At 71.1% G+C, this 115,343-nt stretch carries 96 protein-coding genes and 1 pseudogene (2 of these 97 only partly in view); 48 read left to right on the plus strand and 49 right to left on the minus strand.

Features of this window, described 5'->3' with window-relative positions:
- Positions 1-844, minus strand: partial view of a LacI family DNA-binding transcriptional regulator gene (locus tag ACFV9W_RS06585; RefSeq protein WP_385756231.1) — the 5' portion only. It extends 161 nt beyond the left edge of the window; the window shows 844 of its 1,005 coding nt (coding positions 1-844); its start codon is at positions 842-844; its stop codon lies beyond the left edge, outside the window.
- A 215-nt stretch (positions 845-1,059) separates the two neighbouring features.
- Here ACFV9W_RS06585 and ACFV9W_RS06590 point away from each other — a divergent pair, with 215 nt between their 5' ends.
- Positions 1,060-1,707: a GntR family transcriptional regulator gene (locus ACFV9W_RS06590; RefSeq protein WP_385756232.1), complete on the plus strand. Its 648-nt coding sequence runs from the start codon at positions 1,060-1,062 to the stop codon at positions 1,705-1,707.
- 15 nt (positions 1,708-1,722) lie between these two features.
- Here ACFV9W_RS06590 and arcC read toward each other — a convergent pair whose 3' ends face one another.
- Positions 1,723-2,652, minus strand: a complete 930-nt coding sequence (arcC, locus tag ACFV9W_RS06595; RefSeq protein WP_385756233.1) for a carbamate kinase — start codon at positions 2,650-2,652, stop codon at positions 1,723-1,725.
- A gap of 117 nt (positions 2,653-2,769) precedes the next feature.
- Between arcC and ACFV9W_RS06600 the strand changes: the two genes are divergently transcribed.
- The 4 genes from ACFV9W_RS06600 (at position 2,770) to ACFV9W_RS06615 (ending at position 7,288) form a co-directional block, all read left to right on the plus strand.
- Complete coding sequence (locus ACFV9W_RS06600; protein ID WP_385756235.1) at positions 2,770-3,744, plus strand: DUF2877 domain-containing protein; 975 nt, start codon at positions 2,770-2,772, stop codon at positions 3,742-3,744.
- Between the two features lie 11 nt (positions 3,745-3,755).
- Positions 3,756-5,288 (plus strand): acyl-CoA synthetase FdrA, encoded by a 1,533-nt coding sequence (fdrA, locus tag ACFV9W_RS06605; protein ID WP_385756237.1) that lies wholly within the window; start codon positions 3,756-3,758, stop codon positions 5,286-5,288.
- Complete coding sequence (locus tag ACFV9W_RS06610) at positions 5,285-6,736, plus strand: DUF1116 domain-containing protein (protein ID WP_385756238.1); 1,452 nt, start codon at positions 5,285-5,287, stop codon at positions 6,734-6,736. Before fdrA ends, ACFV9W_RS06610 begins: the two co-directional genes overlap by 4 nt.
- Positions 6,737-6,817: 81 nt before the next feature.
- Positions 6,818-7,288, plus strand: coding sequence for a DUF1097 domain-containing protein (locus ACFV9W_RS06615; protein ID WP_385756239.1), 471 nt, complete (start codon positions 6,818-6,820; stop codon positions 7,286-7,288).
- A 48-nt stretch (positions 7,289-7,336) separates the two neighbouring features.
- On the opposite strand, the gene ACFV9W_RS06620 is transcribed toward ACFV9W_RS06615, so the two are convergent.
- From ACFV9W_RS06620 to ACFV9W_RS06635, 4 genes are all read right to left on the minus strand, one after another.
- On the minus strand, positions 7,337-8,830 hold the full coding sequence (locus ACFV9W_RS06620) for a GMC oxidoreductase (protein WP_385756241.1): 1,494 nt from the start codon (positions 8,828-8,830) through the stop codon (positions 7,337-7,339).
- On the minus strand, positions 8,827-9,213 hold the full coding sequence (locus tag ACFV9W_RS06625) for a DUF6379 domain-containing protein (protein WP_385756243.1): 387 nt from the start codon (positions 9,211-9,213) through the stop codon (positions 8,827-8,829). Before ACFV9W_RS06625 ends, ACFV9W_RS06620 begins: the two co-directional genes overlap by 4 nt.
- Before the next feature lie 43 nt (positions 9,214-9,256).
- Positions 9,257-10,279: a sugar phosphate isomerase/epimerase family protein gene (locus ACFV9W_RS06630; RefSeq protein ID WP_385756245.1), complete on the minus strand. Its 1,023-nt coding sequence runs from the start codon at positions 10,277-10,279 to the stop codon at positions 9,257-9,259.
- Positions 10,280-10,440: 161 nt separating this feature from the next.
- Complete coding sequence (locus ACFV9W_RS06635; RefSeq protein ID WP_385756247.1) at positions 10,441-11,832, minus strand: MFS transporter; 1,392 nt, start codon at positions 11,830-11,832, stop codon at positions 10,441-10,443.
- Between the two features lie 343 nt (positions 11,833-12,175).
- Between ACFV9W_RS06635 and ACFV9W_RS06640 the strand changes: the two genes are divergently transcribed.
- From ACFV9W_RS06640 to ACFV9W_RS06655, 4 genes are all read left to right on the plus strand, one after another.
- Complete coding sequence (locus ACFV9W_RS06640; protein ID WP_385756249.1) at positions 12,176-13,534, plus strand: MFS transporter; 1,359 nt, start codon at positions 12,176-12,178, stop codon at positions 13,532-13,534.
- A 112-nt stretch (positions 13,535-13,646) separates the two neighbouring features.
- Positions 13,647-14,585, plus strand: coding sequence for a sugar phosphate isomerase/epimerase family protein (locus tag ACFV9W_RS06645; RefSeq protein WP_385756251.1), 939 nt, complete (start codon positions 13,647-13,649; stop codon positions 14,583-14,585).
- Positions 14,582-15,574: a sugar phosphate isomerase/epimerase family protein gene (locus tag ACFV9W_RS06650; protein WP_385756253.1), complete on the plus strand. Its 993-nt coding sequence runs from the start codon at positions 14,582-14,584 to the stop codon at positions 15,572-15,574. The genes ACFV9W_RS06645 and ACFV9W_RS06650 overlap by 4 nt, the downstream gene beginning before the upstream one ends.
- 2 nt (positions 15,575-15,576) lie before the next feature.
- Positions 15,577-16,368 (plus strand): TIM barrel protein, encoded by a 792-nt coding sequence (locus ACFV9W_RS06655; protein WP_385756255.1) that lies wholly within the window; start codon positions 15,577-15,579, stop codon positions 16,366-16,368.
- Between the two features lie 69 nt (positions 16,369-16,437).
- Here the strand turns inward: ACFV9W_RS06655 and ACFV9W_RS06660 are convergent, their stop codons facing one another.
- Positions 16,438-18,840, minus strand: coding sequence for a beta-glucosidase (locus ACFV9W_RS06660; RefSeq protein ID WP_385756257.1), 2,403 nt, complete (start codon positions 18,838-18,840; stop codon positions 16,438-16,440).
- Between the two features lie 143 nt (positions 18,841-18,983).
- Between ACFV9W_RS06660 and ACFV9W_RS06665 the strand changes: the two genes are divergently transcribed.
- The 9 genes from ACFV9W_RS06665 to ACFV9W_RS06705 all read left to right on the plus strand — a co-directional run bounded on the left by ACFV9W_RS06665 (position 18,984) and on the right by ACFV9W_RS06705 (position 29,299).
- Positions 18,984-20,108, plus strand: coding sequence for an LLM class flavin-dependent oxidoreductase (locus ACFV9W_RS06665; protein WP_385756258.1), 1,125 nt, complete (start codon positions 18,984-18,986; stop codon positions 20,106-20,108).
- Entirely contained in the window at positions 20,105-20,695 is a 591-nt protein-coding gene (locus ACFV9W_RS06670) for an NADPH-dependent FMN reductase (RefSeq protein ID WP_385756260.1), read from the plus strand. The genes ACFV9W_RS06665 and ACFV9W_RS06670 overlap by 4 nt, the downstream gene beginning before the upstream one ends.
- Positions 20,696-20,766: 71 nt before the next feature.
- A complete protein-coding gene (locus ACFV9W_RS06675; RefSeq protein ID WP_385756262.1) occupies positions 20,767-21,438 on the plus strand; it encodes a TetR/AcrR family transcriptional regulator in 672 nt (223 codons plus the stop codon).
- 312 nt (positions 21,439-21,750) lie between these two features.
- Entirely contained in the window at positions 21,751-22,596 is an 846-nt protein-coding gene (locus ACFV9W_RS06680; protein WP_385756264.1) for an IclR family transcriptional regulator, read from the plus strand.
- A gap of 247 nt (positions 22,597-22,843) precedes the next feature.
- Positions 22,844-23,929 (plus strand): S-(hydroxymethyl)mycothiol dehydrogenase, encoded by a 1,086-nt coding sequence (locus tag ACFV9W_RS06685; RefSeq protein WP_385756266.1) that lies wholly within the window; start codon positions 22,844-22,846, stop codon positions 23,927-23,929.
- Entirely contained in the window at positions 23,926-24,561 is a 636-nt protein-coding gene (locus ACFV9W_RS06690; RefSeq protein ID WP_385756268.1) for an MBL fold metallo-hydrolase, read from the plus strand. The genes ACFV9W_RS06685 and ACFV9W_RS06690 overlap by 4 nt, the downstream gene beginning before the upstream one ends.
- Before the next feature lie 162 nt (positions 24,562-24,723).
- Positions 24,724-26,190 carry an aldehyde dehydrogenase family protein gene (locus ACFV9W_RS06695; protein ID WP_385756270.1) on the plus strand — a complete coding sequence of 489 codons (1,467 nt, stop codon included), beginning with the start codon at positions 24,724-24,726 and terminating at the stop codon, positions 26,188-26,190.
- Positions 26,187-27,749 (plus strand): APC family permease, encoded by a 1,563-nt coding sequence (locus ACFV9W_RS06700; protein ID WP_385756271.1) that lies wholly within the window; start codon positions 26,187-26,189, stop codon positions 27,747-27,749. The genes ACFV9W_RS06695 and ACFV9W_RS06700 overlap by 4 nt, the downstream gene beginning before the upstream one ends.
- Entirely contained in the window at positions 27,746-29,299 is a 1,554-nt protein-coding gene (locus tag ACFV9W_RS06705) for a GMC family oxidoreductase (RefSeq protein WP_385756273.1), read from the plus strand. Before ACFV9W_RS06700 ends, ACFV9W_RS06705 begins: the two co-directional genes overlap by 4 nt.
- A gap of 75 nt (positions 29,300-29,374) precedes the next feature.
- On the opposite strand, the gene ACFV9W_RS06710 is transcribed toward ACFV9W_RS06705, so the two are convergent.
- A complete protein-coding gene (locus ACFV9W_RS06710; RefSeq protein ID WP_385756275.1) occupies positions 29,375-30,559 on the minus strand; it encodes a GTP-binding protein in 1,185 nt (394 codons plus the stop codon).
- Positions 30,560-30,565: 6 nt separating this feature from the next.
- Positions 30,566-30,736 (minus strand): 50S ribosomal protein L32, encoded by a 171-nt coding sequence (rpmF, locus tag ACFV9W_RS06715; RefSeq protein WP_327673620.1) that lies wholly within the window; start codon positions 30,734-30,736, stop codon positions 30,566-30,568.
- Positions 30,737-30,942: 206 nt separating this feature from the next.
- Between rpmF and ACFV9W_RS06720 the strand changes: the two are divergent.
- Positions 30,943-31,497: pseudogene (locus tag ACFV9W_RS06720) on the plus strand (TerD family protein); the annotation flags it as partial.
- Positions 31,498-31,648: 151 nt separating this feature from the next.
- A complete protein-coding gene (locus ACFV9W_RS06725; protein WP_385756278.1) occupies positions 31,649-33,727 on the plus strand; it encodes a phosphocholine-specific phospholipase C in 2,079 nt (692 codons plus the stop codon).
- 49 nt (positions 33,728-33,776) lie between these two features.
- On the opposite strand, the gene ACFV9W_RS06730 is transcribed toward ACFV9W_RS06725, so the two are convergent.
- The 3 genes from ACFV9W_RS06730 to ACFV9W_RS06740 form a co-directional block, all read right to left on the minus strand.
- Positions 33,777-34,454 carry a PepSY domain-containing protein gene (locus ACFV9W_RS06730; protein ID WP_385756280.1) on the minus strand — a complete coding sequence of 226 codons (678 nt, stop codon included), beginning with the start codon at positions 34,452-34,454 and terminating at the stop codon, positions 33,777-33,779.
- A gap of 112 nt (positions 34,455-34,566) precedes the next feature.
- Positions 34,567-35,004, minus strand: a complete 438-nt coding sequence (locus tag ACFV9W_RS06735; protein ID WP_385756282.1) for a VOC family protein — start codon at positions 35,002-35,004, stop codon at positions 34,567-34,569.
- A 58-nt stretch (positions 35,005-35,062) separates the two neighbouring features.
- On the minus strand, positions 35,063-35,698 hold the full coding sequence (locus tag ACFV9W_RS06740; protein WP_385756284.1) for a DUF1345 domain-containing protein: 636 nt from the start codon (positions 35,696-35,698) through the stop codon (positions 35,063-35,065).
- 176 nt (positions 35,699-35,874) lie between these two features.
- Here ACFV9W_RS06740 and ACFV9W_RS06745 point away from each other — a divergent pair, with 176 nt between their 5' ends.
- The gene (locus ACFV9W_RS06745) at positions 35,875-37,101 is read left to right on the plus strand and encodes a PucR family transcriptional regulator (protein ID WP_385756286.1); all 1,227 of its coding nucleotides are present in this window, start codon (positions 35,875-35,877) and stop codon (positions 37,099-37,101) included.
- 10 nt (positions 37,102-37,111) lie between these two features.
- Here ACFV9W_RS06745 and ACFV9W_RS06750 read toward each other — a convergent pair whose 3' ends face one another.
- Positions 37,112-38,752, minus strand: a complete 1,641-nt coding sequence (locus ACFV9W_RS06750; protein WP_385756556.1) for an FUSC family protein — start codon at positions 38,750-38,752, stop codon at positions 37,112-37,114.
- Between the two features lie 375 nt (positions 38,753-39,127).
- Here ACFV9W_RS06750 and ACFV9W_RS06755 point away from each other — a divergent pair, with 375 nt between their 5' ends.
- Together ACFV9W_RS06755 and ACFV9W_RS06760 are read left to right on the plus strand one after the other, a co-directional pair.
- A complete protein-coding gene (locus ACFV9W_RS06755) occupies positions 39,128-41,641 on the plus strand; it encodes an ATP-dependent Clp protease ATP-binding subunit (protein ID WP_385756288.1) in 2,514 nt (837 codons plus the stop codon).
- On the plus strand, positions 41,638-43,959 hold the full coding sequence (locus tag ACFV9W_RS06760; RefSeq protein ID WP_385756290.1) for an FdhF/YdeP family oxidoreductase: 2,322 nt from the start codon (positions 41,638-41,640) through the stop codon (positions 43,957-43,959). Before ACFV9W_RS06755 ends, ACFV9W_RS06760 begins: the two co-directional genes overlap by 4 nt.
- 50 nt (positions 43,960-44,009) lie before the next feature.
- Here the strand turns inward: ACFV9W_RS06760 and ACFV9W_RS06765 are convergent, their stop codons facing one another.
- The 4 genes from ACFV9W_RS06765 to ACFV9W_RS06780 all read right to left on the minus strand — a co-directional run bounded on the left by ACFV9W_RS06765 (position 44,010) and on the right by ACFV9W_RS06780 (position 46,925).
- Positions 44,010-44,906 (minus strand): sucrase ferredoxin, encoded by an 897-nt coding sequence (locus tag ACFV9W_RS06765; RefSeq protein ID WP_385756292.1) that lies wholly within the window; start codon positions 44,904-44,906, stop codon positions 44,010-44,012.
- A gap of 7 nt (positions 44,907-44,913) precedes the next feature.
- Positions 44,914-46,119 carry a cupin domain-containing protein gene (locus ACFV9W_RS06770; RefSeq protein ID WP_385756294.1) on the minus strand — a complete coding sequence of 402 codons (1,206 nt, stop codon included), beginning with the start codon at positions 46,117-46,119 and terminating at the stop codon, positions 44,914-44,916.
- Positions 46,116-46,445, minus strand: a complete 330-nt coding sequence (locus ACFV9W_RS06775) for a hypothetical protein (RefSeq protein ID WP_385756296.1) — start codon at positions 46,443-46,445, stop codon at positions 46,116-46,118. The genes ACFV9W_RS06770 and ACFV9W_RS06775 overlap by 4 nt, the downstream gene beginning before the upstream one ends.
- A gap of 153 nt (positions 46,446-46,598) precedes the next feature.
- Positions 46,599-46,925: a hypothetical protein gene (locus ACFV9W_RS06780; RefSeq protein ID WP_385756297.1), complete on the minus strand. Its 327-nt coding sequence runs from the start codon at positions 46,923-46,925 to the stop codon at positions 46,599-46,601.
- 94 nt (positions 46,926-47,019) lie between these two features.
- Between ACFV9W_RS06780 and ACFV9W_RS06785 the strand changes: the two genes are divergently transcribed.
- Complete coding sequence (locus ACFV9W_RS06785) at positions 47,020-47,601, plus strand: DsbA family protein (RefSeq protein WP_385756298.1); 582 nt, start codon at positions 47,020-47,022, stop codon at positions 47,599-47,601.
- Position 47,602: 1 nt separating this feature from the next.
- On the opposite strand, the gene ACFV9W_RS06790 is transcribed toward ACFV9W_RS06785, so the two are convergent.
- From ACFV9W_RS06790 to ACFV9W_RS06820, 7 genes are all read right to left on the minus strand, one after another.
- Positions 47,603-48,841, minus strand: coding sequence for a cytochrome P450 (locus ACFV9W_RS06790; protein WP_385756299.1), 1,239 nt, complete (start codon positions 48,839-48,841; stop codon positions 47,603-47,605).
- Positions 48,838-50,073 carry a cytochrome P450 gene (locus tag ACFV9W_RS06795; RefSeq protein ID WP_385756301.1) on the minus strand — a complete coding sequence of 412 codons (1,236 nt, stop codon included), beginning with the start codon at positions 50,071-50,073 and terminating at the stop codon, positions 48,838-48,840. The genes ACFV9W_RS06790 and ACFV9W_RS06795 overlap by 4 nt, the downstream gene beginning before the upstream one ends.
- On the minus strand, positions 50,070-50,744 hold the full coding sequence (locus ACFV9W_RS06800; RefSeq protein ID WP_385756302.1) for an ATP/GTP-binding protein: 675 nt from the start codon (positions 50,742-50,744) through the stop codon (positions 50,070-50,072). The genes ACFV9W_RS06795 and ACFV9W_RS06800 overlap by 4 nt, the downstream gene beginning before the upstream one ends.
- The gene (locus ACFV9W_RS06805; RefSeq protein ID WP_385756304.1) at positions 50,719-51,078 is read right to left on the minus strand and encodes a DUF742 domain-containing protein; all 360 of its coding nucleotides are present in this window, start codon (positions 51,076-51,078) and stop codon (positions 50,719-50,721) included. Before ACFV9W_RS06805 ends, ACFV9W_RS06800 begins: the two co-directional genes overlap by 26 nt.
- The gene (locus tag ACFV9W_RS06810) at positions 51,075-51,497 is read right to left on the minus strand and encodes a roadblock/LC7 domain-containing protein (RefSeq protein ID WP_385756305.1); all 423 of its coding nucleotides are present in this window, start codon (positions 51,495-51,497) and stop codon (positions 51,075-51,077) included. The genes ACFV9W_RS06805 and ACFV9W_RS06810 overlap by 4 nt, the downstream gene beginning before the upstream one ends.
- Positions 51,490-52,989, minus strand: coding sequence for a sensor histidine kinase (locus tag ACFV9W_RS06815; protein WP_385756307.1), 1,500 nt, complete (start codon positions 52,987-52,989; stop codon positions 51,490-51,492). The genes ACFV9W_RS06810 and ACFV9W_RS06815 overlap by 8 nt, the downstream gene beginning before the upstream one ends.
- Before the next feature lie 220 nt (positions 52,990-53,209).
- Positions 53,210-53,863 carry a hypothetical protein gene (locus ACFV9W_RS06820; protein WP_385756309.1) on the minus strand — a complete coding sequence of 218 codons (654 nt, stop codon included), beginning with the start codon at positions 53,861-53,863 and terminating at the stop codon, positions 53,210-53,212.
- Positions 53,864-54,008: 145 nt separating this feature from the next.
- On the opposite strand from ACFV9W_RS06820, the gene ACFV9W_RS06825 reads away from it, so the two are divergent.
- Positions 54,009-54,968, plus strand: coding sequence for a hypothetical protein (locus tag ACFV9W_RS06825; RefSeq protein ID WP_385756311.1), 960 nt, complete (start codon positions 54,009-54,011; stop codon positions 54,966-54,968).
- Between the two features lie 27 nt (positions 54,969-54,995).
- On the opposite strand, the gene ACFV9W_RS06830 is transcribed toward ACFV9W_RS06825, so the two are convergent.
- Entirely contained in the window at positions 54,996-56,588 is a 1,593-nt protein-coding gene (locus ACFV9W_RS06830) for a flavin-containing monooxygenase (protein ID WP_385756313.1), read from the minus strand.
- 3 nt (positions 56,589-56,591) lie between these two features.
- A complete protein-coding gene (locus tag ACFV9W_RS06835; RefSeq protein WP_385756315.1) occupies positions 56,592-57,536 on the minus strand; it encodes an alpha/beta hydrolase in 945 nt (314 codons plus the stop codon).
- Between the two features lie 427 nt (positions 57,537-57,963).
- Here ACFV9W_RS06835 and ACFV9W_RS06840 point away from each other — a divergent pair, with 427 nt between their 5' ends.
- Complete coding sequence (locus ACFV9W_RS06840; protein ID WP_385756316.1) at positions 57,964-59,274, plus strand: glycoside hydrolase family 125 protein; 1,311 nt, start codon at positions 57,964-57,966, stop codon at positions 59,272-59,274.
- A gap of 25 nt (positions 59,275-59,299) precedes the next feature.
- Here ACFV9W_RS06840 and ACFV9W_RS06845 read toward each other — a convergent pair whose 3' ends face one another.
- Complete coding sequence (locus ACFV9W_RS06845; protein WP_385756317.1) at positions 59,300-59,857, minus strand: DUF1648 domain-containing protein; 558 nt, start codon at positions 59,855-59,857, stop codon at positions 59,300-59,302.
- Positions 59,858-60,132: 275 nt separating this feature from the next.
- Here ACFV9W_RS06845 and ACFV9W_RS06850 point away from each other — a divergent pair, with 275 nt between their 5' ends.
- The 3 genes from ACFV9W_RS06850 (at position 60,133) to ACFV9W_RS06860 (ending at position 66,541) form a co-directional block, all read left to right on the plus strand.
- A complete protein-coding gene (locus tag ACFV9W_RS06850; RefSeq protein ID WP_385756319.1) occupies positions 60,133-60,927 on the plus strand; it encodes a hypothetical protein in 795 nt (264 codons plus the stop codon).
- Positions 60,928-61,220: 293 nt separating this feature from the next.
- Positions 61,221-65,114, plus strand: a complete 3,894-nt coding sequence (locus ACFV9W_RS06855; RefSeq protein WP_385756321.1) for a Pls/PosA family non-ribosomal peptide synthetase — start codon at positions 61,221-61,223, stop codon at positions 65,112-65,114.
- A gap of 89 nt (positions 65,115-65,203) precedes the next feature.
- The gene (locus ACFV9W_RS06860) at positions 65,204-66,541 is read left to right on the plus strand and encodes a M1 family metallopeptidase (protein ID WP_385756322.1); all 1,338 of its coding nucleotides are present in this window, start codon (positions 65,204-65,206) and stop codon (positions 66,539-66,541) included.
- 28 nt (positions 66,542-66,569) lie between these two features.
- Here the strand turns inward: ACFV9W_RS06860 and ACFV9W_RS06865 are convergent, their stop codons facing one another.
- On the minus strand, positions 66,570-67,151 hold the full coding sequence (locus tag ACFV9W_RS06865; RefSeq protein ID WP_385756324.1) for a dihydrofolate reductase family protein: 582 nt from the start codon (positions 67,149-67,151) through the stop codon (positions 66,570-66,572).
- Positions 67,152-67,343: 192 nt separating this feature from the next.
- Positions 67,344-68,459, minus strand: coding sequence for an alkene reductase (locus ACFV9W_RS06870; RefSeq protein ID WP_385756326.1), 1,116 nt, complete (start codon positions 68,457-68,459; stop codon positions 67,344-67,346).
- Between the two features lie 68 nt (positions 68,460-68,527).
- On the opposite strand from ACFV9W_RS06870, the gene ACFV9W_RS06875 reads away from it, so the two are divergent.
- From ACFV9W_RS06875 to ACFV9W_RS06905, 7 genes are all read left to right on the plus strand, one after another.
- Positions 68,528-68,884: a MerR family transcriptional regulator gene (locus tag ACFV9W_RS06875; RefSeq protein ID WP_385756328.1), complete on the plus strand. Its 357-nt coding sequence runs from the start codon at positions 68,528-68,530 to the stop codon at positions 68,882-68,884.
- Between the two features lie 616 nt (positions 68,885-69,500).
- Positions 69,501-70,997 carry a methyltransferase domain-containing protein gene (locus ACFV9W_RS06880; protein ID WP_385756559.1) on the plus strand — a complete coding sequence of 499 codons (1,497 nt, stop codon included), beginning with the start codon at positions 69,501-69,503 and terminating at the stop codon, positions 70,995-70,997.
- On the plus strand, positions 70,987-72,585 hold the full coding sequence (locus ACFV9W_RS06885) for an amidohydrolase family protein (RefSeq protein WP_385756330.1): 1,599 nt from the start codon (positions 70,987-70,989) through the stop codon (positions 72,583-72,585). The genes ACFV9W_RS06880 and ACFV9W_RS06885 overlap by 11 nt, the downstream gene beginning before the upstream one ends.
- Before the next feature lie 91 nt (positions 72,586-72,676).
- A complete protein-coding gene (locus tag ACFV9W_RS06890; protein WP_385756560.1) occupies positions 72,677-73,204 on the plus strand; it encodes an NUDIX hydrolase family protein in 528 nt (175 codons plus the stop codon).
- Positions 73,205-73,335: 131 nt separating this feature from the next.
- A complete protein-coding gene (locus tag ACFV9W_RS06895; RefSeq protein ID WP_385756332.1) occupies positions 73,336-74,571 on the plus strand; it encodes a serine hydrolase domain-containing protein in 1,236 nt (411 codons plus the stop codon).
- Between the two features lie 160 nt (positions 74,572-74,731).
- The gene (locus ACFV9W_RS06900) at positions 74,732-75,829 is read left to right on the plus strand and encodes a DegT/DnrJ/EryC1/StrS family aminotransferase (RefSeq protein WP_385756334.1); all 1,098 of its coding nucleotides are present in this window, start codon (positions 74,732-74,734) and stop codon (positions 75,827-75,829) included.
- Complete coding sequence (locus ACFV9W_RS06905; protein WP_385756336.1) at positions 75,826-76,863, plus strand: Gfo/Idh/MocA family oxidoreductase; 1,038 nt, start codon at positions 75,826-75,828, stop codon at positions 76,861-76,863. The genes ACFV9W_RS06900 and ACFV9W_RS06905 overlap by 4 nt, the downstream gene beginning before the upstream one ends.
- Before the next feature lie 7 nt (positions 76,864-76,870).
- On the opposite strand, the gene ACFV9W_RS06910 is transcribed toward ACFV9W_RS06905, so the two are convergent.
- Positions 76,871-77,254, minus strand: coding sequence for a GtrA family protein (locus ACFV9W_RS06910; RefSeq protein ID WP_385756338.1), 384 nt, complete (start codon positions 77,252-77,254; stop codon positions 76,871-76,873).
- 151 nt (positions 77,255-77,405) lie between these two features.
- Here ACFV9W_RS06910 and ACFV9W_RS06915 point away from each other — a divergent pair, with 151 nt between their 5' ends.
- Entirely contained in the window at positions 77,406-78,371 is a 966-nt protein-coding gene (locus ACFV9W_RS06915; protein ID WP_385756339.1) for a glycosyltransferase family 2 protein, read from the plus strand.
- 1 nt (position 78,372) lies between these two features.
- Here ACFV9W_RS06915 and ACFV9W_RS06920 read toward each other — a convergent pair whose 3' ends face one another.
- The 10 genes from ACFV9W_RS06920 to ACFV9W_RS06965 form a co-directional block, all read right to left on the minus strand.
- Positions 78,373-78,996 carry an acyltransferase gene (locus tag ACFV9W_RS06920; RefSeq protein WP_385756341.1) on the minus strand — a complete coding sequence of 208 codons (624 nt, stop codon included), beginning with the start codon at positions 78,994-78,996 and terminating at the stop codon, positions 78,373-78,375.
- A gap of 51 nt (positions 78,997-79,047) precedes the next feature.
- The gene (locus ACFV9W_RS06925; protein WP_385756342.1) at positions 79,048-79,473 is read right to left on the minus strand and encodes a hypothetical protein; all 426 of its coding nucleotides are present in this window, start codon (positions 79,471-79,473) and stop codon (positions 79,048-79,050) included.
- Between the two features lie 115 nt (positions 79,474-79,588).
- Positions 79,589-81,643 (minus strand): N,N-dimethylformamidase beta subunit family domain-containing protein, encoded by a 2,055-nt coding sequence (locus tag ACFV9W_RS06930; RefSeq protein WP_385756343.1) that lies wholly within the window; start codon positions 81,641-81,643, stop codon positions 79,589-79,591.
- A 5-nt stretch (positions 81,644-81,648) separates the two neighbouring features.
- Positions 81,649-83,172, minus strand: a complete 1,524-nt coding sequence (locus ACFV9W_RS06935) for a hypothetical protein (RefSeq protein WP_385756345.1) — start codon at positions 83,170-83,172, stop codon at positions 81,649-81,651.
- On the minus strand, positions 83,169-84,737 hold the full coding sequence (locus tag ACFV9W_RS06940) for a hypothetical protein (RefSeq protein ID WP_385756347.1): 1,569 nt from the start codon (positions 84,735-84,737) through the stop codon (positions 83,169-83,171). Before ACFV9W_RS06940 ends, ACFV9W_RS06935 begins: the two co-directional genes overlap by 4 nt.
- A gap of 41 nt (positions 84,738-84,778) precedes the next feature.
- Complete coding sequence (locus tag ACFV9W_RS06945; protein ID WP_385756349.1) at positions 84,779-87,019, minus strand: CDP-glycerol glycerophosphotransferase family protein; 2,241 nt, start codon at positions 87,017-87,019, stop codon at positions 84,779-84,781.
- Positions 87,020-87,082: 63 nt separating this feature from the next.
- Positions 87,083-89,311 (minus strand): CDP-glycerol glycerophosphotransferase family protein, encoded by a 2,229-nt coding sequence (locus tag ACFV9W_RS06950; RefSeq protein WP_385756351.1) that lies wholly within the window; start codon positions 89,309-89,311, stop codon positions 87,083-87,085.
- Between the two features lie 22 nt (positions 89,312-89,333).
- Positions 89,334-91,565 carry a CDP-glycerol glycerophosphotransferase family protein gene (locus ACFV9W_RS06955; protein WP_385756352.1) on the minus strand — a complete coding sequence of 744 codons (2,232 nt, stop codon included), beginning with the start codon at positions 91,563-91,565 and terminating at the stop codon, positions 89,334-89,336.
- 122 nt (positions 91,566-91,687) lie between these two features.
- The gene (locus tag ACFV9W_RS06960; protein ID WP_385756354.1) at positions 91,688-92,533 is read right to left on the minus strand and encodes a prephenate dehydratase; all 846 of its coding nucleotides are present in this window, start codon (positions 92,531-92,533) and stop codon (positions 91,688-91,690) included.
- A gap of 134 nt (positions 92,534-92,667) precedes the next feature.
- Positions 92,668-93,438, minus strand: coding sequence for a TetR/AcrR family transcriptional regulator C-terminal domain-containing protein (locus ACFV9W_RS06965; RefSeq protein WP_385756356.1), 771 nt, complete (start codon positions 93,436-93,438; stop codon positions 92,668-92,670).
- Positions 93,439-93,507: 69 nt separating this feature from the next.
- Here ACFV9W_RS06965 and ACFV9W_RS06970 point away from each other — a divergent pair, with 69 nt between their 5' ends.
- The gene (locus ACFV9W_RS06970; RefSeq protein WP_385756358.1) at positions 93,508-95,055 is read left to right on the plus strand and encodes an FAD-dependent monooxygenase; all 1,548 of its coding nucleotides are present in this window, start codon (positions 93,508-93,510) and stop codon (positions 95,053-95,055) included.
- A gap of 130 nt (positions 95,056-95,185) precedes the next feature.
- The gene (locus tag ACFV9W_RS06975; protein ID WP_385756359.1) at positions 95,186-96,217 is read left to right on the plus strand and encodes a LacI family DNA-binding transcriptional regulator; all 1,032 of its coding nucleotides are present in this window, start codon (positions 95,186-95,188) and stop codon (positions 96,215-96,217) included.
- Positions 96,218-96,289: 72 nt separating this feature from the next.
- On the opposite strand, the gene ACFV9W_RS06980 is transcribed toward ACFV9W_RS06975, so the two are convergent.
- On the minus strand, positions 96,290-97,714 hold the full coding sequence (locus ACFV9W_RS06980) for a glycoside hydrolase family 32 protein (RefSeq protein ID WP_385756361.1): 1,425 nt from the start codon (positions 97,712-97,714) through the stop codon (positions 96,290-96,292).
- A 222-nt stretch (positions 97,715-97,936) separates the two neighbouring features.
- Between ACFV9W_RS06980 and ACFV9W_RS06985 the strand changes: the two genes are divergently transcribed.
- On the plus strand, positions 97,937-98,845 hold the full coding sequence (locus tag ACFV9W_RS06985; RefSeq protein WP_385756363.1) for a carbohydrate kinase: 909 nt from the start codon (positions 97,937-97,939) through the stop codon (positions 98,843-98,845).
- A gap of 43 nt (positions 98,846-98,888) precedes the next feature.
- On the opposite strand, the gene ACFV9W_RS06990 is transcribed toward ACFV9W_RS06985, so the two are convergent.
- On the minus strand, positions 98,889-100,451 hold the full coding sequence (locus tag ACFV9W_RS06990; RefSeq protein ID WP_385756365.1) for a glycoside hydrolase family 32 protein: 1,563 nt from the start codon (positions 100,449-100,451) through the stop codon (positions 98,889-98,891).
- 232 nt (positions 100,452-100,683) lie between these two features.
- Between ACFV9W_RS06990 and ACFV9W_RS06995 the strand changes: the two genes are divergently transcribed.
- The 3 genes from ACFV9W_RS06995 to ACFV9W_RS07005 are packed head-to-tail and all read left to right on the plus strand — an operon-like array spanning position 100,684 to position 103,939.
- Positions 100,684-102,120 (plus strand): extracellular solute-binding protein, encoded by a 1,437-nt coding sequence (locus tag ACFV9W_RS06995; RefSeq protein WP_385756367.1) that lies wholly within the window; start codon positions 100,684-100,686, stop codon positions 102,118-102,120.
- Positions 102,117-103,028 carry a carbohydrate ABC transporter permease gene (locus ACFV9W_RS07000; protein ID WP_385756370.1) on the plus strand — a complete coding sequence of 304 codons (912 nt, stop codon included), beginning with the start codon at positions 102,117-102,119 and terminating at the stop codon, positions 103,026-103,028. Before ACFV9W_RS06995 ends, ACFV9W_RS07000 begins: the two co-directional genes overlap by 4 nt.
- Before the next feature lie 14 nt (positions 103,029-103,042).
- On the plus strand, positions 103,043-103,939 hold the full coding sequence (locus tag ACFV9W_RS07005) for a carbohydrate ABC transporter permease (RefSeq protein ID WP_385756372.1): 897 nt from the start codon (positions 103,043-103,045) through the stop codon (positions 103,937-103,939).
- On the opposite strand, the gene ACFV9W_RS07010 is transcribed toward ACFV9W_RS07005, so the two are convergent.
- Positions 103,914-104,861 carry a GNAT family N-acetyltransferase gene (locus tag ACFV9W_RS07010; protein ID WP_385756374.1) on the minus strand — a complete coding sequence of 316 codons (948 nt, stop codon included), beginning with the start codon at positions 104,859-104,861 and terminating at the stop codon, positions 103,914-103,916. The genes ACFV9W_RS07005 and ACFV9W_RS07010 overlap by 26 nt on opposite strands.
- A 104-nt stretch (positions 104,862-104,965) precedes the next feature.
- Positions 104,966-105,424 (minus strand): winged helix-turn-helix transcriptional regulator, encoded by a 459-nt coding sequence (locus ACFV9W_RS07015; protein ID WP_385756376.1) that lies wholly within the window; start codon positions 105,422-105,424, stop codon positions 104,966-104,968.
- 86 nt (positions 105,425-105,510) lie between these two features.
- Between ACFV9W_RS07015 and ACFV9W_RS07020 the strand changes: the two genes are divergently transcribed.
- Both ACFV9W_RS07020 and ACFV9W_RS07025 read left to right on the plus strand, forming a co-directional pair.
- On the plus strand, positions 105,511-106,704 hold the full coding sequence (locus ACFV9W_RS07020; protein WP_385756378.1) for an MFS transporter: 1,194 nt from the start codon (positions 105,511-105,513) through the stop codon (positions 106,702-106,704).
- A 151-nt stretch (positions 106,705-106,855) separates the two neighbouring features.
- Entirely contained in the window at positions 106,856-107,683 is an 828-nt protein-coding gene (locus ACFV9W_RS07025) for an MBL fold metallo-hydrolase (RefSeq protein WP_385756380.1), read from the plus strand.
- A 71-nt stretch (positions 107,684-107,754) separates the two neighbouring features.
- Here ACFV9W_RS07025 and ACFV9W_RS07030 read toward each other — a convergent pair whose 3' ends face one another.
- Positions 107,755-108,177 (minus strand): MerR family transcriptional regulator, encoded by a 423-nt coding sequence (locus ACFV9W_RS07030; protein ID WP_385756382.1) that lies wholly within the window; start codon positions 108,175-108,177, stop codon positions 107,755-107,757.
- 55 nt (positions 108,178-108,232) lie between these two features.
- Here ACFV9W_RS07030 and ACFV9W_RS07035 point away from each other — a divergent pair, with 55 nt between their 5' ends.
- Positions 108,233-109,204, plus strand: coding sequence for an SDR family NAD(P)-dependent oxidoreductase (locus ACFV9W_RS07035; protein ID WP_385756384.1), 972 nt, complete (start codon positions 108,233-108,235; stop codon positions 109,202-109,204).
- Positions 109,205-109,353: 149 nt separating this feature from the next.
- Here the strand turns inward: ACFV9W_RS07035 and ACFV9W_RS07040 are convergent, their stop codons facing one another.
- Complete coding sequence (locus ACFV9W_RS07040) at positions 109,354-110,328, minus strand: Lrp/AsnC family transcriptional regulator (protein ID WP_385756386.1); 975 nt, start codon at positions 110,326-110,328, stop codon at positions 109,354-109,356.
- A 116-nt stretch (positions 110,329-110,444) separates the two neighbouring features.
- On the opposite strand from ACFV9W_RS07040, the gene ACFV9W_RS07045 reads away from it, so the two are divergent.
- Both ACFV9W_RS07045 and ACFV9W_RS07050 read left to right on the plus strand, forming a co-directional pair.
- Complete coding sequence (locus ACFV9W_RS07045; protein WP_385756388.1) at positions 110,445-111,692, plus strand: amidohydrolase; 1,248 nt, start codon at positions 110,445-110,447, stop codon at positions 111,690-111,692.
- Positions 111,693-111,765: 73 nt separating this feature from the next.
- Positions 111,766-113,175, plus strand: a complete 1,410-nt coding sequence (locus ACFV9W_RS07050; RefSeq protein WP_385756390.1) for a DUF3100 domain-containing protein — start codon at positions 111,766-111,768, stop codon at positions 113,173-113,175.
- A 40-nt stretch (positions 113,176-113,215) separates the two neighbouring features.
- On the opposite strand, the gene ACFV9W_RS07055 is transcribed toward ACFV9W_RS07050, so the two are convergent.
- From ACFV9W_RS07055 to ACFV9W_RS07065, 3 genes are all read right to left on the minus strand, one after another.
- Positions 113,216-113,641, minus strand: a complete 426-nt coding sequence (locus tag ACFV9W_RS07055; RefSeq protein ID WP_385756391.1) for an Imm50 family immunity protein — start codon at positions 113,639-113,641, stop codon at positions 113,216-113,218.
- On the minus strand, positions 113,631-114,128 hold the full coding sequence (locus tag ACFV9W_RS07060; protein ID WP_385756392.1) for an Imm50 family immunity protein: 498 nt from the start codon (positions 114,126-114,128) through the stop codon (positions 113,631-113,633). The genes ACFV9W_RS07055 and ACFV9W_RS07060 overlap by 11 nt, the downstream gene beginning before the upstream one ends.
- A gap of 80 nt (positions 114,129-114,208) precedes the next feature.
- Positions 114,209-115,343: the 3' portion of a PQQ-dependent sugar dehydrogenase gene (locus tag ACFV9W_RS07065; protein WP_385756394.1), read on the minus strand. It continues 1,028 nt past the right edge of the window; the window shows 1,135 of its 2,163 coding nt (coding positions 1,029-2,163); its start codon lies off the right edge, out of view; the stop codon is at positions 114,209-114,211.

Here is a 115,343-nt window from a genome sequence, read left to right on the forward strand (position 1 = left end):
GCATGACGCGGGCGATGGGCGAGTCGTCGAAGCCGATGACGGCGACGTCCTCGGGCACCCGGTGGCCGCTGGCGCGCAGGGCGTTGAGCGCCGAGAAGGCGACCTCGTCCCAGACCACGGCGAGCCCGTCCGGGTCGGTGCCCAGCAGTTCGGTGATCTCGTCGGCGGTCGGTTCGCGGTCGGCCGGCAGCAGCGTCAGATCCGGGTCGTAGTCGATGCCGCCTTCGCGCAGGGCGTCCAGGTAGCCCTCGAACCGCTCCTGGGCGAAGGCGTCGTTCATCTGACCGCCGACGAAGGCGATGCGCCGCCGCCCGTGCCGCACCAGGTGCAGCACGGCCTCTCGGAAGCCTGCCCGGTTGGTGGACTCGACGTACGGCAGGTCGAGGCGGTGGCCGCGGTCGTCGATGACCACGGAGGGCATGCTGGTCTGCGCGATGGCGCCGATGTGCCGGGGTGTGCCCTCGGGCATCAGCAGGATCAGGCCGTCGACGGGCAGCGTCGGCAGGGTCTGCGTGACGAACTCGCGCTCGGCCCGCTCGCCCGACTGCAAGGGGTGGACCATCAGGTGCAGTCCGCGCCGCGCGGCCTCCTCGGCGATCCCGTACTGGATGTCGGAGTAGCCCCACCACTGCTGGAGCGGCATGAGCAGCCCGAGCGTGTCGTGCCTGCCGGTGCGCAGGGAGCGCGCGCTGGCGCTCGGCGCGTAACCGAGGTCGGCGGCGATCCGCTGGATGCGCTCCCGGGTGTCGGCGCCGACGTCCGGGTGCCCGTTCAGCGCCCGGGAGACGGTGGGCTTGCTGACGCCGGCTTCCTGCGCGATGTCCGCGATGGTGACGCGGGGCATGGGGCCTCACCTGGTTCGTGGGTCGGGTTCCGGGGCCCGCTTCCGCCGACTCGGAACCGTTCCGTAATCGATTGCGGAACAGTTCCGAAAGTAACCCCGACAGGCCAGGAGGCGCAAGGGGCCCAAGGAGCCCGAGGGGCTGAGGGGGGGCGAGGGGACCTAGAATGGTATACCAAGCCACCTCTTGATATACCGAAGGAATGCGCGAGGACCGGATGGCAGTGGAAGAGGGCCGGGAGGCCGAGTCGGTGCGGATCGCGCGGCTGATCCGTGACGACATCGTCAACGGCACCCGCCCGCAGGGCAGCAAGCTCGTCGAGCGGGACCTGGCGAACGAGCTCGGCGTGAGCCGGGTGCCGGTGCGGGACGCGTTGAAGGCGCTCGTCGCCGAGGGGCTCGTCACGCCGCGCCCCCGGACCTGGGCCGTCGTCCGCGAGTTCACGAAGAGCGACATCGCCGACCTCCAGGAGGTCCGGTTCGCGATGGAGACCGTCACGTTCAAGCTGGCGGCACAGCGCCGCACCCGGGCCGGTCTCGAGCGGCTGCGCGCCGTGCTCGACGCCGAGCTCGCCGCGGCCGCGTCGGGCGACGCCGCGACCGCGCGCCGGATCGCCGCCGAATTCCACGAGTGCGCCACGGAACTCGCGGGCAACCACGTCTTCGACGAGCTGCAGGTCACCCTGCGCAGCCGGATGCGCTGGCTGCTCGGCCAGCACGACGACCTGGCGAAGGTCGCCGAGGAGCACCGGCTGCTCTACGAGGCGATCGAACAGCGCGACGTCGCCGGTGTCGAGGCACTCGTGCTGCGCCACCTGGAGACCGGGCGGGCCCAGCAGGAGGCGCGCGCCCACAACGCGGACTGACCCCGCCTCGACGGGTCAGGCGTAGACGATGCCCTCCGCGAGGTCGCCGCGGATCTCGGTGCCGACCTTGCGGGCGAGGAGGTCGTCGAGCCGGTCCAGGGGGCCGATGAGCGCCCGGCCGCCCGCGCGCGCGACGCGCACCGCGGCGTCGACCTTCGGCTGCATCGAGCCCGCGGCGAAGGTGAGCTCGGCGATGTCCTCGCAGGCGGCGGTCTTGATGTCCCGCTGCTCCGGCGTGCCCCAGTGCTCGCTGACGTACTCGGCGTCGGTGAGCATGACGAGCGTGTCGGCCTTCAGCTCCGCCGCCAGCGCCGCGCTGGCGAGGTCCTTGTCGACGACCGCCTGCACTCCGCTCGTCCGGCCCGCGCTGTCGGCCTTCACCGGTACGCCACCGCCGCCCACGCACACCACGAGCCGCTGATTCTCCAGCAGGAGGCGGATGTCGGGGGCCTGGAGGACGCGGACCGGGTCCGGCGAGGGCACGACCCGGCGGAAGGTGTCGCCGTCCCGCGCGATCGTCCAGCGGTACTCCGCCGCCGCCTCGGCCGCGTCCTGCGCCGAGTAGGTCGGACCGATGAGCTTCGTCGGCTGCTCGAAGGCGGGATCGTTCTCGTCCACCAGCGTCGTGGTGAGCACGGCCGTCACCTCGCGCTCGCCGGCGAGGGCGTTGGAGAGTTCCTGCTGGATGACGTACCCGATCATCCCCTGAGTCTCGGCGCCCAGGATGTCCAGCGGGTAGGCGGCGACGTCCTGGTAGGCCAGGTTCTGCAGGGCGAGCAGGCCGACCTGCGGGCCGTTCCCGTGCGTGATGACGACTTCGTGCTCGCGGGCGAGCCCCGCAAGGGCCTCGCAGGACGACCTCACGTTGGTGCGCAGCCGGTCGGCCGTCATGGGTTCCCCGCGACGGGCCAGGGCGTTTCCGCCCAGTGCGACCACCACTCGCATGGTGTCTCCCCTCTCCGTACTCCCGCTCTCCGTGCTCCCGGGAGGCAGCACCCTCGAAATGGTATACCAAATGGGCTAGGGTGCGGCCAGAAGCTCACGCGCAAGAAGGTGGCGCCCATGACCCAGCCCGCCCAGTCCACTCCGTCGTCCCCGTCGCCCCTGTCGTTCGCGTCGTCCCCGTCGTCCCCGACGGCCCTGTCCGCCGATGCCGAACTGCTGGCGCGCCTGCGCCGCGGCCCGCTCGGCGGGCGCGTGGACAGCGTCTTCACGCACGTCATCAATGTCCTGGCCAGCGATGACGAGCTGGTGTCGCTGTGCGCGCGCGGCCTCGACGACGCGCCGTGGAGCGTGCGCGTCGACGTCGACGACTGGGCGGACTCGGGCGTCAGGGCCGGCGAGACCGTCACGCTGACCGCCGACGAGGTCACCTTCGGGGCCCCGTCCCGACGCGTCGCGCTGATGACGCATCCGCGGGAATGGCATTCCAAACCGGTCGAGATGCGGCTCACCGGGGCCCAACTGGCCGGGCGGACCCGGGTTCTCGCGGAACTGCTCGACGCACACGGCACGCGCGGCGGCATGCGCACACCACCCGACACGGCGAACGTCTTCGAGGCCGCGGTCGGGGCGGAACTGCGGCGCGGGCAGGAGGCGTTGCACCGGTCCGTGCTCGCGGACGACGTGCCGGGCCTGCATGCGGCGATCACCCAACTACTGGGTCTGGGGACCGGGTTGACCCCGACGGGCGACGACTTCCTGACCGGGCTCGCCCTCCTCGCCGCCCAGCCCGGCAGCCGACTGCCCGGTTACGTCACGGCCGCCCGGGACGTACTGGAGCGGCTCCCCGACCGGACGACGCGGCTGAGCCGGACCACCCTGCGCGAAGCACTGCGCGGCCGGGTGCGGCAGAGCCTGCTCGACGTGCTGCACCCGCTGCTCTCCCCCGCCGGACCGGGCGCCGCGGAGCTGTCCCGCCGCCTGCGGCCCCCGGTCGACCGCGTGCTCGCCATCGGCCACACCTCCGGGGCCGACCTCCTGTCCGGCCTGCGGGCCGGACTCCGCCTGGAAGCAGAACTGAGAGGTTCCATGTGAACGCCACCGCAGTGATCAAAAAGAATACGTACTTCGATTCGGTGTCGCTGATGTCGATCTCGACGAAGGCGAACCAACTCGACGGTGTGGAGCAGGCGTTCGTCGCCATGGCCACCGAGAAGAACAAGGAGGTGCTCGGCAACCTCGACCTGCTCACGGATGAGCTGGAAGCGGCCGGCAACGGCGATCTCATGATCGTCGCCGTGACCGGGGACGGCATCGACCCCGAGGCCACCCTCGCCGGGATCGAGGAGCTCCTGCAGCGCAAGGCCCCGGCGGGCGACGGGTCGCGGGTGGCACACCGCACCCTCGCCTCCGCCGTCAGGGCCGACCCGACGGCGAACCTGGCCGTCGTCGCCGTCAACGGCGCCTACGCGGCCCGCGAGGCCCGCACGGCGCTCGAGAACGGCCTGCACGTCATGATGTTCAGCGACAACGTGCCGCTCGCGGACGAGATCGCGCTGAAGACCCTGGCCCACGACAAGGGCCTGCTGATGATGGGCCCCGACTGCGGCACCGCCATCATCAACAACGTCGGGCTCTGTTTCGCCAACGCGGTCCGCCCCGGCTCCGTCGGCGTCGTCGCCGCGTCCGGCACCGGTTCGCAGGAGGTCAGCGTCCGCGTGCACGCCCTCGGCGGCGGGATCTCCCAGCTCATCGGCACCGGCGGGCGCGACCTGAGCGCCGAGGTCGGCGGCGTCATGATGATCGACGCCATCCGCGCCCTCGCCGCCGACCCGGGGACGCGGGCCATCGTCCTCGTCTCCAAGCCGCCCGCCCCGGACGTCGAGCGGAAGGTGCTCGCCGAGATCGCCACCGCGGGCAAGCCGGTCGTCGTCTACTTCGTCGGCGGTTCGCGGGAGGCGGTCACCGAGGCCGGCGGGCACTACGCGGCGAGCAGCCAGGACGCGGCGCTCCAGGCGGTCCGCCTGACCAGCCACCCGGAGGCCGCGGTGCCGGGCCCGGACGCCGACCGGATCACGTCCGTACGCGCGAAGCTGAGCCCCCAACAGCGTTACGTACGCGGCCTGTTCTGCGGCGGGACCCTGTGCGACGAGTCGATGTACGCCCTCCTCGACGCCGGTGAGGACGACGTCTGGAGCAACATCCAGAAGAACCCGGACCGGGTGCTGCGCGCGGCGGACGCGAGCCGCGGCCACACCTTCCTCGACTTCGGCGACGACGAGTTCACCAACGGCCGACCGCACCCGATGATCGACCCGTCGCCGCGCCTGGAGCGCCTGTTGCGGGAGGCCCGGGACCCGGAAGTGGCGGTCGTCGTCATGGACTTCGTCCTCGGCTACGGCGCGCACGAGGACCCCGTCGGCGCGACCCTGCCGGCGATCGCCGAGGCACAGAGCATCGCCGCGGCCGACGGGCGCCACCTGGAGATCGTCGGCTACGTCCTCGGCACCGACCAAGACACACCCCAACTCGCCGCCCAGGTCTCCGCGTTGGAGAAAGCGGGGGTCACCGTCACCCGCAGCAGCACCGAAACCGGGCAGTACGCCCGCGCCATCGTCAGCGAGGGAGCCCGCGCATGACCACGCACGCCAACACATCCGCCGGCACGCCCATCACTCAGCTCTTCGGCGGCGAACTGAACGTCGTCAACGTCGGCCTCGCCATGTTCGAGGAGGACATCGCCGCCCAGAACACCAAGGTCACCACGGTCGACTGGGTCCCGCCGGGCAACGGCAAGCCCGAGGTGATCGCCGCCCTGGACCACCTCGCGCGCCCCGACATCGCCGCCCGGATCGATGCCGCCAACACGGAGGCGGTCGAGCGGATCACCAGCGCCAGGCCGATGCTGGTCGGCTTCGGACGGGCCATCGACGTCGTGCCCGGCATGACCCCGACCACGATCATCCACGCGGGGCCGCCCATCACCTGGGAGAGGATGTCGGGGCCGATGAAGGGCGCCGTGCTCGGCGCCCTCGTCTTCGAGGGCCTCGCCGCCGACCTCACCGAGGCCGAACAGGTCGCCGCCTCCGGCCGGATCACCTTCTCCCCCTGCCACGAACACGACTGCGTGGGCTCCATGGCGGGAGTCACCTCGGCGTCGATGTACATGCACGTCCTGCACAACGAGACGCACGGCAACCGCGCGTACACCAACCTCTCCGAGCAGATGTCGAAGATCCTGCGCATGGGCGCCAACGACGATTCGGTCGTCGAGCGGCTGATCTGGATGCGGGACGTCCTCGGCCCCATGCTCAAGGAGGCCATGGAGCTCGGCGGCCCCATCGACCTGCGCCTGCTGCTCTCCCAGGCGCTGCACATGGGCGACGAGGCGCACAACCGCAACATCGCCGGGAGCCTGCTGCTCATGCAGGAGCTCGCACCCCGGATGGTGCGGACAAGCTTCTCCGCCGAGCAGCAGAAGGACGTCTTCGACTTCATCGCCAGCTCGGACTACTTCTCCGGACCTACGTGGCTCGCCATGGCCAAGGCCGCCCTCGACGCGGCGCACGGCATCGAGGACTCGACCGTCGTCACGACGATGGCCCGCAACGGCGTCGAGTTCGGGCTGCGCGTCAGTGGACTGCCCGGCAACCACTGGCTGACCGGCCCCGCCCAGAAGGTCGTCGGGCCGATGTTCGCCGGCTACCGCCCCGAGGACTCCGGCCTCGACATCGGTGACAGTGCCATCAGCGAGACGTACGGCTTCGGCGGCTTCGCCATGGCCGCGGCCCCCGCCATCGTCGCCCTCGTCGGCGGCACCGTGGAGGAGGCCCTCGCCCACACCCGCGAGATGGGCGAGATCACCACCGCGCGGAACCCGAACATCACCATCCCGTCCCTGGACTTCCAGGGCCTGCCGACCGGCATCGACGTCCGCAAGGTGCTCGACACCGGCATCCTGCCGGTCATCAACACCGCCATCGCGCACAAGGAACCGGGCATCGGCATGATCGGTGCCGGTATCACCCACCCGCCCGCCGAGGTCTTCGAGAAGGCGGTCGTGGCCCTCGCCGCGAAGTTCTCCTGACCCGGGCCGCCCGGCGGGTCCTCCCCAGGTAAGCCAAGGACACCAAGGAGCGATGTGAACCGCTACTTCCTTTGCACCGCAATGTTCACCGGCCTTCTGTGCGGCCTCTGGGGAGGCTTCGCCGGGGCGCTCGGCCTGTCGGCCTGGGCGGGATTCGCCGGCTGCACCGCCTACTTCGCGTGCGAGAAGCGCCTGCTGCCGGGCGCGGCCCTCACTCTCACCAGCAGTTACGCGGGGGCGCTGTGCGCGTGGCTGATGATCCGGGGCGCCGACGCCCTGGGCAGCGCCAACTCGGCGTACGCCCTGACAGTCGGCGTCCTCGTCACATGCATCGTGCTGCTCGGCCGCTTCCGCTGGACCTCGTTCGTCCCCGGCACCTTCGTCGGCTGCTACTCCCTCTTCGCCATCGAGGACAACGACATGCTCCTGCTGTTGACGTCCCTCGCGGTCGGCATCCTCCTGGGCTTCGCCTGCGACGGCGGCGGCAGCAGACTGTTCGCGCGCTGGCGGCCGGCCCCGGAGGGCGGGGCCGCGGGCGGCGGCGTGTCCTGAGCGCGGTGCCCGGCCGGGCACCGCGGGGTCCCCGACGCCGACATGGCGTCATCCCCCTTTCATATCAAGGGAGTTGGAGATGTGCCGGGCACCCGCCACGGCCAGCGCCACCGATGTCAGGGTCGGATTGCAGGCGGTGGCCGTGGGGATGACCCCGTTGCCCGCGACGTACAGGCCTCGCACACCCCACACCTCGCCGGACGGGTCGCACACCGACGTGCCGTCGTCGACGGCGCCCATCCGGACCGTGCCCTGGTAGTGCAGGGACGCTCCGAGACCGAGGGTGCGCGGCTCGTCGTCGAGCGGGTCACCGAGGGCCGCGGCGGCGCGCCGGACGGCGGTGCGGGCCGCGTCGAGCGTGGCGCGGTCCCGGTCGGTGAGCCGGTAGTGGACACGCATGGCGGGCATGCCGTAGCCGTCGCGGCGGTCGGCGTCGAACTCGATCCGGTCCTCGGCCCGGACGTCCTTGGCGCAGAACCAGCCGAGGCCGAGGATCGACCCGGGTGCCGGTACGTCGTCGGCCGCCAACGGCACTGGTGAGGCGTCTAGTTGCATCACTTGTCCGTGGAAGGGTTCGTCGTCGGTGTACGGCACCCAGCTGACTCCGCTGTGCCGCGCGAGGCCCTCCTCGCGGGCGCCGTCGTCGGGCGTCCGCACGTCCCGCAGCCGCACCGCGTACACGAGCTGCGGTTGGTCGTTGAGGTAGCGGCCGAGGGCCTCGGGGCGTACGCCGGACGCCCACAGGAGTTGTGGTGTGCGCAGCGCGTCGGCGGCGACCACGACCCGCGCGGCCCGCACCAGGTGTTCGCTCCCGTCAGTGAGGTCCCGTACGCGCACACCCACCGCCCGCCCGTCCTCGACCAGGACGCCCGTCACGAGCGCCTCCGCGAAGAGGGTGTGCCGGGGATTGTTCCGGGTCGCCTCTCCGTAGACGACGTCGGCGCCGGACCAGGTGACGGTGCCGTCGACGGCGCGGTGCACGGCCAGCGGCATCGGCTGGACGCGGCGCTCCTGGGGGCGGTCGCCGTCGAGGGCTCCGGCGAGGCGTTTGCGGACCTCGGCGGCGAAGGGTGCGTCGTCGAAGGCGTGGGCGTCGACGCCGAGCAACCGCTCGGCCTCGTCGAGGAGTTCGTCGAGGCCGGGCACGAAGTCGATGCGTTCGCCGTCGCCGGGGCGGGGGCAGGCCGCGGTCCAGTGGGCGCCCATGCCGCCGACGTTGCTGGACATCGCCGCGTTCGGCAGGCCGTCCTCGCCGGGTTCGCCCTCGGTGGCTTCCAGGAGGAAGGTGCCGGGGCGGGCGAGGCGGCCGTCGGCCGGGGCGGTGCCGGGGCCCTGGGAACGGCGTTGGGCGCGCTCGCGTTCGGCAGGGTCGGGGATGTTCTTCACGTGCAGTCCGGGCGGGTCGGCGAGCAGCGGTCCCACCTCGAAGGTGGCGAGCCGAAGGTCCGGGCGCCGTTCGGACAGGACCCGGATGTACGCGGCTCCGCACGGCCCGCTGCCGACGACGGCCACGTCCACGTACTCCGGAAAGCGCGCGGTCATGAGCCGAGGGTGAGGCGCTTGCGGTCGCTGCCGCCGCCCGGCACGGGCATGTAGGAGATCCGCAGCCGTACGGACACGGCGACCTCGTGCTCTCCGGGCGCGAGCGGTTCGTCGGACTCGAAGGCGAGCACCGCCTGCTCCCCCATCTCCCAGCGGTCGTCGGTGACTTCGGGCAGCTGGGCGAGGGCGTACGTGGCTCCGTGGACGGTGAAGGTGGTGCGCTCCGGGGGTATCGGTGTCCCGTCGACGGTGAGGTCGACGGCCTCCACCATGGAGAGGAACAGGCCCCGGTAGTACGGCATCCTGACCTCCACCCGGCCGCCCGGGCGGCCGTCGTCGCGGGTCCGGAAGCCGTCCTCGCAGACGATGTACTGGTCGAACACGGTGTTGCTCCCTGCGGTCGTGGTCGGTGTGACGAAGGGGTGGTCAGGCGCCGGTTTCGCCCAGGAGGCGGGCGAGCATCCGCTGCTGCCGGGCGACCTGCTCCACGCTGTCGACCGCGAAGGCGTCCTGGATGTGCCGGTTGCCCTCGTACTCGCTGGAGAAGTGGCCGGTGAAGCCGCCCTCGATGTAGACGGGGAGGATGTCCTCGTAGGGGATGCTGAACTCGTGGCCCTCGTCGGTCATCTCGTAGAACTTCGCCTGGACGTGCCCGATGAAGGGCATGTGCGCGAGCGAGTCCTTCGGTTCGGTCCAGATGTAGTGGGTGGCCTGGCGGGCGAGGGAGAACTCGACGGGGCCGCCGCCGCGGTAGTTGACGATGTCCATGAGCGCGTGGGTGTCACCGTGGTCGTCGTAGGTGCGCACGATGTAGTCGACGAGTTCGGGGCGCGCCCCGTCGCGCAGGGCGCGCTCGCTCACCACCCGCGGGAACTTCTTGACGTGGATGCCCATGTCGGGCATGAGGCCGAGGGCCTGGGGGCCGACCCGGTGCATGACCTCCAAGTGCTCGAGGATCCACGGGTGTTCGTAGTGGAACGGCGCGTGCACCTCGAGCAGGATCCGGACGCCGTGCTCCTCGGCGTAGGGGGCGGCGGCCTCCATCACCTCGGGCGGGAAGTTGATGGTGGCCTTCACGATGGGGGCACCCAGGCGGACCGCGATGTCGATGTCGCGGCGCACGGAGGCGGCCTGTTCGTCGGGGGTGAGCAGGCGGTCGGGGTGGAGCTTGGTGTCGAGGAAGGCGTTCGTGGCGACGGGTGTCGTGCCGTACGTACGCATCCACGCCTGCCAGTCCTCCACGAAGGTGTCACTGAGCAGCGGGTAGCCCGGGATGGACTGCTCGGGGATGATCTCGATACCGAAGGCGCCCATGCCGGCCGCCGCGGACACGCAGTCCTCGACGGTCATCGTGCGCAGGAAGTACTCCTCCTGGAACGAGTAGAGGCTGACGGCGCGGCGGATGCCGTGCGGCCGCTGTGCGGCTGGGGTGGGTGTCAGGGGCGTCATGCTCGGCTGTCGTCTCCTTCGTCGACCCCGTGGGATCCGGGGGGTCCGTGGTCCCGTGGGGCCAGTCTGGGCCCCACGTAGAATAAATTCAAGATTCTGATTCTGTTTTATGCGCGTGCGGCGCCGCTCTCAACAGGCGCCACACGCCCGCCTCTTGGGCCCTACTGCCCACGCGGCCCGGCCGCGCGGCCGTCGATCTCGGCGCGCATCTCCTCGTGCCGCCCGTCGAGGTCCCAGAAGGACATCGTCAGGGCCTGTCCGGCCACCAACAGCAGCGGGAGGCCGTAGAACATCACGCGGATCGCGGTGAGCGCGGCGCCGCCCACCTGCCCCGGCTGGTAGTCGGCCAGGGCGAGTCCGTACGCGACGGCAGCCGAACCGATGGCGGAGCCGACCTTGGTGGCGAAGCTGACACCGGAGGACAGGAGCCCTTCGTTGCGCGTGCCGAACCGCCACTGCTGGAACTCGACGGTGTCCGCGACCATCGTGAACATCGACACCATGGACACACCGATGGCCAAGGTCGCGACGATGTAGAACCCGAGGAACACGGGGAAGTTCCCCTCGGCCGGGTACATCGCGGCCCAGGCGACCCCGCCCACGGCGAGTGCCTGGAGGTTGCCCCTGCGCTTGCCGAAGCGCCGGTAGTACGGCGGCGCGACGAGCCCGCCGACGATCATCGTGCCGGAGACCAGGGGAAGCAGCACCGAGATCGCCCAGGGCGCGTGCAGCACGGCGAGCGCGAAGTACACCGTCACACCGAGGACAAGCGACAGCCGTACGAAGTTGAGGACCCCGTAAACGAAGGTGACCACCCAGGGGCGGTTGCGCCACAGCGTCCGCAGCGCGGCGCGCGGCGAGATCCGCTCGGACTCCGCGGGCAGGGCGTAGCGCTCCTTGCAGGTCAGGAAGGTGACCACGAAGAAGGCCACGCTCAGCACGCTGTAGATGATGGTGGCGAGCGTCCAGCCCCGCTGCTCGTCGCCCGAGCCGAGCCAGGCCACGAAGGGCGTCGTGCTCGCCGTGACGATGATGGAGCCGACCGAGCTGCCGACGGCCCGCAGTCCGCCCATCTGCATGCGTTCGTGCGAGTCCCGCGTCATCATCGGGAGCAGCGAGCTGTAGGGGACGTTGACCAGGGAGAAGAGCAGCCCCAGGGTCAGGTAGGTGACAAAGGCGTAGACGAGTTTTCCGCCGTCGCCGATGTCCGGGACCATGAAGGCCAGGACGCCGATGACACCGAAGGGCACCGACGCGAAGATCAGATACGGGCGGGCCTTGCCCCAGCGGGACTTGGTGCGGTCCACGAGGACGCCGATGGCCGGGTCGACCACGGCGTCGAGCAGCCGGGCCACGAGGAAGAGGGTGCCGAGCGCCGCGACCGGCACCCGGGCGACGTCGGTGTAGTAGTAGAGCAGGAATCCGCCGACGAGATTCCAGGACAGATTGGAGGCGAGGTCGCCGGCTCCGTAGCCGAGCTTCTCCCGCCATCCGATCCGGAAATCCGGCCGCTGTGCCGCCTGTTGCTCGATCGCCTTACTGGTGATGTTCAACGTGCTCCGCTCCTTCGCGCGCACTGTGCCACCACGTCGCGGCACCTTGGAGAGACAGAGCACACGACCGGTGCGGCCCGCACAAGACAAAGTAAATTCAAAATTCGGATTTTGTTTATTCGTCCAATGGATACCTGGCCCGGGGCATCGCTGTGACCTGCGGGTTCCCTGACCGGCACGCACCACGGTGCGACGTGGCGGCCCGCCGCCCCCGTGCCGCATCCCACGCCGGACATGCATACTCACCCGCGACGGCGGGGCGTGCCCGCGAGCCGCCCGCCGGGAAGCCGACCCCTCTCCCGCGCCCGACGCCGCCGTCCTCAGCCGCACTCGGGAACACCTCATGCCCCGTCGCGCCCTCTTCCTCTGCCTCGTCCTGGTCACGGCGCTCGGCGCGCTCGACCAGACCATCGTCGCCACCGCCCTGCCGACCGTCGTCGCCGACCTCGGATCGCCGTCGCGCGCGCCCTGGGTCGTGACCGCGTACACCCTCGCCCTGGCGGCGGCCATGCCGGCGTTCGGGGCACTCGGCGACCGGTTCGGCCGGCGCCGGATGCTCCTCGCCTCGATCGCCGTGTTCGTCCTGGCCTCTGTGGCCTGCGGGTTCGCGGGCGACCTCACCGCGCTCGCCGCCGCCCGACTGGCCCAGGGTGTCGGCGGCGCCGGCCTGCTGACGCTCCCCCAGGCCGTGGTCGCGGACACGGTGCCGCCGCGTGAGCGGGCCGCGTACCTCGGCCCGCTGGGCGCGGTGTTCGCACTGGCCACCGTGGTGAGTCCGCTGCTCGGCGGGTGGCTCACGGACCACGCCTCGTGGCGGTGGATCTTCTGGCTGAACGTGCCACTGGGGCTCGCAGCGGCCGCCCTCGTACGGGTCATGGTGCCGCGGCGCACGCCCGGCCGGCCCGACTTCGACACGGCGGGCGCGGTGCTGCTCGCCGGGACGACGGCCGGTCTGGTGGTGAGCGTGGAGGCGGGGTCCGGCGTGGTCGCGGCGGCCACGGGGCTGCTCGCGTTCGCCACGTTGCGCCGGGAGCGCCGTGCGGCGGACCCGGTCCTGCCGGTGGCGTTGCTGGGACGCCAACCGGCGCTCTCCTGCTGCCTGTTGGCCCTGCTCGGCGGCGTCGGCCTGTTCGGCGTGCTCGCCTACGTACCGACGTGGATCCAGGGCACGTACGACACATCCGCGACGACGGCGGGGCTGATGCTGCTACCAGTCACCCTGGGCATCGCGCTCGGCATGAACGGCTCGGGGTTCGCCGTGCGGCGGCGTGGTGTGTGGCGTCCGTTCCCGCTCGCCGGGTGTGCGCTGTCCGCGACGTCCGCGGCCGCGCTCGCGCTCCTCAGCGACGCCCGGCCGCCGCTGCCGGTGACGGCGGCGCTGCTGTTCCTGCTCGCCCTGGGCGCGGGCCTGTTCCTCCAGATCGTGGTCGTGGTGGCGCAGGACGCGGGCGGCACCGGGTCGACGGGGAAGGTGACGGCGGCGATGGCGTTCGTGCGGGAGATCGGGGTGGTCGCAGGGGCCGCCGGGCTCGGGGCACTGGTGGCGCGCGGCGCCGGGCACGGCGACTACGGGGCCGCGTTCACCACCGTGTTCACCGTGGTCGCGGCCTGCTTCGCCTGCGGGTTCGGCTGCGCACTGCGGCTGCCGCGACGCACGCTCCGCGCCTCGAACGCCGTATCTCCGGAGACGTCGCACCCCTAGAAACGAAATCTTGATTCTGTTTCAATCACAGTCGGACCGGCAGTCAGGCCAGTCGGCCGGGTCGAGCCACCGCGCCCCGAACCAGCGCCCCTCCCCCAGGAGTTGATCACCCATGACCGCGCTCCGCTGGAGCTATATGGACCACTGGCGGACGGACAGCCCACGCGGCCCCGTCACCCAGTACGCCGCCCGCCGCCACATGGACGACTTCGTCAAGCAGATCAGCGCCGTGGGCTTCGAAGGTCTGGACATGTTCGACTTCCAGGTCTACGCACTGTCCGGCATGTTCGGATCCGTCGAGAACTACCAGCGCTATCTGCGCGACCACGGCATCGAGAAGATCGTGAACCTCTTCCGCGGCATCATGTACGACCCGCGGGTCGCCGACGCGCACGTGCGCGAGACCCACGACGAGATCGTCACCAGCACCCGCGGGATGCTCGGCAGGTGGGAGAGCCTCGACATCGAGAGCCTCATCGTGATGCCCGCGAGCCTCTACAAGGACACCGCCCCGGTCACCGACGACAAGATCAAGGCCGCGGCCGAGTGCTGGAACCGGGTCGGCGAGATGACACTCACCGAGTTCGGCGTCCGCACCACTTGCCACCACGAGTTCTTCTGCGCGATCCGCACGGAGGACGACATCCGCCGGTTCTACGAGTTGACCGACCCGCGCTATGTGTCCTTCTTCTGCGACACCGCGCAGCACTGCATCGCCGGCATCGACCCGGTCGCCCTCTTCATGGACCTGCACGAGCGCTGCTCCGGCTTCCACTTCAAGGACACCCGCCAGCGAGACACCACCGAGGCGTACCGGCACAGCCCGGACGCCGAGCTGATGGCACCGCAGACCGCCCAGTGGTTCCACGAGATGGGCACCGACGGCGGCCTCGTCGACTTCCCGCGCCTGATGCGGGCCATCAAGGACGTCGGCTACGAGGGGTGGATCACGGTCGAGCACGACAAGGTCAACATCGGCGGCGACTACGCCGAGGCCACCGCCCTGTCCATGTGGTACGCCCGCAACGTCCTTTCGGAGATCTACGCATGAGCGCCTCGGTCCGCCGCGCCTACGCCATCAACCAGTGGAAGCCGAACTTCGACGACTTCACCCGCCCCGAACAGCACGAGCGCGCCCTGAAGGTGCTCGCCGCCTGCGGCTTCACCGGCGTCGAACTGCGCGGCGGCACCGGCCGCTGGGACCCGCTCGGCCGCCCCGCCTCCATCGCGGCCACGTACGGCTCCACCGGCGCGTTCCTCACCATGGTGCGCGGCACCGGCCTCGATGGTGTGAGCAGCTGGTACGTGGACCCGGGCGAGCCCGTCGACGAGGAGCTCAGCCGGGGCCGCAGCATCCTGGACCGGGCGCAGCACACTGCCATCGCCACGTCGTTGCTGCCGTTCGCCCGCTTCCTGGCCGAGGCTGGGGGCAGCCGCCTTGTGGTGCGGGCGCTGCCGTCCGCCGATTCGCTCGACCGGCCGCTGTCCGCCGAGGGCATCGGGGCGGCCGCGGAGTGCTGGAACACGGTCGGCGCGGCACTCGCCGACACCGGCGTACGCCTCTCCCTCCACGTGGACTGCCTCAGCGCCGCCGCCGACGAGAAGACCCTCGGCGCGCTGCTCGACGAGACCGACCCCGCGCTGGTGGGCCTCACCCTCGACACCGCCGAACTCACCGTCGCCGGAATCGACCCGGTGCGACTCTTCGACACCCACCACTCACGGGTCGACCACCTGCACCTCAAGGACACCCGGTACATCGACGAATCCGGCGAACGCCTCGCCCCGCACGCCGAGTTCAGCATGCTGTCCGAGGGCGGCGCGCGCGGCATCGACCGCTGGTTCTTCGAGTGCGGCACCCCCGGCGGGCTCGTCGACTTCCCGGCGCTCACGCGGCGGCTGCGGGAGCGCGCATGGTCGGGCTGGGCCGTCTTCGAGAGCGAGCAGACCCCGAACCCGGCACGCAGCGCCATGCTCAACGGCTGGTACGCGCAACGCCTGTTCCCCTCCCCCGCCACCGCCACGGCCACTAAGGAGTGACCTTGTCATCACCCACCCTGCCCCTGTCCGTCAACGTCGAGCTCCTCTTCCGCGAGGCGGGCGACGACCTGGGCGACCGCATCCACGCCGCGGCCGACCACGGCATCGACACCATCGAGATCTGGTCGCACAGCGACAAGGACCCGGCCGCCCTCCAGAAGGCACTCGACGCCACCGGCTCGTCCCTGCACACCCTGCTGATCGAGGGCCGCCTCACCCTCGCGGACGCCTCCACGCACCCGGCATTCCTCGACCACGTCCGCGCGGCATCCGAGACGGCCGCCCGCCTCAACTGCACGCGGATCGTGACCGGTTCGGGCGTCGGCCTGCCGTACATGAAGCGCGCCGTGCAGCACGGCATCGTCGTCGACGCGCTCAAGGCAGGAGCCGAGATCGCCGCGGAGCACGGTGTGTCGATCCTCCTGGAGAACCTCAACACCCGCGTCGACCACCCCGGCACCCTCTTCGACACGACCGCCGAGTGCCTGGCGGCGGTGCGCGAGGTCGACTCCCCCGGCCTCGCGCTGCTCTACGACGCGTACCACTCGCTGCAGATGGGCGAGGTGCCGGAAGAGGAGCTGGCAGGGTCCGGGACGATCGACCTCGTGTCGCACGTCCAGATCGCCGATCTGCCGGACCGCGGCGAGCCGGGGGCCGGATCCGTCGACTGGGCCGCACAGTTGGGCGCGCTGCGACGGCTCGGGTACACGGGGCCGGTCGGACTCGAGTATCTGCCGACGACCGACACCCGGTCCGGCCTGCGGGCCATCGAGGAGATCATGCGCTCGCTCTGAGAACTTCACAGACACAGCACGAAGGGGAGGCTCCCGTCCGGGGGCCTCCCCTTCGTCCTGCTCCTACGCCTACGCCTCGTGGACGAGCACCTGCACGATCTCCTCGACAGACCGCCCGACGAGCACCTCGTGGCGGCCGGCGGGCACGGCCCAGCCATGGGACTTGGTGTCCCAGCGCTGCCAGGTGCGCTCGTCGAGGATCACCTCGGCCTCCGCGGTCGCACCCGCGTCGAGAAGCACCCCCGCGAATCCGGCGAGCCGCAGGTCCGGCTCGCCCGGCGCGCGGACGTAGACCTGGACGACCTCGCGGCCGTGGCGGCGGCCGGTGTTGGTGACATCCAGGCGCACGGCCCAGCGCGCTCCGCTGCGGCGCAGCGCCGCCTCGCCGAAGCGCCAGGTCGTGTAGCCGCGTCCGCAGCCGAACGGGAAGCGGGCCTTGCTTCCCGTTCGGGCGAGGTGGCGGTAGCCCGTCGGCTCGGCGGCGTCGTAGTCGCGGCGCAGGTCGGCGTCGAGGCGCTCGCCGTGCGTGGACCGGTCGGCGTCGCTGTGCGGCACGGTGACGGGCATGCGGCCCCCCGGCTCGGCATCGCCCGCGAGTACGCGCGCGAGCGCCGTGCCGAAGCCCTGCCCGGCGAACCAGCCCTGGACGACCGCCGCCACGTCGTCCGCCCACGGCGCGTGGACCGGTCGCCCGGCGTTGACGACGACCGCAGTGCGGGGGTTGGCCGCTGCCACGGCACCGATCAACTCCGTTTGAGCGTCCGGGAGTTCCGAGGTTTCCAGGTCCTTGCTCTCGCGCGAGGTCTCCAGTTCGTCGCCGACCACCAGCACGACCGCGTCGGCCTCTGCGGCGGCCCGTCGCGCGTACTCCAGCGCCCCGGGCCGGGCCGGTGGCGCGCAGGTGACCGTCAGGGCCTGCACGCGGACTCCCTCCCGCGATGTCATCTCGGCCATGACGGTCACCGGTTCCCCGGCGCGCAGCTCGACCCGCGCGGTGGCCGTCTCGGCGCGTGCGACCTGCCCCATCACGTCCTGCGGCGCGGGGGCCTGCCGCTCGGCGACGGCCGTCCCGTCGACGGACAGCACGGTCACCCCGGAGCCTCCGGCCCCGAGCGTCCACGTCCCGTCGGCGTCGGGCGTGAGCACGGCCGTCAGGCGCAGCACGCCGGGCTCAGTGGTCGGGCCCGCGCCGGGCACCTCACCGAACCAGATGAACGCGCTGTCGGCCCTGACCTCGGTCAATACCGTGCACCCGTCCCGTACATGCTCAAGTTGTACGCCGGGTTGACCGTCGGGGGTGGTGACGCGGAAGGCGCCGAGGGACGCGGGCGGTGTCGTGTCGACCCCGCGTTCGTGGACGATCTCGCAGTGCTGGCCGAAGCGTTCCCGCAGTGCCTGGAGCGGGGTGACCGGCTCGCGCGCAGGACGGATCCGGCCGAAGGTGGCTCCCTGGTAGCAGGGGCGGTCGGCGTTGGGCCCGATGACGGCGAGGCGGCGGACCGTGCCCGTATCGAGGGGCAGCAGCTCGCCTTCGTTGCGGGTCAGGACGAAGGACGCCGCCGCTGCGTCGACCAGAGCCTCCTCGGCCGCAACCGACTCCAAGTAGGCAGCAGGGTCAGACACTTGGCGCTCCGCCCCCTCGACGGCACCGACGCGGCGCGCGAGCCGCAGGAGTCGCTCCACCGCGTCGTCGAGCCGCTCCCGCGGGACGTCTCCGCGCGCGACGGCCTCGCCGAGGCGGTCCCCGAAGTGGATCGCCGGTCCCGGCATCTCCAGGTCGAGACCGGCGAGCGCGGGGCCGAGCGTGTCCTGGAGTGCGAAGTAGTCGGAGACGACGAGCCCGTCGAAGCCCCACTCCCCCTTCACGATCGAGAGCAGCTCGGCATGGGCCGTGCAGGGAACGCCGTTGAGCCTGTTGTAGGCGGCCATCAGCCCCCACGCCCCCGCCCGGACGGCCAGTTCGAAGGGGCGCAGATACACCTCGCGCAGTGCCACCTCGCCGATGTCGGCGCTCATCGTCTGGCGCGCGGTCTCGGTGTCGTTGCACACCAGGTGCTTGGGTACGGCCGCCACGCCCTGCCCCTGGAGCCCCTCGACGAAGGCCGCGCCGAGCACACCGGCGAGCTGCGGGTCCTCGGACAGCATCTCGAAGGTCCGCCCGGACAGGCCGGTCCTGGCGAGGTTCAGGTTCGGGGCGTACACGGCGTCGTAGCCTCGCCTGCGGGCCTCGGACGCCTGCGCCGCCGCGACGGTGCGCACCCTCTTCTCGTCCCAAGTGGCCCCGAGCGCGATGCCGCTGGGCAGCAGCAGCGAGGTGTCACGCTCATCGAAGGCCGGGCTGACGAGTCCGAGCGGGCCGTCGACCAGGCGCAACGACCCTAGCCCCAGGGCGGGTTCGGCCACCGTGCTCCAGCCGGTCTCCCCCGCGGTGAGCGCGGCAGGCGGCGCCGGTGGCTGCGTGTGTCGATCCATGACCACCTCAAGACATCCCAGAATCAGAAGATTGATTTCGCTTCAAGCTACCTTGACGGGCGACCCTCTCGCATCTACTTTCAGAATCACAATTCTGATTCTCCATCGGCTTCCGCACCGGATTCCTAACGGGAGGTCCCTCCGTGCGCTTCTCCGCCTTCCTCGTCGGCCGCTCCATGAGCCCGTCCGACGACGCGTACGTCATCGAAACCCTCACCGAACACGCCCTGGAGGCCGACCGGCTCGGCTTCGACGCGGTGTTCCTGCCCGACCACCACTTCACGGGCTACGCGCCGATGTCCTGCGACCCCTTCCTCTTCGCCGCCCACCTGGCCGCGCGGACGAAGAACGTGCACTACGGCTTCTCCGTGACGACGCTGCCGCTGCACCACCCGGTCCGCTTCGCCGAGCGCGTCAACCTGCTCGACCACCTCACCAAGGGAAAGCTCCTGGTAGGCATCGGCTCCGGCACGACCCCCGAGGAGACCATCGGCTTCGGCGTCGACTTCCAGGACTCCAAGGGCCTGATGGACGCCCAGGTCGAGCTGGTCCAGCGGCTGTGGGCCAAGAAGATCGACGACGATCCGATCGAGTTCGAGCACGGCCCGTACAAAGGTGCCGTCGTCCAGCGCATCGTCCCGGCGCCGTACAGCGAGCGGCGCCGCCTGATGAGCGTCGCGATGCGCGAGGCCAGCACGGCGCGGGCCGCGAAGTACGGCTGGCCTGCGTTCATCCCCGCGTTCGTCCCGCCGATCCCCGCGAGCGGCGAACCCTCGACGGCGTTCCAGAAGTACCTCGACGCCTACCGCTCGGCGATGGCCGCCTCCGGCCACCCCCAGCAGGTGATCGACGACTGCATGTCGTGGACCACCCACTCCTACCAGTGCGTCCACGTCGCCGAGACCGACGAGCAGGCGCGCGCGGAACTGGAGGTCATCCTCGCCGCGTACCAGGAGGCCATCGACCGCGAGTACGCGTACAACAAGCGCGCCGAGGACATCAGCGGCGTCGACCTCACCTCCGCGCAGGCACCGAACGCGCTGAGCGAGGAGTGGATCCGCACCTGGTGCCTGTACGGCAGCCCGGACACGGTCGCCGAACAGCTGGGCCACTACGAGGAGTTGGGCGTCGGGAACGTCCTGATGGGCTTCACCAACGGCCCGCTCACGCCCGAGCGCTACGCCCTGACGAGGAAGTCGATGAACCTGTTCGCGAGCGAGGTCATGCCCCGCTTCCGTACGAGGACCCCTGCGGGGAGCGAGCGATGAGCCATCTGATCGTCGGCATCGGCGGCACCACCCGCCCCGGCTCCAGCAGCGAACTCGCCGTGCGCGCCGCACTGGCCGCGGCCGAGCGGCGCGGCGCCCGCACCGTGCACTTCGGCGGCGACTTCCTCGCCTCCCTCCCCCATTACGCGCCCGAGCGTCCCGAGCGCACAGACGAGCAGCGCCAGCTGGTCGACGCGGTGCGCCGGGCGGACGGCCTGGTCATCGGCTCCCCCGGGTATCACGGCGGCATTTCGGGCCTGGTCAAGAACGCCCTCGACCTGCTGGAGGACCTGCGTGACGACGAGCGTGTCTACTTCGACGGGCGCGCGGTCGGCCTGGTGGTGACGGCCGCCGGCTGGCAGGCGTGCGGCACCACCCTCGGCGCGCTGCGCAGCGTCGTGCACGCCATGCGCGGCTGGCCCACCCCGCTCGGCGTCACGCTCAACTCCGGGCAGGGACGGCTCTTCACACCGGACGGCACGTGCGCGGACCCGGCCGCCGCGGCGCAGCTGTCCCTGCTCGGGGACCAGGTCCACGGGTTCGCCGAGCGCACCGCGGCGCCGGAGCGGACGGTGTACGCGGCCTGAGCGGTGTACGGCGCGTCGACCTCCGGGGCCGCTCGGCCCTGGAGGGACGCCGGACTGCATAGACTTGGCGGATGCCCACACCGTCACAGCCGACATCGAAGACCAGCGGCATCCGCGCTCCCAAGCAGGAGCGGAGCCAGCGCTCCTTCGACCTGGTCCTCGACACGACCCTCGGCCTGCTCGCCGAGAAGGGCTACTCGGGCTTCGCCCTCACCGAGGTCAGCCGTCGCTCCGGTGTGTCGGTGGGCTCGATCTACACCCGGGTCGACGGCAAGGACGACCTGTTGCGCGCCGCACAGTCCCGCTTCCAGGAGCGGCTGCTCGCGGATCACCGCAGGATGACCGACCCCGAGCGCTGGGCGGGAGCCGGCCTCGCCGAACTCGTGCCGCAACTGATCGCGGACTTCGCCGGGGTACTCGAACAGCAGGGCAAGACGCTGGGCGCCTTCCTCCAGCTGGGGGCCGTCGACCCGGCCGTCGCCAAGGTGGGCAAGGCCGGTTACATGGACGCCCGCGACCGCTTCGTCGACCTCGTCCTCTCGCTGCGCGACGAGATCGAGCATCCGGACCCGGCCCGCGCGGTGAGCTCCTGTTTCACCACGGTCTACGCGGCGCTCGCCCGCGCCCTGGCACTGGACGTGGCCCCCGAGGCCGCGGAGGGCAGTGACCTGCCGACGCTGATCGAGGACCTGGGCGCCATGACGCTCGCGTTCCTGCGCTGCAAGGACGACCACGGGGCCTGACCCCTCCCCCACCCTTTGCCCGCAGCGCCCGGCTCCAGCCGCCCCCTGGGGGCTCTCGCATGCCGGAGATCGAATGAAGCCGCCGGGATCGGGCAGCCGACCAGACGGCCCTCCGGCTCGGGGCGGCCGTCAAGGCGGCGGACGGGAATCGCGGGTCCCCTTCTTGATCCGGAACTCTTCGGTAACGTGTTGTTCTACATGGCGCACGGGGGAGCGCAGTGCGCAACAGAATCCGGTCGAGTACCCGTTCACGTCAAGGGCTGCTCGAAGATGCGACCCGACAACAGGTCGCGAGGTGGTGAGAGTCGAGCTATGACCCGCAAGCAATCGCAGGTGGGAACGGGCACATCGAGCACGTCGGACACGGCGGGCGCCCCCAGCACGGACAAGCCGGCCAAGGGCCCGGCGAGCTCGGTCCAGTCGGTGGACCGGGCGGTGAGCGTCCTGGAGATCCTGGCCCGGCACGGTGAGGCCGGCGTCACTGAGATCGCCGACGATCTCGGTGTGCACAAGTCCACGGCGTTCCGGCTGCTCGGCGTCCTGGAGAACCGGGGCCTCGTCGGCCAGGCCAAGGACCGCGGCAAGTACTTCCTGGCGGCGGGGATGCTGCGCCTGGCCGGGGCGGCGGCGGTGCGCCTGGACATCTCCCAGGAGGGCGCGCCGGTCTGCCGCGACCTCGCCGACGAGCTGGGCGAGACCGTGAACATCGCCGTGCTCGACGAGGACATGGCGGTCAACGTGATGCAGGCGCGCGGCGCCGCCGCCGTCACCGCGCAGAACTGGCTGGGCAGGCGCACGCCGCTGCACGCCACGTCCAGCGGAAAGGTGCTGTTCGCCCACCTGTCGCCAGTGGTCCGCGAGGGGCTGCTCGCCCGCACACTGCCCCGTTTCACCGAGCACACGACCGTCCGCACGGCGACGCTGCGGACCGAGCTCGAGAAGGTGGCGAAGCAGGGATTCGCCATCGCCGTCGAGGAGTTGGAGCTCGGGCTCGCCGCGGTGTCGGCGCCCGTGCGCGCGCACGACGGGAAGGTCATCGGGGCGATCAGCGTGTCCGGGCCGGTCTTCCGGATGACCGAGGAACATCTGCCGGAGCTCGCCAAGTCCACCGTGGCGGCGGCCGTCGACCTCTCCCAGCGCATGGGGCACGGCTTCTGAGGAGACCCGCCCGGACCGGGCGCAGCACTGAACGCGGAGCAGGGGCACACCTGCTCCGCGTTCTTGTGTGTCGGCGAGGTTTCGAGCGTTCCGGCCAATTTGCAGTCGCTTAACTCCCGCCCCTTGACGGGGTCTTGGTGTCCTTCCCAGTATGACTCCGGTCGTCTCTCATAACGCAATGCATCCTGCGATACGCAACAAGCGGTCGTGCGGCGTTCATTGCCGGTCAGCGCAGAGGAGTTGGGTCGTGCCACAAGAGGTCCGCGCCGTCGTCGCCCTGAAGAAGGGTGCCCCCGTCGAGGTGCAGACGATCGTCGTGCCCGATCCCGGGCCCGGCGAAGTCCTGGTCAGGGTGCAGGCATGCGGGGTCTGCCACACGGATCTGCACTACCGGGAGGGCGCCGTCGGCGACGAGTTCCCGTTCCTCCTCGGCCATGAGGCCGCGGGCACGGTGGAGGCCGTCGGGGACGGTGTCACCGACCTCGTGCCCGGCGACTACGTGGTGCTCGCCTGGCGCGCGCCCTGCGGCGCGTGCCGTTCCTGCCGCCGCGGCCGCCCCTGGTACTGCTTCGACTCGCGCAACGCCGCGCAGCCCATGACCCTGCTCGACGGCACCCCGCTGAGCCCCGCCCTCGGCATCGGGGCGTTCGCGGAGAAGACCCTGGTCGCGGCCGGGCAGGCGGTGAAGGTCGACCCGACCGCCCGCCCCGAGGCGGCGGGCCTGATCGGCTGCGGTGTGATGGCCGGGTACGGCGCGGTCGTGAACACCGGCAACGTCCAGCGCGGTGACACCGTCGCCGTCATCGGCTGCGGCGGCGTCGGGAACGCGGCCATCGCGGGCGCCTGCCTCAACGGCGCACGGAAGGTCATCGCCGTGGACATCGACGACAAGAAGCTCACGCAGGCCGAGCGGTTCGGCGCCACACACACCGTCAACTCCCGTGGCATGGACCCGATCGAGGCGGTGCGGGCGCTGACGGACGGCTTCGGCGTGGACATCGCCGTCGACGCGGTGGGCCGCCCGGAGACGTACAAGCAGGCGTTCTACATGCGCGACCACGCGGGCGTGCTGGTCCAGGTCGGGGTGCCCGACCCCGAGATGAGCGTCGACATCCCGCTCATCGACCTGTTCTCGCGCGGCGGCGCCCTCAAGTCGTCCTGGTACGGGGACTGTCTGCCCAGCCGCGACTTCCCGGTCCTGATCGACCAGCACCTGTACGGGCTCCTGGACCTGAACGGCTTCGTCACCGAGACGATCCCCCTGGACGCGGTCGAGGAGGCCTTCGCCAAGATGCGCTCCGGTGATGTGCTGCGTTCGGTGGTGGTGCTGTGACCCCCGCCGCCGCGCCGTCCGCCCGGGTCCAACGCGTCGTCACCTCGGGCACGTTCAGCCTCGACGGTGACACCTTCGACGTCGACAACAATGTGTGGCTGATCGGCGACGACGAGGAAGTGCTCGTCGTCGATCCCGCCCACGACGCGCCCGCCATCGCCGCGGCGGTCGCGGGACGCCGGGTCACCGCGATCGTGTGCACGCACGGCCACGACGATCACATCGGCGCCGCCGCGGAGCTGTCCGCCGCCGTGGGTTCGCCGCCGGTCCTGCTGCACCCGGCCGATGCCGAGCTGTGGCAGACGGTGTACCCGCGACGCAAGCCGGACGGCGACCTCGCCGACGGCCGCCGCCTCACGGTCGCCGGGATCGAGCTGCGGGTCCTGCACACCCCCGGTCACACCTGGGGCAGTTGCAGCCTCCACGCCCCGTCCCTCGCCGCGGTGTTCACCGGCGACACCCTCTTCCACGGCGGCCCGGGCGCGACGGGCCGCTCGTACTCCGACGCCCCGACGATCGCGGCGTCGATCCGCGACAGGCTGCTCACCCTGCCGGGCCACACGGTGGTCCACACCGGCCACGGCCCGGACACCACCGTCGACGCCGAGCGCGCCAACGTCCCCGCGCCCTGAGCCGCGCCACACCTCCAGGCACACCCATCTCCCCGCCACGTCCCAGGAGGGGCATGTCCGCCGTACCCGAAAACGTCCCGAAGGCCTCCCGCGACGAAGCACCCGGAACCATCCGCACCGCCACCTTCCACCACAGCCCGAGCGAGCAATTGGGGGCCGAGAGTGTCTGATCTCTTCATCGGAGGCACCTGGACGACGCCGCGGGACGAACGCACCCGCGAGATCCGCTGCCCCGCCGACGGCTCGCTGGTCGCGGTCGTCGACGAGGCCGGCGGCAAGGACACCACCGAGGCCATCGCCGCCGCCCGGCAGGCCTTCGATACGGGGCCGTGGCCGCACACCACCGGCGCCGAACGCGGCGATCTGCTGCTGCGCGTCGCCGACCTGCTCGCCCGCGACAAGGACGAGCTGGCCCGCGCCGAGTCCCTCGACACCGGCAAACGCCTCGTGGAGAGCGGCTACGACATCGACGACGTCATCGCGTGCTTCCGCTACTACGGGCGGCTCGCGGCCGTCGACGTGGGCCGGGTGGTGGAGAACGGGGTGCCCGGCTCGGAGAGCCGGGTCGTGCACGAGCCCGTCGGCGTCTGCGCCCTGATCACCCCGTGGAACTACCCGCTGTTGCAGACGAGTTGGAAGGTGGCGCCCGCCCTGGCCGCCGGAAACACCTTCGTCCTCAAGCCCAGCGAGCTGACCCCGCACACCGCGCTGCACCTGGTCCGGCTGCTCGCCGAGGCGGGCGTCCCGGACGGTGTCGCCAACCTCGTCCTGGGCGCGGGTCCGGAGGCCGGTGCCCCGCTCGCCGACCACCCGGACGTGGACCTGGTGTCGTTCACCGGCGGCCTGGCGACCGGCCGTCGGCTGATGGCGGCAGCCGCGGGCACGGTGAAGAAGGTGGCGCTCGAACTCGGCGGCAAGAACCCCAACGTCGTGTTCGCCGACGCGGACTTCGAGGCCGCCGTCGACATGGCGCTCACGGCCGTGTTCGTGCACTCGGGTCAGGTGTGCTCGGCCGGCACCCGCCTCCTCGTGGAGGACTCGCTGCACGACCGGTTCGTCGACGAGGTGGTGCGCAGGGCCCGGGAGATCCGGCTCGGCGGCCCGTTCGACGAGCGGGCGCAGACCGGCCCGCTGATCTCGGCGGCACACCGCGAGAAGGTCGAGGCGTACGTCGCCCGCGGCATCGAGGAGGGCGCGGTGCTGCGCTGCGGCGGCGCACGGCCGGAGGGACCCGCATACGACGACGGCTTCTACTATCTGCCGACCGTGCTCGACGAGTGTGCGAGCGGGATGTCGGTCGTCCAGGACGAGTCCTTCGGCCCGGTCCTCACCGTCGAGCGGTTCCGCGACGAGGAGCAGGCCGTGCGCCTCGCCAACGACTCGATCTACGGTCTCGCGGGCGCCGTCTGGACGAGCGACGCGGCGAAGGCGGAGCGGGTCGCGGCCGGTCTGCGGCTCGGCACGGTGTGGATCAACGACTTCCATCCGTACGTCCCGCAGGCCGAGTGGGGCGGCTACAAGCAGTCCGGCTTCGGGCGCGAGCTGGGGCCCGCGGGGCTCGCCGAGTACCGCGAGACCAAGCACATCTGGCGCACCGCGGCGCCCACCGCCCAGGGCTGGTTCGCATGACGCGGGGGCCGCAGGAGGCAGGCGACGACGCCGGGCTCGCCGAGTTCGGCTACCGGCCCGAACTCAAGCGCACCCTCGGCACCTTCCACACCTTCGCCGCGGGCATCAGCTACATCTCCATCCTGACCGGCACCTTCCAGCTGTTCTACTTCGGCTTCGCGCACGGCGGCCCGGCCTACTGGTGGTCCTGGCCGCTGGTGTTCGCCGGTCAGTTCACGGTGGCGCTGTGCTTCGCCGAACTGGCCGCGCGCTACCCGGTGGCGGGCTCGATCTACAACTGGGCGAAGAAGGTGGGCAACGGGCACGTCGGCTGGCTCGCCGGCTGGATGATGCTCGTCGCCTCGGTGGTGTCGATCGCGGCGGTGTCCCTCGCCTACCAGCTGACGCTGCCGCAGATCTCGTCGGTGTTCCAGTTCGTGGGCGACGGCACGGGGACGTACGACGTCGCGACGAACGCGGTCGTGCTCGCCGCGGTACTGATCCTGTTCACCACGCTCGTGAACGCCTTTGGTGTGAAGCTGATGGCGACCATCAACACGGCTGGTGTGTTCCTGGAGCTGGTCGCGACCGTCGTCCTGATCGTGCTGTTCGCGGTGCACGTCGTGCGCGGTCCGCAGGTGGTGACACACACCGCGCACGCCGGGGGCGGCGTTTCGTTCGGCTACCTGGGCACGTTCCTGGTGGCCTCGCTGGCGTCCGCGTACGTCATGTACGGATTCGACACCGCGGCGTCGCTGGGCGAGGAGTCCCTCGATCCGTCGCGCAACGCGCCGCGTGCCATCATCCGGGCCATCCTCGCGTCGTTCGTGCTGGGCGGCCTGATCCTGCTGCTCGCGCTGATGAGTGTCTCGTCCCTGCGGGGCGGCGAGCTGTCGACGGACGGGCTTCAGTACGTCGTCCTGGACGTGCTCGGCCCGACGGCCGGCAAGGCCATGCTGTGGTGTGTGCTCATCGCGGTGACGGTGTGCGCGCTCGCGGTGCACACCGCGGCGATCCGGCTCGCGTTCGCCATGTCCCGTGACAACAACCTGCCGGCCGCGTCGCTGCTCGCCCGGGTGAGCCCGCGCTTCAAGACACCCGTGGCACCGGCCGTCATCATCGGGGTGCTAGCCCTTGCGATCCTGTTGGTGAACATCCGGCAGCCGCAGATCTTCACCGTGGTCACCAGCATCGGCATCGTCATGATCTACCTCGCGTATCTGCTGGTCACCGTGCCCATGCTGGTGGCCCGGCTGCGCGGCAGGTGGCAGCCGGCCGACGAGGGCAAGTTCTCGCTGGGCCGCTGGGGACTGCCCGTGAACATCATCGCCGTGCTGTGGGGCGCCGCGATGACCCTCAACCTCATCTGGCCGCGCGCCGCCGTCTACAACGCCGCCGCCCCGCACCACTGGTACCTGCGCTGGGGCGCCGTGCTGTTCATCGGTGTCATCGCGGGCGGCGGCTTCGCCTACTACTGGTTCGTCCAGCGCCACCGCACCGGCGTCCTGTCCGATCACGCCGCCGAACAGCCCGAACAGTCCGAACCGTCCGCAACACCCCTGGAGGTCAACCGCACATGAGCACTGACGTCTTCGATTACGTGGTGGTCGGCGGCGGCACCGCCGGCAATGTGGTCGCGGCCCGCCTGTCCGAGGACCCCTCGGTGTCGGTCTGCGTACTGGAGGCCGGGCCGAGCGACGTCGGCGACCCGAACGTACTCCAACTCGACCGCTGGATGGGCCTGTTGGAGTCCGGCTACGACTGGGACTACCCGGTCGAGCCGCAGTCCAGCGGCAACAGCTTCATGCGGCACGCCCGCGCCAAGGTGCTCGGCGGCTGCTCCTCGCACAACTCGTGCATCGCGTTCTGGGCCCCGGCAGAGGACCTGGACGACTGGGCTGCGAGCGGCTGTACGGGCTGGAGCGCGGAGGAACTCTTCCCGCTGTACCGCCAGTTGGAGAACAACGACGCGCCCGGCGACCACCACGGCCGCAGCGGTCCGGTGAAGCTGCGCACCGTCAAGGGCGACGACCCGTGCGGCACGGCACTCCTGGAAGCGTGCGCGCAGGCCGGCATCCCGACGACACCGTTCAACACCGGCACCACCGTGATCCGCGGCGCGAACTGGTTCCAGATCAACTCCGACGAGAACAACATCCGCCAGTCGTCCTCGGTCGCCTACCTCCACCCGATCCTCGGCAAGCGCCCGAACCTGACCGTGCGCACCGACGTACGCGCCAAGAAGCTGCTGTTCGACCAGCAGGCTTGCGTCGGCGCCGAGTACCTCGACCCGGACATGATCCACACCCGGGCGGTCCGGGCCCGCCGCGAGGTCATCGTGTCCTGCGGTTCGATCGACACCCCGAAGCTCCTGATGCTCTCGGGCATCGGACCTGCCGCGCACCTTCGCGAGTTCGGGATCGACGTACTGGTGGACGCGCCGGGCGTCGGCGAGAACCTCCAGGACCACCCGGAGGGCGTGATCATGTGGGAGGCGAAACAGCCGATGCCCACCACGTCGAACCAGTGGTGGGAGGCGGGCATCTTCTACGACACCGAGCCCGGCCTCGACCGTCCTGACCTGATGTTCCACTACGGCTCGGTGCCCTTCGACATGAACACCGCCCGGCACGGCTATCCGACCACCGAGAACGCCTTCTGCCTCACCCCCAACGTGACCCGCGCCAAGTCCCGCGGCACGGTCCGCCTGCGCACCCGCGACTTCCGCGACAAGCCGCGCGTCGACCCGCGCTACTTCACCCACGAGCACGACGCGCGCGTGATGACGTACGGCCTCAAGCTGGCACGCGAGATCGCCGCGCAGCCCGCGCTGACCGGCTGGAAGGGCGCGGAACTGGCACCGGGCCCGGACGTCCGCACGGACGACGAACTCCTCGCCTACATCCACCAGACGCACAACACCGTCTACCACCCGGCGTGCACGGTGAAGATGGGCGCGGACAGCGACCCCCTCGCCCCGCTCGACGCCCAGCTGCGCGTCAAGGGCGTCGAGGGCCTGAGGGTCGCCGACGGCTCGGCCATGCCGGACCTCGTCACCGTCAACCCGTGCATCACGACGATGATGATCGGCGAGAAGTGCGCGGAGCTGCTGCGCACTTCGGCGCGCTGAGGCTCCGCCCGGACCGACGGCCGCCCCGGCTCCACGCAATGGAGCCGGGGCGGTCGCGTCGGTCCTCGGTGCGCGTCACGATGACGCCGGCCGGGCCCCGACGAGTTCGGGCTGCTCGTGCTCGCAGGCCTCGTCGATTCCGTAGGTGTCCCACGCGGGGAACGGGTCGACGGTCGGCGCGAGCTCGCCGTCCGTCATGAGGCACACGGTGAGCGCATCGTGCAGGGCGGGCGCGTCGAGGTCGGTGCCGATGAAGACGAGTTCCTGGGCCTCGGGGCTGTCCGCGTCGTGGGCCGCGGAGGGTTCGAAGCGGGCGACGGAGCCCGCTTGTGACCACAGGCCCGTGACCCTGGGGCGGCCGGCCAGGACGAAGAAGCCCTTCGAGCGCAGGATCCGACCGTAGGCGCCGCTGTCCATGCCCTCCGTGACGAAGCGCCACAACCGGGCGGGGTGGAAGGGGAGTTGGGTGCGGAAGACCGTGGAGGAGATGCCGTACTCCTCGGTCTCGGGGACGTGGTCGCCGTTGAGTTCGCGGACCCAGCCGGGGGCCTGTTGGGCGCGGTCGAGGTCGAAGAGCTCGGTGCCCAGGACGGCGCTCGCGGGGACGCGGCCGTGCACCGCCGGGACGATGCGGGCCACGGGGTTGAGCCGGGTCAGCACCGCCCGGAGCCGGTCGGCAGCCGGCCCGTCGACGAGGTCGAGCTTGTTGACGACGATGACGTCGGCGAACTCGATCTGGTCCATGAGGAGATCGCTGACGGTGCGCTCGTCGTCCTCGTACTGGTCGAGGCCGCGTTCGACCAGTTCGTCGCCGCTGTCCAGCTCGGTGAGGAAGTTCGCCGCGTCGACGACGGTGACCATGGTGTCCAGGCGGGCGATGTCCCCGAGCGTGGCACCGTCGTCGCGGGCGAACGCGAAGGTGGCGGCCACCGGCATCGGCTCGGAGATGCCGGACGACTCGATGAGGAGATGGTCGAAGCGGCCCTCCCGGGCCAGCCGGTCGACCTCCTCAAGAAGGTCGTCGCGCAGGGTGCAGCAGATGCAGCCGTTGGTCATCTCGACGAGGCGTTCCTCGGTGCGGGACAGGGCTGCCTCGCCGCCCCGCACCAGGGCGGCGTCGATGTTGACCTCGCTCATGTCGTTGACGATGACGGCGACCCGCAGCCCTTCGCGGTTGCCGAGCACATGGTTGAGCAGGGTGGTCTTGCCGGCTCCGAGGAAGCCGGACAGGACGGTGACGGGGAGTCGTTCGGCGGCCATGTCGTGTCAGCCCTCGGGGCGCAGCAGACCGCGCTCGTACGCCTTCACCAGCCGCTGCGGGACCAGGTAGGAGACGCCGTCGACGGTGACCGGGGCGAGCTGGGGCGTGGTCGCCTTCCACTGGGCGCGGCGGTGGCGGGTGTTGCTGCGGGACATCTTCCGCTTGGGAACGGCCATCGGGTTCTCCATGGAGTCGCTGGTGGGAGTGGGGCGGGGACGACGAGACCGGACGCTACATGGAAACGACTTCCATTACCAACACGGCCGCCCCTCCGGCTCACCCCGGAACCCATCGGGGACGGGGTGAATTGCGCTAAGAGAGCATCAAGCCGCTGGTGGCACGCCATACTTGAGGGCGCGGGGGCGGAAGGGCTCCTGGTTGACTCGAAGCAGGGAGGCGGCGTCCGGTGAGCAGCGTCACGACGGGACTGCAGAAGATCGAGGTCAGGCTGCGGTGGGATCCGAGTCCCGTCGGTGAGTCACCGCGCCATCTCGACATCGTCGCCGCGACCTACTCCGCCGACGACCCGTACGGGGACCCCGCGTACGTCGTCCACTACGACAGCCGCTCCCCCGACGGCACCATCAACATGACCCGGCACAGCGACACCGGGATGGGGTTCGGCTTCGTCGAGGTCATGGCGCTCGAACTCGACCGCCTGGCAGCCACGTACAGCCGGGTGGTGGTCGGAGTGGTGATCCATCAGGACGCCGACCCGCGCACGTTCTCCGACATCGAGAACGCCGGGGTCCTGGTCGTGGAGAAGTACACGGACCTCCTGGAGACGGACTTCACGCCGGTGGCCGGTTCCACCGCCGCGACCATCGTGGAGTTCCGGCGCAACGACTCGGAGGCGTGGAAGCTCCACGAACTGATCCAGGGCTTCGATTGCGACGCGACGGACTTCCCGGCCGAAATGGGCAGCGCTCGCCCCTAATACCCCGTTCCGGGCGCGTTCGTGGCCCGGGGTCACCGGACTTGGCCATGGGTTTACTGTCCGGACATCCCTCCGCCCTTCCCAGTGGACCAGACCTCTTGAAACACTTTGGCGACTTCTGTTCGCTTCTCCCCCACGAGGCCTTCCACCCATGGCAGAACTGAATCGACGGCGCTTCCTTCAGATCGCCGGCGCGGCCGCCGGCACCGCTGGAACCGCCACCGGTATCGCCGCGCTGACCGACTCCATCGACCGCGCCGCCGCGATCCCCGCGGCCCGCAGGTCCGGCACCCTGGACGACGTCGAGCACGTCGTCGTCCTCATGCAGGAGAACCGGTCCTTCGACCACTACTTCGGCGCGCTGAAGGGCGTCCGCGGTTTCGGCGACCCCCGGCCCGTCACGCTGCCGAGCGGCAAGCCTGTCTGGCACCAGGCGGACGGCACGGGCAAGGAGACACTGCCGTACCACCCGGACGCCGAGAACCTCGGCATGCAGTTCATCGCGGGCCTCAACCACGACTGGGCCGGCGGCCACAAGGCCTTCAACGACGGCAAGTACGACGACTGGATCGCCGCCAAGTCCACGGGCACGATGGCGTATCTGACCCGGCAGGACATCCCCTTCCACTACGCGCTCGCCGACAAGTTCACCGTGTGCGACGCGTACCACTGCTCGATCATCGGGGCCACCGACCCGAACCGCTACTACATGCTCTCCGGCCACGTCGGCAACGACGGCAAGGACGGCGGCCCGGTGCTCGGCAACGAGGAGGAGGGCTACGACTGGACCACGTACGCCGAGCGCCTCGAGGAGGCCGGAGTCTCCTGGAAGGTGTACCAGGACATCGGCGACGGCCTGGACGCGGACGGCGGCTGGGGCTGGATCGACGACGCCTACCGCGGCAACTACGGCGACAACTCGCTGCTCTTCTTCAACCAGTACCGCAACGCCAAGCCCGGCGACCCGCTCTACGACAAGGCCCGCACCGGCACCAACGCCAAGGCGGGCGACGGCTACTTCGACATCCTCCGGGCCGACGTCAAGGCGGACAAGCTGCCGAAGGTGTCGTATGTCGCCGCCCCCGAGGCGTTCTCCGAGCACCCCAACTTCCCTACGAACTACGGGGCTTGGTACATCTCGCAGGTCCTGGACGCGCTGACCTCGAACCCCGAGGTCTGGTCCAAGACGGCCCTGTTCATCACGTACGACGAGAACGACGGCTACTTCGACCACGTGGTGCCGCCCTACCCGCCCCGCTCCGCCGACGACGGCCGCTCCACCGTGGACACCACGCTCGACGTGTTCGAGGGCAGCGCCAAGTACGGGGCGGGCGTCTACGGCCTCGGCCAGCGTGTCCCGATGCTCGTGGTGTCCCCCTGGTCCACCGGCGGCTATGTGTGCTCCGAGACCTTCGACCACACCTCGATCATCCGCTTCATGGAGCGCCGCTTCGGGGTGCGGGAGCCGCACATCTCTCCCTGGCGGCGCGCCATTTGCGGGGACCTCACCTCGGCGTTCGACTTCTCGCTGAAGGACACCGACCCGGCCGAACTACCCGACACGGACGCCTACGAGCCGCCGGACCGCGAGCGCCACGACAGCTATGTGCCCAAGCCGCCGGCCAAGGGCTCGCTGCCCGTGCAGGAGAAGGGCAGCCGCCCCTCCCGCCCGCTGCGCTACGCCCCCGCGGTGGACGGCTCCGTGGACCCGGCGAGCGGCCGCTACCAGCTCACCTTCACCGGCGGCCCCGACACCGGCGCCCAGTTCTACGTGACGGCCCCGGTGCGCACCGACGGGCCGTGGACCTACACCACCGAGGCCGGCAAGGAGGTCTCCGACAGCTGGAACACGGAGTACTCCGAGGGGACGTACGACCTCACGGTGCACGGGCCGAACGGTTTCCTGCGGGCCTTCCGCGGTCCCGGCGCCGCCAAGGCCCCCGAGGTCACCGCCCGGCACGCCGCCGACTCCGGCAACCTGGCGCTGACGATGACCAACCCGACGGACGCGGCCGTCCACCTCGGCGTCAGCAACGCCTACGGCGGGGGAAGCGAGACCTTCACCGTCAAGCCGGGGACCACGGTGCGGCACACCGTCGACCTGCGCGCGAGCAAGCGCTGGTACGACGTGTCAGTGGTGTCGGACGCCGACAAGGGCTTCCTGCGCCGCTTCGCCGGCCATGTGGAGAACGGCCAGGCGGGCGTGAGCGACCCGGCGATACGCACCTGAGACACCACGGTGGGGCGGGCGCCGCCCGGCTGCCCGCCCCACCGGTGACTCAGTCCTGGTCGACGTGCTGGTTCAGGACCTTGCCGTTGGCCGCGTCGATGTCGAACGACGTCTTGTTCCAGGTGGCGGGCGTGACCACGTCGACGGACCAGACCGTGGACCCGCTGTCGGAGTCGTCGAGGGCGACGGAGGTGACCTTGCCCTTCTTGCTCTCCGTGGCCGTGTCGGCGGCCTTCATGGCGGTGATCTTGGCCGCGGCGAGCTTGTCGGAGTTCTCCTTCTTGTCGTCCGCGTCCTGGTCCTTGTCCGTCGTGGAAGCGCTCACCTTGCCGGTGACGGCGTCGATCCGTACGTCGGTGGCCGTGCCGTCCGAGGCGGCCACCTCGGCGTCCCACTCCGGGTTGCCCTGCTTGTCGTCGCCGAGCTCGATCTCCAGGAGCTTGCTGCCGGAGACCTCTTTCTCGGCGGTGCGGGCCGCCTTGTCCCAGTCGATCTTCGTCGCGGAGAGCAGCTTCTTGCGCTCGCTCTGGTCCTCGTTCAGCCGTCCGGACGGGCTCGGGTCGCCGGACTGATCCTTCGGGGCGGCGCTCTCGCTCTCGTTGCCGCCCGCGGAGGTGTCGTCGTCACCGTCGTCCGACGAGCAGGCGCTGAGCAGGGCGAACGACGCGGCGACGGCGCACACGACGCCGACGGCACGCCGTCGGGTGCCTCGGTTGCTCCGCTTCACGGGTACAGCGTGCATGGCTGGGCCTTTCGAGCAGGAATGGACGCCCGCCGATCGTCGCAGCCTCCCCGGGGCGCGGCATCTCGACATCCGCGGCCGTTGGCCCGAACGGCCGTCAGCTCTTCTTCAGCTCCTCGGCGAACATCACGATGATGCCGCTGGGGCCGCGCACGTACGTGAGCTTGTAGATGTCCTCATAGGTGGCCACACCGCGCAACGGGTGACACCCGTGCCTGGCGGCCGTCTCCAGCGCCTCGTCGATGTCGTCGACCGAGAACGCGACGCGGTGCATGCCGATCTCGTTGGGGCGGGTCGGCTCCGTCTCGATCGCGTCGGGGTGGATGTACTCGAAGAGTTCGAGGCGGCCGTGTCCGTCGGGCGTCTGCAGCATCGCGATCTTGGCGTGGTTGCCGTCGAGGCCGACCGCGGTGTCGGTCCACTCCCCGCTGACCGTGTCCCGGCCGAGGACCGTGAGGCCGAGGTCGGTGAAGAAGGAGATCGTGGCTTCGAGGTCGCGGACGGCGATGGCGACGTTCTCAAGTTTGATGGCCATGCGCGGCATGCTACGAGCCGGCCGGCTCCACCGGGCACCCCTCGCCGGCCCGCGCCTCTCAGCCGGTGACCATGCCCGCGACCAGATTGATGGCCGTGGCCAGCAGGCTCGTGCCGAAGAGGTACGAGAGGAGACAGTGGCGCAGCACGACCGAGCGGATCACCGAGTTGGTGACGTTGGTGTCGGAGACCTGGTAGGTCATGCCGAGGTTGTAGCTGAAGTAGAAGAAGTCCCGGTACGCCGGTGGGTCGTCGGAGTTGAAGTCGATGCCGCCCGCGGTGTCCTGGTAGTACAGGTAGGCGTAGCGCGCGGCGTACATGAGATGCAGGGCCGCCCACGCCATGAACACCCCGCCCAGCGCGACGGCCGCCGCGGCGTTGCGGGCGCCCGAGCCGTGCAGGAGCAGCAGCACCACGATGGCTCCGAGGCCGCACAGCGCGGTGCCGACCACCGCGAACTCCTCGGTGACGGGGGCGAAGTCCTCACGCCGTGCCTCGCGGCGGGTGGCCGCGGCGTCCATCGGCCACAGGACCAGCCAGCCCGTGGCCACGAAGACCAGTTCCGTGGCTGCGATGCCGGTGAGGACGCCCAGGGGCACACCGACCGCGACGGCCACGGCCACCGCCGCGACGAGTCCGATCCCCACGGAGACGGCCAGGCGGGGAACCGCGGACGTCGGCAACCAGGCACTCATGGCTCGCACCCTAGACCGACCGGTGTCACCCCGCCCCCGCTCGTCGCCCCCGACACGGCCGGGCCGCCGACTTGACGCCCGCGACGCGCCGCGGCTACTTCTTGGGCCCTTGCCCGACCCGACAGACCCGACCCAACCCGCCCAACCGTCCCGGACCCACAAGGGGAGCACCGCCCATGGCCGATCACGTCGCGGACCCACCCGGCCGGGTGCCGGTCCCGCCCGACCCGCTGCTCGGTGAGCTGGTGACATGGGCGGAGCAGCAGTTGCCCGCGCTGATCGACGACGTGTGCGCGGCCACCCGCGAGCGCATCGACCTCTACCGCGACGAAAGCGTCGTCCCCGCGGCGGAGTTGCACGCCTCCGTGGCGGTCAACCTGCAGTTCATCCTGGACGGTCTGGCCGGGGCCGCGTCCGCGTCCGATCTGTCGGCGCCCTCCGAGACGGGCCGGCGCCGGGCGCGCCAGCGGGCGCCGCTGCCCGAGGTGTTGCGCTGCTACCGCATCGCGTGCGCCATGCTCTGGGACCTGTTCGTCGAGCACGCCCGGCATGTCGCCCGCCCGGACTTCCTCGACGCGCTGCTCTCCGCGTCGAGCACCCTGTGGCGGCTGTCCGACGAGCATGCGCTGGTGCTCACGGAGGCCTACCGCTCGGCGACGGCGGAGCTGCTGGTCGCCCAGCAGCGGCGGCGTTCGGCGCTGCTGGAGGCGCTGTTCACCGGCCAGTTGGTGCCCGAGTCCGGCTCGTGGGAGGTCGGCAGGCTGCTCGGTCTGCCGCTGGACTCGAAGCTGATGGTGGTGGCCGCGGAGACCGCGGGGCTCGCCGAGGAGAGCCTGGTCGGTGTGGAACGCATGCTGGGCAGGCTCGGCATCGTGTCGGCCTGGCATCTGACGCCCGCCCTCCAGGCCGGTGTCGTCGCGCTGCGCGACGAGCAGCGCGAGGACGTCCTGGGCGTACTGCGCGCGGCCGCCGCGTCCCGTACCGGTGTCAGCCCCTCGTACGAGTCGCTCGCCGACACACCACGCATGCTCCATCTCGCCCGCGCGGCGCTCGCCGACATCACCGTGGGCAGGTCCGAGGTCCGCGAGTTCAGCACCAGCCCGCTGGCCGCGCTGATCGCCCACGACCCCGACGAGGGACGGCGCCTGGCCAAGGAGGTGCTCGGCCCCGTGCTCGCGCTGCCCGCAGAGGACCGCGTCGCGCTGCTGCGGACACTGCGGGCCTACGTCGATCACGCCGGGTCGGCCGAGAGCGCGGGCCGGGCGCTGCACTGCCACCCCAACACCATCCGGTACCGGCTGAACCGCGTGCGCGAGCTGACCGGCCGCTCGCTCAGCGATCCGCGTGCGCTGGCCGAGCTGGTGACCGCGACGGACGCGGTGCGGCTGGACGCCGACGGCTGAAACGGCGGAGTCAGCCCAGGCGGCGCAGGAGCCGGTGGGCGCGCTGTTCGGCGGCGGCGAGCTCGGTGGGGTCGAGTTCCGCGGGCCACAGTTCACCGGCCGCCGCGTCGTCGGCCTCGCGCAGTTCGACGACGGCCTCGGCGAGGCGCGAGCGCAGCTCCGGCAGCGTGGCGGCGCCCGGGTTCGCCAGGGCCCGCTCGGCGAGTTCGGCCGCGGCGCCGCACGCCGTGAGGGCCCGCCGCACCCGCTCCGCCGCGCGCCCGTGGATGACGACGAGGGCGCACAGCAGCGCCACCACGATGCCGACCACGCTGCCCAACGCGCGGTCCTGGACGAGGTCTTCGGCCGGTACGGACGTCGCGAGGTCGCTCATCAGCAGGGCCAGCGGGGTCAGGAACACCACCCCGATGCCGTAGTTGTGGGCCACCCCGTACTCCAGCAGGAACTCCAGGAGCACGATCACGAGGACGAGCGTCAGGGGCCCGGGGTGCAGCGCCAGCACGATCAGGGCGAGGGCCAGTCCGGCCGCGGTGCCCAGGGTGCGCTGGACGGCGCGCTGCGCGGCGGTGCGCACGTTGATGGAGTGCAGGACGGCGGCCGCGGAGATCGCCGCCCAGTAGCCGTGGCCGAGGCCGAGCAGCAGAGCGGCGCCGCCCGCGAGGCCGGTGCCCAGCGTCATGCGCAGGGCGGGCACGAGAAGGACTGCTCGACGGGAGACACGGCCCGCGGGGTCGGCGCGGCGGCCGACGGTCAGGAGGGAGGCACGCCGTTCCAGCGTCGCGGCCGACCCGGTGGGGGCGGGCGGTGGGGCGGTCCCGCGCGCGACGGCCCCTGACGCGATCTCGGTCCCGGCCCCGCCTTCCGCCAGCGCCACCAGCCCCGGCAGCAGCTCCGGCTCCCCGCGGCGGCGGCCCAGGAGGAGGGCCGCCTGCCCCCGCAGGTGTCCCGACAGCCCGGGCGGCAGGTCCGGTGGGCGGCTCGCGGAGCGGATCAGTACGGTCCAGGAGACGGCGGCCAGGCGTACGCAGGGCCCACCCGCTCGCCCGCGTTCGGCGGCGGTCACCGGCCGCAGGCCGAGGGCCCGGTGCGCCTCGAGGACGGCCGCGGTCGCCTGGTGGCGCGCGAGCCGGTCCGCCCCGCCTGCGCCGGTGGCGTCGAGGAGCCCGGCGAGCTCGCGCAGGGCGACGGCGACCGTGAGCCGCTGCGGCCGCTGCGGGTGCACCAGGCGACCGGCCATCGCCAGCACCCAGGCCACCGCCGCACCGAGCGCCGCGAGCGCGGTGCGCGCCCACACGTCGGACGGCGCCGGGGCCCCGTAGGCGGACACCGCGAACGAGAACAGCAGCAGGACCGCGCCGAGCCCCCGCAAGCGCGTCGCGTCGCAGCCGACCTTCGCCGCCCCGGCCACCACCGCCATCGCGGCGACCACCCCGGCGGCGCCCGCTCCCCCGTCCTGCGGGCGGGCCCAGACGCCGAGTGCCGAACCGGCACCCACACAGGCCGTCATCGCGAACCCGACCAGCGCGAGCACCCTGGCCCTGCGGGCATAGGGGAAATTCCGGCCGAACGTGGTGGTGAACGTGCCCAGCATCGCGTAGACGGATACATCGGCATGTCCGGCGAGCGCCATCGGAACGGCGACCAGGGCCATGGCGAGGGCGGCGCGCAGTCCGAAGGAAAGGGTTCCGTCGACGCTGTGCAGCGCGAGGGCGCCGCGCGGGGAGAGCGCCCGCCGTACCCGTTCGGCCACCCGCGGCAGGTGTCTCACTCAATTGTCCAAACGGCCCGGGAATCTTTTTCTCACCGTCCGGCAGAACACCGAACAAGTCAAACAAAGAACCGATTCGAATATGCCCATAGGCGCCTGAATCCATAACCGCTTGTGCGGTCGGACAAAGCATTTTGTGGCGGCTTCCAGAATCATCGGCGGGCGCCCGACCAGCGCACCCGTTCTGCAAAGATCAGCTTGCGGGGGTCCGAGGGCGGGGGTTGGCTTGGACAAACCCATTGCGCACCTGGAGTCACCATGTCGATGTCGCCGTTCGGGTTCGGTCCCTCGGACCCTTTCAGTGAAATGTTCAACCGGTTCTTCGGTACGTCCCCCGCGAGTTCGCCGCCCGCGGTGCAGCGGGTGCCCATCGGCCGGCTGCTCACCGAGTCGTCGCAGGAACTGCTGAACCTGGCCGCGCAGAAGGCGCACGAGGACGGCACCTCCGATCTGGACACCGAACATCTGCTGTGGGCGACGACCAAGGTGCAGCCGTCGCGACGGGTGCTCGAGCAGGCCGGTGTCGATCCCGACCGGCTCGCGGAGGAGATCGCCAAGGTCCTGCCGCAGGAGGCCGGGCAGCCGTCCGCGGAGCCGGGTCTCACCCCGGCGGCCAAGCGTTCGCTGGCGGCCGCGCACGCCCAGTCGCAGGCGGCGGGCGTCTCCTACATCGGGCCCGAACACATCCTCGGCGCCCTCCTCTCCGACCCGGCGACGGGCGCCGCCCGCCTGCTCAGCGCGGCGGGCCTCGACCTGAACCGGGTCACGGACGCCACGGATCAGGCGACCCGGGCCGACAGCGCCGGCGGCGGTGGCGGCGGCAGCGGGACGGCAGGCGCGTCCACGACGCTCGACGAGTTCGGCCGCGACCTCACCGAGGAGGCCAAGGCCGGCAAGCTCGACCCGGTCGTCGGGCGGGCCGAGGAGATCGAGCAGACCGTGGAGATCCTCTCCCGGCGCTCCAAGAACAACCCGGTGCTGATCGGTGAGCCCGGCGTCGGCAAGACCGCCATCGTCGAGGGCCTCGCGCAGCGCATCGTCGCGGGCGAGGTGCCCGGCACGCTCAAGGACAAGCGGGTCGTCGCCCTCGACCTGTCGGGGATGGTGGCGGGTGCGCAGTACCGCGGCCAGTTCGAGGAGCGCCTCAAGAAGGTCATCGAGGACGTCCAGAACGCGGGCGGTGACATCATCCTGTTCATCGACGAGCTGCACACCGTCGTCGGTGCGGGCGCCACCGGCGAGGGCTCGATGGACGCGGGCAACATGCTCAAACCGGCCCTGGCGCGCGGCGAGTTGCACGTCGTGGGCGCCACCACGATCGACGAGTACCGCAAGCACATCGAGAAGGACGCCGCCCTTGAGCGCCGCTTCCAGCCCGTACTGATTCCGGAGCCGACGGTCGAGGAGACCGTGCAGATCCTGGAGGGGCTGCGCGACGCCTACGAGGCGCACCACCAAGTCCGCTTCGCCGACGGCGCGTTGGCCGCCGCCGCGGAGCTGTCGGACCGCTACGTCAGCGACCGGTTCCTGCCCGACAAGGCCATCGACCTGATGGACCAGGCGGGCGCCCGGGTGCGGCTGCGTTCCGCCAGCCGCTCGACCGAGGTTGTCGAGCGCGAGGACCGGATCGCCAAGCTGACCCGCGAGAAGGACCAGGCCGTCGCCTCCGAGGACTTCGAGAAGGCGTCCGAGCTGAAGAAGCAGATCGGCGAAGTGGAGGGCGAGGTCGCCGGGATCGAGGAGCGCCGCGAGGGCGTGGTCTCCGTGACGGCCGACGACATCGCCGACATCGTCTCGCGCCGCACCGGCATCCCGGTCGCCCAGCTCACCGCGGGCGAGAAGGAGCGGCTGCTGAAGCTGGAGGAGGAGATGCACGCCCGCATCGTCGGGCAGGACGAGGCGGTCACCGCGGTCTCGCAGGCCGTGCGCCGCAACCGCGCGGGCATGGGCGACCCGAACCGGCCCGTCGGCTCGTTCCTCTTCCTCGGTCCGACGGGTGTCGGCAAGACCGAACTCGCCAAGACGCTGGCGGAGTTGCTGTTCGGCGACGAGAGCCGGATGGTCCGCTTCGACATGAGCGAGTTCCAGGAGAAGCACACCGTCGCGCGTCTGGTCGGCGCCCCTCCCGGCTACGTCGGCTACGACGAGGCGGGCCAGCTCACCGAGAAGGTGCGCCGCCAGCCCTACAGCGTCGTCCTGTTCGACGAGGTGGAGAAGGCACACCCGGACATCTTCAACACGCTGCTGCAGATCCTCGACGACGGCCGGCTCACCGACTCCCAGGGCCGCACCGTCGACTTCCGGCACTGCGTGGTCATCATGACGTCGAACATCGGCGCCCACCGCATCCTCGCCCACCAGGGCGACGCCGCGGAGCTCAAGGACGAGCTGATGGAGGAGCTGCGGGGCCGGTTCCTGCCGGAGTTCCTCAACCGCATCGACGACATCATCGTCTTCCACAGCCTCACCGAGGACGACCTCGGGCGGATCGTCGACCACCTGCTGGACCAGAGTGAGCGCCGGGTGCACGCGCAGGGGCTGAACCTGGAGGTCACCGAGGCGGCCAAGAAGCTGCTGATCGCGCACGGCCACCAGCCGGAGTTCGGCGCCCGCCCGCTGCGCCGCACCATCCAGACCGAGCTCGACAACCGCATCGCGTCGCTGCTCCTTGCCGGCGAGGCCGAACCGGGCGACACCATCGTCGCCGACGTACAGAACGACACCCTGCACTGCACGATCCGTACGAGCACGAACTCAGCCGACAAGGAATGAGCCCAGTGAACGCCTCCCAGGACGGTCAGGACACACCGGAGTCGCGCGTCGGACCGGAACCCGAGGGCCGGCCGGACTTCAGCCAGTACCACCACCCGGCCGCCGGCTGGGGCGCCGCCAAGAGTGTCACCCGGTTCCTGGTGCGCGAGCGCGAACTGCTCGACGGGCCCCGGGCGATCCTCAAGATGAACCACGAGAACGGCGGCTTCGACTGTCCCGGCTGTGCCTGGCCCGACGACCGCAAGGGCCTGCACCTGGACATCTGCGAGAACGGGATCAAGCACGTCACCTGGGAGATGACGCGCAAGCGGGTCGGCCGGGAGTTCTTCGCCCGGCACTCGGTGAGCGAGCTGTCGGGGTGGAGCGACTTCGCGCTGGAGGACCAGGGCCGGCTGACCGAGCCGATGAGTTACGACCCGGAGAGCGACCACTACGTCCCCATCAGCTGGAAGGACGCCTTCGAGCTGGTGGGCCGCACCCTGCGGGACCTGCACAACCCGAACCAGGCCTCGTTCTACACGTCCGGGCGGCTCGGGAACGAGGCCACGTTCCTCTACCAGCTGTGGGCGAGGGAGTTCGGCACGAACAACCTTCCCGACTGCTCCAACATGTGTCACGAGGCCAGCGGCCGGGCGTTGCAGGCCTCGCTCGGCACCGGCAAGGGGACGTGCGACCTCGCGGACTGGGAGACCACGGACGCCCTGTTCATCATGGGTGTCAACGCCGCGTCCAACGCGCCGCGGATGCTCACCGCGCTCGCCGAGGCCTACGACCGCGGCGCGCAGGTCGTGCACATCAACCCGCTCGTCGAGGCGGCGGCCACCCGCACGATCATCCCGCACGACTTCAAGGACATGGCGCTCAACAAGGCGACGCGCACCAGCACCCTCAACCTCCAGGTGCGCATCGGCGGCGACATGGCGTTCCTGCGCGGCATCGCCAAGGCGGTCCTCGAGCAGTCGACGTCCGACCCGAAGGCCCTGGACCGGGAGTTCATCGACCGGCACACCGACGGCTTCGACGCGTACCGGGAGTTGTGCGAGGCGACGCCCTGGGACGAGATCGAGCGCCAGTCGGGGCTGAGCCGCGAGGACATCCTCAAGGCCGCCCGCGTCTACCGCGACGCGGACCGCAGCATCATCAGCTGGTGCCTCGGCGTGACCCAGCACGAGCACGGCGTCGACACGGTCCGCGAGATCGTCAACGTCCTTCTGCTGCGCGGCAATCTGGGCCGCGAGGGCGCGGGCCCCTCCCCCGTGCGCGGCCACAGCAACGTGCAGGGCAACCGGACCTGCGGCATCGACCACCGCCCCACCGACGCGTTCCTGACGCGGCTCGCGGAGGCCTGCGACATCGACGCGCCGCGTGCCCACGGGCTCGACACGATCGGCACGATCGAGGCGATGCGGCGCGGCGACGTGAAGGTGTTCGTCGGCATGGGCGGCAACTTCGCGCTCGCGGCGCCCGACACCCCGTATACGTACGAGGCGTTGCGCACCTGCGAGCTGACGGTGCAGGTCAGTACGAAGCTCAACCGGAGTCATCTCGTGCACGGGCGCCGGGCGTTGATCCTGCCGTGCCTGGGCCGCACCGAGAAGGACGAGCAGCGCGGCGGCCTGCAGTCCACCTCCGTCGAGGACTCGATGAGCATGGTGCACCTGTCCGTCGGCATGAAGCGCCCAGCGTCGAAGCACCTGCTGTCCGAGCCGGCGATCATCTCCGGGATGGCGCGCGCCACGCTGCCCGACAGCGGCACACCCTGGGAGTGGTACGTCGAGGACTACGACCGCGTCCGCGACACCATGGCGCAGGTCATCGACGGGTTCGAGGACTGCAACCGGCGGGTGCGCCTGCCGCTCGGCTTCCGCATCAAGCAGCCCGCCCGCGAGCTGGTCTTCCTCACGGACTCCGGCCGCGCCGAGTTCTCCGCGGCGCCGCTGCCCGACGTGATCCCGGAGCCGGGCACCCTGGCGCTTGGCACGATGCGCTCCCACGACCAGTGGAACACCACCATCTACTCCGACAACGACCGCTACCGGGGCATCAAGAACCTGCGCACGCTGGTCTTCCTGAACCAGGACGACATGCGGGAGCGCGGCATCGGCGAGTTCGACCCGGTCGACATCACGAGCACGGCCCGCGACGGCAGCAAGCGCGGCCTCAAGGGCTACCTGGCCGTCCCGTACGACATCCCGCGCGGCTGCGCGGCCGGTTACATGCCGGAGATGAACGTCCTCTGCGCGCTCGGCGACCACAGCACGCAGAGCGACCAGCCGATCATGAAGCACGTGAAGGTGACGGTCGAACCCTCGGGCTGAACACCTCGAGCTGAACACCCCACGGTTCAGGGGCCGGTCGGGCCGAGGGGTCAGACCGGCCGGATCGAGCGTGCCTCGTAGGCGAGGGCAGCGCTCGGTTGCGGACCCCGGCAGGTCAGCCGGTGCGGGGCCGTGCGGTGGGCGTGCACCTCGACGTCGAAGGCGGTCGGCCGCGGCGCGTGGAGTTCGACGCGGACGCGCCAGACGTCGCCGTCGCGGGACGTGCCGGTGACGGCGTAGTCGTGGCGGCCGGCGGGGCCGAAGTGCGCGAGCAGGGCGGTGATGGCGGCCTGTTGGGGCGGCGCGAGGTCCGTGTATCCCCGCAGGTGCCGGGCGTGGACGCGCCCGGCCAGGTGTTCCTCGACGACCTCGGCGGCCGAGTCCGCGTCGAGGTCGCCGTAGTACACGCCGTCGGGCACGACGACGACGTTGGCCGCGAACCGGTCCCCTCCGACATGGGTGCACTCCCAGACGAGGTTCGGCCAGAGCGCACTCAGCGCCTTCGCGACGGGGCGTCCGCGCACCGCGCAGCAGATGTCGTGCTGGCCGTGGACGCAGACGAGGACGACCGGCGGATGGTCGAGCCCGCCCGGTGTCCGCAGCGCTTCGGCGATCTCCAGCAGATCGGCGTCACGGGTCCAGGTCCCCCAGCGCTGCCGGTGCGCGCCGGACGGTTCGTGGTGCAACACGGCCCAGCGGCCGGGGCCTTCGGGGCGGGGGCGGGCGGTCCGTCTGACCAGGAGGATGCGGGCCCTGACCGCGTGGGCGGCGGCCCAGACGTGGGCCTTGACCTCCGGGTCGAGGTCGAGGCCGTCGAAGCCGTTGGTGGGCCAGGCGCCCCGGTACTCGATGAGCACCCAGACGGCGCCGCGCGGCGCCGTGCCCGCGAGGGAGTCGCCGCGGATGCGGGCGGCCTCGGCGCAGAAGAAGCGGTCGGTGGGGGGCACGGGGCGGCTACCGTCCGGCGGGTACCAGGACGCCCGCGCGCAGCAGTCTTTCGGCGAGGGCCAGGCCGATGTCGCCGGCCGTGCGGACCTCGCCGTCCAGCAGGCCGTTGACGGTGGCCCGGTCGCTCTCCGAGAAGTCGAGCCAGCCCACCCGGGTCGTCAGCCGTGTGCCCTCCCACCTGGCTTCGAGTGCCGCCCTGAGGCGGACCGGCGACTGCGCGTCGAGGGTGTCGACGGCGGCGAGCTGGGCCAGCGGGCCGAGCGGGGCCGGGCGGGCCTGGCCCCGGCGGGCGCGGTGGAACAGCGGGGCGGGGTCGGCCTCGGCGACGGCGGCGGTGAGGCGTTCCCTGATGCCGTCGACGGCGTCGGTCCACGCCGCGTCACCCAGGGGCAGCGAGGCGCGCGCTTCCGGGTCGTCGCGCAACACGTCGAGCGCGGCCTCGGCGAGCCGTTCTGCCAGCGCGTACCGGGTCCAGACGTGGACGCCCAGCGTCAGATGGACCGACACCTCGCCCTGCGCCTCGGCGGCGTGCAGCCAGCCTCGCGGCAGGTACAGCACATCGCCGGGTTCCAGGACGGTGTCGATGTACGCGGGTCCCCGCGCGGCCTCGGCGACGGCCTCGCGGCGGTCGGTCCAGGGCTGGTCGCGCAGCGGGTCGCGGTGCACGGGCTCGTGGACGAGCCAGCGCTTGCGGCCCTGGATCTGCACGACGAACACGTCGTGTACGTCGTAGTGGTCGTCGAAGCCCCGGTTCAGCGGCGGGGTGATGTACGCGTTGGCCTGCACGGGGTGTCCCAGCTCGGCGCTCAGTTCCGCGCACAGGTCACCGACCGGGGCCCACGTGCGCTGCAGCGCCTGGAGGACGAGCGTGGCGCCGTCCGCGAACAGCCGCCACAGCGCGGTGTCGTCCAGCTGGTCGGCGATGGTCGCGCCGACACCGGCCGGCGAGGTGTACGAGGACTCGGGGAGCACGGCGCCGTCCTTGGCCACGCGGAGGAACGGCGTACGGAGCCCGCGGCCCGACACGAGTTCGTCCACGGCGTCGGCACCGAACACGTCGGAGAAGTCGCTCGCGGCGGTCGTGAGCAGCGCGGTGCGCGACCAGACCTTGTGGGCGAACTCCTCGAGGGCGAGGCCGGTCAGACGGCTCTCCAGAATCCCGGCGCCCGCTGAGCCACCGGGATTCCGGAACCCGGTCCGGGGAGCGGTCAAGAGGCGTTACCGCCGCCGTCCGCACCGCCATCGGCACCGCCGTCATGGACACCGGGCTGCCCGGCCGCACCACCGTCAGCGGGCCCCTCGGCACCACCGTCCGCACCGCCGTCCTGCACACCCGGCTGCCCGGCCGCACCGCCATCGGCAGGTCCCTCGGCACCACCGTCCGCGCCACCGTCGTGCACACCGGGCTGCCCGGCCGCACCACCGTCGGCGGGCCCCTCGGCACCACCGTCCGCGCCACCGTCGTGCACACCCGGCACTCCGGCCGCTCCGCCGTCGGCGGGGCCCTCGTGCTCGTTCGGGTCCTGGTCGGAGACCATGGTTTCTCCTCTGGATCGACGTCATGTGCCGTCGTCCCGTCGATGAGGCCGGTCATGGCTCACCAGCGGACCGAGGGCGATTCGACCATGCTCACCCAGGAGTCGGGCGTCTGCATCCGGTGGCCGTACGAGGAGGGCGGTGGCTCCGCGTCCCTACGCGAGCCGTACGCCCAGTCGCAGTACGAGCGCGCCGCCGTCGAGCAGGGATTCCTTGATCATCCAGGACTGCGCGGGCAGTTCCGTGCCCGCGCGGCTGGTGTGGGCCTCGACAGCGAGCACGGTCGAATCCGGCCGGCCGTCCCCTGGCACGAGGATCTCGGCAGCGGCCTCCTCGCCGTCCGCAAAGTGCACGACGAAGGTCAGCGGTTGCGGGGTGTCGAGGTGTGCCGCCGGGGCGTCGACGCCCTCCACGCGGATCCGTGCTCCGGGAAAGAGGTGGCTGTGTCCCGTGTACGCCCGGGGCTGGTCGGTGCTCCCCATCGGTTCATCATCTCCCGGCCGCCGTGGTCGTGCATGACCTTGCACCGGGTAGGCACACCGGCGCGTTTCATGCCGTTATGGGACCATTTTGTACATGAACCCGGCGAACACCACAGGCTCGGACGACACCGTTCTGTACTACGGAAGCCTGGGCAGCCCCCACAGGCTCCAGGTGTTCCTCGAGCTGCGGGACCGCGCGAGTCACCGCATGGCGGTGAGTCTGCTCGACACCATGCGGCAGGGCGCCGACGAGGGCACGTACGTGGTCAAGTTCCACTTCTCGGCCACCATCGACGACACGGTCGGCGGCAGCGGATCGGTGCGCGGCCTGAGCGCCCTCGCCGCGGCGAGCGACGTGGGGCGGCGGCAGTTCATGGACTACCTGGCCGTGCTGTTCGAAGCGCAGCCGTTCCCGCCGGGCAACGACGACTTCGCGCAGCCCTCGGTGCTGCTGTCACTGGCGAGCAAGGTCAACGGCCTCCGCTCCCCCGGCTTCGACCAGAAGGTCATCGACAACGCCTACGGCGACTGGGCGGCCCGGTCCGTGGGCGATTTCGACTCCTACGGCGTCGTGGGCACACCCGTGTGCTGGTACGACGACGAGGTCGTGCCCGTCGTGAAGGTCGACGGCCCCGCCGTCGACCCCCAGGAGTTCCGCGCGCGACTGCACACCTGAGTCAGTCGTGCAGGTGGACCGGGATCCGCTGCCAGCCGTACGCGATGAACGACGGGACCTGGCGCAGCTCTTCGGGAGCCACCGCGAGCCGCAGGTCCGGGTAGCGGTCGAAGAGGGCGGGCAGCGCGGTGCGGGCCTCCAGGCGGGCCAGCGGGGCACCGATGCAGCGGTGGACGCCGATGCCGAAGGACATGTGGTCGTCGGCGGCGTGCGTCGCGTCGAACTCGTCGGCCGTGGGGCCGTAGTGCTCAGGGTCGTAGCCCGAGGCGGCGTAGGTGGTGAGGATGGCATCGCCTGCGGGGATGGTGACTCCGTCGACGGTCACGTCGGTGACCGCGAAGCGCAGCGGCAGGCTGGCGATGGAGGGGTGCACACGCAGCGTCTCGTCGATGACGGCGTCCCAGGAGATCTCGCCCGCGCGGACGGCGGCGAGCTGCTCGGGGTGGGTGAGCAGGGCGACGACCGCGTTGCCGATCAGGTTGACGGTCGTCTCGAAGCCCGCGCCGATGACCAGGAGCAGCGTGTAGAGCAGCTCCTCCTCGCTGAGCCGGTCGCCGTCCTCCGCGCGCACCCGCAGCAGCTCGGTGGTCATGTCGTCGCCGGGGTGCTCGGTGCGGTGCGCGATGATCGCCGGCAGCACGGTGCCGATCTGCTCCTGCACGAACGCGCCGTGCTCGGGGCTCGGGTCGGACGTGTCCATGATGGCGTCGACGAGCCGCTCCACCGGACCGAGCAACTCGTCCGGAACACCGAAGAGTTCGCAGATGAGCTGCATCGGAAGCTGGTTGGCGTAGGTGGGACGCAGGTCCACGACCTCGTCGGGCGCCGCCGAGTCGAGGGCCTTGAGGAGTGTCTCGGTGATGTGCTCGACGCGGGGGCGCATCGCCTCGGTGCGGCGGGCGGTGAAGCTGGGGGCGACGAGCTTGCGGAGGCGGGTGTGGTCGGATCCGTAGGTGGAGAGCATGTTGACCACGCCGACCCAGCCGAGGACCCAGCCCCACTCCGGGTGTTCGCCGACCTCGGACCACAGCGACCAGTGCTTGCGCGGGTCCTTGCTCACCTGCGGGTCCAGGATCAGCGAGCGCAGCGTGTCGTAGCGGGTGGGCGCCCAGGCCGGTATGCCACCGGGCAGTTCGACGGGGACCACGGGCCCCGCCGCGCGCAGTCGGGCGGCCTCGGCCGGCAGGTCGGCGCCGAACGGGTCGATGGCGATACGGGGCGAAGACGCGGTCTCGGTCACTCGGCTGCTCCTGACTGGGATGCGGTACGGGGGACGAAGCGGACGGGCAGTTCCGTCAGGGAGCGGTGGAACGGGCCTGTGCGCCAGGTCAGTTGATCGCGCGGCGTGAGCGGTTCGAGGTCGGGCAGCCACTGGGTGAGACGTTCGATGGCCTCGGTGGCGATGAGCAGGGTGTGCTGCTTGACCGGGCAGGAGTGCTCCCCGGCCGACCAGGACAGGTGCGAGGCGTCGTGCGGATGACGGTCGACGGTGGTGTCCGCCTCCGCCGCCTGCCCGAGGGCCCCGTACGAGATGACGACGGGGACGGCGGCGCGCACCCACACACCATGGAACGTGAGCGGCTCGCGGGCGAAGTGGATGCCGTAGTTGGCGAGTGGTGTCTCGTGCCGCAGCACCTCGACGACCGCGTCCATGACCGGCCGGGATCCGCTGGTCAGCGTCGAGTAGTACGCCGGGTTGCCGAGGATCCGCGACAGCGAGTTGGAGACGAGGTTGGCGGTGGGCTCGTGGCCCGCGCCGAGCATCAGGAAGACCTGCCAGGTGACCTCCTCGGGGGTGAGGCCGAGGGGGTGGTCGAGCAGCCAGCTGGTGAGGTCCTGGCCGCGCTCGGCGCTCTTGGCGGCGACGAGGTCCAGGATGTAGCGGCCGAACTCCTCCTCGCCGCGCGCGGCGTCCTCGCCGCCGTCCATCACCCGTGCGATCGCGTCCTGGAGGCGGTCGCTCTCGCGGTCCGGGAGCCCGAAGAGGTTGTTGAAGACCAGCGACATCAGCGGGCGGGCGAACTCGCTCACCAGGTCGGCCCGCCCCCGCGGCGCCATCCCCGCGGCCAGCACGTCCACTGCGCGGTGCACCCGCTCGCGCAGGTCGTGCGGCTCCACCAGGTCGAAGGCATCGGACAGGGAGCGCCGGTAACGCACGTGCAGATCGCCGTCGTTGAACAGGGCGTTGGGCCGCCAGCGCATCATGCCGAGGATCGGCAGGTCGCCGTCGACGCTCTCCTCCCACGCCCTCGGGTCGTGCGACCAGGCCTCGGTGTCGTGCAGCAGGTCGAGGGCGGCCCGCCGGTCGGTGACGACGTACGCGGGGACGCCGGGGGCGAGTTCGGCGTGGCCGACCGGGCCCTGGGCGCGCAGGGCCGCGTAGTAGCTGTGCGGGTCGGCGGCGAAGCCGTCCTCCCACAGGCGGACCGGCGCGGACAGATGGAAGTCCTCGGCCTGCGCGGGATACGTCATCGGGGCTCCGGGATGCTGCGGTCGATCAGGTGCTGCACGAGGGCGAGCAGCGCGTCGACGGAGGAGTGCGTGTCGCGGGCGTCGCAGACCACCATCGGGGTGTCGGGGTCCAGGTCGAGGGAGACCCGGATCTGCTCCTCGGTGTAACTGCGGCTGTCCGGGAAGGTGTTGAGGGCGACGGCGTAGGGCAGCCCGGACTCCTCGACGAGGCCGAGGGCGTCGAAGGACTCGTCGATCCTGCGGGTGTCGACCAGCACGAGCGCGCCGAGGGCGCCGTACGCGATGTCGTCCCACAGGGCACGGAAGCGCTCCTGGCCGGGGGTGCCGAACAGGTAGAGCACGGCCCCGCCCTTGAGGCTGATCCGCCCGAAGTCGATGGCGACGGTCGTGGTCTTCTTCTCCCGCACGCCCGCGAGGTCGTCGACCGCCACGGAGGCCTCGGTGAGCTGCTCCTCGGTGTGCAGCGGGCGGATCTCGGAGACGGAGTCGATCAGGGTGGTCTTGCCCACCCCGAAAGGACCGGTGACCAGGATCTTCACCAGCTCGCGTGCGGTGTCCGGGAGATGCACGGAGCTGTTGCCGCCCGTGGACTCGGGCGGTGCGCTCGCGGGCGCGAGCGCGGGCTCGGGCTCGGCGCCCGCGGGCTTAGCGCTTGAGGGCGCGGAGGCCATCGGCGACTCTCTTCAGCAGGTCGGGATCGGGCTGCGCGGCGGGCGGGACCGGCGGGCGGGCGCCCACGAGCCCCTGGTCGATCAGTGCGGCGGCGAGCACCCGCACGGCGGAGACCGGCAGTTCGAGCAGGGCGGCGGACTCGACCACCGTGAGCGAACCGCCGTCGAGGGTGCGCAGCAGGGCGTGCTGGGCGGCGGGCAGAGCGGCGGGCCAGGGCGCGGCGACGCCCGTCAGTACGGAGAGCCGCTCCAGGCTGTTGCGGCTGGGCCGCGCGACGCCGCCGGTGGCGAGGTACGCGGGGACCAGCGGCCGGCCGCTCCGACGGCCCGTCATTCCCCGGTGCCGCCGTCGGTCCCACGGGGCGCGGCCGCCATGGCCTTCTCGCCGAGCCTGGCCACCTGCGAGTGGACCCGGTGGCCGAGCAGGTCGAGCCGGACCTCGGGGTCACCGAAGGCGGCCACACAGGTGCCGTGCGCGGTGGGCGCGACGAGGATGTAGCCGTGGTCGGACTCGATGACCACCTGGCGTACGTCCGCGGACTCCTGGTCGGCGAAGGCGGCCGCCGCGGTGCGGCACGCGCCCTGCACGGTGCTGGTGATGGCGGCGACACGCTCCGCGGACGCCTGCGTCAGCGCCTCGGTGTATCCGGAGACCAGTCCGTCCCTGGTGAGCAGGACGGCGGCCTGGACGTGCGGGATCTCCAGGATCGGATCGAGGACCCAAGCGCTGTCGCCGAGGTCGCGGCTACTCATCGGGGGTGTTCCCTTCACTGTGCTCACCGGTGCCGGGGCGGTCGCCGGCGGTGTCGTGCGGTTGCTGTGCGGGCCGCTCCTCCCGCGCCGCGGCGGTGGCCGCCTGGAGGGCGCCGAGCGCGGCGGCCTGCTCCTCGGGGCTGCGGTGCGCCGCGGGCCGCGGCTTCGCCGGCGCGGCGCCCGGGGCGGGCCGCGCGTCGGTGCGGGCCCGGCGGCGGCGCCGGGGCAGCTCGTCGCCGTCGGTGGGCGGGGTGTCCGGCCGGGCGGACGGCACGGCCGGGGCCGCGACGGGGGCGGCCGGTGTCTCGTCGGCCGCGAGGGCGTGGGTGGTGTCGTGGCCGGTGTCGCCGGCGGCCTCGCGCGTGGACCGCGGGGCCGCGGCGGCGGGCTTGCGCGCCTCGGGGGCGATCGTGCACAGCAGGTGGTCGCGGACGAGCAGGACCGCGCGGACGCCGCCGTACGGGGAGGGCGAGGACAGGTCGACGGCCAGGTCGAACTGGCGGGTGAGCTGGCCGATCGCGGCGAGGCCCATGCGGGGCGGGTCGCCGAGCTCCGACAGGAGGATGGGCTCCTCCCCCGCCACCATCCGCTGGGCGTGGGCCCGTTCGTCGGAGCTCATGCCGACACCGGCGTCGTCGACGGTCACGCTGACGCCGTGGTGGACCCGTTCGAGGTGCACGCCCACGGAGGTGTCGGGCGAGGAGTACCTGAGGGCGTTGTCGAGCAGTTCGGCCACGATGATGGCGACCGGCTCGACGGCGTGCGAGATCAGCCCGGTGCCGTCCTCGAGGTGGTTGTGGACCTCCACCCGCTCGTATCCGGCGAGCCGTGACTGGCCGCCGGTGACGGCCTCCACCAGGTGCGACTCGCCGCGGGCGAGGCCGACCCAGGCGCCGCAGACCACGGCGGCGACCTGCGCGCGGCGCAGCGACTGCTCGTTCTCGTGGTCGAGCGCGAACAGGGTCTGCGCCAACTCGGGGTCGTCGTAGCGCTCCTGGAGCCCGCGCAGGACGTCCTGCAGCCGGTACAGGCCCGCCTGGATCTCGCGGGTGGCGCCGCGCATCCCGGCACGGGCGGCGGCGTCGACGCGCTTGCGCTCCTGAGCGATGGCGCCGCGCAGCACGTCGAGCACGGCGTCGAGGCCGTCGGTCAGTTCCTTGCCGCCGAGTTCGGGCCGCAGGGGGCCGGGCACCTTGTAGTGCGGGTGGGCGGCGTGGGTGGCCGTGGCCGGCATGCGGGTGCCGGACAGGTGGGCGATCTCGGACGCGAACGCCGCGGTGAGCTCGTCGTTCTCCTCGCGGGCGGCCTCGGCCTCCTCGCGGGCCGCCTCGAGTTCCAGCCGGGACGCCTCGAGGCGGGAACGGAGCGACGCGGCCTCGACGCGCTGTCTGCCGCCGCGCTGACGGGCCTTCACAAGACCGCCACCGAGCACGAACGCAGAAACGGTCCCGGCGGCCAGCGCGCCCGCGGCCAGCTCGGGTATCTCAATCATGGATGCGGACCTCGAGGGGAACAGGGCGTGGGGGCCGGCTGCGAGGAGGGGACGGGGTGGGGGGGAAGGAGACAGGGCCCGGAAGCCGGAAGCCCGCCTGCCGCTTTCGACCCTACCCCCCGCCACACGTTCGAGTGAAGCCGTCTCGGGATCTTGAATCGGCTCGCCACGGGCCCATTTGACGGCGCGCCACCTCCAAGGGGGTTACCGGCGGTCCCCGTCACCCGGTGATCGAAAAGAAGATCGTGTCCTGGGTGAACCAGTCGCGGTCGTGGTGCTCCTCCCACTCCTCGTGCTCGAACTCGAGCCGCTCGATGAGCAGTTGCAGATCAAAGGCGAAGCCCTCGGGCACCTTGTCCAGAACCGCGCGGTAGGCCTCGACCGCCGGTTTGACCCGGTCCAGGGGCCAGTGGCCGAAGTTCTCCATCGCGTGCTCGGGCAGCGGCAGCGGGAAGGGGAACTCGGACGGCAGTCCACCCATGACACGGTCGCCGGGCAGCAGGCCGACGGGGACTCCCGCACGGCGCAGCTCGATGTCCAACGCGTCGAAGAACGTCGCCGGCTTCGAGTAGACGGCGAGGTCCACCGGGTCCGAGGCGTTGCAGTCGATGACTATCTGCATCGCCGCCGCGTACGCGTTGCCCGCCGCCTCCGCCGTGCATGTGGCGTGCCCGGCGAGCAGATGGTCAAGCGCCTCGGGCACCGTCAGCTCCCAGCCCAGGTCCTGCCACTCCACGTCCGCCTGTCGGGCCTGCGCCCGCTCCTGCATGAACGCGGCGATGCGCCGCTGCTCGGCGGTGAACTTCTCGGCGGCCCCCAGGAACCCGATGACCTGCGCCTTGTCCGCCGTGCTGAACGAGATGATCCGACTCATACGCCCACACTGCCAGGCCCCACTGACAACGCCCCCTTGCACGGCGCGAGATGAGCGAGGAACCCGTCGTGCGACCGAGTTACGCGTGGGCCCGGTGCGTCGGGCAGGATGTGCGGACGCATCCGCACGGGGGAGGAATTCACCAGTGAGCAGCAACCATACGGGCCCGTACGCCGGCGGCCCCCAGCAGCCGGGGCCGTACGGCGGTCAGCCGGGGCCGTACGGTGCGCAGCCCGGGCAGCCGAGTCCGTTTCCGCAGCAGGGGCAGCCGGGTCCGTACGGCCAGCAGGGGCAGCCGGGGCCGTATGCCCAGCCGGGGCAGCCGGGACCGTTCGTGCAGCCGCAGCAAGGTGGGTTCGGGTTTCCGCAGCAGCCGGGCGGATATCCTCCGCGCCGCGGCGGAGGTGGCAAGGGCCTGCTGATCACCGCCGGTGTGGGGGTGGCTCTGGTGGCGGTCGGCGGCGCGCTGTTCTGGTTCTTCGGTTACAAGGGCCTCAAGGACGACGGCCCGCACACGCTGACCGCGCCGTCGACGATGTCGTTCTCCGCCTACTACCGCAACGGCGACCAGGCGGATCCCGAGCTCGCGACGGACGATCCCGAGAAGCTCGCGTGGCACGAGATGGACAAGCCCACGGAGCTCGCCGCCACCTACTCCGACCAGATCCTCGACAACGTCGACACCTCCGATCCGGGCGCGGCCGAGGACACCCTGCAGCGTGCGCAGGACGGCAAGAGCTTCTCGGTCACGGCCGCATACGGCAGGTTCGAGAACCCGAAACTGGCCTTGAGCTACTACTTCGAACTCGTGGAGAAGAAGGTCAGAGCGGCTACGGAGAAGGCTCCCGGCCACCTCGTCCCGTACTTCAGCACGCAAGAGGAGGCGGAGGCGGACTCGCTCAGCGGAGCCGAGCTGGAATGCGTGGACTTCGAGGTCAACGACCTGGCCGACAACGAGCCGGCCACCGAGACGACGTGGTGCGGCTGGGCCGACTACTCGACGGTCGGGATCGTCACCCCGCGCGACGGGACCCTCGGGGTGTCCAAGGAGGAGGCGGCCGAGCTCACGGGACACGTCCGCAGCGAGATGCGCGTCGAGAAGTAGGGCCCCTCAGCATCGGCACGCTCCCGGTCAGCTCAGCTCGAAACCGTGGTAGTGGCTCACCGCGACCCCGTTCGTGAGGTCGCGGTAGAGGCCGACGCCGCCGATGAAGGGCATGAACACCCGTTGCTTGCCGGGGATGTTGGCGCCCATGTACCAGGACGCGGCCTTCGGCATGAGGGTGAGGTCGCCGAGGTCGTTGGTCGTGTTGACCCAGTTGTCCTCGGCGTCGGGGTCGGCCTCCATGCGGTGCAGTCCGCGCTCGCGCAGGTGTGTGAGGGCGCGGGTGATCCAGTCCACGTGGTGCTCGATCGAGGTCATCATGTTGGAGAGGACGGACGGGCTCTGCGGGCCGGTGACCGTGAACAGGTTGGGGAAGCCCGCCGACATCAGGCCCAGGTAGGTGCGCGGCCCGTGCTCCCACTTCTCCCGCAGTGAGCGGCCGTCGGCGCCCCGGATGTCGATGGCGTTCAGGGCGCCGGTCATCGCGTCGAACCCGGTCGCCATGACGATGACGTCGACATCGTGCTCGGCCCCGCCGCCGGTGCGGATGCCGTGCTCCGTGATGCGCTCGATGGGGCGTTCCGTGAGGTCGACCAGGGTGACGTTGTCCTGGTTGAACACCTCGAAGTAGCCGGTGTCGACACACATTCGCTTGCTGGCGATCGGGTACGTGCGCGGGGTGAGCCGTTCGGCGAGTTCGGGGCTCTTCACCTTCTCGCGGATCCGGGCGCGGACGTACTCGGCGACGACCTCGTTGGCCTCCGCGTCCTTGAGCAGATCGCTGAAACCGCTGCCGAAGCACAGTCCGCCGTCGTCCCAGCGGCGGTCCAACTCCCTGCGGATTACCGTCTCTTCGGTCTCGGTCAGCAGCACCTGACCGTCCTCGTCGCAGTCGAAGCCCTTCGACGAGGCGCGGGACACCTCGCGGCGCTCCGGGTAGCGCGCCCGCGCCGCGGCGAGGCGGGCGGCGTTGGGGCCGTTGTGGGCGGGCACCGCGTACGACGGGGTGCGCTGGAAGACGGTGAGCGAGCCGACCAGCGGGGCGATGGCGGTGATGGTCTGCAGCCCGGAGGAGCCGGTGCCGATCACGGCGACCCGCTTGCCGGTCAGGTCGGCGCCCTCATGCGGCCAGCTCGACGTCCACAGCACCTCGCCCGCGAAGTCCGCGAGGCCCTCGAAGTCGGGCCGGGAGGGCACGGACAGACACCCGGTGGCCGCGATGACATGGCGCGCGGTGCGGAGTGTGCCGTCGGATGCGCTCACCGTCCAGCGGCCCGCTCCCTCGTCCCAGTCGAGCGACTCCACGCGGGTGTTGAGGACGATGTCCCGGCGCAGGTCGAAGCGGTCGGCCACATGGCGGACGTAGGAGAGGATCTCCGGCTGGGCGGCGTAGCGCTCGCTCCAGTCCCACTCCTGCTCCAGGTCGGCGTCGAAGGAGTACGAGTACTCGACGGACTCGATGTCGCAGCGGGCACCGGGGTACCGGTTCCAGTACCAGGTGCCTCCGACGTCCGCGCCCGCCTCGACGACGAGGGCGTCGAAGCCGAGCGCGCGCAGCCGGTGCAGTTGGTAGAGGCCGGCGAAACCGGCACCGATGACGATCACGTCGTGGTCGGCCATGGCTCACACCGTCCTTTCGGCGACGAACGTGTTGATGTGCTCCGCGACCAGGCGCAGCCCGTCCTCGAACCCGGGCAGGATGCCCACCATCTGGAAGAAGGCGTGCATCTGGCCCGCGGCCTCCTCCAGGACCACCGGGACACCCGCCTCGCGCAGGGCGTGCGCGTAGGCGACGCCTTCGTCGTGCAGCGGGTCGTACTCGGCGACGTACACGAGAGCGGGGGGCAGGCCCGCGAGGCTGTCTGCGCGCAGCGGGGAGGCGTCCGGGTGGGTGCGGGCCCGCTCGTCGGGGAGGTAGTGGCTCCAGAACCAGGCCATCGTGTCGCGGGCGAGCAGGAGTTGGTTCTGCGGCGCGACGTACGAGGGCCGGTCCAGGTCGCAGTCGGTGACGGGGTAGACGAGGGCCTGGTAGTCGATGGTGGGGCCGCCACGGTCCCGCGCCCACTGGGTCATCACGGCGGCGATGTTGCCACCCGCGCTGTCGCCCGCGACGAGCAACGGGGCACCGTCCGGGGCGAGTTCGGCCGCGTGCTTCGCGGCCCAGGTCAGCCCCGCCCAGCTGTCCTCGATCGCGGTCGGGAACGGGTGCTCGGGCGCCTTGCGGTAGTTGACCATCACCACGGTCGACTGCGTGGCGTTCGCGAGGCGGCGGCCCACGTGGTCGTACTGCAGGTCGATGTCACCGATCACCCAGCCGCCGCCGTGGAAGTACACGAGGACCGCCTGCGGGGTGCCCTCGGGGCGCAGCACCCGGACGCGGAACCGCCCGCCGTCCCGGCCCTCGACCTTGGCGTCCCGCACCTCGCCGACGTCCGGGCCCCGGCCGCTGAGACCGGAAAGGATCGGGCCGTGCAGCCGGGCGATGGCCGGCGTGGACTCGTGCATCGCCGGGCCGTCGGCCTCGGCCAGTTCCGCCAGGAACATCTGGGTCACCGGTTCCAGTGGCATACGGCCGTCCCCTCGTCGATCCCGCTCGTCTTCTCGGAGGTGATGCGCGTACGGCAGGCGGGTCCGGTCCCGCGCACCGGCCGCTGTACCGTGCACGGACCATGCTCGCCGGAGATCCTCGCGGGGTCCAGACCTCGGCGGGGACTGGGTCTCCCGTGGTCACCCGGGCCAAGGAGATCGCGGGCGATCGGGACGTCACCATCGCGAGCCCGGCGATCACCCGGCAGGCGCTCGACCTGGGCCTCGTGGACGAGGTGTGCGTCAGCCTGGTGCCGGTGCTGTTCGGCGAGGGCATCCCCTCCTTCGCGAAACTGGCACGCGGCCACCTGCTCCTCGACGACCCGGTCGTCGTCCGGGGGCGCCGCACCCTTCCCCACCCCACGTTGGTGATCTACGTTTGGCATCGCCCGCCACCGAAAGGCCGACGATGCCGTTCCCCACCAGCGTTCAGCACAACCCGGTCGTCCAGCGGGCGGTCCGCCGCCTCGACGAGCTCGGCGACCCCCGCTTCGGACAGACGCTGGTGCGCTGCCTGGACGACACGCTGGCCCGCACCATCCGCCCGATGCCGGACGGCACCGCCTTCGTCGTGACGGGTGACATCCCCGCCATGTGGCTGCGCGACTCGACGACGCAGATGATGCCGTACCTCGCCCTCCTGAAGGACGACACGGACCTTCAGGACCTCCTTCTCGCGGTACTGCGCCGCCAGTTCGGCCAGATCGCGCACAACCCGTACGCCAACGCGTTCAACGCCGAGCCGTCCGGTCGCGCCCACGACGCGGGCGACCTGTGCGAGGACCCCTGGGTCTGGGAGGAGAAGTACGAGGTCGACTCCCTCGCCTTCCCGCTCCTGTTCGCCCACCGCTTCTGGCGGGCGACCGGGCGCACCGACCACCTGGCGCAGGCGTTGGAGGCGGCGCGCTCCGCGATCTCCGTGTGGCGCACGGAGCAGGACCACGAACACCTCTCGAAGTACCGCTTCGTGCGGGCGAACGTCCCGCCGACCGACACCCTGCGGAACGAGGGGCGCGGCACGCCCGTCGCCCCGACCGGGATGACGTGGAGCGCGTTCAGGCCGAGCGACGACGCGTGCACGTACGGGTACAACGTGCCCGCCAACCTGTGCGCGGCCGCCGCCCTCGACGGCGTCGCCGCGCTGGCGCGGCACGCGGCGGACGACGAACTCGCCGACGAGGCCGTCCAGTTGGCGGGCGAGCTGCGCGCGGCGACCCGGCGGCACGGCACGGTCGACCGCCCCGGCCAGGGGACGATCTACGCCTACGAGGTGGACGGGCTCGGCAACGCGCTTCTGGCGGACGACGCCAACATGCCCAGCCTGCTGTCCCTGCCACTGGTCGCCGACATCTCCCCGTCGGACCCGCTGTACCTGGCCACCCGCGCGTTCGTGCTCTCCCCCGCCAACCCGACCTGGTACCGCGGAACGGCCGCCGAGGGCGTGGGCAGCCCCCACACCCCCGACGGTTACATCTGGCCGATCGCCCTCGCCGTGGAGGGGCTGACCAGCGAAGATCCGGACGAGCGCCTGCGGTTGCTGCGCACGCTCGTCGACACCGACGGCGGGACCGGGGCGATGCACGAGTCGTTCCACAAGGACGACCCCGACCGGTTCACCCGCGACTGGTTCTCCTGGGCCAACGCCATGTACGCGGAACTGGCCCTGGACGTGGCCGGGTGCGGCACGCGTTCCCTGTGGGACACGTCGGCGCGGGCGTAGACGCAGGGGTCGCACCGGCTGACCGTCAGGTACGTGCCGCGGCGCGAAGCCTGTTGCCTTCCCTGCGGTCCTGCAGCCCTACGACGACGGTGAGGCCGGCCCCGGCCGCGATCGGCGCCGGCATCCCGACGAAGAACCACCACGGAACCTCGGACTCGACGCTCGTGCGCCACTGCACGAGGTTGCCCACGGCGAAGGACAGCCCGATCCCGAAGTTGGTGACGAGCAGCGCCACGGCCATCCGGCGGGCTCCGGTGCGCGTCGCGGGCCGCTGGCTGCCGGCGACCACGAACCGGGGCTCGGCGTCGGGCAGTTCGGCGGTCGGCGTGGCCCGCAGCACCATCGCGGCGGTGACCGACAGCAGCGCGGTCACACCCGCGTAGACGAAGACGAGCATGAACGCGGCGCCCACGGACTTGTCCGCCCAGGCGTCCACACCACTGCCACCGATGTGCCGCGGGATGCGGTCGGGCAGGCTCGGGTACACGGCGATGCCCCAGGCCGTCATCCCGGCCAGCAGCGACACACCGGCCGCCAGCCAGGCCCGGGGATAGCGCGGTGGGTCGTACGAGGCTTCCGGCATGCCCCCATTGTGGGGCGGCAGGGCCCGCGTGACCCTTCCCGCCCCCGGCAACGATCACAGCCGCCGACTGCCGCGACCGCGAAGCCCTACAGCCCGGCGAGACACTCTCCGTGCCCCAGGTGTCTCAGGTGTCTTAGGGACACGGCGAGATCGTCATCACCTCGTAACGGCGCTTCCCCCGAACACATCCGATCAGGCAGGCTCAAGATCGAACAAGGGCACGGCCCAATCGTTCGACCGACCGCACATCCGTCCAGCAACGGGGGATTCACATCATGCTTCGCAACCACCGCCGCAAGGCCGTCCTCACCGCCGCCGCCCTGATGGCCACGACCACTCTGCTCACGGCCTGCCAGGGCGGCGCCGACGAGGGCGCCGCGTCGAACGACTCGGCGTCGTCGTCGACCGCGGCCTCGGACGCGAAGGGCACGGGCGGCGACGCCGGTTCGGGGGCCGGGGAGGGCTCGGAGTCGCAGGCCGGCAGCGGTTCCGGGAGCGCCTCGCAGGGCAAGGGCGTGAACGGCACCTGGTTCGGCAACGTCTCCTACCTGGCACCCGGCAAGTACACCGTCTCCGACCTGAAGGACACCAAGCAGGCGTTCTTCACCTCGACCGACACGGACATCCAGGGCGCCGGCGAGATCTGCGGCGACGCCGAGGGCCAGGCCGCCACCAAGTGCACCGAGGAGCAGCTCGAGGCCGCCTCCAAGAAGGGCGTCTCCGCCACGGTGAAGATCAAGAACGGCACGGCCGTCAGCATCGTCGAGGACCACTCCAGCAGCGGTGGCGGCGACTCGGACACCGGCAAGCCGAGCGGCCTGCGCTCCGGGGAGCTCGGCTACATGGCCCCGGGCAAGTACTCCGTGCTCGACAGCGACGGCAACACCACCGCCTTCTACAGCGCCACCGCCACGACCATCAACGGCAACGGCTGGATCTGCGGCGAGAACGGCGACAACAAGCGCTGCACCGAGGGCGAGCTCGAGGCCGCGGCCAAGAAGGGCGGCGTCCGGGTCGTCGTCAAGATCGAAAACGGCGCCGCGGTCACCATCGACGAGGAGCACAACTAACCGCCCACGGGCGGCCGCACGCTCTCCCCGTACATCGCCCCGGCGCAGGGAGTCTCCCCGCGCCGGGGCGATGTCGCGCTGTGCGCGCGGCCATGTCGGAACGGCAGCCGGGCGATCGCGCACAGACCTTCAACGGCCCCGCCCCGCGCCCCGATTGACCTGCACGATCCGCGCCCGCCGCCCCGGACGCCGTAACATGTCCCGGTTGTCCGGCCCGGGTCGGACAACTCCGGGCAGTTCGGGGGCATTTGCGTCGCGCCCGCCGGCTGTCGTCGTCTCGACGTTGGGACCCGATGGACGCCACTCGCGCACACGACGAGCTCAGCCTGCTGGAAGCGGAGCTGACCGAACGGCTCGACGCTCCGGCGCACTTCTTCGCGAAGGACGCCGCCGCCCCGCGCACCCTGGTCGACATCCTCGACGCGACCGTCCGCAGGCATCCCGACGAACCCGCACTCGACGACGGCGTGCGCCGTCTGACGTACCGGGCGCTGGACGCCGAGGTCGACCGGCTGCGCCGGCGTCTGGCCGGGGCGGGTGTGGGGCGCGGCGACCGGGTCGGCGTCCGGGTGCCGTCGGGGACGAACGAGCTGTACGTCGCGATCCTCGGCGTGCTGGCCGTGGGCGCCGCCTATGTACCCGTCGACGCCGAGGACCCGGACGAGCGCGCCGAACTCGTCTTCGGCGAGGCGGGGGTGCGGACCGTGATCGGGGCGGGGCTCGCGTTCGACGTCGCCCACGTCTCCCCCGCCCCCGCCGGTCGGCCCGGACCCGACGACGACGCATGGGTCATCTTCACCTCCGGGTCGACCGGCAGGCCCAAGGGCGTCGCCGTCAGCAACCGCGGCGCCGCGGCGTTCGTGGACGCGGAGGCCGCGCTGTTCCTGGCCGATGACCCCATCGGGCCGGGGGATCGCGTCATGGCGGGCCTGTCCGTCGCGTTCGACGCGTCCTGCGAGGAGATGTGGCTCGCCTGGCGGCACGGCGCCTGCCTGGTGCCCGTGCCGCGTTCCCAGGTGCGCGGCGGCGCCGACCTCGGGCCCTGGCTGGCCGAGCAGGAGATCACCGTGATCTCCACCGTGCCGACGCTGGCCGCCCTGTGGGAGCCAGAGGCCCTCAACGACGTCCGGCTGCTGATCTTCGGCGGCGAGGCCTGCCCGCCCGAGCTCGTCCAGCGCCTGGTCACCGAGGGCCGCGAGGTCTGGAACACGTACGGGCCCACCGAGGCCACCGTCGTCACCTGCGCCGCGCTCATGACCGGCGCCGAACCGGTGCGCATCGGGCTGCCGCTGGACGGCTGGGAACTGGCCGTCGTCGACGAGGCCGACCGGCCCGTGCCGATGGGCGAGAGCGGTCAACTCGTCATCGGCGGAGTGGGGTTGGCCCGCTACCTCGACCCGGCCAAGGACGCCGAGAAGTACGCGCCGCTGCCCGCCCTGGGCTGGGAGCGGGCCTACCGGAGCGGCGACCTGGTCAAGGCCGACCCCGAGGGCCTCGTCTTCCTCGGGCGCGGCGACGAACAGGTCAAGCTCGGCGGCCGGCGCATCGAGCTCGGCGAGGTCGACGCCGCACTTCAGGCGCTGCCGGGTGTCGCGGGCGCGGCCTGCGCCGTGCGCACCGCGCGCGGCGGCAACCAGCTGCTCGTCGGATACCTCGTCACCCAGGACGGCTGGCAGCACGCGGCCGCCGTCGACAAACTGCGGGGCCAACTCCCCGCAGCCCTGGTGCCGTTGCTGGCCCCCGTCGCCGAGCTGCCCACGCGCACCTCGGGCAAGGTCGACCGCGACGCGCTGCCGTGGCCGCTGCCCGACGTGGAGACCGAAGGCGCCCCGGCCGAGCAGCTCTACGGCACGGAGGCCTGGCTTGCCGAGCAGTGGAGCGAGACGCTCGGCGTCCCCGTCACCGGCGCGGGCGACAACTTCTTCGCCATCGGTGGCGGCAGCCTCGCCGCCGCCCAGCTCACCACCCGGCTGCGCACCCGCTACCCGAGCGCGGCCGTCATCGACATCTACGAACGCCCGGTCCTGCGCAAGCTGGCCCGCCGCCTGGAGAAGTCGGCGCAGGACGACGGCGCCCAGCGTGTGATCACCCCGGTGCCGACGCGCGCGAAGCTCGTCCAACTGCTGCTCCTGATACCGCTGTTCACCCTCAACGGGCTGCGCTGGACGGTCGCGCTCGCCGCCCTGGCCGACGTCCTGCACCGGCTCGGCGGCTACGCGTGGGCGCCGTCCGCCTCCTGGTGGCTGCTCGCCCCGGCGGCGCTGCTCCTGTTCAGCCCGCCGGGGCGCCTCGCCGTCGCGGCGGGCGGCGCCCGGCTGCTGCTGCGGGGCGTAGGACCGGGCACGTACCCGCGCGGCGGCGGTGTCCATCTGCGGCTGTGGGCCGCCGAACGCCTCGCCGAGCACAGCGGCGCCACCTCGCTGACCGGCTCCTGGCTACAGCGCTACGCCCGCGCGCTCGGCGCCCGCGTCGGCCCCGAGGTCGACCTGCACTCCCTGCCCCCGGTCACCGGGCTGCTCAAGCTCGGCCGCGGCTGCGCCATCGAGAGCGAGGTCGACCTGTCGGGGCACTGGCTCGACGGCGACCGCCTGGAGATCGGCACGGTCAAGGTCGGCGCGGGCGCCGTGGTCGGCACGCGCAGCGTGCTGTTCCCCGGCACCCGGGTGGGCAAGCGCGCCGAGATCGCGCCGGGCTCCGCCGCCCGGGGCCACATCCCGACCGGCCAGCGCTGGGCGGGCTCCCCCGCGGTCAAGCTCGGCAAGGCCAAGCGGGACTGGCCGAAGCACCGGCCGCCGCGCACGGCGGGCTGGCGCGCGATGTACGGGGCCGCGGGCCTCGCCCTCACCCTCCTGCCGCTCCTTTCCGCCCTCCCGGCCCTCCTTGTCGCGCGCGCCTTCGTGCCCGCGAGTGCCGGGCTCGGCGAGGCGGTGCGGGGCGGTCTGCTCGCCGTCGTGCCCGCGGCCCTCGCCTACGGACTCACGTACGCCGTGCTGATCCTGGCCGGTGTCCGCCTGGTCGGACTCGGCCTGACCGCCGGGACGTTCCCGGTGCACAGCCGGGCGGGCTGGCAGTCCTGGACCGTCACCCAGCTGATGGACCTGTCCCGGCAGACGCTGTTCCCCCTGTACGCGGGGCTCGTCACGCCCGTGTGGATGCGGCTGCTCGGCATGCGCGTCGGCCGGGACGCGGAGGTGTCCACGGTGCTCGCGCTGCCGGGCCTCACCACGGTCGGCGACGGCGCGTTCCTCGCCGACGACACACTGACCGCGCCGTACGAACTCGGGGGCGGCTGGGTGCGGATCGGGCGCGCCCGGATCGGCCGCCGGGCGTTCCTCGGCAACTCGGGCATGACGGCACCCGGCCGTTCGGTGCCGGACGACGGCCTGGTCGGCGTCCTGTCGGCGACCCCGAAGAAGGCCAAGCAGGGCAGCTCGTACCTGGGCCTGCCGCCGGTCCGGCTGCCCCGCCCGGCGACCGGCGCCGACCCGAGCCGCACCTACGCACCGCCCGCCCGGCTGCGCTGGGCACGCGCCCTCGTCGAACTGGGCCGGCTGGTCCCGGTGTTCTGCTCGGCCGCCCTGGTCGTCCTGGTCCTCGGCTCACTGGCCGCGATCTCCGCGGCGTACGACCTGTGGGCGGCGGCGCTCCTCGGCGGCCCCGTCCTGCTGACGGCGGGCGTCCTCGCGTGCGCGGTGTCGATCGTGGCCAAGTGGCTCCTGGTCGGCCGCCACCGCACGGGCGAGCACCCGCTGTGGTGCGGTTTCGTGTGGCGGGGCGAACTGGCCGACACGTTCGTGGAGATGCTCGCCGTGCCGTGGCTCGCCGGGTCCGTGCCCGGCACCCCCGTCCTGACGGCCTGGCTGCGCGGGCTCGGCGCGCGCATCGGGGCGGGCGTGTGGTGCGAGAGCTACTGGCTGCCGGAGACCGACCTGGTCACCCTGGAGGCGGGGGCGACCGTGAACCGGGGCTGTGTCCTGCAGACGCACCTCTTCCACGACCGGATCTTGCGGACGGATACTGTGACCCTCCGCGAGGGCGCCACGCTGGGTCCTGGCGGAATCGTGCTGCCGGGCAGCGAACTCGGCGCCCGCAGCACGCTGGGGCCCGCGTCCCTGGTGATGGCCGGCGAATCGGTGCCGCCCGGCAGCCGGTGGCTGGGCAACCCGATCGAGGCCTGGCGCCCGTGAACCGGCGGGCGGCGGGCCCGCGTTGGCCATGTCGTACGAGGACGGGCCCGGGGGCGAGACCGGGCGCGGGGACAGGGAGCGGTCGAGTCGTGAACGGTCAGCACAAGCCGGACCCCTACTTCCCGTCCAATGGGGACCCCCGCTACCGGGTGCACCGCTACGAACTCGACCTGGACTACCGCCCCGAGCCCAACCGGCTGGCAGGCACGGCCCGCCTCAGCGCCATCGCGGGACACGCCGAACTCGACGAGTTCCTGCTGAATCTCGCCGACTTCCGCATCGGGCGGGTCCGGGTCGACGGCCGCCCCGCGCACTACACGCTGCGCGGCGGCCGGCTGCGGATCCGGCCGGCGAAGCCGCTGGCAGCGAGCGCCGCGTTCACCGTCGAGGTGCACTACTCGGGGAATCCCAAGCCGGTCAAGAGCAGCTGGGGAGGCCTGGGCTGGGAGGAGCTGACCGACGGCGCGCTCGTCGCCAGCCAGCCGGTCGGCGCCCCCTCCTGGTACCCGTGCAACGACCGGCCCGCCGACAAGGCCGCGTACCAGATCTCCCTGACCACCCCCTCCGCGTACCAGGTCGTGATCGGCGGTCGCCTCCTCACCCGGACGACCAGGGCATCGACCACGACCTGGCTGTACGAGCAGCCCGCGCCCACCTCCAGCTATCTGGTCGGACTGGCCATCGGCAGATTCCAGACGGCGCTGCTCGGCGATCCGGGGCTCGACGGGGTGCCGCAGACCGGGCACTTCCCGGCCCACCTGCTGACCGAGTTCTCCCGCGACTTCGCGCGCCAGCCGCAGATGATGGACCTGTTCCAGGAGCTGTTCGGCCCCTACCCCTTCCGCGAGTACGCGGTGGTGGTCACGGATGAGGAGCTGGACGTACCCGTCGAGGCGCAGGGCCTGTCGCTGTTCGGCACCAACCACGTGGACGGTGCCCGCGGTGCGGAGCGGCTCGTCGCCCACGAGCTGGCCCATCAGTGGTTCGGCAACAGCGTCACCGTCGCCGACTGGCAGCACATCTGGCTCAACGAAGGCCTCGCCAAGTACGCCGAGTGGCTCTGGTGCGAACGCTCCGGCGGCCGTACCGCCCAGGACCTGGCGGCAGCGGCCCACCGTCTGCTCGCCGGGCTCCCCGAGAACCTGTCGCTTGCCGACCCCGGCCGCAAGCACATGTTCGACGACCGCCTCTACGAACGCGGCGCCCTGGCGATCCACGCGCTGCGCTGCGCACTCGGCGACGAGGGGTTCTTCCGCGCGCTGCGGACCTGGACGGACCTGTACCGGCACGGCGTCGTCACGACGGAGATGTTCGCCGCGCATCTGGAGCGGTTCACGCAGCGGCCCGTGGACGCGGTGTTCCGGGCATGGGTGCACGGGACGGCGCTTCCGGAGGTACCGGTGCTGGCGGCCCCTGACCGTGAATGAACAAACATGCCGGACCCATCACGAATGATCAGGCATGCAGGATCGGCCGGTAGACCAGTTCCTGAATATGGCTGTCGAGCGTGCGCTGCTCAAGGAGCTCCAGGTCGAAGTCGGCCGCGCCCCGGAAGACCGGGTCGAGCCCGGTCCTCCCGGTGATCACGGGGAAGAGCGTCACCTGGACGCGGTCCACCAGGCCGGCCGCCAGCAGCGCGCGGTTCATGGCCAGGCTGCCGTGCGACCGCAGCGGCACCGGGGACTCCGCCTTGAGTCGGGCGACGACATCGACGGCGTCGCCCGGCGCGACGGTCGCGTCCTGCCATTCCAGCGGCTCTCGCAGCGTGTTCGACACGACCGTGGCCGGCAGGCCGATCATCCGCGTCACCCAGGGGTCTCGTACGTCCGAGTCCTCGGTGCTGGAGGCCAGCATCCGCGCGAACGCCCGGTAGGTGTTCGCCCCGAAGACCATCCGCTGCTCCTCGCGGTACAGGTCGAGGCGGTGATCGAGCAGCTCGGGGCCCTGCTTCCCCCAGTACCCGGTCCAGCTCCCGCCGTCGGCTGCACCGTACCCGTCGAGGCTGGAGAAGACGTCGAACGTGTAGGAAGCGGCCATGATGCCCTCCTGGTGTGCGATGGATCGACCGTCGAAAGTGCAGACCGGCCGTCGCGCCAGGATTCATCGCCGGACCGGAACGGCATGGAACCACGGCGCTTCGTTCGGATCACCGAGCCCTCTGGCGCCGGTGCACTCGGCGAAGGCGAGGGCCTTGAAGCAATACGGTGCAGTGCGCCTGGCACGAGCGGTTCACTGTGTCGCTGCGCCGGTGAGCTGCCTCGCGCGCTGTTCTTCGAGCGCCGGATAGTCGGTGTAACCCCGTGCGCCGTGTGTGTAGAGGTGCTCCGTGTCGATCGGTGTGTCGAGCGGGTCGTTCGCGGCAATGCGCGCGGGCAGGTCGGGGTGCGCGAGGAAGGCTCGGCCGAAGGAGACGAGGTCGGCGTGGCCCTGTGCGAGTACGTGTTCTCCCTGGTGCTGTGTGGTGGGCACATGGTTCTCGCCGACGTTGGCGATGAGCGTGCCCTTCCAGCGCGGTCGCAGATCGGCCAGAGCCGGATAGTCGTCGTTGTCGGTGAGGTGGAGGTAGGCCAGGCCGAGTGGGGCCAGCGCATCGAGCAGTGCTCGGTACACGGGAGCCGGGGAGCGCTCGGACATGCCGAATTGTGGGTTGCCGGGAGAGAGGCGGAGCCCGAGCCGGTGCGCTCCGACGGCCTCGGCGACTGCGGTGACCAGTTCGACGGCGAACCGGGTCTTGTCTCGTCCGTACGCGTCGGTGCGGAGGTTGGTGTTGTCGGCGAGGAACTGGTGGGTCAGGTAACTGTTGGCGCCGTGGATCTCCACGCCGTCGAAGCCGGCCTGCAGGGCGTTGCGTGCGGCGGCAACGTGATCGTCGATCGCGGTACGGATGTCGTCCTTCGTCATCGTGCGTGGCACGGGCGCCTCGGCCTTGCCGTCCTTGACGTGCACGGGCCCTGGGACCGGCACGGCGGATGGCCCGGCCGGAACGTCGCCCAGCAGCCGTGAGCGCGGGTGGCCCTGGCGTCCGCCGTGCATGAGCTGAGCGAAGATCCGACCGCCACGTGCGTGTACGGCCTCGGTCACCGCGCGCCAGCCGACGATGTGGGCCTCGGTCTCCAGCCCGGGGATGCGCCAGCCGCTCTGTCCCCGGCGGTGTGGCCAGATGCCCTCCGTCACGAGGAGTCCCGCTTCCGCGCGCTGCGCGTAGTAGTCCGCGACCACCGGGAGCGGGGTCCCGTCCTCGTGCGCGCGAAACCGTGTCATCGGGGCCATCACGAGACGGTTGGGGAGGGTGAGGCTGTCGGAGGCGTAGGGGGCGAGGAGCTGAGAAGTAGCGGTGTTCGTCATGCGGGAACCGTAGAATGTGACACCAGTGTCAGGTTCAAGCCTTGAGCCGAGTGAAGGGCTGGAAACCCGTGAAGATCGGTGAGTTGTCCCGCCGGACCGGCGTGAGCGTGCGATCCCTGCGCTACTACGAGCAGAAGTGCATCCTTGCCTCCGAGCGCACGGCCGGCGGGCACCGGGAGTACCCGGAGGCGGCCGTCAACCGCGTGATCCTTGTTCAGCATTTGCTGGCCGCTGGGCTGAGCGCCGACAAGATCGCGAGTGTGCTTCCCTGCATGCGAGACCACGATGGGGGTCCGGCGGAGACTGCGACTCCGTGGCTGGTCGCCCAACTGGAGGCAGAGCGCAGCCGGATCGACCGCTCGATCGAGGACCTGCGTTACACACGCGAAGTCCTGGACGAGGTCATCGCGACGGCGGCGGGCTGACGAACCAGAGGGGTGAAGGTCGCCTCTGAGGATTCACCTTCAGATGCCACCCGCGGCGGTTCATTCGGCCGCGGTCCGCTTCACCCGGCGGACGAAATCGCTGTGCCGACGGGTGCCGTGCCGCCCGCGCCGAGGTACGGCAGAAGGTCCTTCGCGAGCGCGCGGGGCGGATTCCGGCCCTGGCCGACTATCGCCGGTGCGGCGGTTCCTCCGCCAACGCCCCTTATGCGAGTCACCTGCACCTTCTCCGCCTCGAACAATCTTGAGACACAGAGGCACTGGCCAGGACCGCTGCCCGCCTCAACTGGACCCCTGTATACGAACTTTGGAGGCATGGGAGCGCACCGTCTTGGACAGCGATCCGACACAGACCGTGCGGCTCCCGAGACCGGAGCTCTGTGCCGTCTTGGGCTGCCGCGCCAGGGCAAGACACCTCAAAACTGAAAGGTCCCCCATCATCGTGCAACCGGCCCAAGAGTTCGGCGACAACCCTGTCGAAGTACGCGAAACCGGGCACTACACCGAGGAATACGTCCCCAGCTTCGTCGAGAAGTGGGACTCCCTCATCGATTGGGAGAAGAGGGCGGAGAGCGAAGGCAATTTCTTCATCGACCTGCTGCGCAAATGGGGGGTGAAGAGCGTGCTCGATGTAGCCACGGGCACGGGATTCCACTCCGTGGCACTGCTGTCCGCCGGGTTCGAGACGGTCAGCGCGGACGGCAGCGCCGAGATGCTGGCGAGGGCCTTCGAGAACGGCCAGAAGCAGGGCGGGCACATACTGCGGGTCGTCCAGGCGGACTGGCGGTGGCTCAACCGGGACGTCCACGGGGAGTACGACGCCATCGTGTGTCTCGGCAACTCCTTCACGCATCTCTTCTCCGAACGCGACCGGCGCAAGGCGCTGGCCGAGTTCTACGCGATGCTCAAGCACGACGGAATTCTCATCCTGGACCAGCGCAATTACGACGCGATCCTGGACGACGGGTACACGAGCAAGCACCGCTACTACTACTGCGGTGAGGACGTCATCGTGGAGCCGGAGTACGTCGACGAGGGGCTGTGCCGCATGCGGTACAGCTTCCCCGACAGCTCCATGTACTACCTCAACATGTTCCCGCTGCGGAAGGACTACACGCGGCGGCTGATGTCCGACGTCGGCTTCCAGCGCATCGAGACGTACGGCGACTTCCAGCACACGTACCGGCGCGAGCAGCCGGACTTCTTCGTCCATGTGGCGGAGAAGGAGTACAGAACGGACGAGGCGGAGGAGCAGTACAAGGGCGCGGTCGGCACCGCCCGCAGCTACTACAACTCCCCCGACGCGGACACCTTCTACGCCACGGTGTGGGGCGGCGAGGACATCCACATCGGCCTGTACGAGCGCCCGGACGAGCCCATCGCGGACGCCAGCCGGCGGACCGTCGAGCACATGGCGTCGAAGCTCGGCCTGACGCGGGACTCCGTGGTGCTCGACCTCGGTTCCGGTTTCGGCGGTTCGGCGCGCTACCTGGCCGAGACGTACGGCTGCCGGGTCCTGGCCCTCAACCTCAGCGAGGTGGAGAACCAGCGCCACAAGGAGCTGAACTCGGCCCGCGGGCTCACCGACAGGATCGAGGTCGTGGACGGGTCCTTCGAGGACATCCCGTACCCGGACGGCCAGGTCGATGTCGTCTGGTCCCAGGACGCCTTCCTGCACAGCGGGAACCGGGTCCAGGTCCTCAAGGAGATCGCCCGGGTGCTGCGGCCCGGCGGCCGGCTCATCTTCACCGACCCGATGGCGGCGACGGACGGCGGCCCCAAGGACGCGCTGCAGCCGATCCTCGACCGGATCCACCTGGACGACATGGGCTCCCCCGGCTTCTACACCCGGGAACTGGACCGGCTCGGATTCACCGCCGTCGACGGCGGTTTCGAGGAGCACCGCGAGCAGTTGGTGAACCACTACACGCGGGTCCTCGAGGAGACCGAGCGCCTGGAGGCCGAGGGTCTGGCCAGAAGGATCAGCCACGACTACCTCAGCCAGATGAAGACGGGGCTCGGCCACTGGATCGACGGTGGCCGCCGGACCGATCTCACCTGGGGCATCTTCCACTTCAGGCTCGGTGCCAGTTGACCGAGCGGGACAGCTGAACGGTACGACTGAGCGGTACGTTCCACCGGCCGGTCCCAAGGCGCATGCGGGGCCGGCCGACAGGCGTTCGAGAGCGTTCAAGAGGGAGACGGGCATGCGGACACTGCTGCAGGGCGGTCGCGTCATCGACCCCGCCGCCGGGTTCGACGGGACGGCCGACGTCCTCGTGGCCGACGGCAGGATCGCCGCGGTCGGGGCCGACCTCGCGCCACCGCCGGACACCACGCTGATCGACGCCACCGGGCTCGTCGTCGGCCCCGGCTTCGTCGACCTGCACAGCCATGTCCACTCCATCGCCGGGCACCGGCTGCAGGCGATGGACGGTGTGACCACGGCGCTCGACCTGGAGGCCGGACTCATGCCGGTCGAGCGGGCCTACGCCGAGGCCGCGGCGGACGGCCGTCCGCTCCACTTCGGGTTCTCCGCCTCCTGGGGCGGCGCGCGGGCGCAGGTACTCGCCGGCCTCTCCCCCGACGCCCGGATCACGTCCAGCCTGGCCGTGCTGGGCGACCCGCGCTGGCAACGCTCCTCGTCGCCGCGCGAGTTGGCGGCCTGGCTGTCGCTGCTCGAGAACGAACTCGCCCAAGGCGCCCTCGGGATCGGCGTCCTGATGGGCTACGCGCCCACCACCGAGCCCGCCGAGTTCCTCGCGGTGGCCCGGCTCGCCGCGAAGGCCGGCGCGCCGACCTTCACCCATGTCCGGGAACTGGTCGAAATGGATCCCTCGGTCTCCGTCGACGGCTCCGCGGAGATCGCCGCCGCGGCGGCCGAGACCGGCGCGGCGATGCACCACTGCCACGTCAACAGCACCTCCGGACGGCACATCGACCGGGTGCTCCACACCCTGGACGAGTCCCGGCGGTCCGGCTCGCGGGTCACCGTGGAGGCCTACCCGTACGGGGCGGGCAGCACGGCCGTCGGCGCCGCCTTCATCGCCCCGGACCGGCTGCGCCTGAAGGGACTCGGCCCCAGCAGCGTCGTCATGGTCGAGACCGGGGAGCGGATCGCGGACGCGGCCCGCCTGGAGCAGCTACGGGCCCAGGACCCGGGCGCGCCCTGCCTCCTGGAGTTCCTCGACGAGGACGATCCGCGCGACCTGTCCCTGCTGCGCCGGGCCCTCGCCTTCCCCGACGCCGTCGTCGCCAGCGACGCGATGCCCGTCTTCTGGCCCGACGGCAGCCACGACAGCACCGACTGGCCGCTGCCGCCCGGCGGCACGACACACCCTCGTACGGCGGGGACCTTCGCCAAGACACTGCGCCTGATGGTGCGGGAGACCGGGGCCTGGTGCTGGCCGGAGGCCTTCCGCCGCTGCTCCTACCTCCCGGCGCGCGTCCTCGACGACGTGTCACCGGCCGCCCGCGCCAAGGGCCATCTCGCGGTCGGCGCCGACGCCGACCTCGTGGCCCTGGACCCGGCCACGGTGACCGACACGGCCACGTACGCCGACCCGACCCGCCCGTCGCTCGGCGTCCGGCATCTGTACGTGGCGGGGGTGCCCGTCGTCTCGGACGGCGCGTTGCGGGCCGACGCCCTTCCGGGGCGACCACTGCGGGGCGCGGTCACCTGACGCAGGCGGGAGGGGCAGCGGCTGACTCCCCCGGTGGGGCCAATTCGGCCACAGAGGGGACCCGCTGAAATATGATCACGCCATGCCCGACATGACCGAGACAACGCCCGGGTGGCTGGCCTCCGACGAGCTGGAGCTGGTCCGTGCCCGTATGCCGATCCTCTACGTCGAAGCCGTGCCGGTGCGCGTCGCGGACAGCGGTGAGGTGACCAGCGTCGGCCTGCTGCTCCGCATCGGCCCCGACGGGAACGTCAACCGCACGCTGGTCTCCGGCCGCGTACTGCACCACGAGCGCGTCCGTGACGCGCTCCTGCGCCACCTAGAGAAGGATCTGGGCCCGGTGGCACTGCCGCGGGTGCCGGCCTCCTTGCAGCCCTTCACCGTCGCCGAGTACTTCCCGACGCAGGGCGTCACGCCGTACCACGACCCGCGCCAGCACGCGGTCTCGCTGGCCTACATCGTGCCGGTGGCCGGCGACTGCCAGCCCCGGCAGGACGCACTCGACCTGGTCTGGTTCAGCCCCGAGGACGCCCTCTCGCCGTCCGTGCAGAGCGAGATGCCCGGCGGCCACGGCGCCCTGCTCAAGCAGGCCCTCGCCCACGCGGGACTCGGCGTCTGAGCCCGGCCGGGCGGTTCCACCGGCACCGCCCGGTTCCGAAACGCCGGAACCGATAGCACCATTGGCTGACCCACTCGCGCCCACGACCCGCGTCCACGAGGGAGCAGCCATGCCACGAGCGGCCGTAGGTGGTGGACGCGGCCGCCGGCGTGGTGAACCGGGCCACCGGGGTGCCCGTCACGCCGGACGCGGTCTTCCAGATCGGGTCGATCACCAAGGTCTGGACGGCGACCCTGATCCAGCAGCTCGCCAACGAGGGCCGCCTCGACCTGGACCGCCCGGTGCGCCGGTACCTGCCGGAGTTCGCCCTGGCCGACGAGCACGCCGCCGCCACCGTCACCGTCCGCCAACTCCTCTGCCACACCTCGGGCATCGAGGGCGACCGCTTCACCGACACGGGCGCGAACGAGGACGCGGTCGAGCGCTATGTCCCCACCCTCGCCGACGCCGAACAGCTGTACCCGCCGGGCGAGCAGTTCTCGTACTGCAACAGCGGCTACGTCGTCCTCGGCCGCCTCGTCGAGGTGCTGCGCGGGCAGGGCTTCAACGCGGCGCTGCGCGAACACCTGGTGACCCCGCTCGGCCTCGGCCACGTGGCGACCCACATCGGTGAGGCCATCCTGGAGCTGCCGGCCATCGGCCACCTCGGCCCCGACCCGCAGCCCGCCCCGGTCTACGGCCTGCCGCCCGCCACCGCCCCGGCCGGCGCCGCCCTGGCGATGCCCGCGCGCAGCCTCCTCGGGTTCGCCCGACTGCATCTGGCCGACCGCTCCTTCGACGTGATGCGCGAGACGCAGGTGACCGTGCCGCCCCTGGGGGCGCTGGGTGACCGCTGGGGGCTCGGCTGGATGCTGTTCGACCGGCCCGAGGGTTCCATGATCGGCCACGACGGCGGCACGATCGGGCAGTACGCGTTCCTGCGGGTGCTGCCGGAGGCGGGTGTCGCCGTCGCCGTGCTCACCAACGGCGGGGACGCCGCCGCGCTGTTCCACGAGATCGGCGGTCACCTGCTCGACGAGCTCACCGGCGCACCGCTCGCGGCCCCGCCGCAGGTCCCCGAGGAACCGGCCCCGGTCGACGCGCACCGGGCCGCCGGCACGTACCGCTCCACGCTGCTCGACTTCGAGGTCGCGGTCCACGCCGACGGCACCCCGTGGCTGACGACCACGCCGCGCACCGGTGAGGCCCGGGTGCTGCTCGGCGAGGACAGCGTCACCCAGCGGCTGGCGGGCCTCGGCCTCGACCGGCTGATCACCGTCGAGAAGCGCGCGGGACGGCACGAGGTGTTCGTCCTGGTCGGCGAGGACGAGGCCGGCCGGGCGCGGTACCTCCACAACAGCCGGGCGGCGGCGCGTCTCGCGGACTGAAGGGCCGGCCCCGAGCAGGGCTCCGGGAGGCCGCTTCTCCGCCAATGCACTCATCCTACGCATACCGCCTATGGGTTGATAAAAGGCGACAAGAGAAACCCTGGGCGGTGAATCCGGGTTGAACGCAGGCCGACTCCCTCGCTTCGAATGGAGACTGCTCGTGTCTGGGTCCAATCTGCCAATTCCCGCCGCCCGGCCTGTCATCGGTGAAGCCGAGATCGAAGCCGCCGTCCGCGTACTGCGCAGCGGCCTTGTCATTCAGGGTCCGGAAGTGGCCGCCTTCGAGGAGGAATTCTCGGAGCTGGTCGGGGACCGCACCTGTGTCGCCGTCAATTCCGGCACCTCCGCACTGCAATTGAGCCTGATGGCGCTCGGCATCGGTCCCGGCGACGAGGTGGTGGTGCCCTCCTTCTCGTTCGCCGCCACCGCCAACGCGGTACGCCTGGTGGGCGCCGCACCGGTCTTCGCGGACATCACGGCCGACACCTACTGCCTCGATCCGGCCGCGGTGTCGGCGGCGATCGGCCCGCGCACGGCGGCGCTGATCCCCGTTCACCTGTACGGGCACCCGGCCCCGATGGACGAGCTGATGCCGCTCGCCGAGCGGCACGGCCTCGCCGTCGTCGAGGACGCCTGCCAGGCGCACGGCGCCGCACTGCACGGCCGGCCGGTCGGCTCGTTCGGCCGCACCGGCTGCTTCAGCTTCTATCCGACGAAGAACATGCACGCGCTCGAAGGCGGCATGATCACCACCGCCGACCGGCAACTGGCCCGCACGCTGCGGCTGCTCAGGAACCAGGGCATGGAGCAGCGGTACGAGAACGAGATCGTCGGCGCCAATCTGCGCATGACCGATGTCGCGGCGGCCGTGGGCCGGGTGCAGCTCACGCAGCTGCCGCGGTGGACCGAACAGCGGCGCGCCAACGCCAAGGTGCTCGACTCCCGTATCGAGGGGCTGACCGCGCCGCACGTGGCCGACGGCGCCCGGCACGTCTACCACCAGTACACCGTCGCCGTCCCGGACGGCCGCAGGGACGCCGTACGGCAGGAGCTGGCGGCGGAGGGGATCGGCAGCGCGGTGTACTACCCGACGCCGATCCACCGGCTGGCGCCGTTCCGCGACGCGGCCGGGCCCGAGCTGCCCGAGACCGACCGGGCCGCCGCGTCAGTGCTGTCGCTGCCGGTCCATCCCACCCTCGGACAGGGCGACCTCGAACGCATCGCCCGGGCCGTGAGCGTCTGCGGAGGTGCCCGATGAACCGGCCGACGCTGCGTGCGGGCCTCGTCGGCCTGGGCGCGATGGGGCGCAACCACGCCCGCGTCCTCTCCCAGCTGGACGGCGTCGAACTCGTCGGCGTCATGGACCCGGCGGGAGACCCCACGGGGGCCGCCCGCGGGGCGCCGGTCGTCGCCACCCTGCCCGAACTCCTCGCGCTGGGCCTCGACTACGCCGTGGTCGCCTGCCCCACGGTGCTGCACGAGGAGATCGGCCTCGGCCTGGCGGCGAACGGTGTGTGCGCGCTGATCGAGAAACCGCTCGCGCACTCCGCGGCAGCGGCCCGGCGCCTCACCGACGCCTTCGACGGGGTCCGGCTGACCGCGGGCGTCGGGCACATCGAGCGCTTCAACCCGGCCTTGCAGAGCCTGCGTTCGCGCCTTGAGGCCGGTGAACTGGGTGACATCTTCCAGGTGGTGACACGGCGTCAGGGCCCGTTCCCGCCGCGCATCGCGGACGTGGGCGTCGTCAAGGATCTGGCGACCCATGACATCGACCTCACCAGCTGGGTGACGGGGTGTCACTACGCCTCGGTGGCCGCCAGGACCGTGTCCAAGAGCGGCCGCCCGCACGAGGACATGGTCGCGGTCGTCGGCGAACTCACCGACGGCACCATGGTCAGCCATCTCGTGAACTGGCTGAGCCCGCTCAAGGAGCGCTTCACCGCGGTCACCGGCGAGCGCGGCTGCTTCATCGCGGACACCCTCACCGCGGACCTCACCTTCCACGCGAACGGCGCCTTCGCCACGGAGTGGGAGGCACTGAGCGCGTTCCGGGGCGCCGCCGAGGGCGACATGATCCGGTACGCGATCCCCAAGCGCGAGCCGCTGCTCGTGGAGCACGAGCGGTTCCGCGACGCCGTCGAGGGCAAGGCCATGGACATCGTCACGCTCGCCCAGGGGCTGCGGACGGTGGAGGTCGCCGAGGTGGTTCTGGACTCGGCGCGCCGGAAGTCTTCCCTGCCGCTGCAGAACCCGCCGCCGCGGAGCCCCGCGGCGGCGGCACGGCGTTCCTGAGCCCCCGTCAGCGCTCTCGGACCGGCGTGGGTCCGGCCTGCCCCTGGACCACGGGCCCGGCCGGCGCCCTGAAGACCCACCAGCGGAACGCGGCGTAGTTCGCCACCGCGTTGAGGACGGTCGATGTCGTCTTGGCCGCCACGTACGGCAGTCCCAGTGCGGCCAATCCGGTGACGGTGGCCAGGGTCGCGCCGTAATTCAGAGCGACGAGCACAAGATATTTGGCGAAGGCCGGGCCGACCATCGCGCCGCTCCGGAAGACGAACGATCTGTTGAGCCCGAAATTGACGGCCAAAACGGTGACGAACGCCAGTGTGGTGGCCACGGCCAACGGCATGTGGAGCACACCGTGCAACAGGACGAGCGTGCCGACATCAATGGCGTAGCACACCCCTCCCACCAGGAGGAATCTTGTCGCGCCCGCGGAGGAAAGGCGGCGGGCCGAGTTCCATGTTCTCCGAATGATTTCTGGTACCTTCCTCCGTGCTCAAGGCCGTTGTCGCAGACAGGTTTCCGGAAAGAAACGTGAGAGGGTTTTCTTCGTGTATCAGAACACGAAAATCGCCGTCGTCGTACCGGCGTACAACGAGGAAAAGCTGATCGCCCGGACGATCCGCACCATGCCCGATTTCGTCGACCATATCGTGGTGGTCGACGACGCCAGCAGCGACCAGACGGCCTCCGAGGCGACCGACGCCGGAGACCCGCGGACGGTACTCATCCGGCACGAGACCAACACCGGAGTCGGTGGCGCGGTGTGCGACGGGCACCAGGAAGCCCTGCGTCTGGGCTGCGACATCTCGGTGGTCATGGCCGGTGACGGGCAGATGGACCCGGACTACCTGCCCGCCCTGCTCGCCCCGATCTGCGACGGGACCGCCCTGTTCACCAAGGCGAACCGTTTCTACTCCCGCGATTCCTATCGCGGCATGCCGAAATACCGGATTCTCGGCAACATCGTTCTCTCCTTCATGACCAAAATGGCCTCCGGCTACTGGCACCTGTTCGACCCGCAGAACGGGTACACCGCGATCCACCGGACGGCGCTGGAACGGCTGAACCTCGACCGCGTGGCGAAGGACTACTCGTTCGAGAACGACCTGCTGATCAATCTGAACATCCTGCGGATTCCGGCCTGCGACGTCCCCATTCCCGCGGTCTACGGGAACGAGGTGTCGACGATGCGGATGCACAAGGTGATTCCCGCGTTGTTGACCCAGCTGACGCGCGGGATCGGACGGCGCGTGGTCCTGAAGTACGTCGTGTTCTCCTTTTCCCCGATCGCTCTCCTGCTGCTGGCGGGAATGTGCCTGGTCGCTTTCGGGGGCGCGGCGAGCACCTGGGTGCTGTTCCACACGCTGGGGCCCGCGAGTGCCAGCGCGGGAAGTGTGCTGCTGGCAACCCTGCCGATTCTCACGGGAATTCACTTTCTCATCGGCGCGCTGATGCTCGACATCCAGGAGAGCCCGGACCGCCGGGCAGCCACCGCCGCGGTCGGCGGCACCTGAGTCAGGACTCCGTGAGCACGCCGTCCTTCTCGGTGTGCAGCGCCCCGGTGTGCGGGCACTCCCACACACCGGGCGACCCCGGCAGCTCGCGGAGCCGGTGCCCCGCGCGTCCCACCCAGCCGATGCGGCGGGCCGGGACACCGGCGACCAGGGCGAAGTCCGGCACGTCCCGAGTCACCGTGGCCCCGGCGGCGACCATCGCCCAGCGGCCCACCCTGACCGGCGCCACGCACACCGAGCGCGCGCCGAGCGAGGCACCCTCGGCGACGGTGACCCCGACGGGCTCCCAGTCGGCGCGTCCCTTGGGCCGCCCCTCAGGGTCGACGGAGCGCGGGTTGTGGTCGTTGGTCAGGACGACGGCCGGGCCGACGAAGACCCCGTCGCCGAGCTCCGCCGGTTCGTAGACGAGCGCGAGGTTCTGGATCTTGACGCCGTCGCCGATGCGGACGCCGGGTCCCACGTAGGCGCCCCGTCCCACCACGCAGTCGGCGCCGAGCACGGCCTGTTCGCGGATCTGGGCGAGTTCCCACACGGCGGTGCCGGGGCCCAGCGCGGCCGATGTGTCGACCTGGGCCCCGGCTGCCGTGCGGACCTGGTCCCGGGTCATGTCACTGGTCTGCTTCATGTGTTGTCGAACGAACCGGCGGGCGTCTGGGTGCGGGGGGTCCGCCCGCCGTCACCCGTCCGACGGGTTGGGGCCGCAGACGGGTCCGAGGGCGACGCACTCGGTGCCGCTCTCGTCGCAGGCGTGGAGCGTGAAGCAGTGCTGGATGGCGCCGTAGAAGTACCCGACGACGGCGCCTCCGGCCGCCACGGTCTCCTTGACCTTGCCCGATTCGGGCCCGCCGGTCAGGTCCGTGTACCAGACGGTGTAGGTCTCCTCCTGTGTGCCGCCGTTGGTGATGACGTACTGGAGGGCACTCACGTCCTGGACCTCGCGCACCGTGACGCAGACCTGGGTGGCGCCGAGCTCTGCGCAGGCGTTGTCGGTCGGCGGCTCTTCGCGCGCGGGTCCCGCCGCGGCGGTGGCCGCGGGCAGGCCCAGCGCCGCCGTCGAGGCCACCGCGCCGGCCAGCACCGTACGCCGCGAGATCTCCTTCATGGTCGCTTCTCTCTGTCGGTCGAAGGGGGGCGCTTCGCGGGGAACTAGGGCCTGTCTTCAAACTCCCGTCGTCGCCCGAAGGGCGGCGTCGCAGACGGGAGTTTGAAGACAGGCCCTAGGCCACCGCTTGCGTGAAGACGTTCTGCAGGAGCTTTTGGAGCGCGGTGTCCGTGGGGACGCTGGCGGTCAGGGTCAGGGAGCCGGCCGAGAACACCCAGCCCTTGCCTGCCACGGGCGGCACGTACAGCATTTCGGCGCCACCCGTCTTGTTGAGCCCTTCGGCGACGAGCACGGAACCGGGCACAGCGGCCGGTCGGCGGTCGACCTCCCAGCCACTGGCGGCGATGTTGTAGGAGGCGGTGCCGAAGATGTCTCCCACGCTCATGCCGGTGCCCGGGGTGAAGGGATTGTTGCCGGTGTCGCGCACTTGGTACGGGGAGAAGCTCATGTACGTGGGCTGGTAGTGCGACACACCCAGGATCTGGGCCTCGGACTGTCCGGAGTCGGCGTAGACGTCCCGGCTGCCGTCGGCGCGCCGGAAGACGACCCCGTGGCCGTCCGCCGTGTACTTCACCCGTTCGTAGATGCCGTTGCCCCCGAGGTAGATGACACGTCCGCCGTTGTTCTGGAAGGCCACGACGTTGTCCCGCGCGGTCTGCGAGAAGTACTCGGGGTGCGAGGTCAGTACCAGCGCCTTGTAGTTGCCGCCCTGGGCCGGTGTGCGCAGCCAGCTCGATCCCGTCGCGTGCAGGTCGGTGTCGGCGTAGCAGTCGTAGCCGATGCTCTTGGAGGTCATCCAGCGCATCAGTTGCAGGTCGCTGTGGAGCAGGTGGTCGATGATGCCGGGAGCCGTCCGGTAGACGTTGTCCCAGGACGTCCCCATGTTGGGGCGCTGCATGGAGACGGTGCGCTGCGCGCCGCCCTGCCCGGACGTGTACTGGTTGTGCCCGCCCCAGAAGTTGTAGGCGGTGTACGTGTTGGTGGGCACCAGTACGGCGATCTGTCGCTGCGGCGTCGTGGGCCGCACGACGAACATCACGTTGTGCTCTTTGCCGTGTGTCGACTTCAGCTGGGAGGCGTAGACGCCCGAGGGCCAGCTCGATCCCGTGCCGACGGCGACGGAGAAGGACTGGCTCCAGCCGCATCCCGCGCTGTGGTAGCCGCTCTGCAACATCTTGAACTGCCCGGTGCGGCTGGTGGGTTGGGTGACCACGACGGGGGCGCCGGTGGCGGGGGCGAGGCGGATCGTGGAGGACGTGTACGACGGGAAGGTCGTGGACACGTGGATGCCGAGGCTCGTGCCCTGCCGCGCGGACAGTGAGGTGGGATATCCCTGCAGGGCCGCGCATTCCTCGCGGGTGAAGCCCGAACCGACCGCGGAGCCCGACCCGTTGGCCCATTGGACGCCGCTGGTGTTCACGGTCTCGGAGTTGAGCAGGCGGTACCACTGGAGCCGGGTGTCGGCGCCGGGCGGGTTGGCCGTGCTCGTCTGGATCTTGTAGATGGTTCCGGACCCGTTGGAGAAGAGCCCCCGCTCGAACGGGCCGAGGAGCATGGTGTCGACGGCCTCGCCGCCGTTCGCCCATTTGAAGCTTCCGTCCGTGCCCAGATAGCGGAACCAGCTGAGTGAGCTGCCGTGCCGCGTTCCGTAGATCACCCCGTTGGGGTCGGCGAACAGCTGCGTGTAGGGCTGCCATTGCGCGCCGATCTTTGCACCGGAATTGGCGGCCCATTTGAAGGAGCCGTTGGTGCCGGTGTATTTGTACCAGCGCAGGTCCCCGTTGCCCTCTTGCGCGTAGAGGACGTTGTTCCAACCGCCGATCACCCGGGGGAAGTTCCACTGCGTGCCGATCCGGGTGCCGCTCGCGGAGTGCCAGCCCCCGGCGCCCGTCGTGCTGTTGGACAGGATGTACCGGTACCAGAGCAGGTCGCCGTTGGGCATGCACGCGAAGATCTGACCGTCCGCGGCGGCCAGGACGAAGCGGAACTTCTGCCAGCCGCCGTTCCCGATGACCCGGCCGGAGCCGGAGTTGGCCCAGGAGGCGGGGGCGCCGGTGCTCCAGTTGGTGTGCCGATACCAATAGAGTTTTCCGTCGGCCTGAATCGCGTAGATGATTCCGTTGCCGCCCGGCACCAGATTCAGGAAACGTTGTTGCGGGTCGTAGGCCATCTCTTTCAGTGCCTTCCCGAATTCTCTGTCGTGAGCAGGGATGATTGTGCGTCGGTTGCCCCCGCGCAAGAATCGACACGATCGGGGTGCGGGGCGCGATTGGGCCAAATGGCGGGGATCAGCGAAAGGCAGAGCGCGCCGATGAACATGGGCGCCGCCATATAGCGGAAGCACGGCGCGGGGTTGGCGGCGAGCACGGTGAGCTGGGCGCCGAGGGGCACGCCCGCGAGGGCGAGCAGACAGCGTCGGCCGCGGGCCCGGGCGAGCAGCACGACCAGCGCGTAGATGGCGTAGCACCAGATGGCGCCGCGCCACAGGAGCCACTCCAGTTGGGGGACGAGGAAGGCGGAGCGGCCAAAGGTCGCGGTGTCGTGGAGAGTTGACGACAGCGGCCGCGCCGTGAGCGCCGAGCGGTAGGGGTTGCCCTCGATCGCGCCGTACCCCCATAGGTCGGCGGGGATCTGTGTGTCGTACGTCCATGTCCTGGCGCTCTTGTCCTGCGGCCCGGGGAAGACGGCCCAGGCGATGTGTCCGCGGCACAGGCGGGCGTCGAGGATCCGCTGCGGGGACTCGCGCAGGGTGCGCCACCACAGCCGGACCAGCGGTTCGCTGAACCGGGCGGCCTCGGTCCTGTTCCAGGAGGCGTTGTAGTAGAGGACGTCGGACACGTAGCAGTTGGTGCCGGCGGTCCGCCAGGTCGACAGCGGTGCCACCTGCGCCATCAGATGCCGGTCGTCCGGGGTGAACCGGCCGGGATCTTGTGCGTACGTCACGGCGAGGTCGGCGTAGTGCAGGTTGTAGAGGAACGCCTTGTTCGGCTGCTCGATGCCGACCGCCGGGTGGATCACGAGGGCCAGCAGCAGGGTCAGCGCGGTGGTCGCGGCCGCGATTCCGGCGATCAGGAGGCGGGCCCCGGGCAGCACCAGGACGAGCGCCAGCGCCGCGATCAGGGCCACCGGGAAGCCGTTGTTGCGGAACAGGTCGACGCCCAGCAGCCCGGTGCACAGGAGGACGAGTTCGGAGCGCCCCGGACGGCCGGTCCACGTGCCGTGCGCCCGCCTGCCCACCAGCCGTACGGACACGGCGAACACCAGGACGGCGCAGATCGTGAACGGCACGTCCTTCCACACGAAGACGACGAAGGACCCGAGGGGCGGGGCCGCCGCGCAGGCCACCGCCGCGGGTGCGCTCCACCGCCCCCGTACGCCCAGCGTCCGCAGACCCGCGCAGGCGTGGGCGAGGACGGCGGACATCGCGAGGGTCTGCAGCAGGGTCAGGGCTGCGAGGTCGCCGGTGGCGCGCAGGCTCAGCCAGACGAGGGCGTTGTAGAGCACCGAGTGGTCCGCGCGCCAGTGGTCGGTGGTGACCTGCCAGGTGTAGACGACCGAGTCCACGCTCATCAGGCCCGGGTGGAAGGCCGCCCACCAGAACAGATAGCAGGCCTGGCAGGACAGGAAGACGGCCAGCGGAAGCCGCCGGGCCGGTGGCACGCGCGAGGGCAGGGCGCGCGCCACCGAGGCCGCGGTCACTCCGGACGCTCGGCGCGGGCCGCGGACGGGACCCGGCTGTCCGACGCCGTGGGCACCTCGTTCTTCGGCGGCACGGTGGCCGCGGTCTCTCCGGAGGACCGCGGCGGGACGACGGGGCCTGCCGCGCCGCGCAGCGCGGGAATGAGGGACAGGCAGAACAGTCCGATGAAGATGGGCGGCGCCATGTAGCGGAAGCACGGCGAGGGTGTCGCGACCAGGACGGTGAGCTGCGTGCCGAAGGTGACACCCGCGAGCGCGAACAGCGGGCGGCAGCGACGCGACCGGGCGAACAGGGTGACGAGCAGGTACGTGGCGTAAGACCAGATGGCACCGCGCCACAGGATCCACTCCAACTGGGGTGTGTGGGCGGCTTCGTAGGCGAAGGTCCCGGCGTGGCCGAGCTTCGTGGACAGCGGCCGGGGCTTGGCCGCCTCGTTGTACGGGCTGGTCCGCATCTCCTCGTACCACTTGTAGAAGACCGGGTCCACGCGGTTGAGCTGGTTGTACGTCCTGCCGCCCTGGTCCTGCGGTCCGGGGAAGACGGCCCAGGCGATGTGTCCGCGGCACAGGCGTGCGCCGATCACGTCCTGCGGGGCCTTGTGCAGGGTGCGCCACCACAGTTGGACGAGCGGTTCGGTGAGCCGGTCGGTGGTCTCCCGGTTGAGGCTGCGGTACATCGGGTCGGAGGCGAAGCAGGACGCGCCGTTCTCGCGCCAGGTGGCGAGCGGTGCCGCCTGGGACATCAGCGCCAGGTCGGCCTTGGTGAACAGCTCGGGCGCCTTCGCGTAGGTCACCGACAGGTCGGCGTAGTGGAGGTTGTAGACGAGCGTCTTGGGTGGCTTCTCGACGCCGAGTGCCGCGTAGCCGGAGAGCATCAGTGCCAGGGTGGTGGCCGTGGTGGCGGTGACCAGCACGGCGAGCAGCCGCCGTGCGCCGGGCAGTGCCGCGATGAGGCACAGGGCGGCGATCACGGCGACGGGGAAGCCGTTGTTGCGGAACAGGCCGATCCCGAGGAAGCCGACGCACAGCAGCAGGATCTCGGAGCGGTGCAGGCGGCCCTGCCAACTGCCGTTCAGCCGCCTGCCCGTCAGCCGCGCCGTGACGGCGAAGACCAGGACGGCGCAGATCGTGAACGGCACGTCCTTGCCGACGTAGACGGTGAACGCGGCGAGCGACGGGACGAGCGCGCAGGCCAGCGCCGCGGGCGCGCTCCACCGTCCGCGGACGCCGACCGTGCGCAGGCTCGCGCACGTGTAGGCGAGCACGGCGGACATCGCCACCGTCTGACACAGCGTCAGTGCGGCATGCCCGCCGGTGGACTTGAGGCTCAGCCAGAGCAGGGAGTTGTAGAGGACCGAGTGGTTGGAGATCCAGTGCCCTGTGGTGACCTGCCAGGTGTAGGCGAGCGCGTCGTAGTCGATCATCCCGGGGTAGAACGCCGCCCACCACAGCAGGTAGATCGTCTGGCAGGTCACGTAGACGGCGAGAGGCAGCCGCAGGTGCTGCGGCACGCGCTCCCACAGGCCCCGCGTCGGGGAGACGGGCGGGGCTTGGGCATCGGACATGGCGGGGTTCTCCTCGGGAGGCGGGTCCTGGGTGCGCACGGTCAGCGTGTGCCGTCCGGGAGGGCGGGGCGCGTGGCCTCGGGGTGCGGTGGTGTGTCCTGCTGCGGGACGGTCGACGGGTGGTCCTGGCCGAGCATGACCAGGGACACCACGCGGGCGGCCGCGTTCCCGTCGTCGTAGGCACAGAACCGGCTGCGGAAGTCGGCGCGCAGCGCGGCGGAACGCGCGTCGCGCCAGGCCCCGGACGCGAACAGCTCCGTCAACTCCTCGGCGCTGGTGGTGACATGGCCCGGCGGGTCGGCCAGGACGTCGAAGTAGGTGCCGCGGGCCGCCCGGTACGCCTCCCAGTCGTCGCCGTGGACGATGATCGGCCGGTCGGTGTTGGCGTAGTCGAACATCAGGGACGAGTAGTCGGTCAGCAGGGCGTCGGAGGCGAGCATCATGTCCGTGGCCGAGGGCTCGTCGGTGACGTCGAGGAGCAGGCCGCGCCGCTGGAGGTCGCGCAGTTCCTGACCGCGGTACGGGGACCGGGCGTCCTTGGGGTGCAGCCGGACGAGCAGGGTGACGCCGGGGCCGAGCCCGCGCACCAGCCGTTCGAGGTCGAGCCGTGGGACGTACGACCTGCGGTGCTCGCGCCGGGTCGGGGCGTAGAGCAGCACGGTGTCGCCGTCCGGGACGCCGAGCCGCTTGCGCAGGGCGAGGGTCCGCAGCGGGTCGCCGCGCACCAGGACGTCGTTGCGCGGGGCCCCGGTCGGCAGGGAGGTGAAGCGGCAGGGGTAGGCGCGGTCCCAGACCTGCTGCGCGTACGGGCTGGAGACCAGGCTGAAGTCCCAGCGGTCCGCGCGCCGCAGCTCACCACGGACGTCGGCCTGGTGTCTCGCGGCGGGCCGGTCCAGCCGGTCGGCGCCCATGTGCCCGAGCGGTGTGCCCTCGTGGGTGTGGACGTGGATCTGCCCGGGGCGTTTCACCATGCCGAGGGTCCAGCCGACGTTGTTGACGAAGTACGTGGCTCGGCTCGTCACGCGGTGGTAGCGCGGTGTGTCGGGCGTGACGTGGTCGATGCCCTCCGGGAGGTGCGGCACGGCGTCCGGGCGCACCACCCACACCGCGTCGATGTGCGGGGCGAGGAGGCGGGCCGCTTCGTGGACGGCCGCCGGGTCGCCGAGCACGCCGCGGTGCCAACCGGCCGAGTACACGGCGAGGTTGGGGTCGAGGCGGCGTCGGCGCTGGGTGGTGGCATAGCCGCGCTTGACCCGTCGGGCGGCGGCCGTGGACAGCTCGCGCTTCTTGCGCAGGGAGGCGCGGCCCAGACGCTCGGCCAGTACGTAGGCCCGGAAGACGGGGTAGGGGGCGGCGGCGATCAGGTGCCACTGGCCGCGGTAGGCGTCGTGCGGCGGGGTGAAGCCGTCGGGCCTGTGGCGTCGGTAGAGGTCGGCCGTCGCCCGGTGGAAGGCGGGCCGGTCCTCGGGCAGGACGCGCTCACTGAGCGGCAGTGTCGCCAGGAAGTGGTTGATCATCCGCTCGAAGAGGTAGGGCCGCGTCTCGTGCAGTTCCGGGTGGGCGTCGAGGAACGCGAACAGGCCTGCGTACTGCGTGAAGATGTCGAAGTGTCTGCGTCCCGGAGTGCGGGTGATCGCGCCGCGTCTGCGCTGGAGGTACTCGACGCACACCCGGTCGAGGCATGCGATACGGCGGGCGCAGGCCAGGGCCTGGTAGGTGACAGGGGCGTCCTCGTACAGGCCCGGCTGGTAGGTGAGTTCGTGGCCGGTGAAGAAGTCGCGGCGGTACGCCTTGTTCCAGGCCACCAGGAACAGGTGCAGATAGTGCGGGCTGCTCTTGATGTCGAAGGTGTCCGTGCCCGCGGACGCGAGCAGGTCGGCCGTCATGCTCCTGCTGCCGCGGCCCCACCAGTGCGTGCGCACATGGTCGAAGACGAGGATGTCCGGGTCTTCGGTGGCGGTGAGCCGCTCGTCGATGGCCCGCAGCGCTCCGGGCGTGTAGGTGTCATCACTGTCGAGGAAGAGCAGGTAGTCGCCACAGGCGTGCTCGACGCCCGCGTTGCGTGCCCGGCCGAGGCCGACGTTCTCCGGCAGGTGCAGCGCGGTGACCCGGCTGTCGCGGGCCGCGTACTCGTCGATGACGGCGCCGCAGTTGTCGGGTGAGCAGTCGTCGACCGCGATGACCTCGAGGTCGGTGCAGGACTGGGTCAGGATCGAGTCCAGGCACGCGCGCAGATGGCCCTGGACCTTGAACACGGGGACGATGACGCTGAAGCGGGGCACGGGCTCTTCCCTTGTCGTGGGGATGGGGACGGGCGTCCGCGACGGACGGGTGACGGGGACGGGTCAGGGGCTCGGGACGTGGGCGGCGGCCGGTGCCGGCACCCGCTCGTCCAGCGGAACGACGGGCGGCAGGTCCTTCGCCTCCTCGCCGAGCAGCACCCGGCGCACCACCCGTTCCGCGGCGAGGCCGTCGTCGAACTCGCAGAACCGGCGGCGGAACGCGTCGCGCAGCCGGGCCGAGGCCGCGTCCCGCCACCGACCGTCGCGGAAGATGTCCGTCAGCTCGTCCTGCCTCCGGGCCACCGGCCCCGGTGGGGCGTCCAGCAGGTCGAAGTAGACGCCCCGCGTCTCCCGGTAGATGTCCCAGTCGTCGGCGTACACGACGATGGGGCGGTCGAGGTTGGCGTAGTCGAACATGATCGACGAGTAGTCCGTGACCAGGGCGTCCGCGGCGAGGCACACCTCCTCGGGCGAGCGGTGCCCGGTCACGTCGATCAGCGCCCCTGACCGCACCATCTCTTCGAGGCCCGCGGCCCCCTCGTACGAGTGGTGGGCCCGCAGCAGCACGACGAAGTCGTCGCCGAGCGCGCGGCAGAACGCGGCGAGGTCCAGTTGGGGCAGGAAGTCCGTGCGGTAGTCGCGGTGGGTCGGCGCGTACAGCACCGCCACCCGGTCCTCGGGGATGCCGAGGCGCCGCCGGATCGCGGCGACGTCGTCGGCCGTCGACGTGTAGAACGCGTCGTTGCGCGGATAGCCGACGTCCAGGCTCTCGTACGCGCCCGGGTAGGCCCGCTCCCAGACCTCGGTGGAGTGCCGGTTCGAGGAGACGTTGAAGTCCCAGCGGTCCACGCGCTGGAGCAGTTTGCCGAGCGGGCCCGCCGCGGCGGCCGCGGCCGGGTACTCCACCAGGTCCACGCCCATGCACTTGAGCGGGGTGCCGTGCTGAGTCTGCACATGGACGGTGCCGGGGCGCTTCTTGACCGCCATCTCGAAGTTGACGTTGTTGAAGGTGTACTTGGCGGTGGCCATGACCTCCCAGTAGCGGGCGCTGCCGATCACGACGCGCTCCACGTCGTCGGGCAGGCTCCCCGTGTGCCCCTTGGTGACCAGGAAGACCGGCTTGATGTGCGGGGCCAGGCGCCGTGCCGCCGCGTGGATGGCGGCGGGGTTGCAGGCGTAGCCGCGGCCCCAGTAGGCGGAGAAGACGGCGAGGTTGTCGTCGATGGGCCGCCTGAGGAATCTCCGGTAGGGGCCGCCGAGGCGCGTGCGCAGCCGCCTCGCCCACCGGCGGCCGAACCGGATCCCCTTGCCGAGCCGCCGCTTGGTGCCGCGCAACGCGCCGAACGCCGCGTAGGAACCGGAGGCCAGCACGGCTTGTTGCAGGCCGACGCTGCCCGCCGGGCGTCGGCTGCCGGCCGGGCGGTGGCGGCGGTAGAGCCGGGTGGCCCGCTGGAAGAACTGTCGGCGCACCGCGGGGGTCGGCAGCCGTCCTGGGGTCGCGGCGGTCTTGAGGACTTTGCCGACCATCTGCTGGAAGACCCTGTCGAGCAGCTCCGGGTCGGACGTCAGCTCGGCCGACCGGCACATCACCAGGTCGAACTGGTCGAGCAGGTCCAGGTGGTGGAGTCCGGGCAGATAGGTCCGGCTGCCCTGGCGGCGCAGCAGATGGCGCACGCAGATCCGGTCGAGCAGGGCGATCCGCTCGGCTCGGAGCGCGGCCACGACGCTCCACACCGTGTCGGTGAACATGCCGGACGGGAAGGCCAGTTGGTGCCTGGCGACGAAGTCGCGCCGGTAGGCCGCGCTCCATGCCGGTACCCATGCGTCGGGCAGCGCCGGGTGCTCCTCCACGGCGAAGACACCGGTCGGCGCGCCGTGCCACAGGCGGGCCAACGCCGGGCCGGTGCCGCCGTCGAGCCAGTGCATCCGCTCATGGTCGAAGAGCAGCAGATCGGGATCGTCCAGCTCGGTCAGCCGCGCGTCGAGGGCCTCCAGCGCTCCCGGCACCAGGGTGTCGTCGCCGTCGAGGAAGAGCAGGAACTGGCCCCCGGCTGCCGCGATCCCGGCGTTCCGCGCGCCCGGCAGACCCTGGTCCGGCGCCGAACGCACCACCTTGATCCGCGGATCAAGGTCCGCGTGCGCGGCCACGATCGACGCGCACAGCCCTTCCGGTGCGCCGACCACGGCGATCAGTTCGACGTCGGCGAAGGACTGGCCGAGCACCGAGTCGAGGCAGTCGGGCAGCCGTCCCGGCCCGTCGTGGGCCGGGACAACGACACTGAAGCGGGGCAACACGCACTCCTTCGATGGGCGTTCAGGCGGCGCCGGTGGGCAGCGTCGCGGTGGGCCCCGGCTCCTGCCGCGGGCCGGGTGCGGGTGCCTGGTGCCGCTCCCCCGGCGGCGTTCCGGCCGTCTCGCCGAGGAAGACGTGCCGCACGACCCGCTCGGCGGCGCGTCCGTCGTCGTGCGGGCAGAACCGTTCGCGGAAGGCGGCCCGCTGCCGGGCGGTGCGGGGGTCGCGCCAGGCGCCGGTCGCGAAGAGGTCGATGAGCTCGTCCTCGCCGCCGGCGACCGCGCCGGGCGGGAAGTCCCGGATGTCGAAGTAGGTGCCCCGGACCGCCTCGTAGACCTCCCGGTCGCCGGTGTGCACGACGATGGGCCGGTCCAGGTGCGCGTAGTCGAACATCAGCGAGGAGTAGTCCGTGACCAGGGCGTCGCTGGCCAGGCAGAGGGATTCGACGCAGGGGTGGTCCGAGACGTCGAGCAGCCGGGGCGAGCCGTCGCCCACGCGCGCGATGGTGGACAGGTGATGGGTGCGGGCGAGCACCAGGAAGCCGGGGCCGAGCATCCGCGCCATGCGTTCCAGGTCGATGGTGTGGCGTCCGGTGCGCTGGTGGTCGCGGTGCGTGGGGGCGTAGAGGATCGCGACGGCATCGCTGGGGATGCCCAGGGATTCACGGAGCCGGGCCACGTCCTCGCCGGTGGCGTTCCGGTAGACGTCATTGCGCGGGTAGCCGTATTCGAGCGTGGTGTAGCCGGCGGGAAAGGCCCGTTCCCAGACGAGGGTGGAGTGGCGGTTCGCGGACAGGACGAAGTCCCACTTGTCGCAGTTGGCGAGCATGCGCCGGACGTCGGTGTCGCCGAGGGCGAGCGGCCGGTCGATGAGGTCGAGGCCCATCCGCTTGAGCGGGGTGCCGTGCTGGGTCTGCAGGAACACCTGACCGCGGCCCTTGACGAGTCTTCGGTCGAAGTTGACGTTGTTGACGAGGTACTTGGAGCGGGCGAGCGCCGTCCAGTACGCGGCCGTGCCCGGAGTGAGGAGGCGGGTGGCCGGCGGAACCGTGTGCCGGTGCGCGGGGTCCGCGATCCACGCGGTGCGGACGTGCGGGGCCAGTTCGCGGACCTTCGCCTCGACGGCCGCCGGGTTGCAGCGGTAGCCGCTTCCCCAGTAGGCGCAGAACACGGCGTCGTTCTCGCGCAGCGGCAGGAGCCGCTGGATGCGGTAGTGGGCCTGGAGGGCGAGCCCTCTGAGGGCATGCCGTACGGCGCGGGCGGCGGCCTGGAGGCGCCGCCGCAGGACACCCGCGAACTGCAGCGTCCGGTAGCTGCGGTGGGCGCCGAGGCGGACCAGCGCGTGCCGGACCCTGGTGCGCACGGGAGGGGTCGCGCCCAGGGCGCGGTAGCGGCGGCCGTAGGTGCGGGCCTGCCGCAGGAACGCGGCGCGGCTGCCGCGCGGCAGCCGGTCCGGTGCGGTGAACACCGTGCTGAAGTGGTCCAGCATCCGGCGGAAGACGAGGGGGCGCCAGCGCGCCGTCCCGGGGTGTGTGTCCAGGTAGGCGAAGACCCGGTCGTACTGGCTGAAGAGCTCGAAGTGCCGGCGCCCCGGGGAGCAGGTGATCGCTCCGGTCCTGCGCTGCCGGTAGCGCACGCAGACACGGTCGAGCACGGCGATGGACTCGGCGGTGACCAGGACCGGGTAGGTCCAGGACACGTCCTCGTAGTAGCCGGGGGCGAAGACGAAGCCCGCCGTGACGAGGAACTCGCGGCGGTACGCCTTGTTCCAGACCACGTGCAGGACCCTCAGCAGGCCCGGTCTGTCGTCCAGGGTGAAGGACGGAGGGCCGGTCTCGGCGAGGTGGCCGGTGACGGGATTGGCCAGCGTCCTGCCGGTCCAGTACGACCGTACGTAGTCGTAGACCAGGACGTCGGGGCCGCCGGTTTTCTTGAGCCGGTCCGAGATCGCGTGCAGCGCCTCGGGGACGAGGCAGTCGTCGCTGTCCAGGAAGATCACATAGTCGCCGGTGGCGCGTTCGAGGCCGGCGTTGCGGGCCCTGCCGAGGCCGACGTTCCCCGCGAGATGTACGGCGCGGACCCGCGGATCGCGGGCCGCGAACTCGTCGATGATCGCCCCACTGGCATCCGGCGAGCAGTCGTCGACCGCAATCAGCTCCACATCCGTGAAGGACTGCTCCAGAACGGATTCCAGGCATTCGTGGAGATATGCCTGCACCCGGTGAACGGGAATGATGACACTGAACCGTGGCAATGCGCTTCCATGGGTCGTCAGCGGCGTATTGCACGAGAACGGCCGACGATTTGCGCAGGTTACGCGTAATATGGCATTTGGGGTAACTGGCCACTTTCAGGGCATGGGCGCGGCGGTACGCCTCACACGTTCCGCTCCTCCAGCCGGTGCGGGTGGGCCGGGTAGACACCGAGCACGCGGACCTCGGACGAGAAGAACCGCAGCTCCTGGAGGGCGAGCTCGACACGTGGCTCGTCGGGGTGGCCCTCGATCTCGACGTAGAAGCAGCTCGGGTTGAGGCCCGCGCCCATCTGATAGCTCTCGATCTTGGTGAGGTTCACCGCGCTGCTGGCGAAGCCGCCCAGCGCCTTGTAAAGGGCGCTCGGGATATTGCGGACGGCGAAGAACAGGCTCGTCATCGTCGGCCCGCCCGAGACGGGGGCGAAATCGGCGTCACGGGACAGCACGACGAACCGCGTGGTGTTGGCCGGGTCGTCCTCGACGCCCGCCTGCAACACCTCGAGACCGTAGTGCCCGGCCGCGGCCGGCGGAGCGAGCGCCGCGTGCCGGGGGTCGTTCAGCTCCGCCACCTCGCGGGCCGCGCCCGCCGTGTCGTCACTGACCCGGGTGCGCCAGCCGCCCGCGCGCACGACCTTCCGGCACTGCCCGAGGGCGTGCACATGGCTGCGGACACACTCCACTTGACCGAGCGAGGTCCCGGGCACACCCATGAGGTCGAAGCGGATGGCGTGGAAGTACTCGCCGACGACGAACAGGCCCGACTCCGGCAGCAGATGGTGCACATCGGCGACGCGGCCCGCCGTGGAGTTGTCCACGGGGATCACCGCCAGGTCCGCGTCGCCCGCCGTCACCGCGTCCAGCGCCTGCTCGAAGCCGACGCAGGGCAGCTCCGTGCACCCCGGGAACAACGTCTGGGCAACGGTCGCCGAGTTGGAGGCGTGCTCGCCTTGGTACGCGATGCTGGTCACAGGGGGTCACTTTCGGTGCGGTGGTCGTCGTGGCTGTCGGCGTTGGTGTTGGTGTTGGCGTCGATCATTGGATTCAACAAGAGATCCGGCCGCCGGGGCGGCGGTGTTCAGGGGTTGAGAAGGCCGCGGGCGCTTCAGCGCACTCCATAACGCGCCTCGATCCCCGCGACGATCAGCTGGAGCCCCTCCTCGAACCGCTCGTCGTACGCCGCGAACAGCTGGTCCCCCGCGGCCGCGGCCAGCGGGTAGTCGGCGAGGCTCTCGGCGCGCTCGGCGAGGCCCACGAGCGGCTCGTCCCGCGTCGGCCCGGTAAGCATGCCCTGCTCCTCGGTGACGAAGCCGAGCGTGTACATGCTCGCCGTGCTGCTCGCCCAAGCGGCCTGTTCGGCGGTGAATCCGGCGTCGATGAGCAGCCGCAGATGCGCCTCGAGCTCCGGACCGTGGTCCGTGCCCGTGAATCGCGATCCGCTGAAGACCTTCGCCCCGTCGCGATACCGCAGGAGCATGGCTCGCAGATGGCGGTTGGCCTGCAACAGATGCTCCCGCCAGCCCCCCGCCGGTTCGTAGGCGACCGAGGCTCCGCCCGCCTCCGTCATCCGCCGGAACATCACGGTCGCCATCTCGTCCAGCAGCGCCTGCTTGTTCTTGAAGTGCCAGTACAGGGCGGGGGCCTGCACGTTCAGCTGCTTGGCGATGGCGCGCAGCGTCAGCCCTTCGAGGCCGACGTCGTTCAGCACGTCGAGGGCGGTGTCGGCGACGTGGGCCTTGTCGAGCTTGGCTTTGGAGGGCTTGGCCTTGGCGGGGCCGGTCTTGGCGGACCCGGCCTTGGCGGGCCCGGTCTTCGCGAGATCGGCCTGGTCGGGCCCCGCGATCGGCTTCTCGTTCGGCTTCTTCTTCTCGGACACGCTTGACAGTTTAACGCCGTTAAGGCGATGCTCGACACATCGGAACTTAACGACGTTAAGGAGTGGGCGATGGTGGACGCGGAGCAGAACACGGGGGCAGGGGCACAGGCCGCCGAGTCGACGGAGGTGCTGACGGAGGTACTGATCGTGGGGGCGGGCCCGACGGGACTCGCGCTCGCGGTGGACCTGGCGCGGCGCGGCACGCGGGCACTGCTGGTCGAGCGGGCGGACGAGCTGTTCCCCGGATCACGGGGCAAGGGCCTCCAGCCCCGCACGCAGGAGGTGATGTACGACCTCGGAATCCTCGACGCCATCCACGCGGCGGGCACGCGGTATCCGACGATGCGGGTGTGGGAGGACGACAGGCCGGGCGAGGAGTGGGACATGATGGAGCGCTCCGAGCCGACCGAGCAGATCCCGTACGCGGAGGGCTGGTTGATACCCCAGGCCCGCACGCAGGAAGTGCTGCACGCGCGGCTGCGGGAGCTGGGCGGCGAGGTCCGCTTCGGCGCGCCGTTGAGCGGCCTCACGCAGGACGGGGACTCGGTGACGGCGACCTTCGAGGACGGCTCGACGGTGCACGCCCACTACGTGGTGGCGGCGGACGGCGGCCGCTCCACGGTCCGCAGGTTGCTGGGCATCGGCATGACCGGGGAGACCGTCGACCCGAAGCCGATGCTGGTGGCGGACGTGCGGCTCACGGCCGACGCCCCACTCCCGGACACGCACTGGCACGTGTGGCCGAAGGCGGAGGACGGCTTGGTGGCGTTCTGCCCGCTGCCGCCGGACCCGGCGCGGGAGGGCCGCCTCTTCCAACTGGCGGCGCAGTACGCGGACGAGTCCGCGACCCCTGACGTGTCGCCCGACGGGGTGACCAAGCTCCTGGCGAGCCGCACCGTACTGTCCCCGGAACACATCGCCGAGGTGCCGTGGGCCTCGGACTTCAAGGCACGGGCGGCGCTCGCGGACCGCTTCCGGGCGGGCCGGGTCTTCCTCGCGGGCGACGCGGCGCACGTCCACTCCCCCGCAGGGGGCCAGGGCCTGAACACCAGCGTGCAGGACGCGTACAACCTGGGCTGGAAGCTGGCGGCGGTCCTCGCCGGCGCCCCTGCCCGGCTCCTGGACACGTACGAGGAGGAGCGGAGGCCCGTGGCCGCCGGGATCCTCGGCCTCAGCACCCGGATCCACCACGCGAACACGGAGGGCCGGCCCACGAGGCGGGGCGGGGAGATGCGCCAACTGGGCATCGGCTACCGCGAATCACCGCTGACCCGCGAAACGCGGCCCGACCTCCCGGACGACGCCCTGCGGGCGGGCGACCGGGCACCGGACGGGCGGCGGGGCGGGGTGCGCCTCTTCGACCTGTTCCGGGGCCCGCACTGGACACTGCTGGCGGTGGGCCCCGCGCCGGAACTCCCACTACTGGACGACGACTTCATACGCTCCGCCCGCATCCCCGCCTACGAGGCGTACGGCCCGGGCCTGTTCCTGATCCGCCCGGACGGCTATGTGGCGTGGGCCGGGGAGACGGCGGAGGGGGTGGAGGAGTATCTGGCGGAGTGGGGGCCGACGGGTGCCACCGCCGCCCCGGGTGGCGACTCGACCCAAACTCCGTGACGCGCCCCGAACCCTGTGACGCGCCCCGCACCTCCGTGACGCGATCCGGCACACTGGAGGCCCATCGCTCCGTCCGTCCGGTCACGTCGTCGCGCCCGGCCGGACACCCGGCCCCCGAAGGAGCCCCCGCGTGAAGCGCCCCACCGCCCGCGACGTCGCCCAGCTCGCCGGCGTCTCGCGTGCAGCCGTGTCGTTCGTCTTCAGCGGGCGGGCCGAGGGGAATCTGTCGGCCCGGACGCAGCAGCGCATCAAGGAGGCGGCGGACGCGCTCGGCTACCGGCCCGACGAGGTGGCGCGGTCGCTGCGCGCGCGGCGCACGGGTGTGATCGGGATGCTCAGCGACTCGATCGCGACCAGCCCGTTCGCCGGACGCATGGTGCTCGGCGCGATGGAGGCGGCCCGGGCGCGCGGACACCAGGTGCTGCTGATGGAGTCGGGCAGCGACAGCGCGGCGGAGGCCGAGGCGGTCGCCGAACTGCGGGCGCGCCGGGTCGACGGGTTCGTCTACGCGGCCATGGACCTGAACGCGACGGACGTTCCCGAGGGCCTGGACCCGTCCCGCACGGTGCTCGCCAACTGCCTTGCCCGCAAGGAGGGGACGTACGCCGCCGTGGTCACGGACGAGCGGGCCGGCGGGCGCAGCGCGGTCGACGTACTGCTCGCGGCGGGGCACCGGAACATCGCCCTGGTGGGCGGGCCCGAAGGAAACATCGCCGCCGACGACCGCGCGCTCGGCTTCGCCGACGGACTGCGCGCGGCCGGTGTGCCGGTCCGCAAGCGGCGGCTGCTGCGGGTCGGCTGGCAGATCGACGAGGGGTACGCGGCCGCGCTGCGACTGTTGGACTCGGCGAAGGCGCCGACGGCAGTGGTGTGCGCCAACGACCGGGTGGCGACCGGGGTGTTGCTGGCCGCGGCTCGGCTGGGGATCTCCGTTCCCGAGCGCCTCTCGGTGGTCGGGTACGACGACCAGGACCAGATGGCCGCACACCTGGTCCCGGCCCTCACGACCGTGGCGCTGCCGCATCACGCGATGGGCGCGACGGCGGTGGACACGCTGCTCGACGCGGTGGAGTCGGGCGAGCCGGTCGAGCCGGGGCGCGTGCGACGCCTGGAGTGCCCGGTCGTCGCACGCGCATCGGTGGCGGCCCCCGCCGACTCCTGAGGCCCCCGCCATCTCGGGGTCACGGAGTCACGTGGGCCATTTCGGCCACGTGGATCACGTGGATCACGTGGATCACGGATGTTCCCAGGCCGTCGCGTCGACGTCCGCGTCGCCCTGTGTCACCGACACCTGCCAGGTGCCCCGCGGCGCCGGATACACCTTCTCCGTGAGGGCGACCCGCTCGTCCCACACCGCCTCCACGAGCGGTCCGTCGACCAGGACACGCAGTCGGCCGCCGACGCCGGTCGGGCCGGTACCGGTGACCGTGTTGGTGCGGGGCCGTGGGCGTGTGGCGGTGGCGGGAGCGGCGGTGCGGTCCAGTGTGAGCGTGCCGCGGGTGGGGTTGACCCGCAGCGTGAGGGTGGCGCCCAGCTGCACCGTCACCTCGGTGTCCGGTTCCTGGGCGCGGACGTCGGCCTGGATCTCGTACGCGGGTGGCAGCGGCTCGCCGGGAGGCAGTTCGTGGCCGCGCAGGGCGGTCAGTTCGCGGGCGAAGGTGTGCCGCAGGGTGCCGTCGGGGTGCAGGCCGAGCTCGCGGGGGTGGGTGAGGCAGCCGGCCCAGCCCGCCGCGACGGACTCCGCCTCGGTGCGGGACTCCCAGCTCCAGCCCCACATCAGCGTCCGGTCGGGCTCGACGAGTGTCGTGGGGGCGTAGAAGTCCCGCCCATGGTCGAGGAGTCCGCCGCTCTCGGGCACGAAGCGCAGTCCGTCGCCGTGCGGGGCGAGGGTGCCGGTGAGGTGAGTGGCGGTGTGGGTGACACCGTCCGCCCACAGGGACACCACGAGCGTCCAGCGCCCCTCGCCCACGGGGAAGAGGGCGGGGCACTCCCAAGCGGTGGCCGGCATCGCGTGCCGGGCGGCGGCCGGTTCAGCGGCGTCGAGGAGTGAACCGGCGTACTCCCAGGGCGAGTCGAGAGTGTCGTCGGCGATCCGGTAGAGCAGGACGTCGGGCCGGGGGTCCGTGCCCCGGTGCCCCGCGCCCACCAGGGCCCAGCGGTGGCCCTCGAAGGTGAAGAGGTAGGGGTCGCGGAACGCGAGCAGATCGAGACCCGGCGGCGGACCGTCGACGACGGGGCGAGGCAGCACATCGAACCGGGTGAGCCGATGGCCGGCGGCGCGGGCCAGCATGACACTGCCGATGCCGTCGTCGCGGTTCATACCCGTGTAGACAGCGGTGGGGACACCGTGGTCGACGACCGCGCAGCCGGACCAGGCACCGAGCCGGTCGGGCCGCCCCGGTCCGGGGGCGAGGGCGACGCCGTGATCGTCCCAACGGACCAGGTCGGGGCTGGAGGCGTGCCCCCAGTGGATGTCTCCCCACACCGCGGCGTGCGGGTTGTGCTGGAAGAACAGGTGGTAGCGACCGTCGTGGTGCAGCGGCCCGTTGGGGTCGTTGCACCAGTTTCCCGCGGCGGGCCGGACGTGGTGGCGCGGCGCCGAGCGGTCGGCGGCGGGCGTACTGGGAGCGTGCGGGGCGAGGTGCGTGGCGTGCGGCATGCGGCGTGACTCCTCGACGTCGTGAAGGGGGAGCAAGGGGTGCGTGACTGCGTTTCGCGGGACGTGGAGAAGGCCGGCGGCCACTCGCGTACGCCCTGCGCAGCGCAACCTAACACGTGATAGCTTCACGGCTCCCCGAGTCGGCACACCCCGTCGCGAGCCCCGGACACCGCGAGCGCAGGGGCACCCGCTCGACCCCAACTCCATGAAGGGAGACGGCCCTTGATCGTCGTCACCGGTGAGGCACTGATCGACCTCGTCCCGCAGCCCGGCCCCGCAGGGGCCCTCGCCGCCCTCTCCCCCAAGCGGGGCGGCGGCCCGTACAACACGGCCGTGGCGCTCGGACGGCTCGGCGAGGGCGCCGCGTTCCTGTCCCGTGTCTCGCGCGACCCGTTCGGCGAGGAACTCCTGACCGGGCTGCGCGCTGCGGGCGTCGACGTGTCGCACGTGCAGCGGGGCACGGAGCCCACGTCGCTGGCGGTGGCCTCGGTCGGCCCCGACGGGTCGGCCGGCTACTCCTTCTACGTCGAGGGCACCGCCGACCGAATGTTCAGCGCACCCGCCCAACTCCCGCGCGGGACACGGGCGGTGTCGTTCGGCACCTGCTCACTGGTCCTGGAACCGGGCGCGAGCGCGTACGAGGAGCTGCTGCACCGCGCCCACGCGGACGGGCTGTGCACCGCTCTCGATCCGAACATCCGGCCCGGCCTGATCCCGGACCCCGCCGCCTACCGGGCGCACTTCCGCTCCTGGCTGCCGAGCACCACGCTCGTGAAACTGTCCGACGACGACAGCCGCTGGCTCGGCGGCGACCCCGCCTCCTGGCTCGCGCACGGCCCTTCGGCCGTCGTCCTCACCCGCGGCGCGGCGGGCCTGACCGCCTTCACGCACGCGGGAGAGGTCACCGTGCCCGGGGTGCCGGTGGCCGTGGCGGACACCATCGGCGCGGGCGACACCGTCAACGCCGCGCTGCTCCACCGCCTCTCCGCCCACGGCGCGCTGAACGGACGGGCGATGGCGGCGCTGGGCGAGGCGCAGTGGCGGGACGTCCTCGGGTTCGCGGCGCGGGCGGCCGCGGTGACGGTGTCACGGGCGGGCGCCGAGCCGCCGTATGCCCACGAACTTGGCTGAACCGTCGGGCAGTTGACCGGGCCCGCTGCCGCGCGGACCCGGTTCACCCAAGCCCGAACTCCCGGATCTCCAGCGCGCCGAAGACGGCCGGCCCGCCTGATGCGTACAGCGCGACCCGGTCGTCGCCGGGCAGGCCGAACACCTGGTGGGTGTGGACGTGGCGGCCGTCCCCCACGAACACCTCCACCGTCGTGCGGTCCACCAGGATGCGCAGCGCCAGCTTGCCGGCGGCCGCGTCGACCGGGGTGTGCGTCTCGCGGGTGCCACCGGGATACAGCGTGCTGCCACGGTTCACGTACGCGTAGCCGCCCGCGACGTACACACCGACGTCCACGTGCCGGGTGCCGCCCGGGGCCTTGCGGAGCTGGAGGCCTACGTTCTCCGTCTCGCCGGGGGTCCAGCGCAGTTCGGCGCGGATCTCGTAGGCGGTACCGGTGAAGTCGAGCGGCTTCGTTCCGTCGACGCGTACGTCACCGAGAGCGGTGGTGTCGGTGACGTACGCGTCCAGGGCCGGGGTGGGCCGCGAGGTCAGGAAGTAGGTGCCGTCGCCCGCCCGTTGGAGGGTGATCTCGCGGGTGACGGAGTCGGTTCCGTTGAAGCCGTCGGCGACGAGCGTGGGGGTGTTGTGCGGGTACTCCCAGCTGTTGGTCCAGGCGAAGGCATACCGGGCCGCCGGGTCCACCGTTCCGTCGGCCGATCTCTTCTCGCAGGTCACCGCCGCGTACCAGTCGGGGCCGTGGTCCAGCCACCGGGGCGCGTCCGCGTCGGCGGTGAACGTGTCGCCGTCGAAGTCACCGGTCCAGTACGCGTACGTGGCGGGCAGGCCGCTCGACGTGCCGTTGGCGCTCGCGGCGAGCACCCAGTGCCAGGTGTCGTCGGCGGCCTGGATGCGGAACAGGTCGGGGCATTCGAGGGTGCCGTAGCCGTCGCGGACGAACCCACTGCGGTACGTCCAGGACTTGAGGTCGTCGGAGGTGTAGAGCCCGATCTTGTTGCGCTCGGCGAGGGCGAGGACCCAGCGGTCACGGTCTGTGTCGCGGACCACCTTGGGGTCGCGGAAGTCCTTGACGCCCGGGTTGGGCAGGACCGGCTGGGTGCCGTGCGGGCGGAAGGTGCGGCCGGAGTCGGTGGAGTACCAGAGGTACTGGGCCTGGGAGTTGGCGGCGGCGTCGGACTCCATCGTCACGAGGGCGATCACGGCCCCCGCGCCGAAGCCCGCCGTGTTGCCCTCGTCGACGACGGCGCTGCCCGACCATGCGTCGCCCGCGGAGGTGGTGTCCTTGGGCAGGGCGACACCCCGGTCCGTGTAGCGCACCAGGTCGGGCGAGGTGGCGAGCCGCCAGGAGGTGCCTTCGGCGCCGGTGATGTAGTCGGCGTTGTAGAGCGTGAAGTACGCGTAGGCGCCGTCGACCCAGATGGGGCGCTGCGGGTCGTTCTTCCAGTTGTCCGGGATCGTGTAGTGGTACGCGGCGCGGTAACTTCCCAGCGCCGCTGCCGACTTGGGTCTCGCGGGGGCCGCGGAGGCAGATGCGGGCAGGGCCAGTGTGCCGCCCAGGGCCGAGGCCCCGAGGAGTGCGGCTCGGCGGGTGACGGGTCGGGGCGCCATGGTCGGGCCTTTCGGTCGGAGCGGAGGGCCATGCCACCACATGCAGCCCTCTCGGACGAGCTTGAACCTAACTCGTGCTAGGTCAAGTCCCGCAAGGGGTTCGGGGGATCCGAAAAAACCTCGGGCCACCCTCTTGACGCGACCCGTCCGCCGCTTTCATCATCCCGGGGTCACCTCAACTATCACGAGTTAGGTCGGACTTGATGTTCCCCACTGCCACGGGACGGCGGCCATGACCACACCCGCACCACCCCCGGCCCCACGCCGCGGCGCCCCCGGCCGCCGCACACTCCTGCGCGCCGGCGGTTACGGCCTCGCCGCGGCCGGACTCGCCTCCACCGCCGCGAGCTGGGACCGGCTCACGGCCTCCGACATCCCGGGCCGCGACGGGTCCATGCTCACCGTCGCGATCCTCGGCTCCGCGATCGACCCGAACCAACAGAGCGTGCTGGTCGAGGACTTCCACCGGTTGCACCCCGGCATCAAGGTCCGGCTGCTCGCCGTGCAGGCCACCGACTGGAACGACTTCTTCGCCAAGATCCTCACCCAGATCGCCGCGGGCAGCGCCCCCGACGTGGTGTACGTCGCCACCGAGGGCGTGCAGCTCTTCGCCGACCGGCTCGGCCTCGCCCTCGACGACCGGGTCCGCCGGGACGCCGGTGAACTGCGGGAGTTCTTCGCCGACGTCCACCCCTCGCTCGTCGAGTCGATGATGTACGAGGGGTCGCTGTATCAGCTCCCCGTCGAGTTCAACGCCGCGGACATGTACCTCAGCAAGAAGGTCCTCGCCCGCACGGGCGCCGAACTCCCGCCCACCGACTGGACCCGCGACGACTTCACCGCGCTGCTTCGCGACATGAAGCGCGCGGGCGGCCGCGGCTTCACCCCGTTCTTCTGGACCAACCGCCTGTGGGGCGGCGTGGTGCCATGGCTCTTCGCGAACGGCACCAACGTCCTTGCCGAGTCCAAGGCGCCCGGCGGCGACTGGCTCTGGAACACCTTCTACGACCCCAAGATGCGCCGCGGCCGGGGCGGCGGCTTCCGCTGGACCACCCCGCAGGCGCTCGACACGCGCGTGGAGGAGGTCTACGAGTACCTGGCCTCGCTCGTCCGGGACGGCCTGTGCTCGCGCCCCGAAGGCGGCAGCGGCACCAACCTGATCGGCGCGTTCTCCACCGGCCGCGTCGGCGCCACCCCCGCAGGTGGCTTCTGGGCTGGCGGGCTGAGCACGGCGGGCGTGCGCAGGGACGCGTACGACACCCAGTTCTTCCCGCGCTGGCGTACCCAGCGCCACCAGTACGGCGCCGCCGGGTACGCGATCCTGCGCACCTCGAAGCGGCAGGACGAGGCGTGGGAGTTCGTGAAGTACTCGGTCCGCAGGGACGTGATGACACGGCTCTTCCAGGCGAACCAGACCACTCCCGCCCGCCGCTCCATGGTGAACGCCGAGCGGTACGCCAAGACGGGCCCGGCCCACTGGGAAGTCTTCTACGACACCCTCGATCACTTCCCCACCACCGGCCCGATCCCGGCCCCGCCGCAGGTCGCCGCCGTCGACCTCGCCCTGACCAAGCACACCGCGACCGCCCTCGGCAGCCGTCGCGGCGTCAAACCGGCGCTGCGGGCGCTGCAACGGGACCTGGAGCGAGCCATGGAGCGTGACGTATGAGCGGCACCCAGAGCCCGTCCGCCGCCACGGGCGCGAGCCGGGCCGCGCGGGTCACCGCCTGGCTGTTCCTCGCGCCGACCATGCTCGGTGTGCTCGTCTTCACCGTGGTGCCGATCGTCGGATCGGTGGTCCTGTCCTTCTTCCACTGGGACGTCATCGACCGCCCGACGTACGCCGGTGTCTCCAACTACAGCGAGCTGACCGCCGACACCTCGATCCTCACGGCCTTCCGCAACACACTGCTCTTCATGGTGTTCGCCGTGACACTTCAGCTCGCGGTCGCGCTCGTCCTCGCGCTGGCGTTGCAGGGGCGGATGCCGCGCTGGATCCAACAGGCCCTGCGCTCCGCGTTCTTCTTTCCGCTCGTGCTGTCGGCGGCGTCCATCTCGGTCGTCATGAAGTACCTGTTCAACCAGGACTTCGGCGTCGTCAACTGGCTGCTCGGGCAGGTCGGCGCCGCCCCCGTGCCCTGGCTCACCTCCGAGGGCTGGGCGATGGCCGCGGTGGTCCTCGTCTACGTATGGCAGCAGTTCGGCTTCTCCTTCCTGCTCTTCGTCGGCGGCCTCGCCAACATCCCGCGCGAGCTGCACGAGGCGGCGGCGATGGACGGCGCGACGGGCCTGCGCAAGCACCTGCGGATCACCATCCCGCTGCTCTCCCCCACGCTGCTGGTGGCCTCCGTCGTCGGTGTCATCAACGCGTTGCAGGTCTTCGAGCAGCCGTACGTGCTCACCGACGGCGGGCCCGGCGACGCGACACGCACCGCGGTGATGGTGCTGTACCAGACCGCCTTCGAGCAGCTGCGGTTCGGGGAGGCGTCGGCGGTGGGTGTGGTGCTGTTCGCGCTGATCCTCGCCGTCACCGCGCTGCAGTTCCGCCTCAGCCGCCGTTTCGTGCACTACCAGTGAGAGGCCTTCCCACCATGACCGCAGTGTCGTACTCCTCTACTTCCCCGAGCGCGCCGGAGCGGCTGCGCGAGCGGGTCGGCTCGCTGACCGTGCGGCGACTCGGCACGGTGGCGCGCGTCGCGGGACTGCTCGTCGTCGCGCTGCTCACCATCGGTCCCGTGGTGTGGACGGTGTCCACGTCGCTGCGCTCGCCGGCCGAGTCCTTCGACCTGCCGCCGCAGCTGATCCCGGCCGACGGCACCCTCTCGGCGTACCGGCAGGTCTTCGGACAGCTCGACGTGTGGCTGCTCGCGCTCAACTCCGCGCTGGTGACCGGCCTCATCGCCGTCGGACAGATGCTCACGGCGGGCCTTGCCGGCTACGCGTTCGCCCTCCTCGACTTCCGTTTCAAGCGGCCGCTGTTCGGCCTGGTCCTCGCCACGATGATGGTGCCGGTGCAGGTCACGATCGTGCCGGTGTTCCTGATCCTGAAGGGCATGGGGCTCACGGACACGCTCCTCGCCCTCATCGTGCCGGCGGTTCCGACCGCGTTCGGAACGTTCCTGATGCGCCAGTACTTCCTGACGATGCCGAAGGAGCTGGGCGAGGCCGCCATGATCGACGGAGCGAGCCCGTGGCGGGTCTTCCGCTCGGTGTACGCACCGCTGGCGACACCGGGTCTCGCCATCGTCGGCGTACTGGCCTTCAACTACCACTGGAACGAATTCTTCCGCCCGTTGATCCTGGAGACCAGCAACCAGAACTTCACGATGCCGCTGGGCCTGGTCTCCCTCCAGGGGAACCTCGGCACGGGGTCGATCTCCGTGGTCCTGGCGGGGGTCGTCCTGTCGATGATCCCGGCGGTGGTGGTGTTCGTGATCGGGCAGCGGCCGTTGCGGGAGGGGATCACGTCGTCGGGGCTGAAGGGCTGAGCGCCGGTCGGTTCAAGTCGCTGCTGTACCGCCGGCTCTGGTCGCGGGCCGCGCCCGGGGAGAACTCGTAGCCGGTGAAGTCGGCGATGTGGACGTATCCGATGCGCTGGTAGAGGGCGTTGCTGGTGGGGTTGGCCGGGTCCGCGAACAGGACGACGTCCGTCGCACCCGAGGTCAGCGCCGCCCTGCTGGCCGCGACCGTCACGGCGCCCGCGTAGCCGTGGCCCCGGAGGTGGGCGGGGGTGTAGACGGGGTCCACCCGAACCATCCCCCCGACCATCGATGTCGTGGCCGCCATGGAGACGGGAGTGCCGTCGGAGTCCTCCCAGAACGTGAAGTGTCTGTCGCCGAAGCGCGAGTCGTCCCAGGAGCCGGCGTCGATCAAGTCGATGGAGCGCTGCTCCCCGACGTCGACGCAGAACTCACGACACCAGCGCACGACTTGTTCGCGGTCGCTCTCACCCGTCACGCGGCCCCGGCCCGCCGGGGTCCGCCGGGGCGGGGTGAGCGTGCCAAGACGATAGAGATGTGTCTGCCAGACAGGGGTGTGCGCTGCGCCTGTGTGCCGCTGCCATGCCTCCGCGAAAGCGGTGGCGGTGTCGTGGTCTGCGATGACGCCGGACGGGGAGTGGCCGAGGCCTGCCAGGTGAGCGACGAGGATGTCGACCCGCTCGGCGGAGAGCGGGGTGACCCACAGGTGTCCGCGCGGCCTGCGATAGAAGACGGCGCAGACTTCGCCCGCTGACTCCAGCAGGCCGAAGATGCCTCCTTCGCCCGCCTGCGCGTCAGCCCCGCACGTCCGCAGCTTCTCGATGTCCGTCAGTGGCGTGTTGTGCATCGCGGGCCGCGAGCGCAGGAAGTCTCCGGCTCGGGCGAGGAAGTCGTCGACGTCGTCGGTGAGTTGCCAGTTGTCCGTGAGCATGGTTCATGGTCCCGGATGTGCGTGACTTGCAGGAGTGCCCGGTCGCCACGGTGATGAATTCCCGGTCGGCCGGGGGCGATACGCAGGGCCGGACCGTCCCGCAGTCAGCGCTCTCGCCGCACCGAGGTCGTCTCGACCCCCACGGGGCTGCCGTGCGCGTCGACAGGGCGTACTTCGGGGAGCGGAAGGCCGCTCTCATCAACGAGCACCGAGTGCGTTTCACCTGGCGCGAAGGCGTGTCGCTCACCCCACTGCCGTGCGGCGACGATGACGGCGAAGAGGTCACGGCCCGCCTCCGTGAGGACATAGTTCTGCCGCCGCCCCGTCGGAGCGGTCCGCCGGTCGAGGATCCCTCGTTCGACCAGGCGCCGTAGGCGGTCGGTGAGGATGTTCCGCGCGATCCCCGTGCGCTGCTGGAAGTCGGTGAACGCCCGCGCGCCGTCCATCGCGTCGCGAACGATCAGCAGGCTCCATCGGTCTCCGACCAGGTCGAGCGTGCGCGCGACGGGACAGTCGGGGTCGGTCCAGGACATCCCCTCGGCATGGGGCGCTGCGCCAGCCATCACTCCTCCTGAAGAGTTGCGGATCAAAACCATTCTGCCGTACCTTCAATTTGGTTGCGATTTGCTACTTATCGAGAGGTGAGTCGGTGAGCCTTACGCATGGCCGCAGGGTGCTGTTCGCGGTGATCTGCGCGGTCGCGGTAGCGACGATCTACGTGGCGCAGCCCGTCCTGACGCAGATCGGCAAGGACCTCGGACTGCCGGAGGCCGACCTGGGACGGATCGTCACCGCCGGGCAACTCGGCTACCCGATCGGCCTGGTCCTGCTTGTCCCGCTGGGCGACATGTTCGACCGGCGCAAGCTCATCGCCGTACACCTCCTCCTTGCCGCGGCCGGCACGGCCCTGACCGCGGTCGCGGGTCAGGTGTGGCTGCTGCTTGCAGGGCTGGCCCTCGCCGGGCTGTTCGCGGTCGTCGTCCAGACCACGGTCGCCTTCGCCGCCGACCTGTCCGCGGCGGCGGAACGCGGCCGCACCCTCGGCGCCGTGACCTCCGGCGTCATCATCGGCATCCTCGGAGCACGGGTACTCGCGGGAAGCCTCGCCGCACTCTGGGGATGGCGAAGCATCTACGTCACCCTCGCGGGGCTCCTCCTCGTGCTGGCCTGCCTCGTGCTCAAGCTCCTGCCGGCCGATCCGCGCGGCGAACGTGCCTCGTACGGCGCGGTACTGATCTCCTTCGGCCGCCTGTTCCGTGAGGGACTGTTCGTCTCGCGTGGACTGATCGCGTTCTTCCTGTTCGCTTCCTTCGGCGTGCTGTGGAGCGGCCTGTCCCTGCCGCTCGCAGCCGAGCCATGGCATCTGAGCACGGCTCAGGTCGGCCTCTTCGGGATCGCCGGACTCGCCGGGGCGTTGGGCGCCTCCCGGGCCGGGCTGGGGGCCGACACCGGCCACTCCTCTGTCATCACGGGTGGCGCGCTTGTACTCCTGGCCGCTTCGTGGCTGGCGACCGGACAGGCGTCCTGGTCGCTCTGGCCGGTCGTCGTCGGTGTGGTCGTCCTCGACTTCGCTGTGCAGGCGGTACACGTCAGCAATCAACACATACTGACGGCCGCATACGCGCGGCACACGAGCAGCGTCATCGGCGGCTACATGCTCTTCTACTCCCTCGGCTCAGCCGTCGGAGCAATCGGCACCACCGCGATCTACTCGGCCGCGGGGTGGGCCGGATCCAGCCTTCTCGGCGCCGCCTTCGCCCTCTGCGCACTGGCGGTCTGGGCGGCGACCCGACGGGCGCCGCAGACGTCGCCGACGTTCGGGCCTGCTACGGACGGACGGTGACTACCGGTCACCGAGCCGCGTCGCCGCCGCGGCCACCGCGTCCGGGTCCGGGTCCGGGTCCGTGAGGGCCTCGCGCAGATAGGCCTCGGGGGCGGCGCCGGTGCGCTACCGTCCGAACAACCGACTGCGGGCCACGAACGGGAGGCACCCCATGTTGCAGCAGGTCGCGGACGGAGTGCTGGTCCACCGGAGCGAGTTGCTCCAGAACAACACCGTTGTCGTGCAGGGCACGGACGGCGTGCTGCTCGTCGACCCCGGGATCACGGACGCCGAACTGACCTGCCTGGCGAACGACCTTCGCAAGCACGGATGGCCCGTAACGGCCGGCTTCGCGACGCACCCCGACTGGGATCACGCGCTCTGGCACACCGACTTGGGCGAAGCACCCCGCTACGGGACGGCCCGCTGCGCGCGGTTCCTGGACGACCTTCTGTCCCACCCGGACTGGAAGCCCCGACTCGCCGCGGGCCTGCCACCGGAAATCGCCGAGGAAACCCCACTGGACCTCTTCGGCCGCATCACGCCCCTGCCCACCGGAACCACACGGATCCCCTGGTCAGGCCCCGAACTCCGCATCATCGAACACCCGGCCCACGCCCCGGGCCACGCCGCGCTGCTGCTGGAACAGAGCGGGGTCCTCGTCGCGGGCGACATGCTCTCCGACGTCCTGATCCCCATGCTCGACGATTCCGCCACACCGATCGAGGACTACCTCATCGGCCTGCGGCGCCTCGAGGACGCGGCGGACGGCGTCGACGTCGTGATCCCCGGCCACGGGTCCGTCGGCAGCGGCGACGAGGTCCGGACACGGATCGACCAGGACCGCGCGTACGTACACGCCCTGCGGGACGGCCACACCCCCAAGGACCCCCGCCTCGGCGCGTCCGCGAGGCCCGGCTGGGAGTGGGTGAACGACATCCACGAGGGACAGGCGGAGAGCGTCGCCCGGCGAAAAGGGGCCGGCGGAACGAGTGGGTAGGTCTTGCGGGACAGGCCAGTTGCAGACACCGGAGCGGCACAGCGCGCTCGCCGCGGTCTCCCCCGCTCGCGTCAGGCCGTCGGGTCCCAGAGCCCGTCGGCCTCACCACGGGCAAGGTGCTCGGTGTAGACGCCGACCTTCCACGCGATGACGGACCGGCACTCCTCCAGCGCCTGGATCTGTGTGTCGACGCGCTGCCGGTGGGCGTCGAGCAACTGCAGCCGTTCCGCCTCGTTGCCCGGACCACGGCGTACCAATTCGGCGAAGTGCTTGAGGTCCGCGAGCGGCATGCCGGATTCGCGGAGCTTGACGCAGATGAGCAGCCAGTCGACATCGAGCGAGGTGTAGCGCCGCCGCCCGCCCGATGTGCGCTGGACCGGCCCGACGAGCAGGCCCTCGCGCTCGTAGTAGCGCAGGGCGTGCACGCTCAGCCCGGTCCGCTCCGCCACCTCACCAATGCTCAGCGACGGCGCGGCGGCCTCGGTGTTCGTCATGCCGCTCCCACCTGGACTTGATCTAGACCTCGCTCTAGATCGTAGCGTCCGCGACATGACCACTACTGAACAGCAGCCGCTCGGCTCGCCCTTCTCCACCTCCACCACCGCTGAGGCTGTCATGGCCGGCCTCGATCTCTCCGGAACGACTGCCGTGGTGACCGGGGGCTACTCCGGCCTCGGGCTGGAGACCACGAGGGCGCTGACGGACGGCGGAGCCCGCGTCATCGTTCCCGCTCGCCGCCCCGACGTCGCCCGTGCCGCTCTTGAGGGGGTGGAGAACTGCGAGGTCGTCCCCATGGACCTGGCCGACATCACCGGCGTACGCGCAGCCTCCGCGCAGATCAGCGCCCGGTTCGACCGGCTCGACCTCCTGATGGCCGTCGCAGGCGTCATGGCCACCCCGGAGCGGCGCGTCGGGCCCGGCTGGGAAGGGCAGTTCGCCGTCAACCACTTCGGGCACTTCACGCTCGCCTGTGAGCTCTACCCGCTCCTGGCTGCCGCCGGTGGCGCGCGCGTCGTCGTCAACAGCTCGGCGGGCCACACCCTCACCGGCATCCGCTGGCACGACCCTCACTTCCGTACCGGTTACGACGAGTGGCTGGCCTACGGCCAGGCCAAGACCGCCAACGCACTCTTCGCCGTGCACCTCGACGCCTTCGGGAAGGACGACGGCATCCGGGCGTTCGCCCTCCACCCCGGCAAGATCATCACTGGTCTTCAGCGGGAGATGACGCTCCAGGCCCAGATCGACCGCGGCTGGGTGGACGAACACGGCACGGTCGTCGGCGACGGTTTCAAGACCCCGTCCCAGGGAGCCGCCACCGGCCTGTGGGCCGCCACGTCCCCGCTTCTCGACGGCCGGGGCGGTCTCTACCTGGAGGACTGCGACATCACCCGCGTCTCCGCGCCCGACGCGCCCATGGACGACGGCGGCGTCCGCGCGTACGCCATCGACCCCGACCAGGCGGCCCGGCTCTGGTCGATGTCACTCGCCGCGACCGGCGCCACACCGGTCCCCCGATGACCCCACACCCTGCACTTGCCTCGCCCCCCCTCCTGCTCACGAGCCCCTCCGGAGGAGCCGGTCACGCGCGGCAGCCGGCGTCACGTCGGTGTCGGCGCTCCATGAACAGACGTCCGGCCAGGGGTCAGGCAGGTTCGCGTTCACCCTGTTCATGGCCCGGCATGCCCCAGCGACCGCGTATCGGGCCCGATGATCTGCGCCATGTGTTTCCTGATGCTCAGGACCACCGACCGGTCGGCGATGCGGGAGTCCGGGAGGGCCGAGCCGAGGGCCATCTCGAAGCGGTTCACGTCGGCCATCTTGCGCAGCCACACCGCGAGGATCAGGTTGTAGCGGCTCGGTGAGGTGAAGGCGAGGCGGACCTCGGGCACGGTCGCGAGTGACGTGCGGACCGTCTCGATGGTGCGGGCGGACGCCTCGACGAAGTACCAGGTGTAGATGGGCCAGCCGGAGACCTCGCGGGCGAGGTCGGTGCGGAAGTGCAGCTCGCCGTTGCGCCGCAGCGTCGCCAGGGCGTCCGCGACCCGCTGCGGCGAGAAGCCGTGCTTCTCGGCGATGTCCGTGACCGGGACACGGCCGTCGCGCCACACCTCCGCCTCGATGGCCTCCCTCAGGTCGTCGGCCACCAGGCGTGCCGCACGGGCGCGGGGTCCGCGGGGCGGGCGCACGCGCGCGGCCTCCTCCGAAGTCAGCGCGCGCAGACGCCAGTTCGCCGCGTCGACGAGAACCTCGTTGACGGGGTGGGTGCGCACGCTGCGCAGTCCCTTCATCTCGCCCAGGCCCCGCAGCGCGTAGTCCGAGAGCGTGGCGAGATCGTCGAAGGAGACGATCGCGAGCAGATCCCGGGCCCCCGAGCAGCAGTCGAGTACCCACACGGCGGGATCACGCGCGAGTTCACGCGCGGTCGCCTCGCTCTGGGCGGGCTCGCACTCGATCTCGATCAGGGCGAGCTGTCGGCGCGGGCGGAAGCCGGTGACCCAGGCGATGCCGTCGTCGCGCAGCCTGCTCCACCTGCGGCCCAGCGTCGCCGCGTCCACCCCCACCACCGGCGCCAGATCCGTCCAGCCGGCACGGGGTTCGATCTGCAGGGCGTGGATGAGGCGCTCATCCGTGGGAGCGAGCATATTTTCCTGTGCCCGAGTGCTCACTTCCGCAGTTTATCTGCACATTCCCCGGTCGACCTCACTGTACGGATCACACTGCACGCCACCAGAAATCCGAGCGTGAAGGACCGACGACGTTGACGAACACGACCTCCCCCCGTACCCCCGAACGCCTCGCGACGACGACGGACGCGAAGCGGCGCGCCGAGGCCGAGGTGGCCCGTCGCCGCGCGCAGCTCCTGGAGCTGAGCCACGCGCTGCACGCCGACCCCGAGCTGTCCTGGCAGGAGCACCGTTCGGCCGCGCGCGTGGCACGGGTCCTCGATGAGGCGGGCTTCGCCGTCGAGGTGGGGGCGTACGGGGTGGAGACGGCGATCGAGGCCGTGTACGGGACCGGTGACCTCACCGTGGCGATCTGCGCGGAGTACGACGCCCTGCCGGGGATCGGCCACGCCTGCGGCCACAACGTGATCGCCGCGGCGGGCGTCGGGGCCGCGCTCGCGCTGGCTCCGGTGGCGGACGAGGCGGGGCTCCGGATCAAGCTGCTCGGCACGCCCGCGGAGGAGCACGGCGGGGGCAAGGTCCCCATGCTCGTCGCGGGCGCGTGGGAGGACGTGGACGTCTCGATGATGGTCCACGGCATGACCGGCGGCGACCGGCCCGCGGACGCCTTCCGGTCCACCGCCGTCGACCGTTTCGAGGTGACCTTCAGCGGCCGTACCGCGCACGCCGCGGCGGCCCCGCAGCAGGGCATCAACGCCGGCGCCGCCGCAACCCTGTCCCTCACCGCCATCGGCCTGCTGCGCCAGCACCTGCCGAGTGACACCAACCTCAACGCGTTCGTGTCCCTGGGCGGCGAGGCCACGAACATCATCCCGGACCGCGCCACGGTGCAGGTGGAGATCCGCGCCTACGAGCTGGACGACTGGCGCGACATGAAGAAGCGCGTCCTCGCATGCTTCGAGGGCTCCGCCATCTCGACGGGGTGCACCTGGGAGTGGGCGCCGACGGAGCACCCGTACGCCCCCATGTCACCGGACTACACCCTCTGCGCACTGTGGGACGACAACCTGAGCGCCCGCGGCCGGACCATCGAGGGCGCCCCGTCGGCCGGTGGGGGTTCCACCGACATGGGCAATGTGTCGCAGGTCGTCCCCAGCATCCACCCCATGATCGCCTTCCTCGGCGAGGACAGTGTGCCGCACAACCCGGACTTCGCCGCCGCGGCCGCCACCCCCGCGGCCGACGACGCGGTGGTCGACGGTGCCGTGGCGCTCGCCTGGACCGCGCTCGACGTCGCACTCGACGACGAGCTGCGCGCCGAATTCCGCCGCCGCACCGCCGAGCGTCCGGCAGGGTCCACCCGGATCGCCTTCGAGGCATGAGCCCGGCCCCTTCCCCACCGCGACCGATCCCCTCCTCACCGCGACCGTGCGCCTGCCAGCCAGGAGAGACCGAATGAACACCAACTCCCGCACCCCGGATGCCTCTACGGGCGCTTCCGGGGCGAGCACAACACACGGGACACACCCCACAACACACGACGATGACGCCCCCGCCGCCACCCCCACCGTCAGACTCACCCTGCGCAGCACCCGCCTGTGGCTCCTGATCGGGCTCGCCGCGGTATTCGCGGCGGCCGCCCAGGCGGTCGGCCCGATCGTCGTCCCCATCGGTGCCGCGGCGGTCACGCTCCTGCCGATGATCTGGGGCCTGCTGGCCGGTGCCTTCGCGTCCGGCCAGCGGATCAGGCCGCTCCCCGTCGACCTGCAACAAGCCGCCAACGTCGTCATGGGCATCGCGGTCCTCGTGCTCGGCGCCCGGCTGGCGTTCACCATCGGCCCCAGCATCCCGATGCTCCTGGACGCCGGACCCGCGCTGCTCCTCCAGGAGGTGGGGCACCTGTTCGGCACGATCCTGGTCGCCCTCCCCCTCGCCGTACTCCTGCGCATGGGGCCCGCGACGATCGGCGCCACCTTCTCCATCGACCGCGAGACATCCTTCGCGATGGTGAGCGAGCGCTACGGTTCCGACTCCCCGCAGTACCGCGGCGTGCTGTCGATGTACGTGTACGGCACGATTTTCGGCGCGCTCGTCGTCAGCCTGGTGGCCTCGCTGGCCGCCTCCCTCGGGATCTTCGATCCCCGCGCGCTCGCCATGGGCGCGGGCGTCGGCTCGTCGTCGATGATGGCCGCGGGCGCCGCCTCGATCGTCGCGGCCCACCCCGAACTCGCCGACCAGGCCGTCGCGTTGGCCTCCACGTCAAATCTGATCACCAGCGTGCTCGGCCTGTACATCGGCGTGTGGGTGTCCCTGCCGCTGGCGGACCGCTGCTACCGCCTGCTCACCGGGAACCGTGAGACCGACCCGAAGCCGAAGACCGAGTCGGCGCCGGAGCCACAGAGCACGACCGCCACCGCCCCGACCACGACGCAGGTACCGCTCTGGACCACGACGGCCATCGTCGCCGGAATCGGCCTCCTGGTCGCGGCCGTCGCGGCGCACCGCTTCTCCTGGTCGATGCTCGCCTGCTACGCGGTCCTCAGCACGCTCGTCCTGGCCGGTCTCGGCGCCGCCCGTGTCACGCGCGGCCGACTGCCCGCGGTCGTCGTCGTGATCACGCTCGGCGCGCTGCTCACCTCCCCCATGTCCCCGGCCGCCGACTGGCTGGCCGAGGTCGGCGAGAGCGTGGACATCCTGACGGTCATCACGACGCTCCTGACCATCGCCGGCCTGAGCCTCGGCAAGGACCTCCCGATGCTGCGCAAGATCGGCTGGCGGATCATCCCCGTGGGCACGACAGCGATCATCGCCTCCTTCACCCTGTCGACCGTCGCGGCGGAGTTCGCGCTGGGGTTGTGGGGGTGAGGGCAGGGGCTCCGCAGGTACCGGCGTACGCCGCATGTGCTCAGGGAGCCGAGGAGGCCAGGTAGGTACGCATGCAGGTGATCTCGACCTGCCTCGCCGTGAACTCGAGAAGTGAGCCGGGACCGCGCGCGGCGAAGTTCACCCCTCCGTCGGTGCCGGAAGACGTCAGCACGGGCTCCGGCGCCGGAGCCGACCACCCCGAGAAACGCAGTTCCTCGACCGAGTTGAACCGCAGGTGGAACTCGAAGGTGTTGAAGTCCGTTGCCTGCCATTCAGGCAGGGGGCGGGCGGGGAGGTACGAGGTGTCGAAACCCAGCGTCACGGAGTCTCCGCGTTCGTCGAGGTGGACGTAGAAGAGGTCGCAGCGGCTCAGCTCGGGCGGCGCGTCATAAAGGTCCGTCATGAGGCGGGGATCGGTGAGCAGTTGGATCCAGTCGCCCTGGCTGTCCTGCCCGTCACCGTGCATAGAAGGCCTTTTCGTGAGTGCCCGGGAGCGTCGAGAAGAGGCGGGCGTCGAGCTTGCTCAGGAAGTGATGAGGAACCTCGTCGGATGCGTCCGGCGTGGCCCGGAAGGCGCTGATGTGACGGATGGCCACCGACTCATGGCCGCGGAACCGGAGCGCGAGCCCGGCCCCTTGGACGGATACGTCAATCATGCGTGCCTGCTCCGTGGGCGCAGTGCTCAGTCGAGCCCACGTCGGTGGATTCCATGCCTGCAGTTCGAGACGTTCGACGGCTCCGAAGTGAATGTGGCACTGCACCACGTCGCACTCGCTCGCCACCCACTCCTCGGGCGGGTGCGCGGGAAATTCGGGCAGGTCGACGCGGAGTACGAGCGAAGGGCCCCATCGGTTCACGTTGACCGAACGGAGCCGGAATTCGTCCAGCCTCGGGAAGTCGCCGTAGAGCCGGCGAAGCGGTTCGGGGTCCACCGGGACCAGTGGAGCAGTCATGGCGCCAGCGCCTTTCGGGTACGGGGCAACACCTCTCGGCGGCCGGCGCCCAGTTGGCCCCGGCCGCCGCACCCGGCACCTTACGAGTTGCCGGACACCTTCACCCCGCGGATCCGGCCCGCGTTGTCGAAGGAGCCGAAGCCGATTCGGCCGTCGCCGGGGCGGGTGCTGACCGCTGTCATCAAGGGGTGGGGTGAGCCGTCCATGTAGACCGCTGTCTCGCCGGTGTCGCCGCAGCGCACGACCGAGACTTGGTGCCACGCCGCGTCGCTGATCGCCGGTGGGGCGCCGGTGGTGCCGTTCCACTGGTCCTCCACCCGGAGCCGGTCGGCGTCGTCCACCGTGAAGACGCCGTTGTGCGGGTAGATGGAGTTGTCCTGGGAGAGGTGTGCGTAGCCGAAGCGGGTGTCCGACTCGTGGCCGAGGACGACGATCACGTCCCGGTTGTCGACGTCGGTCGGGGTGTCGATGCGGACTTCGGCGTCGACGCGGACGTTGCGGTAGGCAGGGCCTGCGGTGAGTACCGCGTACTCGTACGGGCGGCGGGGGCCGGGGCGTTCGACGCCCGGCTCGGTCATTACCGCCTCGCCGTCCTTGAACTGCCATTTCGAGGGGGTGACAGGTGCCCAGTTCTCCTCGGACATGACGTTGGAGAGGGTGGTGCCGCTCGTGTCGCAGCTCGCGAACGTGCGCGTGCCCGTCACCTTCCAGATCTTTCCGTTGGCCTTGGAGAGGATGTAGAGCTCGCCCTCCGCGTCCTGCCCGAAGCGCAGGTCGACGCGCTTGTCGCCGGCGAGTTGCTGCATGGTGACCCGCTTGCCGGACTTCGCGTCGTAGACCATCAGGCTGTGCAGCCGCGCCAGGCGCTGCTGCGTGCCGGGCTTCGCGCGGCGCATGTCGGCGGTGTCCGAGTAGAGGAGTCGGCCGTCGACGATGTCACCGAAGATGTACTTGCCCTGCAGTCCGTGCAGGTCGTGGCCGCGGTAGACGTAGCCGCCGGAGATGCCGACGCCGACGTCGGACTTGCAGTTCCAGTCGGCCGGCGGGTCGTGGTCGTAGGCGGCGACGGGGTAGGTGTAGCCGTATTTCGCGTCGTCGGCGGGCAGCGGGAGGATCTTGGCGCAGGGGTCGGTGGCCTTCTTGTCGAAGACGAAGGCGCCCTCGCGTTCGCTCCAGCCGTAGTTGTCTCCGGCCTGCACCTCGTAGACGGACTCG

Origin of the sequence: Streptomyces sp. NPDC059897 (assembly GCF_042730865.1) — a bacterium.
Lineage (GTDB): Bacteria > Actinomycetota > Actinomycetes > Streptomycetales > Streptomycetaceae > Streptomyces.

What these genes read in the sequence shown, in the direction of transcription:
- ACFV9W_RS06590 (WP_385756232.1), top strand. Translation starts at nt 1,060, where the DNA reads ATGGCAGTGGAAGAGGGCCGGGAGGCCGAGTCGGTGCGGATCGCGCGG.
- arcC (WP_385756233.1), bottom strand. Translation starts at nt 2,652, where the DNA reads ATGCGAGTGGTGGTCGCACTGGGCGGAAACGCCCTGGCCCGTCGCGGG.
- ACFV9W_RS06600 (WP_385756235.1), top strand. Translation starts at nt 2,770, where the DNA reads ATGACCCAGCCCGCCCAGTCCACTCCGTCGTCCCCGTCGCCCCTGTCG.
- ACFV9W_RS06610 (WP_385756238.1), top strand. Translation starts at nt 5,285, where the DNA reads ATGACCACGCACGCCAACACATCCGCCGGCACGCCCATCACTCAGCTC.
- ACFV9W_RS06615 (WP_385756239.1), top strand. Translation starts at nt 6,818, where the DNA reads ATGTTCACCGGCCTTCTGTGCGGCCTCTGGGGAGGCTTCGCCGGGGCG.
- ACFV9W_RS06620 (WP_385756241.1), bottom strand. Translation starts at nt 8,830, where the DNA reads ATGACCGCGCGCTTTCCGGAGTACGTGGACGTGGCCGTCGTCGGCAGC.
- ACFV9W_RS06630 (WP_385756245.1), bottom strand. Translation starts at nt 10,279, where the DNA reads ATGACGCCCCTGACACCCACCCCAGCCGCACAGCGGCCGCACGGCATC.
- ACFV9W_RS06640 (WP_385756249.1), top strand. Translation starts at nt 12,176, where the DNA reads ATGCCCCGTCGCGCCCTCTTCCTCTGCCTCGTCCTGGTCACGGCGCTC.
- ACFV9W_RS06645 (WP_385756251.1), top strand. Translation starts at nt 13,647, where the DNA reads ATGACCGCGCTCCGCTGGAGCTATATGGACCACTGGCGGACGGACAGC.
- ACFV9W_RS06650 (WP_385756253.1), top strand. Translation starts at nt 14,582, where the DNA reads ATGAGCGCCTCGGTCCGCCGCGCCTACGCCATCAACCAGTGGAAGCCG.
- ACFV9W_RS06660 (WP_385756257.1), bottom strand. Translation starts at nt 18,840, where the DNA reads ATGGATCGACACACGCAGCCACCGGCGCCGCCTGCCGCGCTCACCGCG.
- ACFV9W_RS06670 (WP_385756260.1), top strand. Translation starts at nt 20,105, where the DNA reads ATGAGCCATCTGATCGTCGGCATCGGCGGCACCACCCGCCCCGGCTCC.
- ACFV9W_RS06675 (WP_385756262.1), top strand. Translation starts at nt 20,767, where the DNA reads ATGCCCACACCGTCACAGCCGACATCGAAGACCAGCGGCATCCGCGCT.
- ACFV9W_RS06680 (WP_385756264.1), top strand. Translation starts at nt 21,751, where the DNA reads ATGACCCGCAAGCAATCGCAGGTGGGAACGGGCACATCGAGCACGTCG.
- ACFV9W_RS06700 (WP_385756271.1), top strand. Translation starts at nt 26,187, where the DNA reads ATGACGCGGGGGCCGCAGGAGGCAGGCGACGACGCCGGGCTCGCCGAG.
- ACFV9W_RS06705 (WP_385756273.1), top strand. Translation starts at nt 27,746, where the DNA reads ATGAGCACTGACGTCTTCGATTACGTGGTGGTCGGCGGCGGCACCGCC.
- ACFV9W_RS06710 (WP_385756275.1), bottom strand. Translation starts at nt 30,559, where the DNA reads ATGGCCGCCGAACGACTCCCCGTCACCGTCCTGTCCGGCTTCCTCGGA.
- rpmF (WP_327673620.1), bottom strand. Translation starts at nt 30,736, where the DNA reads ATGGCCGTTCCCAAGCGGAAGATGTCCCGCAGCAACACCCGCCACCGC.
- ACFV9W_RS06725 (WP_385756278.1), top strand. Translation starts at nt 31,649, where the DNA reads ATGGCAGAACTGAATCGACGGCGCTTCCTTCAGATCGCCGGCGCGGCC.
- ACFV9W_RS06735 (WP_385756282.1), bottom strand. Translation starts at nt 35,004, where the DNA reads ATGGCCATCAAACTTGAGAACGTCGCCATCGCCGTCCGCGACCTCGAA.
- ACFV9W_RS06740 (WP_385756284.1), bottom strand. Translation starts at nt 35,698, where the DNA reads ATGAGTGCCTGGTTGCCGACGTCCGCGGTTCCCCGCCTGGCCGTCTCC.
- ACFV9W_RS06745 (WP_385756286.1), top strand. Translation starts at nt 35,875, where the DNA reads ATGGCCGATCACGTCGCGGACCCACCCGGCCGGGTGCCGGTCCCGCCC.
- ACFV9W_RS06750 (WP_385756556.1), bottom strand. Translation starts at nt 38,752, where the DNA reads ATGGCCCTGGTCGCCGTTCCGATGGCGCTCGCCGGACATGCCGATGTA.
- ACFV9W_RS06755 (WP_385756288.1), top strand. Translation starts at nt 39,128, where the DNA reads ATGTCGATGTCGCCGTTCGGGTTCGGTCCCTCGGACCCTTTCAGTGAA.
- ACFV9W_RS06760 (WP_385756290.1), top strand. Translation starts at nt 41,638, where the DNA reads ATGAGCCCAGTGAACGCCTCCCAGGACGGTCAGGACACACCGGAGTCG.
- ACFV9W_RS06775 (WP_385756296.1), bottom strand. Translation starts at nt 46,445, where the DNA reads ATGGTCTCCGACCAGGACCCGAACGAGCACGAGGGCCCCGCCGACGGC.
- ACFV9W_RS06780 (WP_385756297.1), bottom strand. Translation starts at nt 46,925, where the DNA reads ATGGGGAGCACCGACCAGCCCCGGGCGTACACGGGACACAGCCACCTC.
- ACFV9W_RS06785 (WP_385756298.1), top strand. Translation starts at nt 47,020, where the DNA reads ATGAACCCGGCGAACACCACAGGCTCGGACGACACCGTTCTGTACTAC.
- ACFV9W_RS06795 (WP_385756301.1), bottom strand. Translation starts at nt 50,073, where the DNA reads ATGACGTATCCCGCGCAGGCCGAGGACTTCCATCTGTCCGCGCCGGTC.
- ACFV9W_RS06800 (WP_385756302.1), bottom strand. Translation starts at nt 50,744, where the DNA reads ATGGCCTCCGCGCCCTCAAGCGCTAAGCCCGCGGGCGCCGAGCCCGAG.
- ACFV9W_RS06805 (WP_385756304.1), bottom strand. Translation starts at nt 51,078, where the DNA reads ATGACGGGCCGTCGGAGCGGCCGGCCGCTGGTCCCCGCGTACCTCGCC.
- ACFV9W_RS06810 (WP_385756305.1), bottom strand. Translation starts at nt 51,497, where the DNA reads ATGAGTAGCCGCGACCTCGGCGACAGCGCTTGGGTCCTCGATCCGATC.
- ACFV9W_RS06815 (WP_385756307.1), bottom strand. Translation starts at nt 52,989, where the DNA reads ATGATTGAGATACCCGAGCTGGCCGCGGGCGCGCTGGCCGCCGGGACC.
- ACFV9W_RS06820 (WP_385756309.1), bottom strand. Translation starts at nt 53,863, where the DNA reads ATGAGTCGGATCATCTCGTTCAGCACGGCGGACAAGGCGCAGGTCATC.
- ACFV9W_RS06830 (WP_385756313.1), bottom strand. Translation starts at nt 56,588, where the DNA reads ATGGCCGACCACGACGTGATCGTCATCGGTGCCGGTTTCGCCGGCCTC.
- ACFV9W_RS06835 (WP_385756315.1), bottom strand. Translation starts at nt 57,536, where the DNA reads ATGCCACTGGAACCGGTGACCCAGATGTTCCTGGCGGAACTGGCCGAG.
- ACFV9W_RS06840 (WP_385756316.1), top strand. Translation starts at nt 57,964, where the DNA reads ATGCCGTTCCCCACCAGCGTTCAGCACAACCCGGTCGTCCAGCGGGCG.
- ACFV9W_RS06845 (WP_385756317.1), bottom strand. Translation starts at nt 59,857, where the DNA reads ATGCCGGAAGCCTCGTACGACCCACCGCGCTATCCCCGGGCCTGGCTG.
- ACFV9W_RS06850 (WP_385756319.1), top strand. Translation starts at nt 60,133, where the DNA reads ATGCTTCGCAACCACCGCCGCAAGGCCGTCCTCACCGCCGCCGCCCTG.
- ACFV9W_RS06855 (WP_385756321.1), top strand. Translation starts at nt 61,221, where the DNA reads ATGGACGCCACTCGCGCACACGACGAGCTCAGCCTGCTGGAAGCGGAG.
- ACFV9W_RS06865 (WP_385756324.1), bottom strand. Translation starts at nt 67,151, where the DNA reads ATGGCCGCTTCCTACACGTTCGACGTCTTCTCCAGCCTCGACGGGTAC.
- ACFV9W_RS06870 (WP_385756326.1), bottom strand. Translation starts at nt 68,459, where the DNA reads ATGACGAACACCGCTACTTCTCAGCTCCTCGCCCCCTACGCCTCCGAC.
- ACFV9W_RS06890 (WP_385756560.1), top strand. Translation starts at nt 72,677, where the DNA reads ATGACCGAGACAACGCCCGGGTGGCTGGCCTCCGACGAGCTGGAGCTG.
- ACFV9W_RS06905 (WP_385756336.1), top strand. Translation starts at nt 75,826, where the DNA reads ATGAACCGGCCGACGCTGCGTGCGGGCCTCGTCGGCCTGGGCGCGATG.
- ACFV9W_RS06920 (WP_385756341.1), bottom strand. Translation starts at nt 78,996, where the DNA reads ATGAAGCAGACCAGTGACATGACCCGGGACCAGGTCCGCACGGCAGCC.
- ACFV9W_RS06925 (WP_385756342.1), bottom strand. Translation starts at nt 79,473, where the DNA reads ATGAAGGAGATCTCGCGGCGTACGGTGCTGGCCGGCGCGGTGGCCTCG.
- ACFV9W_RS06930 (WP_385756343.1), bottom strand. Translation starts at nt 81,643, where the DNA reads ATGGCCTACGACCCGCAACAACGTTTCCTGAATCTGGTGCCGGGCGGC.
- ACFV9W_RS06940 (WP_385756347.1), bottom strand. Translation starts at nt 84,737, where the DNA reads ATGTCCGATGCCCAAGCCCCGCCCGTCTCCCCGACGCGGGGCCTGTGG.
- ACFV9W_RS06970 (WP_385756358.1), top strand. Translation starts at nt 93,508, where the DNA reads ATGGTGGACGCGGAGCAGAACACGGGGGCAGGGGCACAGGCCGCCGAG.
- ACFV9W_RS06980 (WP_385756361.1), bottom strand. Translation starts at nt 97,714, where the DNA reads ATGCCGCACGCCACGCACCTCGCCCCGCACGCTCCCAGTACGCCCGCC.
- ACFV9W_RS06990 (WP_385756365.1), bottom strand. Translation starts at nt 100,451, where the DNA reads ATGGCGCCCCGACCCGTCACCCGCCGAGCCGCACTCCTCGGGGCCTCG.
- ACFV9W_RS06995 (WP_385756367.1), top strand. Translation starts at nt 100,684, where the DNA reads ATGACCACACCCGCACCACCCCCGGCCCCACGCCGCGGCGCCCCCGGC.
- ACFV9W_RS07000 (WP_385756370.1), top strand. Translation starts at nt 102,117, where the DNA reads ATGAGCGGCACCCAGAGCCCGTCCGCCGCCACGGGCGCGAGCCGGGCC.
- ACFV9W_RS07005 (WP_385756372.1), top strand. Translation starts at nt 103,043, where the DNA reads ATGACCGCAGTGTCGTACTCCTCTACTTCCCCGAGCGCGCCGGAGCGG.
- ACFV9W_RS07010 (WP_385756374.1), bottom strand. Translation starts at nt 104,861, where the DNA reads ATGCTCACGGACAACTGGCAACTCACCGACGACGTCGACGACTTCCTC.
- ACFV9W_RS07015 (WP_385756376.1), bottom strand. Translation starts at nt 105,424, where the DNA reads ATGGCTGGCGCAGCGCCCCATGCCGAGGGGATGTCCTGGACCGACCCC.
- ACFV9W_RS07025 (WP_385756380.1), top strand. Translation starts at nt 106,856, where the DNA reads ATGTTGCAGCAGGTCGCGGACGGAGTGCTGGTCCACCGGAGCGAGTTG.
- ACFV9W_RS07030 (WP_385756382.1), bottom strand. Translation starts at nt 108,177, where the DNA reads ATGACGAACACCGAGGCCGCCGCGCCGTCGCTGAGCATTGGTGAGGTG.
- ACFV9W_RS07035 (WP_385756384.1), top strand. Translation starts at nt 108,233, where the DNA reads ATGACCACTACTGAACAGCAGCCGCTCGGCTCGCCCTTCTCCACCTCC.
- ACFV9W_RS07040 (WP_385756386.1), bottom strand. Translation starts at nt 110,328, where the DNA reads ATGCTCGCTCCCACGGATGAGCGCCTCATCCACGCCCTGCAGATCGAA.
- ACFV9W_RS07050 (WP_385756390.1), top strand. Translation starts at nt 111,766, where the DNA reads ATGAACACCAACTCCCGCACCCCGGATGCCTCTACGGGCGCTTCCGGG.
- ACFV9W_RS07055 (WP_385756391.1), bottom strand. Translation starts at nt 113,641, where the DNA reads ATGCACGGTGACGGGCAGGACAGCCAGGGCGACTGGATCCAACTGCTC.
- ACFV9W_RS07060 (WP_385756392.1), bottom strand. Translation starts at nt 114,128, where the DNA reads ATGACTGCTCCACTGGTCCCGGTGGACCCCGAACCGCTTCGCCGGCTC.